This is a genomic window from Flavobacterium sp. IMCC34518 (genome assembly GCF_027111095.2).
Lineage (GTDB): Bacteria > Bacteroidota > Bacteroidia > Flavobacteriales > Flavobacteriaceae > Flavobacterium > Flavobacterium praedii.
This window is the reverse complement of the sequence record NZ_CP114284.2, coordinates 3,938,859-4,054,201: the sequence shown is the minus strand read 5'-3', so window position 1 is coordinate 4,054,201 and position 115,343 is coordinate 3,938,859. Positions and strand designations below refer to the sequence as shown.

Genomic DNA, 115,343 nt, shown 5'->3' with positions numbered 1-115,343 from the left:
CTGAATATCCTACTGTTTGTCCAGAATTAATATTTAATTCCTGACCACCATTGTAAACTGGTAAGCCAGAACAATTAATAGAAGGTGTTGTAACCGGTTTTTCCATTTTGATGATTTTTAATCCACCTTTACCGCTGGCAACATAAATATAATTACCACTTGTTTTAACATAATTAGAAGATCCGTTGATTCCTACGGTTCCTATTAATGCTAATTGATCTGATGATTTGTATACATTAAGTCCATTTCCTCCATTGGCAACAAAAACATAATCGCCATTTACTGATACGGCATTTGTCACAACATCATCAGGTTCTGTAGTTGCGGTTGGAATTAATGCTATAGTTTGAATTTTTGTTCCCGAAGTCATATTATAAACTCCCAATCCTTGATAACCTTCGGAGACAAAAAGTTTATCACCAATAAAATCTATGGTTCTTTTAGCACCTTGTACTACATCTTTCCAAGTAGAAAATGATTTAACCAATTCTAAATTTAATGTATTGTATATGTTAATCCCTTTTGTACCGCTTAAAGTGACTATTTTGTCATTGATAACTGCTACAGATCTTAGATCTTCAATAGCTTTACTGCCCAATATTTGTTTAGTAGTATTGTCAAATTTATATAAGCTTCCTGTGTCTCCCGAAACAGCAAAATAATTAGAGCTATTTGCTGTAACATCTGTAGCTGCGAAACTTGAAATATCATTTGTACTATAGTTGTTTGTTAGCGCTCCACTCGATGTTAGTTCCATATACATTACAATAGCAGGTGATTGAATTGCAGCATTTTTATCAGAGTTGGTAGCGCCACCAATAACTAATTTACCATTTGTATAGACTAGGGAAGTAATATCGGTATCTGCAATTAAAGCTGACATAACTAATTTTGGTAGGTACGGATCAGATACATCAATCATATCAATAGCTCCAGAATACTCATTTCCTTGCAATGTATATGCAACGTATGCGTAATTTCCATTCACAGCTACGTGATTTGCTTGTAGTGATCTGCCTTGACTGTCTTTTGGCGCATTGAATTCAGCAATTTGTGTTAAAGGAAATTGTTCCGATTCAGTGACCAAATTTTTTCTTGTTGATGGATTGATAATTGAGATAACTCCTGAGTTGGTTAAATCCAAACGTTGATTCAATTGCGTTTGATTGTTATTGATTACAATAGCATTTTTAACTGTATTTATTTCTGAATTTAAATTTTCCTGATCTGTACAAGAAGTAGCAAAAGCTAGTGTAATGATTGATAATAAAAAAATACCTTTTTTCATGTTTATTAAAAATATATTTATAGTTTGAAGTATTTAAAAAAATAACCCTAAAGTTTTTTATAAATACTTTGTTGTGATTTATTTTAGTCCTTTTATCAATAACTATGCCATTATGAGGTTTTGTTTTGTTATTTTTTTTAAAAACAATTATAATGGTGAAAAATATAATTTTTAAAACCAAAAAAGAGCGCTTTAGATTAGCGCTCTTTTGATTAAAATTGGGAAATGAATTTAATGTTTTTCTTTTCCTTCATGTTTACCGTGTTTTTCACGATTGTTTTCACGATTGTTTTCACGATTTTCGTAATTACGGTTGTCATTATCATGATCTTGTTTATAACGGTCATTATATTCGCCTCTACATTTTTGAGGTTTTCCTTTATAACCCTTATAGTACTTCACTTTGTGGTTGTGAAAATGTGTATAAGGAGAACGGCCATGGTAATCTGTCAATACTACTTTATACCCGTTGTATAAATCATAGTTTCTGCAATGACTTGGTAGATTTCTACTACGAATCCATTTTCCATTTCCAAAATAAATGTACTGTGCCAATCGGATATCATAATAGATTTGTATGTCTGGCAAATAGTAATATTCTACCTCATCATAGCCTACAGGGCCCCAAACAGGAGGAGTGCCTATATTTACATTGACATTAGGTGTGCCAATGTTTACATTAACCGATACCTGTGCTTGCGTTGAACTTGCTGCAAGAAACAGTAATCCGATAATAAATAATTTAATTGTTTTCATTGTATTTAAATTTAGATTTGGGGTTTATTTATAAATTAAGTTGATATTTAATGTTTTGCGTGAGTGATGGCAGTGGAGCTCTTTTTTTGATTCCGTTTTTGCGGAATCAAAAAAAAGCGGGAACGTACAGCACGACCCTTGGTCTCGTCTTTTTTGAGGAGGCAAAGGGACACGCCCAAATTGATATTATGAATTGATGAAGATATTAAAAACCACAAATTTGTATTTTTATTCATCTAATTAATCGGTGAACTCTTCATCGTTGTGTAAAGGTTTCTTAATAACTGAAATTCCTTTTTGGAAAAATAAATTATTGGGATAAATTACGGTTTCACCAGTATTGGTTTTCATGGTTACGTGAAAGGCACCAATGTCTTCAATTTCGCCTTCTTCGGGGAAATCTTTATCGTGAATTAAGATGATGTCACCGATTTTAAACGGAAATGAAAAATATAAAATAATTCCAGAAGTAATATTACTTAAAATAGACCATTGAGCAAACATTGCTACTCCAATAACTGTGGCAACCGAGGAAAGCGTAATAAAAATGTCTTCGGCTTTCACCCCCCAAATTAATATCAGGGTGATTAGGGCTAAAATGGTGATAAGGATATTGATGTATTTGATGACTAAATTGGTTCTTCGCTCTATTATCTGACTGGTTTTGGCATATTTTTGCACAACTTTGTAAACAATTGTGCGAGCAATAAAAACAAACAGCAGCAAAACTCCTGTACTGATTTCCTCTTTTAGATAATAGTTGAAAAAATTCATTTTGTGTTTTTTATAAATTAACCAAATAATCAAATACTTTATCTGTTGGCATTCCCATTACATTGGCATATGATCCTTCAATTTTTGAAACTCCGATGAATCCAATCCATTCCTGAATTCCATAGGCTCCTGCTTTGTCATAAGGCTTATAGTTTTCTAAATAATAAAGAATGGCATCATCAGTTAACGCATTGAAAGTGACTTTTGTTGTTTCGAATAGTACATTAGTTGATGAATTAGTCTTGAAACATACCGATGTTATGACTTCGTGCGTGGCGTTTGATAATGATTTTAAAATATCAAAAGCGTCTTGATGGTCTTTTGGTTTGCCTAAAGCCTTATTATTATGCCAAACAATTGTGTCACTTGTAATCAGAATTTCATTGGGCTGTAATTCGCCTTCAAAAGCACTGGCTTTCAATTGTGCAAGATAGTTTGTGATTTCCTCTGCTTTTAATTCGGTAGGAAATATCTCTTCTATTTCTTTTAAGCGAATTTCAAAATCCAAGTCTAAATCTTTAAAAAATTGTTGTCTTCTAGGAGATCCAGATGCTAATATGAGTTTGTAGTTTTTAAGTTTTTCTTTAAGCATGGTGCAATATATTATAGGTAACAATAGCTATAGAAAATAGCCCAAAAAAAATGATTATTTTTAAAACAGCGCTCAAATGATGAAAATCTTGAGTCTTTTTGGCATCAGCCATTTTTATTGCAAAATAAATTAATGGAGCAACTATAGTGATTAGTGCATAAATGGTAGCTAAATATAAATCATATGCAAAAAAGTATTTTTTGATGTAAAATAGCACCATTACCAATGGAATTAAACTCAAAACCATTACTAATTTTGTTGTTCTACTATTGCCCAAAATAATAGGTAAGGTTTTCATTCCTTGGTTATAATCCCCATTTACATCTTCTAAATCTTTTACAATTTCTCGTATAAAATTTATAACAAAAGCAAAAAGTGCATAGTCTAGAATAATGGAGAACAAATCGGCCAAAACGACTTGGTTTCCGGGGTTAATTATGGGTAAAAGATCAAATATTGGAATGATGAGTACGCTGATAGCCAACAATAGCGCCACGACAAAATTCCCGATTAGAAACATTTGCTTAAGACTTGTTGCATAAAGATACAAAGTAGCCGAAATGATAATAAAAATGGATGCAAATCCGGGCTTCTCAATCACATTCGATAAATAAAAACCAGCACCAACTCCTAATATATTCAATGCAAAATAAATATTGTAGGCTAGCGTTTCTGTTATGCTTTTACCTACAACAACCTTACTAGGCTTGTTATCTGTATCAGTTGCCTGATCCATAATGTTGTTGATCACATATCCGCCAGCAGCAATAAGGACTGTTGCGAAAACTAATAAACAGTATTGCCAATCTGTAAGGGTTAAAGGAATGCTTTGAAAATTTAAAAAACCATACCGAAATAGCAATTGCATCAAGGCAAGCATCAGTAGATTTTGGTAACGAATGAGTTTAAGGTACTTCATATTGAGTGTTCAGTGTTCCGTTTTTTAGTGTTCAAATTGTAGAATCTAGTATTTAATAATCAGTTGTGGGTTATCAGATTTTAGTGTTCAGTTTGTTAGTGTTCAGATTAAAAAAATCTAGTATTCAGTTTTTAGTTCTTAAACATACTGCATGTGGTATACATTTTTTTGATTTCTGGATACTAACAAGCTGAACAATGCCCCATTAATTAAGTATTACAATTGATTACTAACAAACTGATTACTTATTACTAATCAATCGTGTTTTCCATCAAAATAAGTCATCCATTTTCCTTGTACTTTCATCACTTGCTCGATTACATCACGAGCAGCGCCTTTTCCACCATTTTTATGTGAAATATAATTTGAAATTGCTTTGATTTCTGGACTTGCATCCTGCGGACAAGTTGGTAATCCTACTAATTTCATCACATGATAATCGGGAATGTCATCACCCATGTACAAAACGTGTTCTGGGTTTATGGAGTAAACATCTGTATATTCTTTGAAGGTTTCTACTTTATCAGGAGTGCCCAAATGGATGTCGGTTATACCCAAATTTCGAAGTCTTACTCGAACGCCTTCATTGCTTCCGCCCGAGATGATGCAAACATGGTAACCGCTTTCAACAGCTGCTTTCATGGCATAACCATCACGGATATTCATTGTTCTAAGAATTTCTCCTTCGTTGGTAACAAAGACAGAACTGTCTGTAAGTACGCCATCTACGTCAAAGACAAACGTAGTAATATCATTCATTATTTCTTTATAGCTTTTTGCCATGATTTTGTATAGATTGGGTTAATATTTTATAAATAGTAGATTGATTTTCATTGGATAAAAAAGATTCGTGCGCTTCAATTGTTGAAATATCATTGCGTTTGGCTGGGCCTGTTTGCGCTTCTTTGGGAGAAAGCGTCAAGAGTTTTTCGGCCGTTTCAAGAATTAAAGGCTTCAAAATATCGAACGGAACGTGGTTTTCTTGGCAAATATCATTACCCAATTGGTATAAATAATTGGTAAAGTTATTGACAAAAACTGCAGCTACATGCAATGCTTTGCGTTGGTGCGAGTCAATTTTGTAAACACTTTGAGATATGGATTTGGCTACTTTTTCCAGGATTTCATAATCGCTTTCGTTTTGGGTTTCAAGACAAAATGGAATTGCATTAAAATCGATAGTTTTCCCTTTGGTGAAAGTTTGCAAAGGGTAAAAAACACCTTTTCTATTTTTGTTATCCAAAATTGTCAATGGAGCACTCCCCGAAGTGTGAACAACTAAACGATTCTCGAAAGGCAATTGCGAAGAAACACTTGCAATGGCATCATCAGAAACAGCAATGATATATAAATCAGTTTCTATCAAAGCATTCCAGTCATTAGTGATTTTACTCGAATCCAGAAGTGAGGAAATTTGCTTTTGGGTTCTAGAAAAAACCTGCATGATTTCTACCGCTCCGCTTTTTGCGAAAGCATCAATAAGATGTTGTGCTACATTTCCTGAACCGATAATCGTTATTTTAATCATTTGGCAAAATTAACAAAAAAAAATGAAGAGATTAAAGGTATTTTTTATCGACTAAATAACATTAAAAGATATGATTTATTGTTTTTCATTTAAAAAATCATCCTTAAATTTTGATTAAATTAACAATTCTCTCCTTATACAAATGGATAATTTTAAGTATTTTTGCGATACATAAATAAAACTAAATTCAATTCCAAATGAATAAAAAATTATTCTCTGTCTTGTTTTCTACCCGATTAATGTCTTTATTGTTTTTAACTTTTGCAATAGCAATGGGAGCGGGTACTTTTATAGAAAGTAAATACAATACTGACACAGCTCGAATTTTAGTTTATAATACTTGGTGGTTTGAAGCTATTATGCTGTTTTTTATGATTAATTTCATCGGGAACATCAAACGCTATCAATTACTCAAAAAAGAAAAATGGGCTACTTTAATGCTTCATTTGGCTTTTATTTTTATCATTGCGGGTGCTTTTATAACACGTTATATAAGTTTTGAAGGTATGATGCCAATACGAGAAGGCGCAACTGAAAATCAATTCTACTCGGATAAAACATATTTGACTCTTTATATCGATGGGGATTATAAGGGGGAGATGAAACGTAGAGTTTTTGAAAAAGCTCTTTTACTTTCGCCTGTAACCAATAATGATTTTTCTATAAAAGGAGATTTTGACAATAAAGACTTTGAAGTAGAATATAAAAATTTCATTATGGGTGCCAAACAATACATAAAACCGGATCCCAAAGGGAGTTTGTATTTTAAGTTGGTAGAAGCGGGTGATGGTGGACGAGAAGAACATTTTTTAAAAGAGGGTGAAGTACAAAATATTCATAACATTCTTTTTTCTTTAAATAAATATACTGAAGGCGCCATAAATATCAATACAACAGGAGATAGTTATACAATTCAAATGCCATTTGAAGGTGAATTTATGCGAATGGCAGATAAGTTGCAAGGAAAAGTAGTGAAAGATATTACTCAACCCTTGATGATGCGTTCTTTGTACAGTATTGGAGATATTCGTTTTGTTTGTCCTGAACCAGCTACAAAAGGAGTACTTGATTATGAATCTAAAAATGATTTTAAAGAAAAAAATCTTGAGGATTTATTGGTTTTAAATCTCAAAACTGATGGACAAGTAAAGGAAGTGAAAATTATGGGATCCAAAGGAAAATCAGGAAAACCAATAAATGTGAAAATTGGAAAGCTTGAGTATACATTTATATATGGAACTAAAACATATACTTTGCCTTTCAATATTAAGCTTAATGATTTTGTAGCCCAAAAATATCCTGGAACTGAGAAAAGCTTTTCTTCTTTTGAAAGCCATGTTACAGTTCAAGATTCAACAACCTCATTTGATTATAAAATATTCATGAATCATGTTTTGGATCACGAGGGATACCGCTTTTTTCAATCTTCATTCGATCCAGACGAGCAAGGAACTGTTTTGTCTGTAAATCATGATTATTGGGGTACAACCATAACTTATATTGGCTATTTTATGTTGTTTTTTTCAATGATGGCTATAATGTTTACTAAGCATTCTCGTTTTGCAGATTTAAAAAGAAAGTTGGAAGTTGTGAAAAATAAAAAAGCCAAATTAGTATCTATTTTTGTACTATTGTTTAGTTTGAATGGCTTTGCACAAGAACACAATCATGCTGCTGATGGAGCTAATCCTGATCAAGCTGCTCATCAAGTACGGGTAAAACCTACTAAAAAACAGTTAGATTCTTTATTGACCATTTATACCGTAGACGAAAAGCATGCTGCAAAATTTGGTAGATTGGTTATTCAAGATGCAGGGGGAAGAATGAAACCTATCAATACCTTCTCTTCGGAGTTGTTGAGAAAAGTAAGTCATTCTGATACCTACAACGGAATGAACTCTGATCAAGTATTTATTTCAATGACTCAAAGTGCTCAACTTTGGATCGAAATACCACTGATTTATATCAAATCAGGAAATGATAGCATTCGTAAAATTATCGGAATTGATCCCAAAGATAAGTATGCTCCTTTTATTGCTTTCTTTGATGAAAAAGGAAACTATAAATTATCTCCTTTTTTAGATGGAGCCTACAAAGCAGGAAATCCAAATCAATTTGAAAAAGATTTCATAGAAACGGATAAGAAAGTAAACTTAATGGAATCTGCTTTAAGTGGAAGTATATTAAGGATTTTTCCAATACCAAATGATCCAGGGAATAAGTGGATTTCATACTTGGAACTTGGAAATGCCGGTTTAAAAGGAATGGATTCTACTTATACCAAAAGTATTTTACCTCTTTATTTTGGAACTTTGGCAAATGCGATTGAAAGTAAAAATTACAAAACTGCCGATGAACTATTGGGAAGTATTAATGATTTTCAAAAGAAGTTTGGAAGCAAAGTAAGGCCGAGTGATGATAAAATTAATTTGGAAATCACATATAATAAATATGATTTGCTTCAAAAACTGCCTTATGCCTATTTGTTAGCAGCAATTTTAATGCTAATGTTTACTATTCTTAAGATTTTTAAAGAATCTAAAGTTTTAAATGTTTTAGTCAATTCAATGCATGTTCTCATAGGAATATTATTTGTTTTACATACCATAACATTAGTAGCTCGTTGGTATATTTCTGGTCATGCGCCTTGGAGTAATGCTTATGAAGCCATTGTTTATGTAGCATGGGCAACAATGTTTTTTGGTTTGGCTTTTGATATAAAATCAAAATTGACCGTTGCTTCAGCCGCTTTTGTAACTGCTATGATTTTATCTGCAGCTTATGCCAATTGGGTTGATCCAGAAATTGCCAATTTGCAACCCGTATTAAATTCCTATTGGTTAATGATTCACGTAGCTGTTATTGTGGCGAGCTATGGGCCATTTGCATTGGGTATGATTTTAGGTTTTGTGTCTTTAGTTTTAATATTTTTTACAAATGAAAAGAACAAAGCCAAAATGGATTTGAATATTCAAGAAATTACTTATATAAACGAAATGGCTTTGACTATTGGTTTAATTATGTTGACCATTGGTAATTTTCTTGGAGGGCAATGGGCCAATGAAAGCTGGGGTCGTTACTGGGGATGGGATCCAAAAGAAACATGGGCATTGATAAGTATAATGGTTTATGCTTTTGTGATTCACGCTCGTTTTGTTCCTTCTTTAAGAGGAAAATGGATCTTTAATTTAATGAGTATGTTTGCCTTTGTTTCTATTTTGTTTACTTATTATGGAGTAAATTTTCATTTGGTAGGATTGCATTCCTATGCTAGTGGTGAGGCACATTCTTTAGCATGGATCTGGTATACACTGGGATCAATATCTTTAATTGGAGCTTTGGCTTATCCAAAATATAGAAAATATTACAAGAAGTAATTCGGTATTGTATTATATAAAAAAAGGTTTCGATAGTTTTATTGGAACCTTTTTTTATATAAAATAAATCTTATTTTTTTAAATTTAAAATTACTTTTATCGATAAAAATGGCTTTTAATTGGGTTTTGGCATGGTATTTGAAATGTCTAACACTAGATAATTGTATTAGGTTTATATTTTTTAAAATGCAAAATGGTTGGTTAGTATTTTGGTTAAAGAATACCTTGTAGATTATCATTTACAATTAGTTAATGAGATGCTCCTTTTGGAGCATCTTTTTTTTGCTGGAATATTTTAAATCAGATGACGGTATAACTTTTTAAAATGATTAGAAAATAAATATAAGCGTTCCATTTATTTTTATAAAAAATTAATTTAATAATAACAGTTGTTGAACTATAATATTTTCTAACAAGACAAATAAATGTTTAATTTTATATCAAAATTTTAAAACATGAAAAAACTAGTTGTAGCGATTTGCGCATTATTCCTTTTTAGTATCCAAATTCATTCACAAGTGAAACAAAACATCTATCAATTTAAAGTAGAAGATTTATCAGGCAAGACTTTTGATTTTGCCTCGCTAAAAGGTAAAAAAGTATTAATTGTTAATACTGCTTCAGAGTGTGGATACACACCACAATATAAAGAATTGGAAGCTTTGTATAAACAGTACAAAGACAAAGGTTTTGTAATTGTTGGATTCCCTGCCAACAACTTTGGTGGTCAAGAGCCAGGAACCAATGCAGAGATTAAAACATTTTGTCAAGCCAATTATGGTGTAACTTTCCCTATGATGAGTAAAGTTTCTGTAAAAGGCGATGATATGTGTGAGATGTATAAATTTTTGACACAAAAATCCAAAAATGGTGTTCAAGATTCCAAAGTAGAATGGAATTTTCAAAAATACCTTATCAATGAAAAAGGTGAATTAGTCAAAGTATATCTTTCTAAAGTAAAACCAATGGATGAAAACATTGTAAATTGGGTAAAAGGATAGTTTTTTAAGTGGTCAGTGATCAGTTTCTTAGTAATAAGTCCCGATAGCGTTAAAAAAAAGAGTTTGCTAATTTTGGAGGGCACTGAAAAAGTCCCTATTTTCAAAAATCATTAAAAAAAGCGATTAAATAAGGCTTTGATTTTATTTAATCGTCTTTTTTTAGTCAAATTTAATCTTCTTAGATTACAAGGGGCTTATAATAACTAAAAGGAGCGAAACCATAGTGTTTTCGCTCCTTTTCAGTTATTTTCATTTTCCTTATTCGAGAGACTTTTTCAGTGCCCTCTAATTTTAGCAAACTCTTTTTTTATATCCATAACCCATAACTACCCTTTAGCAATAACTTCCTTAACCGTAGCTTCGTAATTTCGTATACTTTTAGACTTTTTGATGTTTTTATGAACCTTATGCGGATCTGAAAATATAGCCGAAAAATATTCCCATAAATGATGCATTTTCAGTAGTATGTGTGTTTGACCAGATAATGACTCGCTGTATCCTTCGTAAAGCGTATCATGGAATTCGCTGAACAATTCCATTTTGTTTTTGGGATATTCTGTAGTATTACTTTTAATCATACTTGGTAAAAAAGGATCTGCAATCAATCCTCTACCAATCATCCAATGATCAATAGAAGGAAAGCGTTCTTGCATTTCGTGGAATTTAGCCACCGAAGTAATATCTCCGTTGTAATACAGTTTGTGTTTAGTATTGTCAATACATTGTTGGAACGCATCCAGATGCACTCCACCTTTGTACAGTTGTTTTCCTAAGCGGGCATGTATGGCAATGTTTTTTATTGGGTATTTGTCTAAAATTGGTAAAACATCAAGAATTTCTTGTGTTGTATCATATCCCAAACGCATTTTCATCGACACAATGATGTCAGTTTCATTATGCGCTCTTTCAAGTATATGATTGATTTTTTCGGTATTACTGATTAGACCAGAGCCCATACCCGATTTTGTAACCATTGGATAGGGACAACCCAGATTCCAGTTTAGTTCTTTATATCCAAGTTCTCTAACATATTTTGCCACAAATATAAATTCATCTGCATCATTCGTAATCACTTGCGGAATGACTTCTAGACCAATGTTGTTTTCTGGAAGCAAATCACGCTCGTAAGATGATTTTATAGCCAATTTACCATTCAAGCGAATGTAAGGAGAATAAAAAGTATCTATACCTCCAAAATATTTATTTTGAGCATTTCTAAAACGAAAATCGGTAAATCCTTGCAAAGGGGAAGAAAGCAGTGTAAAACTCATAGTATGTATAAAAAGGCAAAGATACTATTCTTTATGGGGTTATGGTTTGTTGTTCGGGTTATGTTTTGAAGCTATATATACCGCACAGCTTTTAAAAAAAAACTATTGGGAAACGCAAATCCTAACAGTTTTTTTTTAACCTGTTAGGTATCATATTTTAATGATATAAATAGTAAAGTTAGAGATCATAGCTAATTACCAAAAAATTACTCCAAAATCAATTGCATAAAAACCGAATGCAACCAACGGTCAAATTTGTAACCTGATTCTTTGATAATTCCAACGGTTTTGAATCCAAATTTTTCATGAAAATCAACACTGCTTTGGTTTTCGGCATCAATTACTGCAATCATAGTATGCAATTTTTGGTTTTTGGCCAATTGTATTAATTCGTATAATAGCAATTTTCCAATCCCTTGTCCGTGATGTTCATTATCTACATAAACGGAATGTTCTACAGTGTATTTGTAAGCTTCCCTAAAACGAAATTCACTATACATACCAAAACCAACTACTTTACCATCCTGTTTTGCAACAATTACAGGGAAATGTTTGTTGGTTTTATCTTCTAAAATGGCTTTTTGTTGTTCGTAAGTTCGAATGTTGTAATCGTATAAGGCAGTTGAGTTTAGGATATTGTAGTTAATGATATCCAATATGGCTTGCGTATCCTCAGTTTGGTAAGGTCTTATTTTGATTTTCATTTTTAAATTTTTATAGCCTCAAAAATAGCAAAAAGTTGATTGATATAAAGGATTTCGTTGTCAAGTTTGTAACTTTGCTTTTTAGGTTGTAGTTGTAAAACTTCTAACTTCTAACTTCTAACTTCTAACTTTAAAAATGGTTTACCCCAAAATACCTTTAGCACAAAGTATTATTCAAATTTTAGTAGCCAAAGGAATCACCAATATCATTATATCACCAGGCTCAAGAAACGCACCTTTAACGATAGGTTTTGCCAGTAACCCCGCTTTTAAATGTTACAGCATTGCCGATGAGCGCTCAGCAGCTTTTTTTGCACTGGGAATTGCGCAGCAAACTGGTAAACCTACAGTACTTGTTTGTACTTCGGGATCGGCATTGTTAAACTATTATCCTGCTTTTGCCGAAGCGTTTTACAGTCAGATTCCACTGATTGTACTTTCTGCAGATCGTCCTCAAAGTAAGATAGATATTGGGGACGGGCAAACCATTCGACAGGAAAATGTATTTGCGAACCATTCTTTGTACAATGCTAATTTATTAGAAACAGTTTCAGACGAAAATGATCTTAAAATAAACGAAGCCATCAATACGGCAATCGATAAAAAAGGTCCTGTGCATATCAATGCTCCGTTTGAAGAACCTTTGTATGAAACAGTTTCGGATCTAAGTGTAAACAGTTTCGTTTTCGCTTCCGCTAAAATTATACAGGAAATTAATAGCCAAGAGTTGCAGGAATATGCTACTCTATGGAACAAGGCTACCCGAAAACTGATATTAGTAGGTGTAAACGATCCTGAAAGCATTTCCAATAAAACTATTGAGACTTTCGCTACTGATGAATCGGTAGTAGTGATGACAGAAACAACATCGAATGTGCATCACGCTAGTTTTATAAATAACATTGATACTATAATAACACCTTTTACAGCGGATGATTTTGAAGCTTTTAGACCTGAAATTCTAATTACTTTTGGTGGAATGGTTGTATCCAAACGAATCAAGGCTTTTTTGAGAAAATACCAACCCAAACACCATTGGCATATCGATACATTGCGAGCCTATGATACTTTTGGATGCTTGACAAAACATTTTGAGGTAAATCCCAATATTTTCTTCGAGGCTTTTATACCCTTGACAAAAATTATTGAAAGTGATTATTTTTCTAAAATGAATGCGGTTAAAACCGTGCGAAAAGAAAAACACGATATTTATTTGTCAAAAATTCCTTTTTCAGATTTCAAAGTTTTTGAGAACGTGATTGGTACTTTGCCTCAAAACAGTCAATTGCAAATCAGTAACAGTTCCGCTATTCGATATGCACAATTAATTCCAATTGATCCTTCAATCGAAGTGTATTGCAATAGAGGTACGAGCGGAATAGACGGAAGTACTTCGACTGCAATTGGTGCAGCTGTCGCAAATGTAAAACAGACTGTATTTATAACCGGAGATATTGGTTTTTTATATGATAGCAATGCACTTTGGAACAATTACCTTCCGAAAAATTTTAAAATCATTTTGATTAATAATGGTGGAGGTGGAATTTTTAGAATTTTGCCAGGACACGATGAAACGCCTGTTTTTAATACTTTTTTTGAAACTTCGCATAATTTGACTGCCGAACATTTGGCTAAAATGTATGGATTCGATTATGTTGCGGCCAATGATGAGTTGAGTTTGACTAACGCATTAACATGTGTTTATAGTCAAAATGAAAATCCTTGCATTCTTGAAGTTTTTACCCCAACATTAGAGAATAATTCTATTTTATTGCAGTATTTTAAAGAGTTGGTTTAGTTCTAGTATTAAGTGGTGTAATTTGTAAATGTATAATTCTTACTTTGGTAAAAATATAATTGAAAATGCTTTAAAAAAATAATGTATAAAAATCGCACATATTTAAAATAAATGATTAAATTTGAGATAGTTAAACTAAAATAATCTTTAAATATTTTATTATGAGTGCAAGAGATGAATTAATTTTAAAGTATGCAGCCGATTTGAAAGACAAATGCGGCATTGTTCCGGATATGAATTTATTGACAAAAGTAACTATTGGTTGTGGACCGTCAATTTATAATCCAGATTCTTCTACAGTTTCAGGAACACAAAAAGCAGAATTGGTTACTGTCAAAAATAATTTTTTAATTAAGAAATTGGGTTTACCTGATGATTCAGCTCTTGATGCAGGTATAGATGCTGTTTTAGAAATTTATGGAAAATCAAATAAAAATAAATACAGAGCCGTTTTTTATTATTTATTGGCTGTTCATTTTAAAAAAGAAAGTGTTTTCAATTAGACCATAGATTGACCCGAATATAAACGTCCTTAATTGGGCGTTTTTTTATGGGATTATTTTTCGAATTCCCATTTTCAAACTTCGTACCTTTGCGCTTTAAATAAGTTGTTCAACAACTCAGAATCGATACAAAAATGATTGAAATAGGAAAATACAATACGCTTACTATATTACGGGATACCAAAGTAGGTTTGTTTTTAGGAAACCCAGAGCAAGATCCCGAAGGAGTACACGATATTCTTTTACCCAATAAATATGTTCCAAATGAATTTGAAATAGGCGAGGAGCTTATTGTTTTTGTTTATTTGGATCACGAAGAACGTCCAGTTGCTACAACTTTAGAACCTTATATTTTACTTAATGAATTCGCACTCTTGCGTGTGAATTATACCAATCAAATAGGTGCTTTTATGGATTGGGGTATGGAAAAGGATATTCTAGTTCCGTTCAAAGAGCAGGCGCGTCCTATGGAAAAAGGAAAACGTTATTTGGTGTATCTGTATATGGATGAAAAAACCAATCGTTTGGTAGCCTCTAGTAAATTGAATCAATTTTTGAAAAATGATCATCTTACCGTTGAAAAAGGAGAAGAAGTAGAACTAATCGTTTCTCATATAACAGAACTTGGTATCAATGTCATTATCAATGAACTGCACAAAGGGCTTTTGTATAAAGACGAAGTTTATGATGACGCTATTCGTACAGGCGATCGTATGCGAGGATATGTCAAGAATATTAGACCGGATAACAAAATAGATGTTTCGTTGCAAATTCAAGGTTATCAGAGTATAGAGCCCAATGCTGAAAAAATATTAGATGAATTGAGAGCCAGTAGGGGCTTTTTGCGTCTAACAGATAATTCTCATCCCGAAGACATAAAAACGGTTCTTAAAATGAGCAAGAAAACTTTTAAGAAAGCCATAGGTGCTTTGTATAAAGAGAAACTTATCGAGATAAAAGAAGATGGTATTTATTTAGTAAAGGAATAAAAAAAAAGAAAGACTAGTCATTTTGATTAGTCTTTCTCTTTTTACTTTTGTTTGTATCCTATAGATATAAACAAAAATAAAACATTTTCGAACATTCTAAAAAGTATTCAAACTCTTTTTAAACTCAAAGTATATAAAATACTAAATTAGTATAAAGATAAAAACTCTTTTTAAAATGGATTGTCTATAAATAGAGCTATTACTTTGATAGTAAAATGTAAATTTCACAATAAAACCATTGGTTTTCTATACATTTAAAGATTGCAATCTAGTAGTGTACTTGTGTAAAGTAGTTGTATTGTAAATCTTTTTCCTAACCTTTAGGTGTTACTTTTTATCAATTACTATTTGGGTAAAAGCGGTATTTAATTGCTTGTATTTTAAAATAGTTTTTGAAAAAATTATATAATTTAAAACCATAAAAATAGAAGCGACAATAATTTCAATTTTACTCAAAAAAATCATTTTTTAGGTTAATAAATCAGTGAAAAATAGATTTGCTAATCTTGACATAAAACTAATGTTGACTTAATATTACTATGATTAGCAGGAAATAAAAGTAATAAATAATTCAACTTGTGATTGTTAAAATAACAGGTATTTTTTCTTTTTTTTAAACTTTAACACTTCTAAAGTTATATTGAAAGAAATGATTTAATAATTGATTTTCAGTGATTTGTATATTCGTATTAATTAAAATTGCATATTGAAATTAAGTCCCCAAATGGCTTTATTGCTTCCATTATCAAAACCTACTGGAGCAATGTTTAGTTGGGTTGTACGTTGGTCTTTATAACCAAAACCATCTAATATAGTATTGAACGGGTCAATTAATAATAGCGATGTGTATCCTAAAAATTTTGAATTCAGTATTTTTTTATCATGTTTTACGATGCTTTTTTTGACATAGAAAAAACCTTCCCCTATAATAGAACCTATCACTGGTGTAACTATTAAATCTTGTTTAGATGGAATTTCAGCAAACGCCTCGATACCATATTCCCAGAAAAAAGTAGACATAAAAGCCGAATATAAAAAGGACTCAAAAATATTGAAACCACTGCTTCTGGCGGTCATATAATAAACGCCTCCAGAATATGGATGTGTAATGTAATTTAGTACCCAATCATCGTTATCCCAAACTGGACCTGCTTTTACATTTTGTTTCCATTTGTTGAAAATCCCGTTTTTTTTCATATCCTTTTTGTCCCAATTGGTTACACTTTCCGGCATAGAATACAAAACACCAAATGCAATAATTGTAGCACCTACATACATTGAAGTATTATAACTTAATCTTGTATAATCTCTAGTTGCAGGTGGGTAGACATTTAAAGGTTGCGCCGTTTTTAATGTGTCTATACTGTTGATTAGAGTATAGTTGAGCGTGTCTTTTTTAATTGCATTTTGAGAAATGGAATCTTCAATTGTATTTTGGGCAAGAACTTCGAGAGATTGGTTTTGCGTGATTTCGGATTGATCCGCTTGTTGTGCAAAAATGGTATTTCCAAAAAAGGATAATAGAAGTAGGTATAAAACAGTTTTAAATGAATTCATTTGGGGAATATAAAAGCGGTTAAAGTTGTCCAAAAAATGAATTTGGTTTTAATAATAGGAACTGATTTTGTAATTAAAACCATTGAATTGCAATTACTTTTAGATTGAATTTGAATAGTTTTAAAACGGCGCAAATATAATTAATTAAAAAGAACATTGAAGTTATTTTTTGAGTCTTAAGGTTAAATTAATAAATAGGTTCTTGTCTCATACGTTTGTTGCGTAATTTACTTTTTTTTCAATTGTAAGAATTATAATGATTTATGCAGTTATAGCTTATGATAAACAATAAATAAATTTGATTTATAATTGAATGCGAATTGTTAGACTTGATATAATTACTTTTTGAATATCTCTAATTACAATTTAACTAGAAGTTGAACAATTTGAAAGTGTAAGTATTTATCTTGTAGAATTCATAATCACTTAAAATAATTAAAATTGACCTTATTTACGGTTTTCCTCAAAAAGTATCGTATAAATTTCAATACCTTAGCGGTTATAAAAATAGATAATACCCTATAATGGCAGCCGAACAAAAACAAAAATTAGAACAACAACTTTGGAATATCGCCAACACCCTACGTGGGAAAATGGATGCCGATGATTTCCGTGATTACATATTAGGTTTTATTTTCTACAAGTACCTGAGCACCAAAATGGACTTGTATGCCAACACCATCCTAAAACCAGACGGTTTGACTTTTCAGGAAGTCGAAGGACATACAGATGAAGCGGCTTTGCTGGAAGAAATTAAACAATTGGCTTTAGATAAATTAGGTTACTTTTTGCTCCCATCCGAATTGTTTTCGGAATTGGCACGAAGAGGCAACGCAGGCGGAAAAAACAATTTTATTCTGGGTGATTTAGCCAAAGTACTCACGCACATTGAGCAAAGCACGATGGGTTCTGAAAGTGAAGAAGATTTTGGAAACCTGTTTTCTGACCTCGATTTGACTTCCCACAAACTTGGAAAATCCGAAGCCGACAAAAACGAACTCATTGTAAAAGTCCTCGTGCATCTGGATGAAATTGATTTTGATTTAGAAAATACCGACAGTGATGTACTTGGCGATGCTTACGAATATCTAATTGGACAGTTTGCAAGTGGCGCAGGCAAAAAAGCGGGCGAATTCTATACGCCACAACAAGTCAGTAGCATTTTGGCACAACTGGTAACGGTGGGCAAAGACAAACTCAAGAGCGTTTATGACCCTACTTGCGGTTCCGGTTCGTTATTGTTGCGTGTAGCCAAAGAAGTAAAAGACGTAAGTGCTTTTTACGGACAGGAAATGAATCCTACGACGTACAACTTATGCCGCATGAACATGATTATGCACGATGTGCATTACAAGCGATTTGATATAAAAAACGAAGATACGCTGGAACGGCCACAACATTATGATATGCGTTTTGAAGCCATTGTTGCCAATCCTCCTTTTTCTGCCAATTGGAGTGCCAGCCCTTTGCACATGAACGACGAGCGTTTCTCTGCCTATGGAAAACTCGCCCCAAGCTCCAAAGCCGATTTTGCCTTTGTGCAACACATGGTGCACCAGCTTGCCGATAACGGAACCATGGCTATCGTGCTCCCTCACGGCGTTTTGTTTCGTGGCGGTGCCGAAGGACATATACGCGAATATTTGATAAAAGAGAAAAATTACCTCGATGCCGTAATTGGTTTGCCCGCCAATATTTTTTACGGAACCAGCATACCAACCTGTATTTTGGTTTTGAAGAAAAAGCGTGCCGATGCCGAAAACATTTTGTTCATAGATGCCAGCCAGCATTTTGAAAAGGTGAAAACCCAAAACGTGTTGCGTACCGAGGATATAGATAAAATAATTAGCACTTACGAAAACAGAACCGAAGAAGATAAATATTCGCATATTGCCCCTATCATCCGTACAGACGCGATTAATCGCGTCTCTACGTCATCATCATCATTATTAGACGCGATTAATCGCGTCTCTACCAGCATTGCCGAAAACGATTACAACTTGAATATTCCTCGTTATGTAGATACGTTTGAAGAAGAAGATGCCATAGATTTAAATGCCATAACCACCGAATTACGGGAATTGGCAGACCTTGGTAAAACAACGGATGCAACAATTGAAGGTTTTTGTACGGAATTAGGAATTGAAACACCGTTTTAATGATGAGCAATCAAAACAATATACCTCAATTGCGATTTTCTGGATTTGAGGGTGAATGGAAACAAAAACGATTAGGTGAAATTGCCAAAATAACTACAGGAAGCACTCCAAGTACTTTAATAGAAGAATATTATAATGGAGAAAAACTATTTGTTTCACCTGCCGATATACAAGGAAATAGATATGTTTTTAATACTAAAACGACACTTACAGAGAGCGGCTTTAGTAAAGGTCGTAAAATAGTAAAAGGAAGTGTTTTGTTTGTTTGTATAGGTTCAACTATTGGTAAAATTGCTCAAGCATCGGAAGAGTGTTTGACGAATCAACAAATAAATGCACTAAATGCTAATAAGGAATATGAAAATGATTTTATCTATGAATTATTAGATAAAAATGGAACTAAAATAAAATTACTTGCAGGTGTTCAGGCAGTCCCACAAATAAATAAAACTGATTTTTCTAATTTTAAATATTTTCTTCCCACCCTCCCAGAACAACAAAAAATAGCTTCTTTTTTAAGTGCGGTCGATGAAAAAATACAGCAACTTTCCCGCAAAAAGGAATTGTTAGAACAATACAAAAAAGGAGTAATGCAACGATTGTTCTCTGGAAAATTACGGTTTAAAGATGAGAATGGGGAGGATTATCCGGATTGGGAGGAGAAAAAATTGGGGGATGTTGGTAAAATTGTAACAGGAAAAACGCCAAGTACAACAGATTCTAATTTGTGGAATGGAGATATTCAATTTATAACGCCTACAGATATAAAAGATGGTATTAAATATCAGACAAGTACAGAACGTTATGTAGCAAATAATGATAAAATTAAAATTTTACCAAGAAATAGCATTATATATACTTGCATTGCTTCAATAGGTAAAATGTGTATTTCTAAATTTCCAAGTATTACTAATCAACAAATAAATTCTTTAGTAGTAGATGAAGATAATAATTTTGAATATGTATATTATTGGTTGTTATATTTAACTCCTTATATCAAAACAACTCAGGCAAATACAACATTACCCATAATAAATAAAACAGATTTTTCTAAGTTTTCTATTTCTGTTCCTTCTGCAGAAGAACAACAAAAAATCGCCAATTTTTTATCGAGTATTGATACAAAAATAGAAAACGTGAATGGGGAAATAGTAAAAACGCAATTATTCAAAAAAGGGTTGTTGCAGCAAATGTTTGTGTAATGCAACGGTAGAGACGCGATTCATCGCGTCTATGTGTGTGTGATGCAACGGTAGAGACGCGATTCATCGCGTCTATGTGTGTGTGATGCAACGTAGAGACGCGATTCATCGCGTCTATGTGTGTAGTGTGTGTAATGCAACGTAGAGACGCGATAAATCGCGTCTGTACATTATCCGGAGCATGTAGAATAAAAATAATGAAATATGAAAAAATTTCAGAATAAATATCGAATCCCATCCGCCCGATTGCAAAATTGGGATTATGGCGAAAATGGAGCGTATTTCATCACAATATGCACCAAAAATATGGTGTGTTATTTTGGTGATGTTGTATCCGCCCCATCCGTAGAGACGCGATTAATCGCGTCTGTACATGATAATGATTCAAAATGCGAAATGCAATTGAATGAATTAGGAAAAATTGCCCATCGCAATTGGGAAAATATTCCAAATCAATTTCCCGATATTGAATTGGGTAATTTTGTGATTATGCCCAATCATATGCATGGGATATTAATAATCAATAAAATGAAATTGCCATCAGATACCGTAGAGAAGCGATTTATCGCGTCTAATAATGATGATGATGATGCCGTACAGACGCGATTAATCGCGTCTAATGATGATAATACAGAGACGCGATTAATCGCGTCTGTACATGCGCAAAATGAAAATAAAATAGGAGGATTTGCAGGCGATAAAAATCCGATGCTAAATGAAAATATATCACGCATCATTCGGTGGTATAAAGGAAGATGCAGTTTTGAAATGCGTAAAATTCATGCTGATTTTGAATGGCTTTCGCGATTTCACGATCATATTATTAGAGATTCAAAAGCATTCGAAAGAATACAAACCTATATAGAAAACAACCCTTCCAAATGGAAAGAAGATAAATTTCACAACTAAAATGAGCCATCAATCCGAAGCAATATTAGAAAACAACTTAATCAAGCAATTGCGGGGTTTAGGCTATGCGTCTGTAACCATTCCCGATGGCGATGCTTTGGTTTCCAATCTACAAAGTCAATTAGAAGCTTTTAACGAAACCACTTTTACAGCCAAAGAGTTTGATGCTATCGTCAATCATCTAGCCAAAGGCAATGTTTTTGAAAAAGCCAAAACGCTACGAGACCGTTTTCAATTGACCAAGGAAGATGGCACTTCGTTTTATGTTCGTTTTTTCAATGTGGAAGACAATAGCAAGAATTTATTTCAAGTTACCAATCAAATCAGTCTGGAAGGAAGCTACAAGAACCGTTTTGATGTAACGCTTTTGGTCAATGGTTTGCCATTGGTACAAATAGAACTCAAACGTTCAGGCTTAGAAATTAAAGAAGCGTTTAACCAAATTAATCGCTACCAATTGCATTCTTTTTGGAGCAATCACGGTTTGTTTCAATACGTGCAACTGTTTGTAATCAGTAATGGTGTAAATACCAAATATTTGGCAAACAACAAACTGCAATCGGTCAAACAAACGTTCTTTTGGGCAGATACCAATAATAAAAACATAACCGAGTTGCCCGAGTTCGCAGCTGCATTTCTGAACCCGGAACATTTGGGCAAAATGGTGTCTCATTATATCGTGATAAACGAAACCCATAAAGTGATGATGGTGTTGCGACCGTATCAATATTTTGCAACAGAAGCGATAATTCATCAAATCAAAAACTCTAACGAGAACGCCTACATTTGGCACACCACAGGTTCGGGTAAAACTTTAACTTCGTTCAAGGCAAGTCAAATCGTAATGGAATTACCTGAGGTGTACAAAGTCGTTTTTGTTGTGGACCGTAAAGATTTGGATTTCCAGACCATGAATGAATTCAATGCGTTCAAAAAAGATAGTGTTGATGTTACGGATAATACACAATCCTTGGTTAGGCAATTAACAGATACGACCAAGTTGGTTCTGACTACGATTCAGAAATTAAACAATGCCGTTTCAGAACGTTTTGCTGGTAAAATAGAGTCGTTGCGCCATAAGAAAATCGTTTTTATTTTTGATGAATGCCACCGTTCCCAGTTTGGAGAAACCCACGATAGGATTACCAAATTCTTTGACAAAAGTCAGTTAATCGGTTTTACAGGAACGCCCATATTTGCCGAAAACGCTTCCAAGAATGATTTAGGAAAACGCACCACCAAAGATTTGTTTGGTAATTGCTTGCACAAATACGTGATTACGGATGCCATTCAGGATGAAAACGTATTGCGCTTTGGGATTGAATATGTGGGGAAATACAAAAACAAGAGCAATTCTTTTATCGACATAGAAGTCGAAGATATAGACAAGCAAGAGGTTTTGGATTCGGAAAAGCGAATCAACAAAATCGTTGATTATATCATTGCCTATCACAATCAAAAAACCTTTGATAGAGATTATTCAGCCCTTTTGGCGGTAAGCAGTATCAATAATGTGATTCAGTATTACGACTTGTTCCAAAAAAAGAAAGAAGCTGGAGAACATGATTTGCGCATTGCCACTATTTTTACCTATGGTACCAATGAAGATTCAGACCAAGCACAGGATTTCCTTCCCGAAGATGAAGTCGATTTTGATGTTTTGGCAGAACCACAAACCAGTTATCAGGGAAAGCATACCCGAGATAAATTAGAAAGATATATTGGAGATTATAATACAATGTATGGCACGAGCTATTCTACAAAAGACAGTGATTCTTTTCAAAAATATTTTCAAAATATCAGCAGAAGATTAAAAGACCGTGAGAAGGAGAATTTTGACAATGAGAAAGACCGTTTGGACATTGTAATCGTTGTGAATATGATGCTTACGGGTTTTGATGCCAAAAAAGTAAATACGCTTTATGTTGATAAAAACTTGAAGCAACACGGTTTGATACAAGCATTTTCGAGAACCAATCGAATCCTTGGAGAGCAGAAGTCACAAGGAAACATTCTGTCCTTCAGAAACCTAAAAAAAGCTACTGACGATGCGATTACTTTGTTTTCAAATAAAGAGGCGATTGAAGTCGTTACCATGCCCGATTATGAAAAAATAGCAGCGAAGTTTGACGAAGCTTTGAAACTCCTACGAGAAATTACACCAACGTATCAAAGCGTAAATGATTTGGAAAGTGAAGAAGCGGAAGCTCAATTTGTACAAGCTTTCAGAAAATTGATGCGAGCCATGAACGTTTTGCAATCCTACACCGATTTTGATTGGGAGGATTTAGGAATTGACGAGCAGGAATTTGAAGATTACAAAAGCAAGTATTTAGACTTATACGAAAAAGTAAAACGGGACAACGAAAAACAAAAGACTTCGATTCTTGATGACATTGATTTTGAATTGGAGTTAATCCATCGTGACCAAATCAACGTGGCCTATATCCTGAAATTGTTAGCACAATTGAAAGGAGCAAAAACACCATCGGCAGTTGCCGCACAAAAGAAAGCAATAATTGATTTATTGGGCGGTGATATTCAGTTAAGAAGCAAGCGAGAGCTGATTCAGAAGTTTATCGATGAGAATATGCCCCACATCAAAGACGGTGATTCCATTGAAGATGAATTTGAAAAATACTGGCAAGACCAAAAAGTATTGGCACTAGGCAAACTTTGCGAAGACGAACACCTGGACAAAGCCCAATTCAAAGCCTTAATTGATGCCTACATCTATAGTGGCAGAGAACCTATAAAAGATGAGGTTTTCCAATGCCTAGACAACAGACCAAGTATTCTGCAAGCCAGAACAATTGGCGATCGTATCATTGCAAAAATGAAGGAGTTTGTAGAAGTTTTTGTTAAGGGGATGATGGCGTAAATTTGTAGAGACGGGTTTGAAACCCGTCTGTACGAATTCCGTCTGTACGAATTCCGTCTGTACGAATTCCGTCTGTACGAATTCCGTCTGTACGAATTCCGTCTGTATGAATTCCGTCTGTACGAATTCCGTCTGTATGAAACCCGTCTGTATGAATTCCGTCTGTATGAATTCCGTCTGCCGATGATCCTATATCTAGATTATCTCATTTGTGAAATTATCATAATAATTCTGAAAATTGGGAAAATGATTGTGTTTGGGCAAAAATAAATAGGATCGGGTGAAATAATTCTGAAAATTGTAAAAATGATAATTTTGTAAATATATTTGAAATAGCAATAAATTGAATAATAGAATATGCAAAAATTTAAAGGTAAATACCGCATTGATACCGCTAGAGCAAAATGGTGGGATTACAAGAATGAGGGGAATTATTTTATAACAATTTGTACCAAAAATCGAGCGCATTTATTTGGATACGTAAACGATGGCGAAATGAAATTGAACGAATATGGTAAAATTGTTTCCGATTGTTGGTATGATTTGCCCAATCATTATAGCAATATTATATTGGATGAATTTCAAATAATGCCCAATCATATTCATTGTATTGTTGGGGTGGATAATTCCAATTCGATTTTCCCCGTAGAGACGGGTTTCAAACCCGTCTGTACTTCTAATGATCCCGCAAATGATCCCGCAAATGATCCCGCAAATGATTCCGCAAATGATTCCGCCAATGATCCCGCAAATGATTCCGCCAATGATTCCACCGATATTTCAGAAAATAAAGAAAAAAAAATTCACGGTATATTTGAATTTATACGTGCATTAAAAACATTTTCGTCTAGAAGAATTAATGAAATGCGAGATACCAAAGGAGTTTCTAATTGGCAGGAGCGATTTCATGACCATATCATTAGAGATGAAATGGAATACAATAGAATAAAAAACTACATCATAAATAATCCTAAAAATTGGAGTGAGGATTGTTTTTTTGAAAAATAAAAAGGAATGTAGTATAAAATCAAGGATACGAATAAATAAATAGAATTGTAATAATGAATAGCGACACCATTCACACCGAGTTAAAAATATCGTTCGACAATGATTTTATTAGTCGTCTATATGACGTAACACCCGCACAAACTAAATTATTGAGAGAATTAACGATACGGGTACATGGGAAAATTGATAAAGTTTTGATTCGAAAATTAGAAAAACTGTCGAAAGAAAACCCCAATTTACCGCAGTTAAAGAATTTTATGTCTGTGGCTTACAACAAACTTGGTGATTTTGCCAAATCATTGGAAATAAACAGTCAGCTATTAAAAGAATTTCCGGATTATTTACATGCCCGACTTAATGCAGCAAATCATTATATACACAAAGGAGAACCTGATAGTGCTTTGGAATATTTGGGTGAAAATTTAGATTTAAAAGGAATGTTTCCTAATCGTTCAGAATTTCATTTTTCGGAAGTACAAGCTTATTATTATTCAACGTTTCTATATGCCATAGCAAAAAGAGATTTGCCTTTAGCCGAAAATAGATTGTCATTTTACAAATCAATAGACGAAGACAATCCTCGTATCGAAGAACTTGAAGAACATCTAGAAAGTTTGAAATTTTATTTAGGTTTTGATGATTTTGGCGATGATTTTTCAGAATTAATAGAAAATGAGCCTCCTGTAACCGATAGAGTTAATCCCCCAGTTTTTAACCATCAAGAGATTTATGAACTGTATCAATTAGGTTTCAAGAATGCAAAACCAGTACTTGATAAAATTTTAGCACTACCTAGAGAAACTGTTATTCAAGATTTAGAAATGGTTTTACAAGATGGTATAGAGCGCTATCCCTATTTTTTAGATAAGGACTGGTCCGTTTTCACACATTCGTTTGCGTTACATGCGATGTTTCTTTTGATGGAATTAAAAGCGACAGAGAGTTTAATGCCAGTTTTGAATTTTTTACAATATGATGAAGAATTTTTAGAATTTTATATTGGCGATTTTTTAACAGAGGAAATTTGGCAATGTGTGTATTTTCTTGGGAAAGGCCAAGTAGATTTGTTAAAAGAGTTTTTGATGAAACCAGGAGTATATACTTTTGCAAAGTCTGCTGTATCTCAAGCTTTAACACAAATTGCAATCCTTGAAAATCGTAGAACTAATGAAATAGAAAAGGTATATAAAGAAATACTAACTTTTTTCATAAATGCTAAAGGGGAAGACAATGTAATAGATCCCACATTTATAGGACTGATGATAGGGGATATTGGTGATGTCAAATTGAAAAGTTTATATCCACTTATTGAAGCTTTATATGATTTAGAATATGTTGATTATAGTTTAGAAGGGGATTTTGAAAATTTTAAAAAAAACCATAATCAAGATGAAATTGTAACTCTTGAATATTCGATAAAAATATTAAGTGTAATCTATTCCGAAGCAGATTTTTGTGAAGAGTCTGATACTGTTGAAAATAAAGACGATAATTATTATCATTCGCTTAAAAATGAACCAAAAGTCATTCAGTTACCAGTAAGTTCTGTAAAAGTGAATAGAAACGATCCATGTCCTTGTGGAAGTGGCAAAAAGTATAAAAAATGTTGTGGATAAGAAAATAAGCAATAAAGGTGGTTTTTGGGAATTATATAAAACTTATTAAATGAAACTCTCTGTAGTCTCTTAACTTCAGAGTTCTTTTTTAATACCAATCCCCAAAAGCCCTACCGATACCAGCTCTTCCTTTCATCTCAAGAATAAAATTGATTTATGTACGTACAGTTTGTACTTTTGCCTTTATGAATGATAACTTTATAAATGAATACTTTGGGATAGGGATACAAAACGGTAAAACGCCCGAAAATTTGGGTGTTTTGTGGCGTTCTGCCCAAAACTTAGGCGCCAGTTTTATATTTACCATTGGCAATCGCTATGCCAAGCAGGCTTGCGATACCCATGATGCCGTAAAAGCAATTCCGTATTTTCATTACGATACCTTTGAAGCTTTTTTTGACAACTTACCAAAAGGAGCGCGATTGGTTGGTGTTGAATTGGATGAAAATGCGTCGGATTTAGAGACCTTTGAACATCCAAGGCGTTGTGTGTATTTATTGGGAGCCGAAGACCATGGATTATCCAAGAAAGCAATGGATAAATGCCATTACTTGGTGAAATTCAAATCGGAAAAAAGTCTAAATGTGGCTGTGGCTGGAAGTATCATTTTGTACGATAGAGGTTTGTCTAAACCGCGTTCTTAAAAAAAAATTACTAAACTCCTGTTGTATCTGAAATTGGTTGACGGGGAAGATATTTTGTCAATAATGGTTGTTTTGAGTAACGAATAGTTCTTGAAATCCGATATACTGTCAAGGATAGCAGCGAAAAGCCCGTAAAGGCAGAAATCCTATTAAAACAAAACCCAAAAGAGCGACCAACGGAAGCTCCTTTTGGGTTTATGTTTTATGGATTGATGACTGCGGACTTGTAGCGGATAGCCTGCCCGGACAGCCTTATTATTATGCCAAGATTAATTCAAAATTTCATGAGAGGTCATTCTTAAACAGCGTTCGTTGCCTAAATAGAGGGGGTTTCCATGTTTCTCGGACCAAAAACCATCTAGTATATCTTTGTTGATGCATTTGTAGACAGCAATACCTTTGTAAATACGATCGTCTTCGCCACGGTAGTTGAAATGAATCACCAAAATACCGTCCTTGAAAAATCCGTTTCCGTTTTGTACTTGGTCTTTGTTGATCACCCATTGGGCAATAATTCGGTTGTTTTCATCAAGGGACAAACTCAATTTGCCTTTGTAAGCAATTATGTCGCTATGCTCTTGATTGCTGCCTTCGATTGCATATTCGCCTACTAAATCGTTTATGGTCATTTGGTTTTATGATTGTGTCGTAGTAAAGAAAAATTTTGTGTTGCAGAAATATCGGCGCTTGATTTGATCAATTGTATGGGTATGCTTTTTACTTTCCGATACAGAAATTCGCAAAAATATTCCCCAGTAATTCATCATTCGTAACCTGACCGGTAATCATTCCAAATTGGTATAGTGCTTCTTTAATATCAAGTGCCATAAGGTCACTAGAAAGATTGGTTTCTAGACCAAATTTTACTTTTTGGATTTCCTCTAAGGCTTTGAGTAAAGAATCGTAATGACGTGTATTGGTAACAATAGTTTCGTTATTGCGCAAAGCGCCAGTATTAACAAAAGAAAGCAACTGATTTTTAAGATCTTCAACACCTAGTTTTTCTTTGGCTGAGATCAATAGAATTTCTGGAATCTCGGTTTTTATATTTTGAATTTCAGTTTCACTTAATTTATCAGCTTTGTTCCCAATAATCACAAGCGGTTTCAACGGAAACTGATTCTTAATTTTCTCCAATTCTACTTTCAACTTTAATCCCGAAACTTTAAACTCGGAACTGTCAAAAAGAAAAACCACAACTTGCGCCTGTTCAATTTTTTCAAAAGTTTTTTTAATTCCAATGCTTTCTACCACATCAACCGTTTCACGAATACCCGCTGTATCAATAAATCGAAATCCAATACCGCCAATTACCAATTCGTCTTCAATAGTATCACGCGTAGTCCCCGCAATTTCAGAAACAATGGCGCGTTCTTCATTCAGTAAAGCATTCAGTAGTGTAGATTTACCTACATTGGGTTCGCCTACAATCGCCACAGGAATTCCATTTTTAATCACGTTCCCAACAGCAAATGAATCAATCAATCTTTTCAGTACAAACTCAATTCGGTTTAGCAATTCATGAAATTGGGTTCTATCGGCAAATTCTACATCTTCTTCGGCAAAGTCCAATTCAAGTTCAATCAGCGAGGCAAAATTCAACAGTTCCTCACGGAGTTTGGCAATCTCGTTAGAAAATCCCCCACGCATTTGCTGCATAGCAATTTGGTGCGACGCTTCGTTGTCTGACGAAATCAAATCGGCAACGGCTTCGGCTTGCGATAAATCGAGTTTACCGTTCAAGAAAGCTCTCAAGGTAAATTCACCAGCATTAGCCATTCTGCACCCTTTTCGTAGCAATAACTGAATAATTTGTTGCTGAATATAAGTAGATCCATGGCATGAAATCTCAATAGTATTTTCACCAGTATAGGAATTAGGCCCTTTAAAAATCGAAACCAACACTTCATCCAGCGTTTTGGTATCATCTACAATATGACCCAAATGCAATGTATGGGTTTTTTGTAGCCTTAAATCCTTGCTCTTAATCGATCGAAAAACCGAATGTCCTATAGCTATGGCGTCTTCGCCAGAAATTCGAATTACGGCAATGGCACCAGCTCCTGATGGGGTGGCCAAAGCTACTATAGAATCGTTTTGAATCATAACTGAAAATTTATGCAAAAGTACGCAAAACTTAGAACTTTTTGACTTTTTGTAATCTGTGATAGGCAAAATAGAGCACTCTAAAACCTGCTTTTTGACAAAAGACAGATGTTATATTAAATTTTAAATCAAATTGATTTTTTTCATACTTTATTTTAAGAAGTTTCGTAACTTTAAATGAAATAGTGGTACACAATAAATTAAAGATAGATATGAAAAAAATATTGTTTCCAACAGATTTTTCCGTAACCTCAAATAATGCTTTTATATACGCATTAAAGCTTGCTGATGCTATAAATGCTGAGATTATTACACTGCATGTTTATCAAGTGGATTCACCGGTATATTTGGATATGTCAATGTACTTGAAGGAAATATATGATTATGAACAACTGAGTAATTTCGAAAATTACAAAGATGAGGTGCCTTTACTTCGAAAAATAGCCGATGAAAATAATTTAGGACATATAAAGTGGAGTAATGTGCTTATACAAGGGGTGTTAATAGATGAAGTAGTCAAAATCTCAAAAAAAGAAAATATTGATTTCATTGTAATGGGGACCAAAGGCGCAAAACACATGAGTGAAATATTTTTAGGAACACAAACAACCAAAGTAATGAATGATGCCAAAGCCATAGTTTTGGCCATACCTGAAAAATGTCAATATGCACCCATTCAAAAAATTCTTTTTACTACCAAATATGAAATTAAAGACATAGAGGCATTACAAAAAGTAGCTGATTTAGCTAAGTTTTTGCATTCGCATATCGATTGTCTTAACATAAAAGCGCCTCACAAAGTATACAAAGATGATCTAATACTTGATTTTAAAAATGTTTTCAAAGATCAAAATATTAATTTTCATTCCGTAATAAGTAATGATGTAGAAGGAGAAATTTTGAAGTTTATAGAAAAAGATAAAATAAACATGCTAGCCATTCATGTACGCCATCGAGGTTTTTTTGAAAAATTATTCAACGTCAGCCTTTCCAAAAAATTAGCTTTTCACAGCAACATACCTATTTTGTCTATTCAATAAATAAATTCTATTTCAACTAGTTGGGCGTGACCCCGTTAAGCAAAGGGGCTTACTCGTAGTGCCGCTCATACAGCCCCTTTGCTCAACGCTGTCGGGCTATACGCGCTACTTCGGTAGCTTGCTTCTATCCCTCACGCAAAACCGATGAACAAGATGTTTATTGCATAAAACAAAATAAGAACCTTGTTTTTTATCGGTTCAAAATCATAAAAATATATTTTCATCAATTAAAAATTTAAATACCTTAGTAATGAAAAAGATTTTATTTCCCACCGATTTTTCCGAAGTTGCCAATAATGCTTTTATCCATGCATTGCATTTTGCTAAAATTGTAAACGGAGAAGTTTTATTGTTGCACACTTTTGATTTGCCAATAGTAGACAATCAATTTATTCCAGATAATTATTATACTATTTTTGATTCCTTACAATTGGCACAATTTGATATGTTTAAGGAAGAAATTCCAAAACTCCGAGAAATGGCCATTGCCCATCATCTAGATCATATAAAATTAAGCCATAAACTTGTTGATGGTGACCTAATTTATGCTATCAAACAAGCAGTCATAGACGAAAGAATAGATTATGTGGTTATGGGAACCTCCGGTGCTACAGGTTGGGAATCTTTTTTTATAGGTTCAAATACCGGTGCTGTGGTAACTGCTGTCGATGTTCCTGTTTTATGTGTACCTATCGAAGCAAAATACTCAAAAATTGAAACGATTGGCTTTACAACCAGATTCAGAGATAAAGACAAAGCAGCTTTAAAGCAAGTAATCAAAATGGCAAAAAAAACGCATGCGGTTGTAAAATGTTTGTATGTAAAAACTAGTAAATCAGATGTTAAAGATGATACTGTTGCTCAATGGAAAATAGAATTCGAAAAAGAACCTGTTCAGTTTTCAATTGTAAAAAGTGATCTTGTAAAAGAAACAATTTTAGATTTTATTTCCCACAAAAACATAGATACTTTGGCAATGATTACCCATAAACGTAATTTCTTCTCCGAGCTATTTAAACCAAGTTTGACTCAAAAATTCTCGAATATATCAACCATTCCTGTTTTGGCAATGCACGAAGAATAGAATTCAATTAATTTGTTATTTTGCCATTGCAATTGATATTGCCATTGGCTTTCCCTACATTTGTATATCATTAAAACAAGCATGGAAATATACAAAAGTTATAGTCAAAATTATTCAGAGGAGTTAAAATCAATAAATACAAAATACAATAGCATTAGTTTTCTGAGGTTTATTAGTATTTTGCTTTTTTTAGGAAGTTTATTTTATTACATAAAAACTAGTGAATCAGTATTTGTCATGGCAGCAATTATACTCTTTGCTAGTTTTCTTTTTTTGATGCGAATCCACTCGAAACTTTCTTTTCAAAAGAAAATTAAAACGGCATTGGTAGAAATCAACAACAATGAAGTTAATTATTTAGAAAGAAAATCAATCCCTTTTGAAAATGGTTCCGAATTCAATGATTTTTATCATCCTTATGCTTATCATCTTGATATTTTTGGAGATCATTCGTTGTTCCAAAACCTAAACAGAACCGCCACTTTCATAGGAAAAAAAACTTTGGCCAAAAAGCTTTTAACCCTTTTACACAATGATGAAATTCTAAAGAATCATCTGGCAGTGCAGGAATTAAAAGAAAAATTAAATTGGCGTCAGGAGTTTTTGGCTCTTGCCAAAATAGGGCAGGATAATCAATCGGTTTATTCGTCTTTACTACAATGGAGTCGATTTGAAAGTACACCTTTATCAAAAGTTAGTGTTGCTTTGTCTTTCCTTTTTCCAATAGGTTTTTTTAGTAATTTGTTGGGTTATATTTTGACCTCCAATCCTGTTTTTTTAACCTATTTAACCTTTTTCTTTGTGTTGAATATGTCTTTTTTAGGCAGATTTTATAAAAGAATAACAATAGAAATTGCCAACGCCGAAAATATTGATGTTATCGTTGGACAATATAGTTTATTGGTTCAGAAAATTGAAAACGAAACTTTTCATTCTGATAAATTAGTTGATTTACAACAAAAACTGAATTTTCAAAATCAGAAAGCAAGTGTACATCTTAAGAAATTATCGGGCTTATTCTCCAATATGGATACGATCGGAAATTTTGTGACAGGTATAGTACTCAATGGAACCTTCCTTTTTAACTTTCACGTTCTAAAATCGCTGATCGCTTGGAAAAAACAGCATACTATTGTTCTAGAAGAATGGTTAGAAGTAATTGGCGAGTTTGAAATGCTTGATAGTTTGGCGAATTTCTCTTTTAATAATCCGGAGTTTGTGTATCCAACTTTAAACACTAATTTCAAAATTGATTTTTCTAACTTAAGTCATCCTTTGCTGAATCCAGCAACTAGAGTAGGGAATGAGGTGCAGTTTCATCCACAATCGTTTATGATCTTGACAGGTTCGAATATGTCGGGCAAAAGTACTTTTTTGCGTAGTTTAGGAATCAATATGGTGCTTTCGGGGATGGGAGCTCCCGTATGCGCTAGTCAGGCCAATGTACATCCGCTACCTGTTTTGGTTTCTATGCGATTATCCGATTCCTTGTCCGATAGTGAATCCTATTTCTTTGCCGAAATCAAGCGCTTAAAGCAAATTATGAACGAATTGGAAGCAAATCCTGCCTTTGTGCTTTTGGATGAAATTTTAAGAGGAACCAACTCGGATGATAAACGAAATGGAACGATTGAAGTGGTCAAAAAAGTAATTTCCAAAAAAGCCATTGGTGCCATTGCTACACATGATATTGAAGTTTGTTTGACCACCAATGATTATCCAAATATTCTAACCAACAAATGCTTTGAAGTCGAAATCAGCAACGATGAACTGCATTTTGATTACACACTTCGTAACGGTATTTGTAAAAACAAAAGCGCTACTTTTTTGATGAAGAAGATGGGGGTTATTTAAAAAAAGTGTTCAGTATTCAGTTTTTTAGTATTCAGTCTCAGTAATCTTTGTCAAAGTTTTGAACTTTGACAAAGATTGATTTGCACCATTTTCTGCAAGGTTTTTTTTAACCGAGATTCCGCAATAGGAAATATTTCACGAAGATGCGCAAAGACACGCAAAGACACGCAAAGGGAAATCTAATTCTTTGAATGGAGGTTAAAAAACTTTGTGATTCTTCGCGAATTCTTCGTGTAACTCTGCGTAATAATGTCTAATGCTGAATCCGGGTTTAACCTTGTAGGTATTGAACCTAAGGCTAAACGACCAATATACCTACAAGGTTTAAAAAAACCTTGCAGGATAATCAAAGAGCAATTGATTTAGTTCTTTTGAAAAACAAAATCTTATAATTTTTCTTAAAGTTCTTGTATACGCGTAAGTGATAGAAGCTAGCTACCGAAGTAGCGCGAATAGCACGACCCCCGATAGGAAAAAGGGCAATGACGACAAAGAAACGAGCCCTTTTTTCTAGCGGGGGTTACGCCCACACAAACTTAATCGGACTGACGAGGTAAATAATTTTAAACTGATCTATTTATTCAGTTAAGTTCAAAAAAAAACCAAAACTCTGGTTAGGAATTTCGGTTTTTTAAATATAAAAAATGGTTTTGGTTAGTTTAGTATTTTGAGGTAACTAGCTGTTTAGCATTACAGGCATCACTAGCATGGTTACGGTTTCGCCATCTTCTAGTCCATCTATCGGAGTTAGAATACCAGCTCTGTTTGGTAATGACATTTCAAGCATTATCATATCAGATTGCAAATTATTCAACATTTCGGTTAAGAAACGAGAGTTGAAACCGATTTGCATATCATCTCCTTGGTAATCACAAGTCAATCTTTCTTCGGCTTTGTTGGAGTAGTCAATATCTTCGGCAGAAATGTTTAATTCGGCTCCAGCCACTTTCAAACGAATTTGGTGTGTGGTTTTGTTAGAGAAAATCGCAACACGACGAACTGAGCTCAAGAATTGAGAACGATCCATCATCAATTTGTTTGGATTTTCTTTTGGAATAACGGCTTCGTAATTTGGATATTTTCCATCGATTAAACGACATAATAAAATGTAGTTGTCAAAAGAGAAAGTAGCGTTCGAATCGTTGTATTCTATTTTTACTTCAGCATCGGATGTGCCTAAGATACTTTTTAAGATGTTCAAAGGTTTTTTTGGCATAATGAACTCAGCTACTTGTGATGCTTTTACATCAGTACGAGCATATTTTACCAATTTGTGAGCGTCTGTTGCCACAAAAATCAAACCTTCTGGAGAAAACTGGAAGAAAACACCAGACATTACCGGACGCAAATCGTCATTTCCAGCTGCAAAAATCGTTTTGCTGATAGCAGTAGCCAAAACATCTGCAGGAACTAGTGTTACCGATGGTTCGTCAAGGTTTACTGATTTTGGGAATTCCTCTCCTGGAGCATACGCCAACGCATATTTTCCAGAGTTTGAACTGATTTCTATAGTGCTGTTTTCTTCAACCGTAAAAGTTAAGGGTTGTTCTGGAAAGGTTTTAAGGATTTCCAACAATAATTTTGCGGGTACTGCAACACTTCCTTTACTGGTTGAGTCAATAGCCAATGTGGCAGACATTGTAGTCTCCAAATCGGATGCCGAAACAGTTAATTCGTTATTATTTAATTCAAATAAGAAGTTATCCAAGATTGGTAAAGTATTGTTATTATTGATAACGCTACCTAAAACTTGTAATTGTTTTAATAAGTACGAACTCGATACTATAAATTTCATCTCTATTATTTTGTTTTTAAGGGTGTGCTTTTTCAGAATTAAAACTTAGAATACACTTTACAAATATATTGTAAACTATTCTAGAAAACCAACTTTTTTATTAACATCTATTTGCTGTATTTTCTTTTTCGAAGGAATGTAAATCCAAAACCAAATAGGAGCAAAATTAGAATTGGAAGCCCGATAGTTAGGAACTGTGTAAAGGTATAGTTTTCATATACTTTTTCTTTATCTAATAATGGTAAGTCAAGATCTTTGCTACGAATGTTAATAAGTCCTGTATCATCCAATAGATAATTCACACAATTCATCATAAAATCTTTGTTGTCATATAAATTTCCAGAACGTTGGTCATAGCCTAATTCTATTGGCTGTCCCGCTTTATCCAGTTGGTTTTTTATAATATCCCCGTCTGCAATCACAATCATTTTGCTTTCTTTTCCATTGGTAACAAATGATTTGTCTCCAAAAGGAAGTACACGATTCTCAAACATCGAATGAAAAGAACCTTCTAATAAAACCGCTAACGGAATGTTTCCTTTATTCAGGTAATCAGTTGGAGCAGTTTGTTCCGAAACCATATTTAGGTTAATTTCTACTGGTGTTCCTATTTTTTTGGAATAGGAAGATGATTGTAATAATACCGTTTTCTTGATTCCATTTTTTAAGGTATCCATCGCATTGGCAAAATCAAATTTGATACCACCTAGATTTTTTACAATGGGATGTTTACTGATAGGATATACTTGAGGTGCAAATTTCCAGTTGAAATCCTGGTATTGTGTTCCGCTTCCTTGTTCTCCACTGGCCAGTTTTATAGGACTTCCTTGTTCGTCTTTGACCAAATCTGGATTGATACGCACCCCGTATTTGAAGAACATATCGTTTAAGTTCAGATCCTTTGGAAATGCCAATGTGGCTCCAGATGGGTTGTAAAGACTGTCCATTTCGGCATTGACTTGATCGATTAGCCACAGGGTTTTTCCTCCGTGTATGATGAACTGATCCAGAACCATTTTTTCTTCATCGGTAAAAGCTTCAGTAGGTTTGGCTATGACTGCCAAATCGTAATTTTGTAATGATTTTAATGTTCCTTCAGGGTTTTTGGCAACCGAATCCAAGGTGAATGGACCAATGAAGTAACTTTCGCGAACTTGCATCAGAAACTTGGCGATATGTCTTTCTTGAAGTTCTCCATTTCCTTTGATGATGGCAACTTTCTTTTGTTTGTCTTTAGAAATTTTATTTATTCCATCCGAAATGGAATATTCAAGATGCTGAACCGATCCAATCACTTTTTGAGTGGTAGAAGCGCCCATAATGTTTTTCAACAGCGGAATATTCACCTCTTTATTGTTGTAGACAGCAATTGCCCAAGGAAAAACCATCGATTGAGACTGTTTTCCTTTATCATCAACAGTAATGTTTATTGGAGTTAAACCTTTTCGATACAACTCTTTAATATTGTCCATGCTCTCGTCTTTGTTTTCCAAAGGATCTACAAATTCGATAATGATATTAGAATTATAGGCTTGAAATTCTTCCAAAAGTTGTTTGGATTCCATTTGTAATCGCTTGAATTCTGCTGGTAATTCACCTTGCAGGTATACTTTTATGGATAGTGGATTCTTTACCTCTTTAAGAATTTTTAAAGTTGTAGGGGAAAGAGTATAGCGATGATCTTGAGTTAAATCAAAACGATGAAAAACGAAATTGCTAATTATATTTATAAGGAAAACAATTGCAACAGTAATCAATAATGATTTGGCGTTTTTTAAAGGGAATGCTCTCATTACGATTTAATAGATTTTAAATTAAAGACTGTGAACGAAAGAAACAAAACGGCGATACTAATAAAATAGATTACGTCTCGTGTGTCTATAACGCCTCGACTCATGCTCTTGTAATGATCTTGCATTCCGAAATAAGAAATGAAATTAGAAAAACTAGGTAATACAGAGGCCAACCCTTGAAATCCAAAATAGAAAAAGAAGCATAGAAAAACGGCAATAATAAAGGAAACAATTTGGTTTTCTGAAATTGATGAAGTAAAGATTCCAATTGCCGAATATGCCGCAATTAAAAACAATAATCCAAAATAAGAACCAAGAGTGCTTCCCATATCTAGGTTTCCTTCGGGTGAGCCTAAATTCCAAACCACTTCTACATAAATAAAAGTTGGAATGATTGCCATTATAATTAACAGAAATGCACCCAAGAATTTTCCGTTTACAATCTCCCAAAGGCTAATGGGTTTTGTGAGTAACAATTCGAGTGTGCCTTGTTTTTTTTCATCTGAGAAACTGCGCATGGTTACAGCGGGAATTAAGAAAATTAAAATCCAGGGAGCCAATGTGAAAAAAGGCGTTAAATCGGCAAAGCCCGTATTTAAAATATTATATTCACCTTGAAAAACCCAAAGGAATAATCCATTTCCGATAAGGAAAAGTGCAATTACTAAATATCCGATTGGTGAACCAAAAAAGGATTTTATTTCGCGAAATACGATTGACTTCATTTTATATTTTTTATTTTAAAAAGTTTAAAGTTTAAAAAGTTTAAAGTTTAAAAAGTTTAATGTTTAAAGTTTATTTGAATTTGTTTCCAATTAAACAACTTTAAACCAAAGAAACTAATTTATCAACACTCCAAGCTTCTGGTTTTGCATTAAATAATTGTTTGGTAAACGTCCAAACGGTATCAAAAAGGGCTGAATTTCGATAATTTTCCAAATCCATTTCTGTTTCCCAATAACTATAGGTAAAGAAAATACTTTTATTTTCTTTGTCCTGATACAGCTCTAAAAAACGATTACCGGGCGCATTTCGTATTTGATCTTTCATTAATTCAAAGTTTTCAAGAAAAGCGGGGATGTTTTTCTCGTGAAAACTCAGTTTTACAATTCGTACAAACATGGTGGAGTTTTAAATTTATTGTGCAGATTTTAGGTTTTTGAATTTAATTTAGAACTTGATTTTTATTCAAGGAATTGTATATTTTGTTTTATAATTTAATTCTATAATTTCTTTCATCTACTAATTTTTTATGGTAATCAATATTCAATTATCTCTCTCTCTTATTCAATTCAAAATCTGCAATCTTCATTCTGCAATCGAAAATCTCAATTCTTAAATAGTATCGAAACTACATCTCTGTAATTAAGTCCCAGTAGCGTACTAGCAGATCCTACTGTTAATGGGTTACTCCTAAAAAGTGCAATCTCCAGATAACCAGCTTCATTGAAAATAGCCAATCTCTGGCCTTCATAGTATTTTACAGGATATTTATCTGAATTGGCAATGGCTGAATAATAAGGTAAAATTGTTTTAATTGTTTGGTTTCTGTACACAACTTCGTAATCTCTCCCTTTTGCACATTCTATAAACTGTTTTTTGGTAATATTGATTACCACATTACCAAAATGATCGATATAAATCACGTTTCCTTTTAGCTGATTTCCATCGTCGGTTAAAATAACTTGTAAATCGGTGACTTGTTTCAGGGTTGTAATTTCTTTTCCAATTACACTTAATACACCACCTTTGGCAATATGGCAGGCTACTTTTACAAAAACATCCAAATCGGAAGCTTCATTATGCAGTCGGTCGTGTATCGTTATTGCAGCAATTTTTTGAGGAAGTATCTTTTGCGAAAGCATACTTAATATGCCATTATCGGCAGCAATAAAGAAATGATCATTCCATTGCATGACAATATGTTGGTTTTCTTTATTCGATTCTAAATCAACACCAATGATATGAACTGTTCCTTTTGGGAAACTATTGTAAGATGCCGAAATAATATAACAAGCTTCTGCAATGTTGAATGGATTGATGTCATGTGAAATGTCAATTATTGAAGCTTCTGGATACTCTGATACTATTTTCCCTTTCAACGCACCTACAAAGTGGTCTTTCAATCCGTAATCGGTAGTAAGGGTTATTATTGACATAAAATTGTTTATAACTATTGAGTTTTATAGCGACCGAAACTTTTTTTTTATTAAATTTGAGTACTGCAAAGCTAAAGTATTTTATACTTTATTTGAACAGTTTTTTATCTGATTTAAAACAAAATGTATGTTGAAGATTATTTTTTTAGTATCTGTTTTCTTTTTTAGTATGCAATCTTTTAGTCAAAAAGCTTTTTCAAATCCTAAAATTAAACAATCTTTTATTCCTACAAAAGAAATTGATATTGAATTACTTGCAAAAGATAATCTTTGTGAAATTTTATCTATAAAAGTTTCTGATTTATTGAATGAATCTATGTTAAAAAAATTAAAAGCAAACGTATAATTAGAACTAGAATAACCGAAATTCTAGAAAGATGTTTTTTAGTGTTATTTACAGAATTGGAAATTAAAAACTGCAATATAATAATTTGTAGCGTAAATATTAAAAATTGATTTTAAACTCAATTAATTAACTTAAAAACTTCTTATTTTGAACGAAAGAATCATCGAGCTCGTCGACATTGCTCCAAAAGATTTTTGGGGCACTCAGGATTCACATCTTGAGTCAATTAAAAAGTACTTTCCTAAATTAAAAATTGTTGCAAGAGGGACAACGCTCAAAGCATTTGGAGACAAAGATGTCTTAGATGAATTTGAAAAACGTTTTCAACGCTTGATGTTGCATTTTACCAGATATAACACTATTGATGATAATGTAATCGAACGAGTGATTCTTAGCGATTCTAGAGAGGAAAACAAAATTCTAGGACAAGACAAAATTTTAGTGCATGGTGTAGGAGGTAGAATTATAAAACCCATGACTCCCAATCAACAATTATTGGTTGACACTATGGAGAAAAACGACATGGTTTTTGCTGTTGGTCCTGCGGGAACAGGTAAAACCTATACTGGAGTAGCCATGGCTGTAAAGGCACTAAAAGAGAAACAAGTCAAGCGAATTATTTTGACTCGACCTGCTGTAGAAGCTGGTGAAAATCTAGGCTTTCTTCCAGGAGATATGAAAGAAAAATTGGATCCATACATGCAGCCGTTGTATGATGCCTTGCGAGACATGTTGCCTAACGAAAAATTAGAAGATTATATTTTAAAAGGTATTATTCAAATTGCACCATTGGCTTTTATGCGAGGAAGAACATTAGATCATGCTTTTGTAATTTTGGACGAAGCACAAAATACGACTCATTCTCAAATGAAAATGTTCTTAACACGTATGGGGAAAAGTGCCAAGTTTATGATTACTGGAGATCCCGGTCAAGTGGATTTACCCCGTAGAACTATATCTGGACTCAAAGAAGCATTGTTAGTCTTAAAAGATGTTGAAGGTATAGGGATTATTTATTTGGATGACAAAGATATTGTACGTCACAGATTGGTTAAAAAAGTCATTGATGCTTACAAACAAATTGAGAATAATGATTATTAAATTTAAAAACGGATGTACTATTCTAATTTAAATGATGAAAATAATTCAATTCTATTTTGAAAGGAGAAACTCTATATTTGAGTTTCTTCTTTTTGCTTTAAAAAACAATAAGATTAGCCCGTTGGGTGCAATTATTTTAAACACATACATAGATTTTCTAAGCTCAAAAAAGAGATGTTTCACTTATTTGAAACACACATAGTGCTTTATGTGAAATAAATATATTTTTTTTTTGATATTCTTTTTTAAAATAAAGTCTATATTTCTATGTGTTTTATAAAAATTTCATGAATTACACCCAACGAGTTAAGATTATTAGAACAGTATTTATTTTGAAAATTAAAGTTAATATTTTGTATAATTAAGTTAAAAGCATCTTTAATATGGGTTACTTTTTGGGTTTCTTCTTTAATTGCAATAAATTTGGAATATGTTATAAATGAATTTGAAAAACAAAATGTCAAACCAAAAAATTAAAGTAATAATTAGCGATTTAGACGGTACATTACTGAACTCGGATCATGCAATTTCGGACTATACTAAATCTGTTTTTAAAGAATTTCATGAACAAAACTATTTGATAATTGTGGCAACAGGAAGGCATCACATCGATGCAATGGCTATAATAGAGAGTTTAGAAGTTCCAGTCTATTTAGTGACTTCTAATGGAGCAAGAATACATTCACCACAAAAAGAGCTTTTGTATTCTTTTAATATAGAAAGTGATGCTGTAAAATCGGTTTTGGCAATAGACATAGATCCAGAAATCACTACGGTATTGTTTAAGGAATCGGTTTGGCAAACTTCTAAAATCAATAAAAAGTTAAATGCATTTCAGAAAGATTTGGTTTATCCTCCTGAAGTAGTTGATTTTTCCACATTGGATGATTACAGCGCCATAAAAATGTTTTTTACCCATGAGAACCATCAAAAATTGGTTGATTTAAAAGATAAAATTTTAGAAAATCATTCGGATATGTTCAGTCATGCGTTTAGTTTACCAATTTGTTTGGAGTTTATGGATAAATCTGTTGATAAAAGTATTGCTATTGCAAAAATTCTTAGAAAAGAAGGTTTTTCATTTGAAGAAGTCATTTCTTTTGGTGATGGTTTTAATGATGAAAGAATGCTGGAAGTCGCTGGAATTGGATTAATTATGGGAAATGCACCGGAGAATCTAAAAAATAAATTACCTCATTTAGAAGTAATTTCAACAAATAACGAAGATGGTGTTGCAAAATATTTGTCAAATTTTATTACGTGTTTTAATGTTTAATTTAAAAAAATAAAAGGTATGAGTCATTATTTAGAAAATGTAAAGCAAAATTGTATTTCTGGTATTTTATTTTTATTGCCAGTTTTGATTTTATTGGTTTTAATACAAAAGGTATTTGGAATTTTTGCCAAATTCGGAAATGGTATTGCCAAAATGATTGGAATAGATCAGATTTTAGGTCCGAATACTGCAAATTTTATTGGTGCTTTAATTTTATTGACCTTTGTCTATATATGTGGATATTTGGTTAGATTGACTTTTTTGAAAAAAATAAGTGATGGAATTGATGCTAAACTAAAACAAATAATTCCTGGGTATGAAAAGCATAAAGAAATGGCCAAAAAACAATTAGTTGATGTGCCTAAAATAGAGACAGATTTACCAGTTTTGTTGCAATTCGGGGACTATTGGAAACCAGGATTTTTGATTGAACAAACCGATGAAGGAAATGCTGTAGTAAGTATTCCAAATTCAAACGGTAATGAGATTTATATTGTTCCAATTCAAAAAGTGAAATTATTAAAAGAAACTTCGCTAAGTGCTTTGAAGGCATCTGTTAATGCTTCAGGAAAAGGGCTTTTGGGTTTTAAATAGATTACTTTTGAATAGTTCTGTTTTAAAAAATAATAGTATTAAAAATAAAAAATGTTTAAAAAAGGATTGGTTTTAGTTTTTTTGGTTTGCAGTTTCTTTGGTCAAAGTCAGGTTTTAAAATTGGAGGAAATCATGAAGGGCGAGTCATATATAGGAGGACAACCTACAAATGGACATTGGTCAGCTGAGGGAAAAAAAATCTATTTTGAATGGAATCCGAATAATGAAATTGATAAGAGTATTTATTATTGGGAGAAAGGAATGGCGAGTCCACAACTGGCTTCAGCAAAAGAAGCGGCTTTTTCAAAACTAAACATACTACGAAATCCCAATCTAGATTTAGGCTATTATCTTGAAAATGGTGCTTTGTATTCCTATTCGGTAAAGAGCAAAATAGCTAAAAAACTTTTGCAGCAAACCAATCCTATTTCTAATCTAAAATTGGCTTTTGAGAATGGTGTGCTTTTTTTTGAACAAAATGGTAATATTCTAAAATACAATACCAAAGAAGGAACCATTTTGCAACTTACCAATTTTAAGGAAGGAAAAGAACATCAAACAGAATTGGAAAAAGAATCTTTTTTGAAAAGTCAGCAAAAGGAATTGTTTCAATTCATCCGAGACCAAGAGTCAAAAAAGAAATGGAATACTCTAAAAACAAATGAAAATAAGTCGGATTTTCCAAAAGAGTACAACTATGGTTTGGGTGTTTTTGATAATTTTAGCATCAATCCAAAAGGGAATTTTGTAACGTTTAGACTAACAGATAAAACGACCTCTCAAAGCGAAAAAATGGAGCTCTTTATAACCAAAGACGGTTACAATCAAACTCCAGACACTAAAGAGAAAGTATCTGTTACTAATTTAGTGAATTCAAAATTTGGAATCTATTCTGTAGCCAAAGATTCTGTTTATTATTTGAACTTTTCAACGTTAAGTCATATTCAAGATGTGCCAAAATATTATGGTTTATATGATAATTTAAAAAACAGTAAAAAAGAAGATAAGTTGATTGTGGTTCAAACACCAATTTACAATCAGGATGGAACTTTTGCAATAACGGAAATTAGAAGTCAAGACAATAAGGACAGATGGTTAATTAAGCTAAATTTAGATAAAAACACTTTTGAAGAGATAGATTATCAGCATGATGAAGCTTGGATTGGAGGTCCCGGAATTCCTTCTTATCCTTTTGATTCAGGTGTTCTTGATTTTCTGGGTGATAATGAGACAATTTATTTTCAATCAGAAGCTACGGGTTATTCTCATTTGTATACTTATAATATCAAAACTAAAAAGAAATCACAATTGACCAAAGGAAATTGGGAAGTGAGAGATGTAATTTTGTCAAAAGATAAGAAAACTTTTTATTTGACCACAAATACAACCCATCCTGGAAATAGGAGTTTTTATAAATTGTCTGTCAGTGATGGGGTTTTGCAACCTATTTTGACAAATGATGGAGCTTATGAAGTGAGTTTGTCTCCAGACGAAAAAAGTTTGTTGGTTCGTTATTCCTTTAAAAACAAACCTTGGGAGCTTTATATTGCCGAGAATAAAGCAAAAACTGCGCTACAGCAAATTACTTTTTCGACCAAAGAAGAATTCAATAAGTATCCTTGGCGAATACCAGAAGTTATAGAATTTAAGGCTCAAGATGGAATGGTTGTTCATGCTAGGTTGTATAAACCGCAATTAGATAAAAGCAATAAAGCGGCAATTCTTTTTGTTCATGGTGCTGGTTATCTTCAAAATGCGCATAATTATTGGAGTAATTACCACAGAGAATACATGTTTCATAATTTATTAACCGATTTAGGTTTCACTGTTTTGGATATCGATTATAGAGGAAGTGATGGGTACGGAAGGGATTTTAGAACAGGAATATATCGTTTTATGGGAGGTAAAGATTTAACGGATCAAATTGACGGGAAAAACTATTTGGTTAAAAATTTAGGAATAGATCCGAGTAAAGTAGGGATATATGGTGGTTCTTATGGTGGTTTTATCACTTTGATGGCAATGCTTACCACTCCAAAAGAATTTGCTTCAGGAGCTGCTTTACGATCAGTAACAGATTGGGCTCATTATAACCATGGATATACGTCTAATATTCTAAATTTTCCGGAAACGGATCCAATAGCATATAAAAAAAGTTCTCCAATCTATTTTGCAGAAAATTTACAAGGCAATTTATTGATGCTACACGGAATGGTTGATGACAATGTGGAGTATAAGGATATTGTTCGAATTTCACAACGATTTATTGAATTGGGAAAGAAAAATTGGAGTCTCTCCTCTTATCCAATAGAAGCACATGGTTTTAAAGAAACCTATTCTTGGGTCGATGAATATAGTAGAATATTGAATTTATTTACTACTACGCTACTAAAAAACTAGAAAATATTGTTTTTTTCAAGTTGAATTATGCTTCAACATTTTTGTGTATCTCTTTTAAACAACCTATTTTTGCCAAAATAACAACACATCAAACTACAATGAGCAATACAATAACTACTACCAATTTTAATTTTCCAAATCAAAAATCGGTATATCGCGGAAAAGTAAGAGAAGTTTATACTATTAACGATGATTTACTTGTGATGATTGCCACGGATAGGCTTTCGGCATTTGATGTCGTTTTACCAAAAGGGATTCCATACAAAGGGCAAATTTTGAATCAAATTGCCACAAAATTTATGGAATTAACAAAAGATATTGTTCCTAACTGGTTAATAGCTACTCCAGATCCAAGTGTTGCTGTTGGGCATTTATGTGAGCCTTTTAAGGTGGAAATGGTAATTCGTGGATACCTTTCGGGTCATGCAGCACGTGAATATGCTCTAGGCAAAAGACAAATTTGTGGAGTAACAATGGCTGAAGGTTTGAAAGAAAATGATAAATTTCCAGAACCGATAATCACTCCAACCACAAAAGCGGATAATGGAGAACACGATGCGGATATCTCAAGAGAAGCTATTCTTGAAAAAGGAATTGTAACCGAAGAAGATTATTTAGTTCTAGAAAAATATACTCGTGCTTTATTTCAAAGAGGAACCGAAATTGCTGCCAGTCGTGGTTTAATTTTAGTGGATACAAAATACGAGTTTGGAAAAACTAAAGATGGTGTTATTGTATTGATTGACGAAATTCACACTCCTGATTCTTCTCGTTATTTTTATTCTGAAGGGTATCAAGAAAGACAAGACAAGGGAGAAGAACAAAAACAATTGTCAAAGGAGTTTGTGAGAAGGTGGTTGATTCAAAATGGTTTTCAAGGTTTGGAAGGGCAACAAATTCCCGATATGACCGATGAATATATTGAAACTGTTTCTGAGAGATACATTGAATTGTACGAAAATATTCTTGGCGAAAAGTTCGTAAAAGCTGATATTTCGAATATTAATGAACGAATTGAGAAAAACGTTTTGGCTTATTTAGCGCAAAGATAAAAGAGGTTTCATTCTAAAATAGGTTCTACCCTCAACTTTGTGGGTAAAAGTTTTTCGCCACAAATTACACAAATTATCACAAATTCTATAAACTCAAAATTTGAATTACACGAATTATTAATAGTTAACTTGGATTTACTAACAGTTGAATAGTTGGTAGTAAAATATTAATGTGCTTTAATTTGTGGTTCACCCTTTTTTAATTTTTGTAAAACCTACACAATTAGTGGTAATACCCTAAAATAATACATTTTTTAAAAAACCATAATTCAAAATTTGAGTTATGGTTTTTTTTTTTTTTTGAGTTTTGAAATTAGATTAGATTTATACCTTACAGGTTTTTTTTAACCTGTTTGGTATTATTTTACGGACTAAGGAATTAACGGTTGTAATCGGTTGTGTTTCCTAAAACAGACTATTTTGGCTATGAGCCCCGATGGGAGGGAATATTCTTTTGAAGAGACGGGTTTCAAACCCGTCTCTTCAAAAGAATTGGAAGGACAGCGGGAATCCTATTTACTGATAAAGCCTATTGTTTCGCTCCTTACAATTTTTTTAGTACCTTTTTAACAAAAAAAAACTCTTCGAGAGGAAGAGTTTAGTAGGCTTATTTTTTGGTAATGTCTTCAAGAACTGCTTTGTTGGAGTAATTGATGACTTTGACTATAATTTGTTGGTTTTGTTTAGTTTTACCCTCGATAATATATAATTTTCCTTTTTTGTAAGGTATGTTACTTTTGTCAAAATCTACATCACCCAGTTTCAAAGTGTTTTTTATATCAGTGGTATCAACCCATTTTTGTGATAAAATAGCGGAAGCTTTATCTGAGTAATAAAATGGTTTTGTGCTTAAATCATTCAGTACTCTGGCGTTTGGAAAGTAATTACAACGGGTGTCTTTTCCGCTAAATATAGCTGCAACGACAAATAAACCCATTATCAAACCCACTAGATAGTAGGCAAAACGTTGTATGAAATTCATATTTAATTTATTGTTTTTTATTGTTTATATGTAATTCGCATAATTACTGTTGGTGTTTTCAACCTATTGAAATTTATGCTTCTTTTATATTTTAATTTTCGGCAAAGGTATGGGAAAGTTTAGTTAAAAAACAATTAAATTAATGTCGTTATCAGGCAAATCGAACCAGTCACCTATGGCTTTGTTTGTTAAAATGCCGTGATAGAGATAGATACCATTTTTTAGGCCTGCATTGCAACGGATAGCACTTTCTATGCCGCCATCTTCGGCCAATTGAATCAAATAGGGTGTGATTATATTGCTAATGGACAGTGATGCAGTTTTTGAATATCTTGAAGGAATATTGGGTACGCAGTAGTGTAATACATTGTTCTTGATGAATGTGGGTTTTTCATGGGTTGTTACTTCGGATGTTTCAAAACATCCACCGGTATCAATACTTATATCTACAATTACTGCGCCTCTTTTCATGTGTTCTACCATTGTTTGGGTCACAATAACGGGGCTTCTCTCGATACCTCGCATTGCACCAATAGCGACATCACAGCGTCTTAAGGCTTTTAGTAAAGATTTTTGTTGGATTGTGGAAGTGAAAATTCGTTGGTTTAAATTATTCTGCAAACGTCGTAGCTTGGTAATGGAATTATCAAAAATTTTTACACTTGCTCCAAGTCCAATGGCTGTTTTAGCAGCAAATTCCCCCGCAGCTCCTGCGCCAATAATAACAACTTCGGTAGGAGGAACACCTGTGATGTTTCCAAATAATAGTCCTTTTCCAAATTCATTGGTTATCATCAATTCGGCAGCGATTAATATGGAAGCAGTTCCTGCAATTTCACTGAGTGATTTTACGGCAGGGTAGGAGCCATCTTCGTCTTTCAGGTATTCAAAAGCGAGTGCGGTTATTTTTTTTCGGGATAGTGCTTCGAAATAGGACTTTTTTCTTGTTTTTAATTGAATTGCTGATAATAAAATGGTTTTGGGATTCATCATTTCAATTTCAGCCGTAGTTGGAGGTTCTACTTTTAGTAGCATTGGACAGCTAAAAACCTTTTTGGTGTTTTGAGTAATTTCGGCACCCGCTTCGCTGTATTCTCTATCACTATAACTGGAACTTGCTCCGGCACCAGCTTCAATCATTACTCTATGTCCTAAATAGGTAAGAGAATTCACAGCGTCTGGTGTTAAACAAATGCGTCGTTCTTGAAAACTGGTCTCTTTTGGAATTCCTATAAAAAGTTGGCTTTTCTGTCTAGCAATTTCTAGTTTTTCTTCTTGAGGCAGTAATTGTTCTTTTGTGAATGGACTTATAGACATTGATGGTGTGATATTAGTGGTACAATTTACAAAAAAGATTCAAAGTATTTTTATTTAAATGCTGCCTAATGGGATTATCAAAAAAAAATCTAATTAGCGGAGTATTTTCTCCATTTTAATATCAGCTCTTTCATAAACGCCTTCTTCAACAGGAATTTCAATGAAACCAAAATTTTCATATAGATGTATCGCAGGCAGTAATTTTCTATTGGAATATAGAATCAATTTTTGAATTCCTTTATCTTTTGCCTCATTCAAGCAATGTTTCATCAGTTTTTTACCGATGCCTAATCCTTGATTCTCATCTGATACAGCCATTTTTGTCAGTTCAAATGTGGTTTCATCTATTTTTAATAAAGAAACCGTACCCACAATTTGATTGTTGTATTTAGCATAAAAAATAAATCCTCCTTTATCGATTATTTCGCCTTGAGGGTTAGATAATACTTTTTCATCTTTGGGTTCCACTTTAAAGTATTTATGGAGCCATTCTAGGTTTAAGGTTTTGATCGGGTCTTTCAATTCAATTGAAAAAGGGATGATTTCTACTTTATTGGTATCTAAGTTCATTATTTTATTACTTTAATTCCAATAAACGCTCACCATTAGGTAGTAATTCGATTGTAATTATGGTGTGTTGCTCCGGAATCAGGTTTTCAATTTTTTCAGACCATTCGATAAAACACCAATTCCCAGAATACAAATAATCATCGACACCCATATCTAATGCTTCGGTTTCTTTGTTTAATCTATAAAAATCAAAGTGATATACAATTTGATTGTTGTTGGTTTGATATTCATTTACCAATGAGAATGTAGGACTGCTCGTAGCGTCATTTACACCCAATGTTTTACAAAGTTGCTTGATTAAAGTAGTTTTTCCTACACCCATTTCTCCATTAAAAAGGATTACTTTATTTGGATTTTGGTCTAAAATTTGTTGAACGACTTTTGCAAGTTGGTCTATAGAAAATGTGATTGTCATTTGTTTTGAATATTCTGTTATGCGTTTTGGGTTATGCGTTTTTTTAGATTTCTCCATCAGTTTAATAACTGATTACTAAAAACTGAACACTGACCACTTCTTTTACTTTGGATTAAAAACCAAGAATGGAATGATCATTTCTTCCAATGAAATTCCACCGTGTTGATAAGTGTTTTTGTAATAACTCACATAATGATTGTAGTTGTTAACATAAGCCAAAAATAAATCATTTTTTGCAAAAATATAGGAACTACTCATATTGATGGCAGGCAAACCAATGTTTTTAGGTTCTTTGATGGCATATACATCTTTTTGTTCGTATGTCAAACTACGCCCAGTTTTGTAACGTAAATTCAAACTCGTGTTTTTGTCGCCTACTACTTTTGATGGATTTTTTACATTAATGGTGCCATGATCAGTCGTCAGAATTAATTTGAAGCCTAATTTTTGTGCTTGTTGAATAATTTCGAGTAAAGGTGAGTTTTTAAACCAACTTAAAGTTAAAGAACGATAGGCTTTATCATCGGAAGCGAGTTCTTTTACCACATCCATTTCGGTTTTAGCGTGTGAAAGCATATCGACAAAATTATACACTACAGTTACAAGGTCATTGTCTTTTAATGATTTAAAACTTTCTGCTAGTTTTTTTCCACCGGCTAGATTGGTTATTTTGAAATAATCTTGTTTTAAATCTAATCTCAGGCGCTTAATTTGAGCGGTTAAAAATTCAGCTTCGAATAAATTTTTACCGCCTTCTTCTGGATCATTTTTCCAATACTGAGGAAACTGTTTTTCCATTTCTAGAGGCGTTAAACCGGAGAAAATTGCATTTCTGGCATATTGTGTAGCTGTAGGAAGAATTGAGAAATATGGTACTTCTTTTTCGAGTTTGTAATAATTACCTACGACACTTTCAAAAGCTTTCCATTGATCATAACGTAAATTGTCGATAACAACAAAAAGTACAGGTTTAGCTTTGCTCAGTTCGGCGTCGCCTCGGGTGTCTTTTTTCAGAATCTCTGGGACAACTAATTCTTTAAACAAATTGTGAGATTGTATGGGTTTATCTGCTTTTGGTGCAAACCAATCTTCGTAGTTCCGTTCGATGAATTTGCCAAATTGGGAATTGGCTTCTACTTTTTGGGATTCTAGGATTTCAATCATTCCTTGGTCATTAATATTCTCCAATTCTAGTTCCCAAAAAATAAGTTTTTTATACAATTCAACCCAATCTTCATAGGAGTTGACCATCGCCATTTCCATAGTGATTTTTCGAAATTCTTTTTGATAATCCAAAGTTGTTTTTTGAGAAATCAAACGGGAATGATCTAAGTTTTTCTTTAAACTCAACAAAATTTGATTTGGATTAACAGGTTTAATCAAATAATCTGCAATTTTGGAACCAATGGCTTCTTCCATAATATACTCTTCCTCACTTTTGGTAATCATAATCATAGGGATGGAAGACTTTTTTTCTTTCATTTCTGATAATGTTTCCAAACCACTCATTCCAGGCATATTTTCATCAAGAAAAACGATGTCAAAATTATTTTCTTCAAAAATATCAATTGCATCACGTCCATTGTTACAAGTAGTTACGCTGTAATTTTTTTTCTCTAGAAATAGTATATGTGGTTTAAGTAAATCGATTTCATCATCAACCCAAAGTATTTTTATGTTGTCCATTTAATTTTAAATTTTAGTGCAATTTAATAGTATAGATCTAAATATATATTAAAAATAGTATAAAGTTGATTGATAAAAAAATAATATGTTTTATTGGTTACAGTACTTTTAAAACACGGATTTAAATTTATTCATTAAAAATCAGGGAAGAATGGGTTTAAATTTAGTGAAAATAATTTAATTTGAGGTTGGTAATTAATAGGATAGCTTTAAATACCATTTTTTAGTCTAATATTGGTCTAATTGAATTTTTCTATTATTTTTCTATCCGTAATTTATTATTATATTTGAACTTTGTAAACTAGCCCTGATAGAAACGGAAATCCTTTATTTTTTTTCTTTAAAAAAATAAAGATTGAAGTGGATAGCAGGAATAGCTCCTAATGAAAACAAACTAATTTTAGAATATGAGATGTGCATTAACTACTAGTTGTTATGCGAATTACATATGACAAATAAAAAGCAATAAATATTAACATATGAAATTACTAGAAGGAAAAGTTGCCATAATTACTGGCGCAAGTCGTGGAATTGGAAAAGGAATTGCAGAGATTTTTGCTAAAAACGGAGCAAACGTTGCATTTACGTATAGCTCATCGGTAGAGTCAGCTTTGGCTTTAGAAAATGAATTGAATGCTTTGGGAATAAAAGCAAAAGGGTACCAATCCAATGCAGCCGATTTTAATGAAGCTCAAAAATTTGTAGATGCTGTTTTGGCAGATTTTGGTACAGTTGATATATTGATTAACAATGCCGGAATTACTAAAGATAATTTATTGATGCGTATGTCAATGGCTGATTTTGATCAAGTTATCGATGTTAACTTGAAGTCGGTTTTTAATATGACCAAAGCAATTCAAAAAACATTTTTGAAACAACGTTCTGGTTCGATTATCAATATGAGTTCTGTAGTTGGAGTAAAAGGAAATGCTGGTCAAACAAATTACGCTGCTTCTAAAGCTGGTGTTATTGGTTTTTCAAAATCAGTAGCTTTGGAATTGGGTTCTCGTAATATTCGTTGTAATGTAATTGCGCCTGGTTTTATTGAAACTGAAATGACAGCTAAACTTAGTGAGGATGTTGTAAAAGGTTGGAGAGAAGGGATTCCGTTGAAACGTGGTGGTTCTACTGAAGATGTTGCCAATGCATGTTTGTTCTTTGCGTCTGACATGAGTGCTTTTGTAACGGGCCAAGTATTGAATGTTTGCGGAGGAATGCTTACTTAAATAATTTAATGATTTAATAATTGAAAGATTTAAAGATTTGTATTCTTCAATCTTTTAATTTTTCAATCTTTCAATCAACTATATGACAACAAACACAATTCTATTACTACTACTTTCTTTACTAATAGCGGGTGGTTTGTCGTTTTTTCAATATTTATACAAAGTCAAAAACAAATCGAATGTGCATTTGTTTTTGACTTTTTTGCGTTTTTTTAGTATTTTTTCGGTGCTGTTGCTTTTGATAAATCCCATCATTACGACTAGTACAACTGAAATTATTAAAACACCTTTGCCAGTAGTGGTCGATAACTCTAGTTCTATTTCTTTTTTGAATTCCAAAGATAAAGTTTTGGAATTAGCCCAAAAGTTAAAGTCAAATAAGGCGCTTCAAGAAAAATTTGACGTGCAATCGTATCTATTTGATGCTGATTTTAGGCAATCGGATAGTATGACTTTTAAGGGAACTCAAACCAATTTGGATTTAGTTGCAAAAAACTTAAAGAGTATTTATAAAAATGCGTTTTATCCAACGGTTATTATCACTGATGGAAATCAAACTTCTGGAAATGATTACGTCTATAGTTTTGATGAAAATAATAAAGTGTATCCTTTGGTTTTAGGCGATACCACAAAAGTTTTGGATTTGAAAATCAATCAGCTGAATGTTAATAAGTATGCTTTTCTGAAAAATAAATTTCCTGTTGAAGTGTTTTTGCAATATTCAGGGGATAAAAGTATAACCACAAATTTTAGTATTATACAAGGAAATGAAGTTTTGCATAAGCAAAGTGTTTCTTTTTCTCCATCAAAGAAAACGGCAATCGTAAATGTGCTTTTGCCTGCCAATAAAGTAGGATTGCAGGTTTATAAAGCTAAAATTGAATCTAAGGAAAGCGAAAAAAACACCTTTAACAACATCAAGAATTTTGCTGTTGAAGTAATTGACCAAAAAACAACCGTTGCAATTGTATCTGCTATAAATCATCCTGATATTGGTGTTTTTAAAAGAGCCATTGAATCCAATTTGCAACATAAAGTAGTATTGGTTAAACCAAGTGATGTGAAATCATTAGAAGATTATAACGTGTTAATTTTGTATCAGCCCACTACTGATTTTAAGTCTGTTTTCGAATTGAATAAAAAAGCAAATCTAAATACCTTTATCATAACAGGAACGAGTACTGATTTTTCGTTTTTGAATCAACAACAAAATAATTTTGTTTTTAAAATGAGTGGTCAGGAAGAAGATTATTTGGCAGATTTTGATTCGCAGTTTAATCTTTTTGCAGTTGATAATTTAGGGTTCGAAAATTTACCTCCTTTGCAGAATAATTATGGTTCAATTACCACCAATGGCGATGTGAATGTATTGCTTTCTGCTAAAATCAGAAATATAGATACAAAAGCCCCTTTATTGTCTTTTACGGAGAATCAAGGAAAAAGAGCGGCTTATTTATTTGGAGAAAACAGTTGGAAATGGAGTTTGCAAAGCCATATCGACAATCAGTCTTTTGAAAAATATGATATTTTTGTCAATAAGATTATACAATATTTGGCTTCTAATAATGCCAAAAAATCATTGGTTGTCAATCACGAAAGCTTCTACAATTCGGGTGAAGCCATCGAAATTACGGCTCAATATTTCAACAAGAATTATGATTTTGATGAAAAGGCACGTTTGACAATTGCTGTGACCAATGTAAAGACAAAACAAACCAAAAATTTCGACCTTTTAAAAGGAATCAATACCTATAAAGTAAATCTTGACGGACTTTTGGCTGGAAGTTATAATTTTTCGGTTAAGGAATTGAATTCCAAAACTTCGTATTCAGGGCATTTTGAGATTCTGGATTTTGATATTGAAAAGCAGTTTGTAAATCCAGATGTTCAAAAGTTGAATCAATTGGCAGTACAAACTAAAGGAGCTGCTTTTTATCCCAATCAAATTGATTCTTTGATAAAAACATTATTGGAGAATGAAGAATATAAAGCTGTTCAAAAAGAGGTTGTAACCAAATCTCCTTTGATAGATTGGAAATGGTTGCTAGTTTTGATTGTTGTTTTTCTTTCTGCAGAATGGTTTGTAAGGAAGTATAATGGGATGTTGTAGGTTTCAGAATAATCAGTGCTTGGTGATTAGTGATGAATAACTTCAAAAAAAATAAACTATCTTAGCTTTATGAAATCGCCATAACAAATTGCTTGTTGCAAACAAAAACTATAAATAAAAAGCGATCCCATATAGGACCACTAACAAAATATTTTTTGCATATATGAAAATGAAAGAGTCAATACAAATGAAATTAACAGAATTTTTGGCATTATGCAAAAGCCATAATGTTAAGAATATTTATGCTTTTGGATCTGCTGTGACTGAAAATTTCAATGATGAATCTAGTGATATCGATTTGCTAATCGAAATTGATAACGAAGATCCAATAGAGCGTGGAGAAAATTTGATGGATATTTGGGATAAGCTCGAAGTGTTTTTTCAAAGAAAAGTTGATTTATTGACTAATTCCTCTATAAAAAATCCAATCCTCAGAAAAAATATAGACACCACAAAAATTTTACTTTATGACGGAAAAGAGCAAAAAGTATCTTTCTGATGTCTTAATGGCGATACACTTAATTCGCGAATTTACTTTTGACATTATAGATTTTAATATTTATGATAAAGACAGAAAAACTCAAAGTGCCGTCGAAAGACAATTGGTAATTATTGGGGAGGCTTTGAATAAATTAAGGCAGACTGAAGCTGAAATTGTAATTGAAAATGACAAACAAATTATTGGTTTTCGCAATCGTTTAGTTCACGCTTATGGCAGTATTGATAATTCCATTGTTTGGGCAATTATAAATCGTCATTTAGAAAATTTAAAAAACGAAATCGAGAATTTAGAAAGTTAATAAAAACTGTTTGCTAAAAGAAATACAATTATGGATTTTAGACTAAAAGTATTCTTCACTGTTGCAACCCGATTGAGCTTTACCAAAGCGGCAGCTGAATTGTTTATTACACAACCTGCAATTTCCAAGCATATTCAGGAATTGGAAGAAGAATACAAGATTAAACTTTTTGAAAGAAACGGTTCTAAAATAGCACTTACAAATGCTGGCGAAATGTTGCTGAAGCATACCAAAAACATTTTTGAAATTTATAGAGAAATTGATTTTGATATGAGCACGTTTATCAATGAACGCAAAGGAGTGTTGCGTTTGGGAGCCAGTACTACAATTTCTCAATATATTATTCCGCCAGTATTGGCTCGCTTTCATCAGAAGTTAGAGTCTGTAAAAGTTAGTTTACTTAACGGAAATACGGAGCAAATTGAAAATGCTTTGTTGAACAAAGAAATTGAAATTGGAATTGTAGAAGGACAATCCAAAAATCAATCCATAAAGTACACTCAATTTATTAAAGATGAGTTGGTTTTGGTTTGTAGTGCCAATAACCCACTAGTGCAAAAAAAAGAAATTATTCCGACTGATCTAAAATCATTGCGATTTGTCGTGCGAGAACAAGGGTCTGGAACACTTGAAGTTATAGAATATGCTTTAAAACCGTTCCATATTACAATTGATCAATTACAGGTCGAGATGCAGTTGGGTAGTACGGAGAGTATAAAGTCCTATTTGATGAATTCTAGTTGTGTTGCTTTTTTATCTATTCATTCCGTTGATAAAGAGTTAAAAAACAGAGAGTTGCAAGTTATTGATGTCGATAATTTAACTATTGAACGTTTTTTTTATATTATTACTTTACAAGGAAAAACAGATTCCCTTTCGGAGTTGTTTGTAAAAAATATTTCAAGCTATTATAATTTAAAGTTATAGTGGATTATTTTTAACGATTGGTCTTGATTGTGTTTTATATCGACCTTTGTAGTGTTAAAAATAAAAAAATGAAAATTAAAAACGGTAATGCCCCAATATTATATAAAATCAATACCAAGTTACAACGAGGTATTTTTGTTTTGTTATTGCTTCTTTGTTTGTTTCCTATTATTTCACCGCCTATAGCTTTGTTGTTGGGTTTGGTTGTTGCCAATCTTTCAGGTCATCCTTTTTTGCATTTAAATCATAAGGCTACAAATATATTGTTGCAGGTTTCTGTAGTAGGACTAGGGTTTGGAATGAATGTACATAGTGCGGTAGCAGCAGGCAAAGAAGGTTTTCTTTTTACTGTTGGTTCTATCGTTATGACCATTGCTTTGGGAACTTTACTGGGTAAATGGTTTGCTATTCAAAAGAAAACGTCACATCTTATTTCATGTGGTACAGCGATATGTGGAGGTAGCGCTATTGCTGCGATTGCTCCAGTAATCCAATCGGATGAAAAGCAAACATCGGTAGCATTGGGAGTGATTTTTATACTAAATTCGATTGCTTTGTTTGTTTTTCCTGCAGTGGGACATTGGTTGGATATGTCACAGAATGATTTTGGATTGTGGTGTGCCATTGCCATTCATGATACAAGTTCTGTTGTTGGGGCAGCCAATAAATATGGAGCAGAAGCTTTACAAGTTGCAACAACGGTAAAATTAGCAAGAGCTTTGTGGATTATTCCCGTTGCATTGATTACGGCAGTCGTTTTTAAAAACAAAACAAGCAAACTGAAGATTCCTTATTTTATAGGGTTGTTTATTTTGGCGATGATTTGTAACACATATTTTTCTCCAGTTGCCAGTATTGCACCATATATAGTTTCCATTGCTAAATTAGGACTTACTGTTACATTGTTTTTGATAGGAGCAGGGTTGAGTGGTTCCGTATTGAAATCAGTGGGATTGTTGCCATTATTGCAGGGAGTTTTGCTTTGGGTATTTATTGCAGTTGTTGCTTTATTAGCAATTTTATATTTTTGATGCAGATTTTTCAATCGTAAAGGTCTTGGTTAAATGGTTTTGCGTGAGTGATGGCAGTGGAGCTCTTTTATTGATCCTTTTTTTTGGGATCAATAAAAAGCGGGAACGAACAGCACGACCCGAAGTTTTTCACGAAGGGGCACGCCCAAAATAAACGGATTAATTGTTTTTAAAATGCTTTTTTCTTGCGCTTTATGGCAATCAAATGCAACCGGATGTAGTCGTAGTAAAGTGCTATCAATAGAAAAGTTGCGGCAACAAACAATGTTTCTAGGGCTAAATATCCGTAAACAAATCCTCCGATGAAACAACCCAAGAAAAAGAATGAAATAATGGATAGTCTTAAATAAATACTGGTTTTTAAGGCTTTGATTTCTTCGGGTTTTTTGTAAAAAAATAGCTGCGATAATTCGATACCTAAATCGGTGAAAAGGCCTGTTAAGTGCGTTGTTCTTACGGTTGATTGTGAAATTTTGGTCACTAATGCATTTTGTATTCCCATGGCAAAAAGAAGACCAAAGGCAATCCATTTTCCATCTATGGTATTGTATGTAGGAAGCATGCTTAATGTTCCCAGCGAAATTAAAATTAAAAATTCGATTGCTATGGCTGGCAAATGGGAAAGGTCTTGTTTTTTTTCGGAAACTAATTCGGCCAAAAAATTGGATGTAAAAGCACCTGCCAAAAAGAATAGTGTATAGATTAAAAATACAATGGCGGATTGGTAATTTTTTTTGGTTACTTCTTCGGCAAAATACGCAAAATGTCCTGTGACATTTGTTGTTAATGTGTGAACGGCCAAAACGCCTGTTACATTGACGATACCTGCAACAAACGATAGTACTATAGCGAGTCGTAAATTGTGTTTTGAAGTTCTGTTTTTGCCTTGATGTCTGAACATTTTAATTTATTTTCTTTGGATTAACATAAATTTAAACTCAAATTGATTAAATTATCTTTAAAAAAAATACTTTTGTACTTCAAATAAATAAATATAATGAAAAATTTTAGATTTAAACCTACATTCATTACTTTTTCGGTAATAAGTATTGCTTTTGTTACATTGTCTTGGGGGATTTTTGGTCACGAGCATATTAATAATTCGGCTGTAATGGCTTTGCCAAAACCTTTGCAAACATTCTTTTACAATCATGTTGATTTTATAACTCAAGAATCCACGGTTCCTGATTTGCGTAAATATACTTTACGTGATAAATCCGAAAATCCGCGTCATTTTATGGATTTGGAGAATTTTGGGGCAGTAGATTCAATTCCGCTTTCATTTGACGTTGCCAAGAAAAAGTATGATGAAAAGTTTTTGTCAAGTAATGGTATTTTGCCTTGGTATATCCAAGAAACTATGACAAAGTTGACTAAAGCATTCAAAGATAAAAGAAAAACTGAAATATTATTCTTGGCCGCTGATTTAGCTCATTATATTGGTGATGCGAACATGCCTTTTCATACTTCTGCCAATCATGATGGACAATTAACCAATCAAAAGGGGATTCATTCATTATGGGAATCCCGTCTTCCGGAAATGTTTGGTAAAAACTATAATTTTTATACCGGTGAAGCTAAGTATATTGAAAATATTGAAAAAGCGACTTGGGATATGTTAAAAGACAGTCATAGTCTTGTTGAGCCAACTTTGCTTATTGATAGAAAACTTCGTGAACGTTTTACACCAGAAACGATGTATGATAAAGATGAGAAAGGTAATATTGCAAAAAACAAGTTTAATGATATGGTTCATTCCAAAGAATATGTGACTCAATTTCACACTGATTTGAATGGAATGGTGGAAAGCCAAATGCGAAAAGCCATTGTTGCAACTGCCAATTTTTGGTATACAGCATGGGTAAATGCTGGGAAACCAAATTTGGATGATATGGATTCAAAAGAGTTGACCAATCGAAATAAGAAGAATTTGAAAAATGATTTAAAACTTTGGAGAACGGGAAAACTTTTTGGTTTAGAAAGTGAAAATGATTTTAATTAAGTTGAGCATAATTTAGACACAGATTTCACAAATTATCACAGATTAATTAATGTAAACGGACCTCCTTAGTTATCTATCGATTTGTTGTAGAAATTGTTTCAATAATAATATTGATTTTTTTATAAAAAAGCCTGTAAATTTAATGTTTACAGGCTTTTTTGTATTCCTAAAATTGGAATTTTTATTTTGGAATTCTACTTCAATTTTTGGTATTTCTTTTTCTTCAATATATCCGAAGCGGTTTGATAATAGGATATGGTTTCGTTAACAAGGTCAGTTCTTTCTTTTATTAAAGGAACTTGATCATAGTAGATTTGGAATTCAGGGGACAATTTTTGATCTGGTTTTAAGGTCAATTGGAACTGTTTTACCGTTTGTTTTGGAGAAAGAACGGTTAAAACATTGTCTTTTATTAATCCTAAATCCTGATAAGTAGCTACTAATGCTCTTGGTTTATAATCGGGTTTTAAAACATCTTGTCCAAAAAACTTACTTTGATAATTAAAATGTAATAAGCCAAAAAGCGTCGGCATAATGTCTATTTGTGACATTAGATTCGTATAATTTTGAGGTTGAATAAAACCTGGGCTATAAATCATAGCTGGAATTTTATATTTATCAACAGGAAGTTCAGTTTTACCCGCACTTGAAGCACAATGGTCTGCAAGAATAACAAATACAGTATTTTTGTACCAAGGTTGTTTGCTTGCCATTTCAAAGAATTTTTTCAAGGCATAATCGGTATATTTTACACCGCCATCTCGAGATTTGGCATCGCCAGGAATATTAATTTTATTATTTGGATAGGTAAAAGGGCGATGATTACTCACAGTCATCCAGTGATTAAAAAAAGGTTTTCCTGTTTTGGCTTCGGTATTCATTACTTTTATGGCTTTGTTAGCCATATCTTCGTCACAAACTCCCCAAATATTGGCAAAGGTAATTTCGTCAGGAGTAAATGATTTTTTATCGACAATGTCATAACCATTTCCAACAAAGAAGTCTTCCATATTGTCGAAAAAGGCATCTCCACCATAGAGAAATTTTACATTGTATCCTTTTTGTTTAAAAACAGCCCCTGTCGAAAATTTGTCTTTATTGTCTTTTCGTTTTACCACACTTTCTCCGGCTGTAGGAGGAAAACACAACGTTACAGCTTCAAGACCTCGAACTGTTCTATTTCCTACGGCATATAAATTGGTAAACAATAAGCTCTTTTGAGCAAGATTGTCAAGAAATGGAGTGATGTTTTGTTCGTTGCCATACATTTTCATGAAATCAGCACTATAACTTTCAATAGTGATTAAAACCACATTTTTTTTGGTTTCAACGGAATCACTTTTAATTGGTCTTAAAGTTGATACTCCAGAAATGGAATTTATCTGTTTTCCTAATAAAGCAAAAGCTTCATTCTCGGGCAGCGTTTTATAAAATTTAAAATAATCCAATTCACTATTGACAAAAGCCAAGTAGAATCGATAAATTCCATTGGATTGTAGTTCATTGGCAAAAACATTTTGGGAATTTTCTTTTTTTGCTAAATAAGGAATTGCCAATAATGAAATGCCAAATAAGGATAAATAGATTCCGGATAGTTTTAATTTATCAGAAAAATTAGGAATAAAATCAATATAATTTCGAGTTCTTTTAACAATAAAATAAGTTACAGTTCCAGCTAGTAGAAACAGAGCCGAAAACAAAGGAATTACAGGATATGATTCCATAATATTTCCAATTACTTCATTGGTGTAAACCAAGTAATTTACGGCTATGAAATTGTATTTAACACCAAATTCATTCCAAAAGAAATATTCGCTAATTCCGTTTTGAAGAATAAAAACAACATAAAGAAACATTACAAAAGTGAACAACCAAAATCTGATTTGGCTACGGTATTTAGGTAAAAAAAGTAAAAGACCAAAAAGTAAAGTCTTGATGCCAACAAAAATCAAACCAATTTTTGGTAAAGCACCACCATATTCGTTTAGAATTGTTTTCCCTGAAGCAATATAAAGGAACAACGCTACTAATAATCCAAAAATGATGTAACCATAGGGTTTGTAATATTTTGAATTGGATATAAAAATTAAGTACAACCACAAGAAACCAGTTGCTAATACAAATACAAAAAGATCTGAAACAAATCCTATTGTGAAGATTTTCAAGCTATCAATAAAAGTAAAAGATGTTTGAGTTATCGGGTGAAAGACTAAAACGATTCTTAAAACTAAACTTACAAGGATGTAAAAAAGAGCAAGATTATAAAAAGGGGAAAACTTTTTTAAAAGATTCATAAAGTATTGTTTTTTGGCAAAAATACAAAAATTGAGTCTAGAATATTGTTTATGCCAGAATGTTTTGATTCTTAAATTTGACTTAAGACCTTTTATAGGATACATTTAAACGTTTTTTTTGAGTTAAATTTGTTCAATATTTATTGTATATTTAATGAAAAATGTATAAAATAATTATTTCAAGAGTTGTTTGTTACAGTAAAAGTGTCTGAAGCTGTACCGAGAGTTTTTTCTTAGTATTGTAAGGTTTAGTTATCATTTGCTATTGTAATTAATCTTGATTCAAAAAAATGAATATTTACATGATTCTAATTGAAATTGAATATATGTTAGGTTAGTTCTTAACTATGAAATGCATAAAAAATTAAGTCCCAAAACATTAAATTTAGTTATATGAAATACTTAATCTACTTCTTTTTATTACTTATGACATCTTTTGGATATTCTCAAAATTGGAACACCAATTTTGAAGATGCAAAGGCAAAAGCTGAAAATGAAAATAAAAACATATTATTGGTTTTTTCAGGTTCAGATTGGTGTGGACCATGTATAAAATTGGATAAAGTGGTTTGGCAATCACCAGAATTCCAAGCTGAAGCCGATAAAAGTTGGGTGATTTACAAAGCCGATTTTCCAAAGAAAAAAGCCAATCAACTTTCACCAGAATTGACAGAAAGTAATAATAAGTTGGCTGAAAAATACAATAAAAATGGCAGCTTTCCACTAGTTTTACTTTTGGATAAAAAAGGAAAAGTTATTGGTATTACTGGTTTCAAAAACGTATCAGCACCAGACTATATTAAACTCATTCATTCTTTCGAAAAATAATGAAAAAAATAGTATCTATCTGTTTTTTATTTGTTGCATGCTCATCTTTTGCACAGATAATTCATAAGCGCAAGCTATCGATGTTGGGCAGCCCTTTTGAAATGACAGTGGTAGCCAAAGATACTGTCGAAGCCAATATTTATATTAATATGGCGGTTGGAGAAGTAAGAAGAATTGAAAATGAAATCTCCGATTGGATTCCAACAACTCCGATATCACAAGTCAATCAAAATGCTGGAATTAAACCTATAAAGGTACCTCTTGAAGTGTTTGAATTGGTTGAAAGAGCAATTAAAATTTCGGAAATAACATCTGGTGCATTTGATATTTCGTATGCTTCGATGGATAGGATTTGGAAGTTTGATGGTTCCATGAAAGAAATGCCAACACCAGAAGCAATAAAAAAATCAGTTGAGAAAATTGGTTATAAGAATATTATTTTAGACAAAAAAGAACATTCCATTTTCTTGAAACAGCAAGGAATGAAATTGGGTCTTGGCGGAATAGGTCAAGGCTATATTGCGGATAAAATTCATGTATTATTGTTATCAAAAGGGTGTAATTCGGGATTGGTTAACGTTTCTGGGGATATTTTTGCTTGGGGTAAACAACCTGATGGAAATCCCTGGACTGTTGGTATCGTAAATCCAATGAATAAAAACAAAATTTTCGCCACTTTCCCTTTAGAAAATAGCGCCGTAGAAACATCAGGTAGCTATGAGAAGTTTGTGATTTTTGATGGAAAAAGATATTCACACATTATTGATCCTAGAACGGGATATCCAGCAATGGGAGTGGTAAGTGTTTCTGTTTTTGCCAAACAAACTGAGATTGCAGATGCTTTGGCAACAGGGATTTTTGTTTTAGGGGTTGAAGTTGGATTGGATTTAGTCAATCAACTTAAAGGAATTGAGTGCATTATTGTTGATGATAAAGGAAAAACATTCACATCAAAAGGGATAGATATAAAGAAATACAGCAAATAATAACAAGATGAAAAAAGTAATATTAATAGCAGTCGTAATTGTTTTACAGTCTTGTAATTCTGTGAAAGAATATCAAAAAGTAAATATTAATGACCCTGAAATGAAATTAGGAGCCAAAACGACTGAAAGGTACGAAACTACTTTTCAAGTATATAGAGAAGCAGCGGCTGGAGCCAATGGTGGAAAATCAGGTGGTGGTTGTGGTTGTAATTAATTTTTTTTAAAGTGGCTACGATGCTGAGATCCTAAGACTTTAATATTTTGGTATTTAGCTTTAAAAACAACAAAATAATTATTCTAAAAATAACGAATTAATATCCTCAAGTATAGAAAGTCATAGGTATTACATAGAGTCTCAGAATCTTAGTAGCTCATGAAGTTTTTTCACCAAATAAATTTCCCAAAATGAAAATTATAAAAACATTATTTCTTTTTTTCTTCTTAGTAAGTATGATTTCTTATGGTCAAGAAAAAGATTCTACAGTTGTATTTAAAAAGAGAGTTTTAGAAAGTACCGAAGTTGATTTTATGGCCAGTTATTATGACCAGGACGGAACACATTCTGCCGTTTCAGGTGGAATTGGTTCTGAAAAACTGAATGATTTTGCGACTAATATAACGGTTGCAATGCCATTAAATGATGATGATGTTTTAACGGTAGATCTTGGATTATCTGCCTATTCATCAGCTTCATCAAGTAATATAAACCCATACGATTCTGCTTCAGGAAATCCAACACCATGGCAAGCGTCATCTGGTGCATCTGAAAGTGACCAATTGGTTTCAGCGACTCTTAATTATGCGCACAATAGCGACAACAGGAACTTCATTTGGAACGCAGATGTTTCTTTTTCCAATGAATATGATTATACTTCAGTGGGTTTTGGTGGTGGTGTTACCAAGCTGTTTAATGAAAAAAACACAGAAGTTAGCATGAAAGCCAATGTTTATCTTGACCAGTGGAGACCAATTTATCCAAAAGAACTAGAGTATCCACTTTATGGATTTACTATTTATGACCAAAACGGCGCGGTTTCAAATGGTTATTTGCCATCTAAATTTGCACCAATAACTGCTGTAAATAGAAACTCTTATTCTGCTTCGTTTGCTTTTTCTCAAGTTTTGACTAAAAATTTCCAATTCTCTATATTTTTTGATGTATTGCAACAACAAGGTTTACTGTCTACTCCTTACCATAGAACGTATTTTGCAGATAAAGCCCATTATTATGTTGGTCAGCCTCAATATATAAATGACTATACAAGTTCAAAGAATACAGGAGTTTATGAACTAGCGGATGATATTGAACGACTTCCTGACAATCGTTTTAAATTGCCTATTGGTGCCCGTTTTAATTATTATATTAATGAACATTTTATTGTACGAACCTACTACCGTTATTATACAGATAATTGGGATTTAAAAGCACATACTTTTAATATCGAAGTTCCTGTAAAGCTGACGGATAAATTCACGGCCTATCCAATGTATCGTTATTATACACAAACACAAGCCAAGTATTTTGCTCCTTATCAAACCCATTTGTCAACAGAGCAATATTATACTTCCGACTATGATTTGTCTACTTTTTCGGCTAATCAATACGGTTTTGGAGTATCTTACACTGATCTTTTTACAAAAGCCCATATATTTTCTTTTGGAATGAAAAATATTGATTTTAGATTCAATCATTATGTAAGGAGTGATGGTTTGAGTGCAAATATTGGTACAATTGGTTTTAAATTTGTATTTCAATAAAACAAGAATGGGGCATGTCCGAATGTTGATCTCAAATGACAATGAAAATTTGTGATTCAAGCCTTAGCAGAATTTGTAGTAATTACATATTCTATTGAAAAAAAATATTATCTTAATATGAAGATTCTAATTGTTGAAGACGAAATAGGGATTGCTAATTTTCTAAAGCAGGGTTTAGAAGAAGAAGGCTATGAAGTTTTGGTAGCACATGATGGTAAATCTGGACTCGAAACAGCAAAAAGCCAAAAAATAGATATTATTTTACTAGATTGGATTTTGCCACAAATGCTTGGAATCGATGTTTGTAAAGAAATTAGAAAAGAAGATTCGAAAACCCCCATTTTATTTTTAACAGCCAAAGATACTATTCAGGAAACTATTGAAGGTTTAAAGGCTGGAGCCAATGATTATATCAAAAAACCGTTTAGCTTTGACGAATTGGTGGAGCGAATTAAAATTCATTTTAGAAATGATAATCATAATAATGTACTTTCGCTAGGTAATATTAAAATAATTCCGTCCAAACATCAAGTAATAGCTAATGATAAAGAAGTTTCGCTAACACAAAGAGAATATGAGTTACTTCATTATTTGATAAAAAACAAAGGTAAAGTTTGTACAAGAAATGAAATTATAACCGATGTTTGGGATATTCATTTTGAATATGATACAGGAGTAATAGACGTTTTTATGAACGCTATTCGAAAAAAACTCAATTTGAACAAAGATGAAGATCTAATAAAAACTATTCGCGGTGTTGGGTATATTGCAAACGATATAAATTAAATTAATGTTTTCATTTTCATACAAAAACAGAATTGCTTTTAATTATATTCTAAGTACTGGACTATTGATATCGGTAGTTTTTTTTACTATTTATGCAATTACTTTATATAGTATCAATAAACATATTAATGATGATATTTTAGAAGAATCTGGCGAGTATTTGAAACAGATTGAAATTGATAGCAATAATGCTTATCTGATTCAGGTTGACGAATGGAGAGAAAGTGACAACAATAGGGTGAATGTTAATCCTGTTTTTGTGCAATTTTTAGATAATAACAATAAATTAATAGATAAGTCTCCTAATCTAAAAAAAATGCAACTTCAATTGCATAAAGATGATAAGGACAATCTATTTGTAGATTCCTATTTGAACAAACAACCAATACGTCAAATTCAAATCCCTCTTTTTGATAAAGATAAAAAAGTAGGTTACCTTTTTGTTGCAATGTCCTTGGATGAAGCAATATTAATATTGTCCAATCTTAGAAATACACTTTTTATTGCTTTTCCTTTAATCTTACTGCTGTTGTTTTTTATAGCAAGATTAATAGCAGGAAGAAGTATAAAACCAGTAACGCTAATAACAGAAACTTCTCGAAGAATAACAACTGATAATCTTAAAGGTAGAATTATATTGCCTCAAAATAAAGATGAATTATATGTACTTTCGAAAACAATTAATAATTTATTAGATCGTATAGAAAATGCTGTCGAAAGAGAAAAACAATTTACTTCAGATGCTTCTCATGAGTTGAGGACTCCATTGACTGTTTTAAAAGGTACACTCGAAGTTTTAGTGCGAAAAACAAGGAGTCAATCCGAATATGAAGATAAAATTAACTTCAGTATTTCAGAAGTAAACCGGTTGAATAATCTAGTAGATCAATTGCTTTTGTTGGCTCGATTCGAAAATCATAAACAAACCTTGAGAATAGAAAAAATATATTTGAATGCCATAATTCTAGATGTACTTACACTATATTCTAGTAAAATTAATGATAAAAAAATTGAGGTTTTCCATGATTTTACAAAAGATTATTTTATTAAATCCGATAATTATTTAGTTAGTACCATTATAAGTAATGTGATTTCTAATGCCATAAAATATTCCAATCAAAATGGCAAAATTTCTATTAATCTTACTAAAAATGGTTCCAAAACCATTTGTTCTATATCTGATAATGGAATAGGAATAGCTTCAGAGGATCTAGGCAAAATTCTAAATCCATTTTATAGATCAAATCCTACATTTCATCCGGAAATTAAAGGATCTGGCTTGGGACTTTCTATTGTAGAACGTATTACAAAATTGCTTGACATTGAGTTTAAAATTGAAAGCGATTTAAATAGAGGCACTCACGTCTATTTTATATTTTAATTTTTTTTACTACAAAATTATTTAATACATATAAGAGAATTAAGCGAATTTTAATCGTTTCTTTTTTAAAAGCAATTATTGTTTAAGTACCTTTACTTCAACAGGGAAACAAGCAGATTGTCCTGTTTTAATTGAAAAAATATGGATTTAAAGAAACTCAAAGAGCAATTACAAGTTGAAGTCGATACAGCTTTCTTGTATGAAAGTATTGCTGCCATTCAGGAAGATGAAAATTTAACCAAAGTATTACAAAGTTTGGCTTCCATCGAAAAAGGGCATGCTAAACATATGTTGGATAAAGTTTTGACACTAGAGTCAACATACAAAATGCCATTGCCGTCTTCCAAAGCAAAATTTCAATTAAAATTGGGTAAACTGTTTGGATATAGTTCAATTATAAGCAGCTTATCAAATATTGAAAAGCAATTTGCAATCAATACTTTAAAAAATAAAATAGAGAAAGGGGAAAAACCAACTGGTTTTGAACACAATCACCTTAATATTATTGAAGCGGTAAACAATAATTCGGCTTTGAATGTTTCAGGAGGTTTGTTGTCCAAATTTGAAAGTAGGCATAAATCCGTTGGCGGAAATGCCTTGAGAGCAGCGGTTTTGGGTTCCAATGATGGATTGGTTTCCAATATGAGTTTGGTGATGGGTGTAGCTGGTGCAGCAGTTTCAAATGATACGATTTTGTTAACCGGAATTGCAGGGTTACTCGCTGGTGCCATTTCAATGGCTTTGGGAGAATGGTTGTCTGTGCAAAGTTCAAGAGAATTGAACCAACGTCAGATAGAACTGGAAACCGAAGAACTCGAAGCTTCTCCCGAAGAAGAAAAAAAAGAACTAGTATTACTGTATCAAGCCAAAGGAATGAACGTTTTGGAAGCACAAAAACTAGCCGATAAAGCATTCGAAAATCCTCAAACAGCTATAGACGCAATTATAACTGAGGAATTAGGTATTGATAAAGAAGAATTGGGCGGTTCTGCTTGGGAAGCGGCGATTGCATCTTTTATATTATTTGCTATTGGCGCTATTATTCCTCTTTATCCATTTATGATTTTGGATGGGAAAAACGCCATTTTTTTGAGTATTGGTAGTAGTGTTATCGGTCTTTTTGGAATAGGAGCAGCCATTACATTATTAACGGGTAAAAGCATTATGTTTTCAGGCTTTAGACAGGTGGCATTTGGACTGGCTGCTGCAGCAATCACCTATGGAATTGGAACCTTAATTGGAGTCTCTCTAGCTGGGTAGATTAGGTGTGAATAATGTAACACGAAATGCAAATAACAATTGTACTTTTAATTAAAAATAAACTTTAAAATTTTAATATTATGAACGACGCACATTTACACATGGTAGTGAACCATTTTCCTATAATTGGAACCATTTTCGGATTTGGTATTTTAATTATTGGTTTACTTTTAAAAAATAAAACCTTACTAAATACTTCTTATGTATTGTTTATAGTTGCTGCTATTTTTGGAGCATTTAGCATGGGAACAGGTGAAGGAGCAGAGGAATTGGTTGAAGATATGCCAAATATTGGTAAGCAAATTATTCACGAACACGAAGAATTAGCCGAAAAACTAGCCATTTTGTTATATGTTTTGGCAGGGTTATCCCTCGTTGGTTTGTATTTGAACTTTAAAAATAATGCAAAAGCAAAACTTCTTTCCTTTTTAATACTAGGTATTGCAACTGCTGGATTGTTTTTGGCGCAAAAAGTTGGGACTTCAGGGGGAGAAATTCGTCATACCGAAATAAGAGCAAATGCTTCTACATTGAATAGCGTAGGGACTGAAAAAAGTACAGCTACCGAAGAAGGTAAAGAAGATAACGATTAATTTAAAATATAAAATATTGTAAAAGACTCAAAATTAGATATTAGTAGTAAATATTTCGATTTTGGGTTTTTTGTTTATAAAATAAATTATGAAAAATAGTGTCATTTTAAAAGATATAGTGCCTTTTATAACTTGGTTTTCAGCAATGATTTTTAGTGCAATACTAATTGATATTATTCTTCACTATTTTGATATTGTTTTTATAGGTAGACATTTGGGGTATTTAGGTACTTTTACAATTTTGGTTTCTTTCTTGTATTCATTAAAAAAAAGAAAAATGATACAATTTAGTTCACCAAAAGCTTTGTTGGATTTGCATGAATATCTGGCTATTTCAGGATCAGTAATGATTTTGGTTCATGCAGGTATTCATATTCATTCTATTTTGCCATGGTTGGCAATATTAATGTTGTTGATTAATGTCTCTAGTGGATTAGTTGGTAAATATCTTTTGGCTCAAGCCAATAAAACAATGAAGGTTAGGAAATCCTCATTTGAAAATTCAGGAATGTCAGAAGATGAAATTTCTAAAGCCATTTTTTGGGATGCAACAGCAGTAGAAAGCATCAAAAAATGGAGAAAAATACATTTGCCGATTACTTATTTCTTGGGGTTGTTATCCTTGATACACATCGTTTCTGTAATTCTTTTTAACTGATGAAAAATAAAATTATTTTTATAATTATCACATTGATTGTTATCATATTTACAATTAAGTTTCCTCATGAATTGTTGTCGCCTGGCAATTTATATCAAGCTCACTCAGATTTAGAAAATAATTGTTTTGCTTGTCATAAAGTGTTTTCGGGTACACCAAATGAAAAGTGTATTTCTTGCCATAAACCTTCGGAAATTGGTTTGAAAAAAGATAAAAGTGGTAAGTTCATTAAGGATAATGATAAAATTTTGTTCCATAAAAATATTGAAAATCAATCTTGTATATCTTGTCATTCAGATCATAAAGGTTTAAAAATGAGAAGATCTTCTATTAAATTTGAACATTCGTTGTTGCCTGAAATTTATAGTAATAAATGTGTAAGTTGTCATTCTCAACCCAAAAATGAACTTCATAATCGTGTTTCCAATTCTTGTGTAGGTTGTCATTCAACTATTGGTTGGAAATCAAAAATTGGGTTTAATCATGAATTGATTGAAAAAACATCAAAAGACAAATGTATTTCCTGTCATAAGATTCCAAATGATGATTTTCATAGTAAGATTACTGATAATTGTACTTCTTGCCATGGATTTAATAAATGGAAACCATCGACTTTTAACCATAACTTGTCATTTCAACTTGATGAAAATCACAATACAGATTGTAAAGTATGCCATACAACCAATAATTTAAAGGAATACAATTGTTTTGGATGTCATGAGCATTCTGTTACTTCTATTCGTGAGGAACATTTAGAAGAAGGAATAACTAATTTTACTAATTGTGTAAAATGCCATAAAAACGGTAGTGAAGAAGGGGGAGAATATGATGAAGGTAAAGTTAGGAGTTATATTAACAAGGAATTAAAGAATAAAAATGAAGAAAATGACGATTAATTTTTTAATATAAAAAAGTTAGAATGACTTGTTGTTTCAGTTTAAAGCGATCAAATGGATCGCTTTTTTTATGATTCAATTTTGAATTCTATAATTTTTTTCTTGTAATTTTTTATGGTTTTTCTTTCTGGATAAATGTTAAAACAGGAAAAGTTATTCATACTATTACGTTGTCGTAACCAAGTGAATTGTTTGTGGATGATTTTATTGTTTTAAAATGTATAATTTAGAGGACTAAATTTAAGAATGATTAATTAAAGTTTGTTTAAATTGATTTTTGATTAAATTTTAACTTATTTTAATTGTATTTACTAATTTCTTAAATTATTACATCGATAATTAACAACCCCAAATTATGAATAAAAGATTACTTATTAGAAAGGCACTTTTGATGTGCTTGATTATGTTTTCAGGTCTTGGAGCAAATGCTCAAACTTTCAAAGATGATATTATGATGCAAGCATTCAGTTGGGATGTTCATAATCAAGCATCAGTAACCGCTGAAGGTGGACTGTATAATTTTCTAAATGCTAGAGCAAGTAGTTATGCTGCAGCAGGTATTACAGTTTTATGGATGCCGCCTCCAAGTAAATCTTCAGGAGGAGTGGGGTATATTCCAACAGAATTGTTTAATTTTTCACAAACGGTATATGGTACAGAAAGTCAATTAACAACTTTATTAACCAATTTAAATTCAAGTAGCCCTAAAATTCATGCAATGGCAGATGTTGTTGTGAATCATAGAGGGGGAACAACAAATTGGACAGACTTTACAAATCCAACATGGGATTGTAAATCAATAACAAGCACCGATGAAGCCAATTCAGGTGTGATTACTGGAGTTCGACCTTGCGGAACTGCTGATACAGGAGATGATTTTAATGGAGCAAGAGATTTAGATCACCGTGATATTCAAGTTCAAAATGGAGTAAAAGAATATTTAACTAGACTAAAAACTTTAGGTTTTGATAGTTGGAGATGGGATATGGTAAAAGGATTTTCAGCAAGTTATGTTGGAACTTACACTACTGATTCTGCACCACATGGTTCTGTAGGTGAGTATTGGGATGGAAATGTAACTAATGTGAAAAATTGGGTTGATGGAACCAGTAAAAAATCAACAGCTTTTGATTTTCCTTTGTATTATAACTTGAGTAGTGCACTATTGGGTAATTATTCTAAACTTGCTGGAACTCCTGGTTTATCTAGTCAAACGGGATACGGAGACCTAGCAGTAACATTTATTGATAATCATGATACTTTCGTCAAAACAGAATGGATTGCTGATGCCAATGTAATGAAAGGATATGCTTATATTATGACGCATCCAGGTATTCCATGTGTGTTTTTTTCGCATTATTATGGAGGAACTTATAGCAAAGACGGTGTAACAAGAACGTACGTTTCTCATGAAAACGATATAAATGCTTTAATGGCGGTTAGAAAAGCAAATGCAATAAATGCTTTAAGTACTGTAAGTATTCAAACAGCAACAACATCAGAATATTTAGCAATAATTGATGGTAAAGTAGCAGTTAGACTAGGAAATACAACAACATTACCAACTGGTACAGGTTGGATTGAGAATGCTTCTGGAACTGGATATAAAGTTTGGTCAAAAGTTGCGATAAATGTAGCTCCAACAGTAGCCATTTCTCCGGTAGGAGGTTCGTTTGTAGCAGGAAAAACTCAATCAGTTACAATTGCGGCTACTGATGATAAAGCAGGTTCTGTTATTTATTATACAACAGATGGAACAACTCCAACTGTAAATTCTTCAGTTTATTCTACGCCAATTAGTGTGTCAACAAACACTACTATTAAAGCTATCGCAAAAGATGTTGACGGATTGTTCTCTGGGGTAGCTTCACAAACGTATACTTTTGTTGCTACTTCTACTTTCTCAGTTTATTTTAAACCACCAACTTCTACACCAAATTGGCCATCGCCAAAAGTTCACTTTTGGGGAGCTACTCCAGCAGGAAGTATTATCGATGCAAATTGGAGTGCTCCAGTTGCAATGACAGTAGATGGAGCAAATCCTGGATGGTTTAAATATACTTTTTCTGGTGTTTCTACAATTAATTTGTTGTTTAGAGACGGAAATTCTACTGGTACATTGGGGGTAACAAAAACAGCAGATGTTGTTAATGTTTCTAAAGAAGTTTGGTATGAATGGGATCCTACAAATACAACGACTTATTTAAAACAAGTAAGTTTGTCAGCAAATGATTTTATAGCTAGTTCTAATAAAATCACTTTATATCCAAATCCAGTAATAGATTCATTTAAAATAAATGGTGTAGTTTCAAATCTTTTCATTTATGATTTGAATGGCAGAATTGTAAAACAACTTACAAAGACAATAGAATCAAATACTGCTATTGATATTACTGAACTAGTAAAAGGGATCTATTTTGTTACTGCAAAAGATGAAAATGGTTCAAATTTTACATTGAAAATAATTAAAAATTAAAAATAGTTTGTTAGTTAGTTATCAAAGGCTACTTGACTTGTTCAGGTAGCCTTTTTTATTTGTTTTAATCCCAGATTCTGAAGTATTCTTCGTTATTAAGGAATACTATTTAATAAAAACAGTCTAGGTCTTGGTATTGAGTAAGTATACAGATATAGTGGGTTTTTAAAGAGAAATCTGGATTAAAATAAAAAGTTAGTTTATTATCTATTATTCAGTAAAGCTTTCTCTCTGATTATTTCACTTATTTTTCTGTTTTCAATTTTACTCTCCAACCAAGCAATAATATCAAGATATAGGAATGCTCTCTTTTCGTATGTGTTTTTTTCTAATTCGATAAAACGTTCTCTTGCTTTTATAAATTCTTTTTTGATATCACTTGGATATAAAGTACTCAAATTCTTTAAGAAACGAATGATTTCTTTTTGTACTTCATGTAAATCATTCATCTTAATTAAAAATTTATAGGTATTTTTAAGCTGATTTTCAAGGTTGTAATCGTTTCCAACCTCGTAATGTGCAATTAAGCATAATAGTCTAGCAAAACACATTAAATCCTCACGCATGGTTAGATTTTTATTGTTGATTATTTTTTCTAAATAAACAATGCATTCTTGGTATTTTTCATTTCCAAAATAGATACAGGCAATTTTATAATAGAACATCATTTCGTGGTGTTCATCCAAGTGCTCACTGTGAATTTTCATTTTGTTTAAAATAACAGGAACCAAATATTCGCTTTCGGCAAATGTACCTTCGAGTATGTGATAATTTAACTTATTGTTATATAAATATAGAAAAGACAAGGAAGCTATGTTATCATTTACAGGAAAACGAGGATCATTGATGGTTTCTTCAAGTAATTCTAAATATTTTTTAAAATTTGATTTGTATTTCAGCATAAATAAAGACTCTAATAAATAATGATTTCCTTTTAGAAAGAAAACTGGATTTAGAAAAATCATATTTTTATTGTCATAAAATAAAGTTACCCATTTATAGGCATATTTATAGCAGGAAAGAAAGTCTTGTACCAAAAAACTTCTCCATAAATTAGCATTATAAAACCAATATTTTTCTCTAAATTCAAATTTAGATTGATCTAAATGGGCAATATGTTTATTGAAATAATCATCAATGTATTTGTATTCTTCATCGCTTTTTACAAATCCGGTTTTTAGCATTATACCATACAATTGCAGCGATAAATTAGATAATTTACTAGAAATAGTATTGCGATAATTCAATTCTTTGGCTTGAATTACCAATTCATCAGCTCTTCCTTGGATACTTCTGGTGATGTATTGTGACTCGATCAGTTTTTCAAATTCAACAATTTCAAAAGCCATGTATTTTTCATCATTTTCAATGGCTTGTTGTTTGGTTTTATCCAATATTTTTAAACTTTGCTTGTATAATCCTTTGTTATAAAGAATTGCGGCAAAGTCGATTTGTTCTCTTAGTTGGTATCGAATGTTTTGACTTGGAATGTTCAATCGAATACTAACTAGAATTTGTTTGTATAAGTATGATTTTAGATTTGATAATTGCACTTTCTTAATCAACCCATTCTTTAATATCAATTTTTCATCATACACTTCTGATTTGTCTAAAATATTAAACAATTCGATAAACTTAGTATTTGAACTGGTTTCCAGTCGACTTGCAAATATCTTAAATTGTCTTTTTTCAGATTTGGAAAGGGATTTTATTAGAACAAATAAAAAATCTTTTTGATGGTTAGCCATTGTATTATAAAAGTATTTAATATTCTGATATACAGATTGTTAAGTTGGTATTTTTTGCTTTATAAGTAGTATATTTACTCAAAAGAGGTTTAGTTTTAAGTAAATGAAAACTATTTTTGTTTTAAGATGTGAAATTACATTAAATATATTAAAATGAATAGAGAGAAAGTCCAAATTTTTGACACCACATTAAGAGACGGAGAACAGGTCCCAGGATGTAAGTTAGACACCAATCAAAAACTAGTTATTGCCAATCGACTAGATGAGATGGGTGTAGATATTATTGAAGCTGGTTTCCCTGTTTCTAGTCCAGGTGATTTTTTATCTGTTTCAGAGATATGTAAAATTGTTAAAAATGCTACTGTTTGTGGTCTTACAAGAGCTGTAGAAAATGATATAGATGTTGCTGCAGCCGCTTTGAAACACGCTGTTAAACCTAGAATTCATACTGGAATTGGAACTTCTGATTCCCATATTATACACAAATTGCAGACTACGCGTGAAGATGTCATTGCAAGAGCCAAACATGCTGTTGCTCATGCAAAGAAATATGTAGAGGATGTTGAGTTTTATGCCGAAGACGCTGGAAGAACCGAAAATGCTTTTTTGGCCAAAGTTTGTGAAGAAGTTATTAAATCGGGGGCAACTGTTCTTAATATTCCTGACACCACGGGTTACTGCTTACCAGAAGAATATGGTGCTAAAATAAAATACCTTAAAGAGAACGTAAAAGGAATTGAAAATGTTATTATTTCATGTCATTGTCACAATGACTTAGGTATGGCTACTGCTAATTCTATTGCTGGAGCTATAAATGGCGCAAGACAAATTGAATGTACAATAAATGGAATTGGAGAAAGAGCCGGAAATACAGCACTTGAAGAAGTGGTTATGGTTTTTAAGCAACACCCTTATTTGAATTTATATACGGACATCAATACTAAACAATTGAACGAAATGAGTCGATTGGTATCTGAAAGTATGGGAATGTTCGTTCAGCCCAATAAAGCAATTGTAGGTGCTAATGCATTTGCGCATAGTTCTGGAATTCATCAAGATGGAGTAATTAAAAATAGAGCTACTTACGAAATCATGGATCCTTTGGATGTTGGGGTAAATGAATCATCTATAATACTTACCGCTAGAAGTGGAAGAGCGGCTTTGGCGTATAGAGCCAAAAAAGTAGGTTATGAACTTACTAAAGTACAATTGGATATTGTTTATGTTGAATTTTTAAAATTCGCAGATATCAAAAAAGAAGTTTTAGATACTGATATTCATCAAATTATTGAAGCCAGTAAAATTAATATGAACTAAATTGCATTAGTTTTAATTCTTTAAAATATATAATTATGAACTTAAAAATAGCTGTACTTGCAGGGGATGGAATTGGACCGGAGGTTATCTTACAAGCAAAAAAAGCGTTGTATGCTATTAGTGTTGCTTATGATCATGAATTTATTTTTGAAGATGCTCTAATCGGTGCAACTGCAATTGAAAAAACAAGAAATCCATTACCCGAGCAAACTTTAAATCTTTGTTTGAATACTGATGCCGTATTGTTTGGTGCTATTGGAAATCCAAAATACGATAATAATCCAGAAGCTAAAATCCGTCCAGAACAAGGATTGTTAAAACTTAGAAAAGAATTAGGTCTTTATGCTAATATTCGCCCTATAAAACCTTTCAAAAATCTTTTGGATGCGTCTCCTATCAAAAAAGAGGTTATCGAAAATGTAGATTTTGTAATTTATAGAGAACTTACAGGCGGTTCTTATTATGGCGAAAAAATAATAAATGAAGAAGGGACTTTTGCTTCAGATGTATGTGAGTATTCTGAAAATGAAATAAATAGAATTACACATCAGGCATTTAAGGCAGCGCAAACGCGAAGAAAAAAAGTGACATTGGTGGATAAAGCCAATGTATTGGAGACTTCTAGATTGTGGAGAAAAATTGTTAAAAAAATTGCTCTTCAATACCCAGATGTAACATTAGAATGTCAATATATTGATAATGTTGCAATGCAAATAATCACGGACCCTAAACAGTATGATGTTATTTTGACTGAAAATTTATTTGGTGATATTTTGTCAGATGAAGCTTGTGCAATTATGGGATCTATCGGTTTAATGGCTTCGGCTTCTATTGGAGAAAATAATGCGCTTTTTGAACCTATCCATGGATCATATCCACAGGCGAAAGGTAAGAATATAGCCAATCCAATCGCTTCAATTTTATCGGCAGCTCTATTGTTAGAACATTTCGGTTTGGATAAAGAAGCAAAGAAAGTATATGAAGCTGTTGAGAAAGCAATAGAATATAAAGTAGTTACGATAGATTTGAACCCTGGTTCACGTTTTGGAACAAATGATGTAGGGGATTTTATTTCGAACGTCATATTAAGTAAAGATGATTTGTATTTTAAAAACGATAATGTTCAAATTGGACAATCAACTATTGTTTAGATAATAAAAATCATAAAATATTGCATTATATCACTAAAAACATTTGGATTGTTGATAAAATGTTTTTTTATTGGATTTGTTTTTTATACTTTTGCAGAGTTAAAAACAAGAAAAATGAAACATATTATCAATATCCTTTTTGTCGTAAGTGTCATTGTGATTATCACATATGAAAAGGGATTGGTATAGATATAAGTGAAAACATATTTAAAACCTCCCATAATTTGGGAGGTTTTTTTTTAGAAAAATAATAAAATACACAAAATAAAATACAATGGAATTAAATAAATACAGCAAGACAATTACACAAGATATCACACAACCAGCTGCTCAAGCAATGTTGTACGGGATTGGTTTGACAGAGGAGGATCTTAATAAAGCGCAAATTGGAATAGTGAGTATGGGGTATGAAGGGAATACTTGTAATATGCACTTAAATGAACTTGCCAAAGATGTCAAAAAAGGGGTCTGGGATGCTGATCTTGTTGGTTTGATATTTAATACGATTGGTGTTAGTGATGGTATTTCAAATGGTACCGAAGGAATGCGTTTTTCCCTTGTTTCTAGAGATGTGATTGCTGATTCTATTGAAACAGTAATGGGAGCACAATGGTACGATGGGTTAATTGCTGTTCCGGGTTGTGATAAGAATATGCCAGGAGCATTGATTGCTATGGGTAGAGTAAATCGTCCAGCATTAATGGTGTATGGAGGAACCATTAATTCTGGTAGATGGAAAGGAGAACACTTGAATATTGTATCTGCTTTTGAAGCACTAGGTAAAAAATTTCAAAAAACTATTTCTGACGAAGATTTTAAAGGAGTTATCAAAAACTCTTGTCCAGGTCCTGGTGCGTGTGGTGGAATGTATACAGCTAATACTATGGCATCGGCTATTGAAGCTTTAGGAATGAGTTTGCCATACAGTTCTTCAAATCCTGCTTTAAGTGAAGATAAAAAACAAGAATGTGTTGATGCTGGAAAAGCAATCAGAATATTATTGGAAAAAGATATTAAACCAAGAGACATAATGACTCGTGAAGCTTTTGAAAATGCAATTACAATCGTTGCAGTTTTGGGAGGTTCAACAAATGCAGTAATGCATTTAATTGCTATGGCTCACTCGGTAGATATCGAAATAACTTTAGCAGATTTTCAAGCTATTAGTGACAAAACACCAGTATTGGCTGACTTAAAACCAAGTGGTAAATACATGATGGAAGATTTGCATGCTGTTGGAGGTGTTCCAGCTGTTATGAAATATTTATTAAAAGAAGGATTTATTCATGGAGATTGTTTGACTGTAACTGGGAAAACTGTAGCGGAGAATTTAGAAACGGTTCCTGATTTAAAAGAAGGACAAGAAGTAATCCATGAAATTCAAAAAGCACTAAAATCGACTGGAAATATTCAGATTTTATACGGAAACTTAGCCTCAGAAGGGTGTGTGGCTAAAATAAGTGGAAAAGAAGGAGAGTATTTTGAAGGTACTGCAGTAGTTTTTGAAAGTGAATTTACGGTTATTCCTGGAATTCAAAGTGGTTTAGTTAAGCCTGGGGATGTTGTGGTTATTCGTTATTGTGGTCCAAAGGGCGGTCCAGGAATGCCAGAAATGTTAAAACCAACTTCTGCCATTATGGGGGCAGGTTTAGGAAGTAGTGTAGCCTTAATTACAGATGGTCGTTTCTCTGGAGGTTCACATGGATTTGTGGTTGGTCATGTTACACCAGAAGCCTACGACGGTGGTGGAATAGCATTGGTTGAAGATGGAGACTTAATTACTATTGATGCTGTTAAGAATACCATCAATTTGAAAATTAGTGATGAAGAATTTGCTAAAAGAAAAGCCAATTGGGTTCAACCTGTATTAAAGGCATCTAAAGGGGTTCTTTTAAAATATGCAAGATCCGTTTCAAGCGCTTCAACAGGATGTGTTACAGATAAATAAGGTACAAAAGCTATGGCAAAATAGAAATTTGCAAATGCTAAAAATATAAAAAATGAAAAATAATAGAATATCAGGAGCAGAAGCCGTTATCAGATGCTTATTAGCCGAAGGGGTAGACATAGTTTATGGATATCCAGGTGGTGCTATTATGCCGGTTTACGATGAATTATATAAATTTCAAGATCAATTGCATCACGTATTAGTACGTCACGAACAAGGTGCAACACATGCAGCACAAGGGTATGCAAGAGCTACAGGAAAAGTAGGTGTGGCAATTGCTACTTCAGGACCAGGGGCAACCAATTTAGTCACAGGAATTGCAGACGCTCAAATAGATTCTACTCCAATGGTTTGTATAACAGGTCAAGTTGGTAAACATTTATTAGGATCGGATGCTTTTCAAGAAACCGATATTATTGGAATTTCAACTCCAGTAACCAAATGGAATTATCAAGTAACTGAGGCTCATGAAATACCTGCAATTATTGCAAAAGCTTTTTTTATTGCAAAATCAGGACGTCCAGGACCGGTATTGATTGATATCACCAAAAATGCTCAATTTGATGAAATGGATTTTAGTTACGAAAAATGTACCAGCATTAGAAGTTATACACCTAAGCCAACTTTAAATCTTGAAAAAGTTGCAGAAGCGGCTGATTTGATTAATAATGCAAAAAAACCATATATCGTTTTTGGTCAGGGAATTATTCTTGGTGAAGCCGAAGAACAATTAAAAGCATTGATAGAAAAATCTGGAATTCCAGCTGCTTGGACTATATTGGGTCTTTCGGCTTTACCAACAGAACATCCTTTAAACGTTGGTATGTTAGGTATGCACGGGAATTATGGACCTAATGTTTTGACAAATGAGTGCGATGTATTGATTGCGTTAGGAATGCGTTTTGACGATCGTGTTACGGGTAATTTAGCTACTTATGCCAAACAAGCCAAAGTAATTCACTTTGAAATTGATCCTGCCGAAATAGATAAAAATGTTAAAACTACAGTAGCTGTTTTGGCCGATGTTAAAGAAGCATTAACAGCTTTGATTCCACTTGTTGAAAGTAAAACTCACGAGGCTTGGCACAATGAATTCAAAGAGAAATACAAAATTGAATTAGAAGCTGTTATCAATGAAGAGTTAACTCCGACAAATAATCGCGGAATATCAATGGGTGAAACTATTGAAATGATCAATAAACATTCAAATGGTGATGCAATCATGGTTTCGGATGTGGGTCAACATCAAATGTTTACATGTAGGTATTCGAAATTTAATTCATCCAAAAGTAACATTACTTCTGGAGGTTTGGGAACTATGGGTTTTGCTTTACCAGCAGCAATTGGTGCCAAAATGGGTAGGCCTGATCGAGAAGTAGTTGCCATTATTGGCGATGGTGGTTTTCAAATGACAATTCAGGAATTGGGAACCATTTTTCAAACCAAAGTTCCTGTAAAAATTGTGGTTTTGAACAATGAATTTTTAGGAATGGTTCGACAATGGCAACAATTATTCTTTGACAAGCGATACGCTTCTACCGAAATGATAAATCCCAATTTTATAGCAATTGCTGAAGGATATTACATTAAATCAAAAAAAGTAACAAAGAGAGAAGATCTAGATGCTGCTGTTGCCGAAATGATGGCCTCTAAAGATTCTTACTTTTTAGAAGTAATGGTAGAAAAAGAGAATAATGTATTTCCGATGATACCAACAGGAGCTTCGGTTTCAGATATTCGATTATCTTAAATTAGTTTAAAGTTTAAGGTTTAAAGTGGTTTGAAAATGAAAATTAAATTCATTAAACGATTTTAAACTTTAAACAGAAAAAACTTTAAACAAAAAAAAATGGAAAATAAAATGTTCACCATTTCTGTTTATTCAGAAAATAATGTTGGCTTGCTAAATAGAATATCAGGAATATTCTTGAAACGCCACATTAATATATTGAGTCTAAATGTTTCCGAGTCTGAAATCGAAAATGTTTCCAGATTTGTAATTGTCGTAAATACAACCGAAAAGTGGGTACATAACATTGTAGGTCAAATAGAAAAACAAATTGAAGTTATAAAAGCATTTTATCATATTGATGAAGAAACCATCTTTTTGGAAAGTGCAATTTTTAAAATAGAATCTAGTTTGCTTTTTGATGAAAGACAAATACAGAACATCATTAAAGATAGTAAATCAGAAATTGTTACAGTTTCTAGAGAGTTTTTTGTGATTTCAAAATCAGGTAAACGCTCTGAAATTGAAGATTTATATGCAAAATTAAAACCTTTTGGAATCATGCAATTTGTACGATCAGGAAGAATATCAGTTTCAAAAGAAAAAATGGAAATCTCAACTTTATTGGAAGCACTTTCTTAAAAGACAGTAGTTTTCAGTTTTTAAATTAATTAATAAAATTTTACATTCATTAAATATTAAAAAAAATGGCAAATTATTTCAATTCATTACCACTTAGATTACAATTACAACAATTAGGAGTTTGCGAATTCATGGATCAAGCTGAATTCTCTAAAGGAATAGAAGCATTAGCAGGGAAAAAAGTAGTTATTGTTGGTTGTGGAGCACAAGGTTTAAACCAAGGTTTGAACATGAGGGATTCAGGATTAGATATTTCTTATGCATTGCGTGCTGATGCAATTACAGAAAAAAGAGCTTCTTTCAAAAATGCTTCAGATAATGGTTTCAAAGTGGGGACTTATGATGAATTAATCCCAACAGCTGATTTGGTTTGTAATCTTACACCAGATAAGCAGCATACTGCTGTGGTCACAGCTATTATGCCATTAATGAAACAAGGTGCTACTTTGGCTTATTCTCATGGATTTAATATTGTAGAAGAAGGGATGCAAATTCGTAAAGACTTAACTGTTATTATGTGTGCGCCTAAATGTCCAGGTTCTGAAGTACGTGAAGAATACAAAAGAGGTTTTGGAGTACCAACTCTTATCGCAGTTCACCCAGAAAATGACCCAAACGGAGAAGGATTAGAGCAAGCAAAAGCATATGCAGTAGCTACGGGAGGTCATAAAGCAGGAGTTTTAAAATCTTCATTTGTTGCTGAAGTAAAATCAGATTTAATGGGGGAACAAACCATTCTTTGTGGAATGTTGCAAACAGGATCAATTTTATGTTTTGATAAAATGGTCGAAAAAGGAATCGAACCAGGATATGCTTCAAAATTAATTCAATACGGTTGGGAAACTATTACTGAGGCTCTGAAACACGGTGGTATCACTAATATGATGGATCGTCTTTCTAATCCTGCAAAAATTGAAGCGTATGAATTGGCAGATGAATTAAAAGACATCATGCGTCCATTGTTTCAAAAACACATGGATGATATTATTTCGGGTGAATTTTCTAAAAACATGATGATTGACTGGGCAAATGATGATATCAACTTATTGACTTGGAGAGCTGCAACAGCGGAAACCAATTTTGAAAAAACAGCTCCAACCGAAGCTGTAATTTCAGAACAAGAATACTTTGATAATGGAGTATTAATGATTGCAATGGTAAAAGCGGGTGTAGAATTGGCATTTGAGACAATGACTGAATCTGGAATTATTGAAGAATCTGCATATTATGAGTCATTGCACGAATTACCTTTGATTGCCAATACAGTAGCAAGAAAAAAATTATATGAAATGAATAGAATCATTTCGGATACTGCAGAATACGGTTGTTATTTGTTTGACCATGCTTGTAAACCATTATTGACTGAGTTCATGAAAACGGTTGAAACTAACATTATTGGTAAGTCTTTTTCTACTACAAATGGTGTAGACAATGCAGTGTTAATTGCAGTTAATAAAAGTATTCGTCAACATCCAATTGAAGAAGTTGGAGAATGGTTAAGGGAATCTATGACTGCCATGAAAAAAATTGGTTAATTAAATAAAAATTAGGAATTACCACACATGAGGGTGTGCTGGGATTTGCATAATATCAAATAGGTTTGAATATTTTGAATTAGTAAGCACTTATTAGACAATTGAAGATATTTATGCATATTACATTCACTTAACTTCGAACGAGCTGTAAGTTAAGTGAAGTAATCCCTAGTTTCTATAAATAATTTTTTTGATTCAATAAGAAGATAAAATTGTTGTTAAATATTGTTGATAAAGGACATTTTAGTATTCTATTGTGTCCTTTTTTTGTTTATGTCTAAAATGTTTAATAAAAAAGCATTAAATTTTGAATAAGTTCTATTTTTTATTATTTTTTTGGAACATTTTATAATTTATTAGTTTTGAAAACCGAACAGATTTAATACTTTTATAAAAAATTAAAAAAGATGAGTTATTTTAAAATTGATAGTTTAGAACAATACTTTAAACATTATAATAAATCGATACGAGAACCAAGAAAGTTTTGGGGTAAAATTGCTGAAGAAAATTTTACTTGGTACCAATATTGGGATAAAGTTGTTGATTTTAATATGGCTGAAGCCGAAGTTAAATGGTTTGTTGATGCTAAAGTAAATATTACAAAGAATTGTATAGACAGACATTTAGCTAAAAAAGGAGAAAAAACCGCAATTATTTTTGAACCAAACGATCCAAATGAACAAGCATTACACATTAGTTATAATGAGTTGTATGATCGTGTTTCTAAAATGGCCAATGTTTTAAGAGATCAAGGTATAACAAAAGGAGATCGTGTTTGTATTTATTTACCAATGATTCCAGAATTGGCTGTAGCCGTTTTGGCATGTGCTAGAATTGGTGCTATTCATTCTGTTGTTTTTGCTGGTTTTTCAGCATCTGCAGTATCATCACGAATTAATGATAGCCAATGTAAAATGGTTATCACTACAGATGGTGGTTTCCGTGGAAATAAAACTATAGATTTGAAAGGGATTATTGATGATGCTTTGGAGAATTGTCCATGTGTAAAATCAGTTTTAGTTGCCAAAAGAACTAATGCTCAAATCAAAATGAAAGAAGGTCGCGACCAATGGTTGCAACCACTTCTAGATAATGCGATAAATAATTGCGTTGCCGAGATTATGGATGCTGAAGATCCTTTATTTATTTTATATACATCTGGTTCTACTGGTAAACCAAAAGGTATGGTGCATACTACTGCGGGATATATGGTTTACACTGCATATACTTTTAAGAATGTATTTAATTACGAAGAAAATGATATTTTCTGGTGTACCGCAGATATTGGTTGGATAACTGGACACTCTTATATTCTTTATGGACCATTACTAAATGGTGCTACAACTGTTATATTTGAAGGAATTCCTTCGTATCCTGATTTTAGTAGATTTTGGGAAACAATTGAAAAACATAAAGTAACCCAATTTTATACTGCACCAACTGCTATTCGCGCTTTAGCGAAAGAAAATTTATCATACATTCAAAAATTTCCATTAAAATCATTGAAAGTTATAGGATCTGTAGGAGAACCTATTAATGAGGAAGCTTGGCACTGGTATAATGACCACGTAGGAGGGAAGCGTTGTCCTGTAGTTGATACGTGGTGGCAAACCGAAACAGGTGGTATTATGATAGCTCCTTTATCATTTATTACACCAACAAAACCAACATATGCTACACTTCCATTACCAGGAATACAGCCTGTTTTGATGGATGATAAACGCAATGAAATTGAAGGCAATCAAGTTGATGGTAGTTTATGTATTAAATTCCCTTGGCCGGGAATCGCTCGAACTATATGGGGAGATCATCAAAGATACAAGGATACTTATTTCTCTGCTTTTCCAGGTAAATATTTTACAGGTGATGGTGCGTTACGTGACGAAGTTGGGTATTATAGAATAACGGGTAGAGTTGATGATGTAGTAATTGTTTCTGGTCATAATTTAGGAACTGCACCTATTGAAGATGCAATTAATGAACATCCAGCAGTTGCAGAATCTGCTATTGTTGGTTTTCCACATGATATCAAAGGAAATGCTTTATATGGTTTTGTAATTCTAAAAGAATCGGGTGAGTATAGAGATAGAGACAACTTGATAAAAGAGATTAATCAACATGTATCTGATCACATTGGCCCAATTGCCAAATTAGATAAAATTCAGTTTGTTTCAGGTTTACCTAAAACTAGATCTGGTAAAATTATGCGTCGTATTTTGCGCAAAATTGCCGAAGGAGATTATTCTAATTTTGGTGATATAACTACGCTTTTAAATCCAGAAATTGTAGATGAAATTGTTCAAGGAAAAATTGAATAACGATTTTTAATTGTTTTAAAAAAACTGCTTCTTTAATTGAAGCAGTTTTTTTTTGTCCGCATATTAAATGTTTTTTATAATGTTAATTTTTTATTAACTAACGTAACAAAAGGATTGATTTTCAGTCTATTTAATGTTATTAAAATGGAATTATTTAAAATCTAAAATGTTTGTTTTTCTATATTCTATTTATTTCATTTTCATTTAATCAATAAAAAGACTGATAAAGTTAAAAAAATGTTAAAATTAAGTACTATGTGATGCATGATACCTTTTTTAAGATATATATTTGCATAGGATATTATTATATGAATTTATATCCCATAACATCAATTAAAAATTAATCAATCAAAATCAATTATTATGAAAAAATCAATCGTTTATTTAGGAGTAGCTCTGGTAGCTTTTGCAAATGTTTCTTTAGCTTCAAATTTAAAAACATTCAATAGCAAAAATACAATTGAATTTTATGAAGGAACAACGCCATTAAGTGTTGCAATTAGTAAAGGTGATCTCGAGGCGGTGAAAAAATTTATTGAATATGGGGCAGATGTAAACGAAAAATCAAACGGGATGAGCCCGTTAATGATAGCAGCTCGTTACAATAAAGTTGAAATTATTAAAATTCTGATTTCAAAAGGAGCTCATCTTAATGAAAAAGATGAGAATGGCTTTACGGCTTTAAAATATGCAGAATTATCAAATGCAAATGATGCAATCGTGTTATTAAAACATTCTTAAAATAATCAAATGAAGCATCATCTAAGATGTTGATGCTTCATTTTAATCAATCAATCAATCAATCAATCAATCAATCAATCAATCAATCAATCAATCAATCAATCAATCAATCAATCAATCAATCAATCAATCAATCAATCATGAAAAATTCAATTTTAATATTAGGAATCTCATTACTTTCTTTAACTAATGTTTGTAATGCAAAAAATGTGGTCAGTAAATCGTTTAATTTATTTCAAACAGCTGTCTTAGTAGAGACTAATGAAATAATTGTTCCAAATGAAGAAGTGAAAATAATAAAACCTTCTTTAATTGAAGTTGCAGAAGAGTTTAATCCAGAAAATGTTATTTCTTATAATCGTAAAACGGTGAAAGAAACCATAGAGGAAGACGATAAAATAATAGAAAATACAACTTCAGATGATTTAGAATTTATAGCTTATGAGGAATCAATGAAGAAGATTATAGCACAATCTGACTTAATTATAGAGAATACTGGTTCAAACGTAATTTTTCCTCTTTATATCGAAAGAACTATTGAAGATGAAATTGCTGAAATGGAGTTGATTATTGAAAGTACTCAAACCAATGAAGTGAGTCCGTTGGATTTTAGAAAAATCAATAAAAGTTCAATTATTAAGGATACAGTTTACTCCAAAAGATTTGTCGGAATGAATTAAATAGTTAACAAATTTAAGATAAAAGCTTTATGGGGATTATAAAAAAGCAACATTATTAAGCGTATAATGATGCTTTTTTTATAAATTTCAAATTATATTTCTAAGTTGATTGTCTTGTGTTTTTGAAAATAAAAGTAAAGCAACAGTAGCTCCAATTGTCGCAAACAACATATCCGATTGGGTATCCCATACATAACCTTGTGTTCCTAAAAATGCATCTCCACCTTCACCAGTGGCAATAGAAACAAACCATTCAATCCATTCGTAAGCAGCACTGATAGCCAGACAAATACAAATAATTATAAAATTGAAAAAGCTCTGGTTAGCAATTACTTTTTTTCGAATAAATAATTCACGAATGATCATAGCTGGTACAAAACCTTGGGCAAAATGACCAACCTTATCATAGTTATTTCTACTTTGATGAAACACCTCTTTGATATAATCGAAAAAAGGAACTTCGGCATAGGTATAATGTCCTCCTATAAAGAGTATAATGCAATGAAATAAGATTAAAGTATAAGTAAAATTGCTAAATCTAAATTTGTTAAATGTCAAAGTCAAGATCAAAATCCCAATTATTGCAGGAATAATTTCCAAGAAACAAGTAAATTCTTCTTTCGGATTTATAATTGACCAGATAAATGTTAACGTAAATAGGGTTAACAGTAGATAGATGTATTTCATTTATAGATTTAAGGATTAGTTTGGTTTAATAACTGGTATCATCTAGCTGTACTTTTCCATTGAATGTTTTGTACAAAAAGAAAAAATAAGCCGCCAATAAAGGTGCTCCAATGGCAACAATTGTCAGCATTATTCCTAATGATTTTTGAGATGAAGCTGCATTATAAATGGTTACACTATATTTTGGGTCAATTGTAGAAATTAAAAGTGTAGGATACAATTGTAGTGCAACAAGAATAAGCAAAAAGGCCATTGTCAAAGATGAAAACACTAATGCCAGCATATATTCTTTTTTGGATACTAATCGTGGGACATTGGCAACAGCCAAAAATGATATAACAGGAACAACAAAATAAAGCGGATTAGCTCTAAAGTTAGCTGTCACTTCGGGAATGAAAACCAATGTATAAAGTGTTGTGATTCCAAAGCTTATGATAAAAAATATCATTCCTTTTTGAAGTAAAAATGTAAGTCGCTCATGCAATCTGCCTTCAGTTTTTAGTAAAAGATAAATAGCACCTTGTGTCATAAAAATGGATAGAGTTGTGAATCCAACCATTATTGCATAGGGATTTAAGAATGAAAAGAATATGCCTCCGTGATAACTAAAATTAGAACCCAAAGCAAATCCTTGTAAAATATTGCCTAAAACAACTCCAAGCAAAAAAGCTATAAGAATACTGGAAACGCTGTAAATTATATCCCAGCTTTTTCTCCACCAAATCATTTCTTCAACACTTCTAAATTTAATCGCAGCTGCACGAAGTACATTTAGCATCAAAAAAAGCATAAAAGGAACATACATTGCCGAAAGCATGGTAGCATACATTACAGGAAATCCAGCAAATAATGCTCCTCCTCCAATAATTAACCAAACTTGATTGGCATCCCAAACCGGGGCAATAGCATTTATTGCAATCCTTCGGCTTAAATCTTTTCTGAAAAATAAATGCCAAGCTCCAGCACCAAAATCAAAACCTTCTAAAATAGCATAACCAGAAAAAAGCAATCCGATTACTAAATACCATAATGTTGGATAATCAATTCCTAAAAAAGTTTCCATATCTTTAGTTTATATAAAATTGAAGTTTACCTCTTCTTTAGGTTCATCATAAGGCCCGTGTTTTATTTTTTTGTTAACGGTGTATAAAAACAAAGCTAACAATAGCGAATATACAACTGTAAACATAACCAATGAAAATATGATTTGGTTGGAAGCAACTTCTTGCGAAAAAGCTTTGCTAGTACGTAATTGTCCGTAAACTACCCAAGGTTGCCTACCCATTTCGGCAGTAAACCAACCCACTTGATTGGCAATTTGTGGTAAAATAACCGCAAAGGAGAATATCCATAACAGCCATTTGGTTTCAAATAATCTACCACGCCACCATAAAAAACAAGAGTATAATGTAAGACCAATTAAAGCCATTCCTATAGCTACCATAATATGATAAAATTGAAAAACAGCATTTATTTGACTAGGCCTGTCTTCAACAGGGAAATTGTTTAACCCTTTTATTGGAGCTTTAAAATCTTGGTGAACCAAGAAAGATAAGCCTCCTGGAATTCCAATGCCAGTAACTTTTTCATTTTCTTTATCTACCCAGCCCAAAAGATATAAATCAGCAGGTTTGTCCTTTTGAAAATGACCTTCCATTGTAGCTAGTTTCGCCGGTTGATTCACAGCAACTCCATCAGCTGTACTGTGGCCTGAAATCAATTGGGTTAATGAAAATAAAGTAGCAACAACTAAGGAAATTTTGAATGCTTTTTTAGATATTTCGATATAACGACCTTTTCTAATGTAGTAGGCATGAACACTTAAAACCAAAAAAGCTCCAGCCAAAATAGCACCTTGCCAAGTATGAATGATTCGATCAACACTTGAAGGGTTGAAAACCATTGCCCAAAAATCGGTTACTTCGGCACGGGCATGCAATCCTTTACCAACAATATGATAGCCTGCAGGTGTTTGTTGCCAAGAATTGGCGACTACTATCCAAACTGCAGAGAACATCGAACCTAAAAACACACCTAAGGTAGATATGAAATGTACCCATGGTTTTACTCTATTCCATCCAAATAGCAATATTCCTAGAAAAGTACTTTCTAGACCAAAAGCAAATAATCCTTCGGCAGCTAAGGCACTACCAAAGATATCACCTACATATCTGGAATATACTGCCCAATTGGTTCCAAATTCAAACTCCATTATAATTCCTGTAGCAACACCTATGCCAAAAGTTAAAGCAAATATTTTAATCCAAAAACGGGTTAAAATTTCATAATCTTTATTTCCAGTTTTTAAGTAAAGTCCTTCCATTATTACCATAATCAATCCAATTCCTATGCTAAGAGGTGGATAGATATAATGAAAAGCTATTGTAAAAGCAAATTGTATACGGGCAAGTATTTCAACATCCATAATGAAATTTTTTTTTAAAAGTCTTCGCAAATTTACAATAGAAATAGGACTAATTGGTTAAATAGATCAATTTCACGGTGCCTTTTTTTACTTTTTTAGCAATTGTTTTCGTAGTAGTTAAAATAGGTTTAAAATGATTTTATATTTAATAATTTATCTACAAAATGTTTATCTAAAAATTTAAAAAGAGTACTTATCAAAAAAAAGCACCATTTTTAAGATGGTGCTTTCTTTTTTATTTAAAATACGAAAAGGTTTCGTTGTTTTCAATCTTCAGTAACGTTTCATAAATCAATTTGATTACATTTTCGACATCCTCACGGTGTACCATTTCAACTGTAGTATGCATATATCTCAAAGGCAGTGAAATTAATGCCGAAGCTACACCACCATTACTATAGGCAAAAGCGTCTGTGTCTGTACCTGTAACTCTTGAGGAAGCCAAACGTTGAAACGGAATATTTTTTTCAATAGCTGTATCTAGTATTAATTCTCTCAAGTTATTTTGAACAGCAGGAGCATAAGTAACAACAGGTCCTTTACCAATTTTAGTATCCCCCTCAATTTTCTTGTCAATCATCGGAGTAGTTGAATCATGGCAAACATCTGTAATTATGGCAACATTTGGTTTTATCGTTTGAGTAATCATTTCGGCTCCTCTCAAACCAACTTCTTCTTGAACTGCATTGGTAATGTATAGACCAAAAGGAAGTTTAATGTTGTTTTCATGTAATAAACGAGCCACTTCGGCAATCATAAATCCTCCCATTCTATTATCAATGGCGCGACAAACGAATTTATTCTCATTCATAATCATGAATTCGTCAGGATAGGTAATTACACAACCTACATGAACTCCCATTTTTTCAACCTCTTCTTTTGTTTCACAACCCAAATCGATAAAAATATTGCTAATCTTTGGATTTTCTTCTTTGTCTCTATTTCGGGTATGAATAGCTGGCCAGCCAAAAACGCCTTTAACAATTCCGTTTTTTGTGTGAATATTTACGCGTTTCGATGGCGCAATTTGATGGTCTGAGCCTCCATTACGAATTACATAAACCATTCCCTCGTCAGTAATATAGTTCACATACCAAGCAATTTCATCGGCATGACCTTCTATAACTACCTTATAAGCAGCATGAGGGTTAATAACGCCTACAGCAGTTCCATAAGTGTCCGTAATAAAAGTATCTACGTAAGGTTTTAGATAGTCCATCCATATTTTTTGCCCTTCACTTTCAAAGCCAGTAGGGGAGGCGTTGTTCAAATATTTCTCCAAAAAGGTTATAGACGATGCTTTCAATATTGATTCAGTACTCATATAAATTATTTTTTCGCTAAATTAGAAATTTGTCTTTATACTTCTATATTTAATGTATAATTTTGTGTTAAAAATATTCTTTCATGAACTTTTATAAAATCTTAGTTTTTACTTTTTTCCTAACATTGTCTGTTAATGCTCAAGACACAAAAAAGGACAATATTCCAATGGGTTATGTTTTAACAGAAGCCGATAGTATTTTTGGGGACACCATTGTGCTTCCAGAATTAGTCATAGAAAGACACAAAATGAGTGATGAGGATAAAAAACAGTTCCTTTTATTACAAAGAAGAGTTTATGCAACATATCCCTATGCCAGAATTGCATCCGAAAGACTGACTTCCTTAAATAGAGGTATGGCTAAGTTTACCAATAATAGGGACAAAAAAAAATACTTCAAAATAGTTGAGGATTATTTAACCAATGAGTTTGAGGTCAGGTTGAAAAAACTCTCCAAAAAACAAGGTCAAATCTTGGTTAAATTAATTGATAGGCAAACAGGAACCACAACATATGACTTGATTAGGAATCTTAAAAGTGGTTGGAAAGCATTTTGGTCAAATACGGCTGCTAGTATGTTTAATATTGATTTGAAATTAAAGTATAAGCCTTATGAAGTCAATGAGGATTATTTAATAGAGACGATATTGGTAAATGGATTTGAGTCGGGTCGACTTAGAAAACAAGAACCCGCTCAGCCAATAGATTTTGATAAGTTGGTTAATACTTGGAGTGAAAAAGCAAATCATTAAAAAGTTGGCATTCCAAATAAAATCAAAAAAGGCAATTACTACAGTAGTTGTCTTTTTTTTTGTGTTCATTAGAAATTTTATTACAAGGAGCTTAAACCTGCTATCCGCTTCAATCTTATGAGCCGAACACCGGCTCATAAGGATTTCCACTACTATCAGGGCTAGGACATTCGTTTTCACGAGATCGTATTCATGAAAAAAAAACAATACCTAAATATATTAGGTAAAGAAGAAGCAAAGAAAATCCGCGCCTTCGCACTAGCGAATCAATAAAATCCGCTTCCCACCGCACCGAATTAGATTAAGTTAAGCTTTGTTTTTCTCGCCAAGACGCCAAGGTGCCAAGTTTAGAACAGTTTTCTTTGCGCCTTCGCGCCTTTGCGAGACCTATATTTTTTAATAGGACACAGCTATAGATAGGTACAAAGACCACATTATATTAAGGAAGGGAATAAAAATCCGCTTCCCACCGCGCCGAATTAGATTAAGTTAAGCTTTGTTTTTCTTGCCAAGACGCCAAGGCGCCAAGTTTAGATCTGTTTTCTTTGCGCCTTCGCGCCTTTGCGAGAACTGTATTTATCAATAGGACACAGCAATACAGAGCTAGGAAAACCACCTTATATTAAGGAAGGGAATAAAAATCCGCGCTCCTCCGCGCCTTCGCATTAGCGAATCAATAAAATCCGCGTCCCACCGCGCCGAATTAGATTGAGTTAAGCTTTGTTTTTCTCGCCAAGACGCCAAGGCGCCAAGTTTAGAACAATTTTCTTTGCGCCTTCGCGCCTTTGCGAGACCTATATTTTATAATAAGATACAGCTATAAAAGTCCCACTATATAAAGGAGGGAATAAAAATCCGCGCTCCTCCGCGCCTTCGCATTAGCGAATCAATAAAATCCGCGTCCCACCGCGCCGAATTAGATTAAGTTAAGCTTTGTTTTTCTCGCCAAGATGCCAAGGCGCCAAGTTTAGAACTTTTTTCTTTGCGCCTTCGCGCCTTTGCGAGACCTATATTTTATAATAAGATACAGCTATAAAAGCCCCACTATATAAAGGAGGGAATAAAAATCCGCGCTCCTCCGCGCCTTCGCATTAGCGAATCAATAAAATCCGCTTCCCACCGCGCCGAATTAGATTGAGTTAAGCTTTGTTTTTCTCGCCAAGATGCCAAGGCGCCAAGTTTAGAACTGTTTTCTTTGCTCCTTCGCGCCTTTGCGAGACCTATATTTTATAATAAGATACAGCTATTAAAGCCCCACTATATAAAGGAAGGGAATAAAAATCCGCGCTCCTCCGCGCCTTCGCATTAGCGAATCCGTCAAATCCGCGTCCCACCGCGCCGAATTAGATTGAGTTAAGCTTTGTTTTTCTCGCCAAGAAGCAAAGGCGCCAAGTTTAGAACTGTTTTCTTTGCTCCTTCGCGCCTTTGCGAGACCTATATTTTTAATAGGACACAGCTATAAAAGCCCCACTATATAAAGGAGGGAATAAAAATCCGCGCTCCTCCGCGCCTTCGCATTAGCGAATCCGTCAAATCCGCGTCCCACCGCGCCGAATTAGATTAAGTTAAGCTTTGTTTTTCTCGCCAAGATGCCAAGGCACCAAGTTTAGAACAATTTTCTTTGCGCCTTCGCGCCTTTGCGAGAACTGTATTTTTTAATAGGACACAGCTATAGAGAGGTACAAAGACCACTTTATATTAAGGAAGGGAATATAAATCCGCGATCCTCCGTGCCTTCGCATTAGCGAATCCGTTAAATCCGCGTCCCAAAGAGTGATAAAAGTCTATTAGTAAAACCCAGGCGAATACAACCAGGAACAAAGAGTAGTACTAACAAGCGGTAAAAAGGGCAATACATCTGGTATTAATCCCTTCTGAAAAGGCACAAAAAGTAATAAAACCGTAAAAAGGGCCTAAAATTTTCAGTAAGAACGATGGATTTGATAAAAAAGGGGTTGTATAAAGCACAATATACCAATAGATTAAAAAATAAATCAAAAAAACCTCAAAAAAGTCATTGTTTAAAGGGATAAAGGGTCTACTTTTGCACCCGCAACAGCGACTAAGTTCTTTAAAACACTGACAAGTAATAAAAATCACAAAGAAGATTTATTTTCAAAAAAGATTAAAAAAAGCTTGTGGGAATTAAAAGAGTATGTTACTTTTGCACCCCGCTAAACGCGCAACGTTCCTTGAGAGGCTGATAAGAAAAGAGAAGAAACTGAGAAAAATATTTTTCAAAAAAACTTCAAAAAGTTCTTGCCAGTTACAAAAAGAATTGTTAGTTTTGCACCCGCTTTGAGAGACAACGAAAAGCGGATTAAACTATAAGAATACGTTCCTAGACATATTGAATTGACAGCCGTTTTAACAGAGATGTTAAAACAAAAGAATAAGAGTAATAGAATCGAAAGATTTGAGAATAGACCACTAGAATTGGAGTCGCATAATAATAGCTTAATTAATTAAGCGCACAATATACGATGAAGAGTTTGATCCTGGCTCAGGATGAACGCTAGCGGCAGGCTTAACACATGCAAGTCGAGGGGTATTGTTCTTCGGAATGAGAGACCGGCGCACGGGTGCGTAACGCGTATGCAATCTACCTTTCACAGAGGGATAGCCCAGAGAAATTTGGATTAATACCTCATAGTATAGTACAACCGCATGGTTGAACTATTAAAGTCACAACGGTGAAAGATGAGCATGCGTCCCATTAGCTAGATGGTAAGGTAACGGCTTACCATGGCTACGATGGGTAGGGGTCCTGAGAGGGAGATCCCCCACACTGGTACTGAGACACGGACCAGACTCCTACGGGAGGCAGCAGTGAGGAATATTGGACAATGGGCGCAAGCCTGATCCAGCCATGCCGCGTGCAGGATGACGGTCCTATGGATTGTAAACTGCTTTTGCACAGGAAGAAACAACATTACGTGTAATGTCTTGACGGTACTGTGAGAATAAGGATCGGCTAACTCCGTGCCAGCAGCCGCGGTAATACGGAGGATCCAAGCGTTATCCGGAATCATTGGGTTTAAAGGGTCCGTAGGCGGTTTAGTAAGTCAGTGGTGAAAGCCCATCGCTCAACGGTGGAACGGCCATTGATACTGCTAGACTTGAATTATTAGGAAGTAACTAGAATATGTAGTGTAGCGGTGAAATGCTTAGAGATTACATGGAATACCAATTGCGAAGGCAGGTTACTACTAATGGATTGACGCTGATGGACGAAAGCGTGGGTAGCGAACAGGATTAGATACCCTGGTAGTCCACGCCGTAAACGATGGATACTAGCTGTTGGGAGCGATCTCAGTGGCTAAGCGAAAGTGATAAGTATCCCACCTGGGGAGTACGTTCGCAAGAATGAAACTCAAAGGAATTGACGGGGGCCCGCACAAGCGGTGGAGCATGTGGTTTAATTCGATGATACGCGAGGAACCTTACCAAGGCTTAAATGTAGATTGACCGGACTGGAAACAGTTTTTTCGCAAGACAATTTACAAGGTGCTGCATGGTTGTCGTCAGCTCGTGCCGTGAGGTGTCAGGTTAAGTCCTATAACGAGCGCAACCCCTGTTGTTAGTTGCCAGCGAGTCATGTCGGGAACTCTAACGAGACTGCCAGTGCAAACTGTGAGGAAGGTGGGGATGACGTCAAATCATCACGGCCCTTACGCCTTGGGCTACACACGTGCTACAATGGCCGGTACAGAGAGCAGCCACTGGGTGACCAGGAGCGAATCTACAAAACCGGTCACAGTTCGGATCGGAGTCTGCAACTCGACTCCGTGAAGCTGGAATCGCTAGTAATCGGATATCAGCCATGATCCGGTGAATACGTTCCCGGGCCTTGTACACACCGCCCGTCAAGCCATGGAAGCTGGGGGTGCCTGAAGTCGGTGACCGCAAGGAGCTGCCTAGGGTAAAACTGGTAACTAGGGCTAAGTCGTAACAAGGTAGCCGTACCGGAAGGTGCGGCTGGAACACCTCCTTTCTAGAGCTTTAGTGTTAGTTGAAAGACACGCTAAAGAAAGAAGACGAAGAGACTATTGGTTACAGATTTAAGGTTATATTACTCTTGCTGTTAATTTAAAAAAATAATTGAAAGATTTAAAAATTTAAAAATTTAAAGATTAAAAAATTCGCAAGAATGGTTCAATCTTTAAATCATTTAATCTTTAAATCAAAGAAAAAAGAGTGTCTCGTAGCTCAGCTGGTTAGAGTACTACACTGATAATGTAGGGGTCGACAGTTCGAGTCTGTCCGAGACAACAAAACAGTTACGAATTTGTAAATTACGAATTACGAATTGAAAAGTTCATAAACATAGATTGAAAGGAAATTCTAGGGTTGAAAGATTACGAATTACAACAATTCATAATTCATAATTCACAATTCATAATTAAATTGGGGGATTAGCTCAGCTGGCTAGAGCGCCTGCCTTGCACGCAGGAGGTCAACGGTTCGACTCCGTTATTCTCCACTATTGTAGTGAATAGTAAAGAGTGAATGGTAATTAGTTTAGGCTAATCACTACTCACTAAAAACGACTCACTTAGAAAAAAGTTCATTGACATATTGAGATAAGAAATAATAAAAAGTAGAAAGCAGTTTTCTTTAATTTATTAGAGAGAACGAAACAAAACGGCATTCTTAAATGAATGTTGGTACAATAAGCAAAATAAGGGCGTATGGGGGATGCCTTGGCTCTCAGAGGCGATGAAAGGCGTGATAAGCTGCGAAAAGTTACGGGGAGCAGCACACATGCATTGATCCGTAAATACCTGAATGGGGCAACCCACTATGTTGAAGACATAGTACACCGATAGGTGGGCAAACCCGCTGAACTGAAACATCTAAGTAGGCGGAGGAGAAGAAAACAAAAGTGATTCCGTAAGTAGTGGCGAGCGAACGCGGATTAGCCCAAACCAATGTTGTTACGGCAATGTTGGGGTTGTAGGACCACGATATTTTATGCACAAAGAATTAGAATCTACTGGAAAGTAGAGCCGTAGAGAGTGATAGCCTCGTATAAGTAATAAGTGTAATAGATAGTGGTATCCTGAGTAGGGCGGGGCACGTGAAACCCTGTCTGAATTTGGCGGGACCATCCGCTAAGGCTAAATACTCCTGAGAGACCGATAGTGAACCAGTACCGTGAGGGAAAGGTGAAAAGAACCGTGAATAACGGAGTGAAATAGATCCTGAAACCATACGCTTACAAGCGGTCGGAGCCCTTTTGTGGGGTGACGGCGTGCCTTTTGCATAATGAGCCTACGAGTTAACGTTGCTGGCAAGGATAAGTGGTTAAGCCACGGATCCGTAGCGAAAGCGAGTCTGAATAGGGCGCTTTAGTCAGTAGTGTTAGACGCGAAACCGTGTGATCTACCCATGGGCAGGATGAAGCGCTGGTAACACAGTGTGGAGGTCCGAACCGGTTGACGTTGAAAAGTCTTCGGATGACCTGTGGGTAGGGGTGAAAGGCCAATCAAACTCGGAAATAGCTCGTACTCCCCGAAATGCATTTAGGTGCAGCGCACGGCGCAAAGTTATATAGAGGTAGAGCTACTGATTGGATGCGGGGGCTTCACCGCCTACCAATTCCTGACAAACTCCGAATGCTATATAATGTTTCCGTGCAGTGAGGGCTTGGGTGCTAAGGTCCAAGTCCGAGAGGGAAAGAACCCAGACCATCAGCTAAGGTCCCCAAATATATGTTAAGTTGAAAGAACGAGGTTTGTCTGCCCAGACAGCTAGGATGTTGGCTTGGAAGCAGCCATTCATTTAAAGAGTGCGTAACAGCTCACTAGTCGAGCGGACGAGCATGGATAATAATCGGGCATAAACATATTACCGAAGCTATGGATTTAGAGTTTACTCTAAGTGGTAGGGGAGCATTCCAGCAGGGTTGAAGGTGTATCGTAAGGTATGCTGGACCGGCTGGAAAAGAAAATGTAGGCATAAGTAACGATAATGCGGGCGAGAAACCCGCACACCGAAAGACTAAGGTTTCCACAGCTATGCTAATCAGCTGTGGGTTAGTCGGGACCTAAGGCGAACCCGAAAGGGACAGTCGATGGACAACGGGTTAATATTCCCGTACTAGTTATAATTGTGATGGGGTGACGGAGTGATGAAAGTGTCGCGAACTGACGGAATAGTTCGTTGAAGTACCTACCTATAGGCTGCGCAGGCAAATCCACGCGGCTTGGGGAAATACGATAGTACTCGGAGTCTTCGGACAAAGAGATAGTACACCTAAGGGCTTCCAAGAAAAACCTCTAAACTTCAGATTATAAGTACCCGTACCGCAAACCGACACAGGTAGTCGAGGAGAGAATCCTAAGGTGCTCGAGAGATTCATGGCTAAGGAATTAGGCAAAATAGACCCGTAACTTCGGGAGAAGGGTCGCCTCTGAGTGATCAGAGGCCGCAGTGAAGAGGTCCAGGCGACTGTTTATCAAAAACACAGGGCTCTGCAAAATCGTAAGATGAAGTATAGGGCCTGACACCTGCCCGGTGCTGGAAGGTTAAGTGGAGATGTTATGAGCAATCAGAAGCATTGAAATGAAGCCCCAGTAAACGGCGGCCGTAACTATAACGGTCCTAAGGTAGCGAAATTCCTTGTCGGGTAAGTTCCGACCTGCACGAATGGTGTAACGATCTGGACACTGTCTCAGCCATGAGCTCGGTGAAATTGTAGTAACGGTGAAGATGCCGTTTACCCGCAGTGGGACGAAAAGACCCTGTGCACCTTTACTATAGCTTAGTATTGACCTTGGATAAATGATGTGTAGGATAGGTTGGAGACTGTGAAGTGGCGTCGCTAGGCGTTGTGGAGTCATTGTTGAAATACAACCCTTTGTTTATCTGAGGCCTAACCCCGCGATTGCGGGGGACATTGCTTGGTGGGTAGTTTGACTGGGGTGGTCGCCTCCAAAAGAGTAACGGAGGCTTCTAAAGGTTCCCTCAGTACGCTTGGTAACCGTGCGTAGAGTGCAATGGCATAAGGGAGCTTGACTGAGAGACATACAGGTCGATCAGGTACGAAAGTAGAGCATAGTGATCCGGTGGTTCCGCATGGAAGGGCCATCGCTCAAAGGATAAAAGGTACGCCGGGGATAACAGGCTGATCTCCCCCAAGAGCTCATATCGACGGGGGGGTTTGGCACCTCGATGTCGGCTCGTCACATCCTGGGGCTGGAGAAGGTCCCAAGGGTTGGGCTGTTCGCCCATTAAAGTGGCACGCGAGCTGGGTTCAGAACGTCGTGAGACAGTTCGGTCTCTATCTACTGTGGGCGCAAGAAATTTGAGTGGATCTGATTCTAGTACGAGAGGACCGAATTGGACAAACCTCTAGTGTATCTGTTGTTCCGCCAGGAGCATCGCAGAGTAGCTACGTTTGGAAGGGATAAGCGCTGAAAGCATATAAGCGCGAAACCCACCACAAGATGAGATTTCTTTTAAGGGTCGTGGGAGATGACCACGTTGATAGGCTATAGATGTAAAGGCAGTAATGTCATAGTCGAGTAGTACTAATAACCCGTAAGCTTATGTACACCTTTTCTCCCGACTCCGGTCGGGAGAAGAAACTTTCTAATACTTTTTATATTCTTTATCTCAGTATGTTAAGATATTACTATAATTATGAATTGTGAATTATCAATTGTTAATTATAGATGATTGCCCAAAGCAATTGTAACCTCTTAAGGTGGTTATTGCGGCGGGGCTCACCTCTTCCCATCCCGAACAGAGTAGTTAAGCCCGCCTGCGCAGATGGTACTGCAGTTATGTGGGAGAGTATGTCGTCGCCTTTCTTTTTAAAAACCCTTCATCAAAAGATGAAGGGTTTTTTGTTTTATAGGTACGACGTGTCGCCTTGCTCGATTCGTCGCCTTTCTTAAATATTATATTATCGTAAGTTAAATAGTATTTTAATTTATGATAATAATTTTGTCGCTATTCTTAAAGTTGTTGTGCACGCGTGAGTGATGGAAGCAAGTTACCGAAGTAACGCGAACAGCACGACAGCATTAGGAAAAGGAGGCCTATAATTAGTATGTATATTTGCCTCCTTTTTCTAATGGTGGCACGCCCAAACGTTTTGAATCAATTAAAAAATATTTTATACTTTAGAAATATAAAAAATGCCTTATTTTTACACTATAATTATTTAAAATAAATAGAATGGATTGGATAACGGCCAAAGAATTTGAAGATATAACCTATAAAAAATGCAATGGTGTTGCCAGAATTGCTTTTAATAGACCTGATGTACGCAATGCTTTTAGACCCAAAACAACATCTGAGTTGTATCAAGCTTTTTATGATGCGCAAGAAGATACATCTATTGGAGTGGTTTTGCTTTCAGCTGAAGGGCCTTCGTCAAAAGATGGAGTGTATTCTTTTTGTAGTGGTGGAGATCAAAACGCTCGTGGTCACCAAGGTTATGTGGGTGATGACGGTCAACATCGATTGAATATTCTTGAAGTGCAACGCTTAATACGTTTTATGCCAAAAGTTGTTATTGCTGTAGTTCCAGGTTGGGCTGTTGGTGGAGGACATAGTTTGCACGTAGTTTGTGATATGACTTTGGCTAGTAAAGAACATGCTATCTTTAAACAAACTGATGCCGATGTTACTAGTTTTGATGGAGGATATGGCTCTGCTTATCTTGCCAAAATGGTAGGACAGAAAAAGGCCCGTGAAATTTTCTTTTTGGGACGTAATTATTCTGCTCAGGAAGCAATGGATATGGGAATGGTGAATGCCGTTATTCCACACGCAGAATTGGAAGATACAGCTTACGAATGGGCACAGGAAATTCTTGGAAAATCACCTATGGCTATCAAAATGCTTAAATTTGCTATGAATCTAACTGATGATGGTATGGTGGGGCAACAGGTATTTGCCGGTGAAGCAACAAGATTGGCCTATATGACCGAAGAAGCCAAAGAAGGTAGAAATGCATTCCTTGAAAAACGCAAACCGAATTTTGAAAAAAAATGGTTACCTTAAAATAAGAGAGTTTAAAATGTTTAAAAGTTTAAGGGTTTCAAGTTTTGCGATTTGAAACCTTAAATTTTATATTTATTTAGAAAAAAAGAAATGGAAGACTTCACAAACGAAACTATTGATACTACTCAACTTCCTAAATTTGAAGATGTATCATTATCTGTTTTGCATCCTGATTATTGGAAAGTAACATTGATAAACCTAGCTGTATTTTTTTTGATTATTGGGACAGGAGTTGGATTTGTTTTATTTTTTAATATAGAGCTTTTAGCCTTTCTTTTGGAAATCAGTATTGGCTTTGGTGTTTTAGTACTTTTGGTTCTGTTCTTTTCGAGAATAAGTTTTAAGAAAAAAGGTTTTGCATTTAGAACTCATGATGTGTTATTCAGACATGGGATAATTGCTACTAATACACTTGTAATTCCTTATAATAGAGTACAGCACGTGGCTTTACATGAAGGGTTGATTTCTCGTTTTTTTGGGTTGGCCAAAATTCAAATTTTCACTGCTGGAGGTTCTTCCAGTGATATAGAAATCCCTGGAATTGCCAAAGAACAAGCCGAAAACATCAAACAATTGTTGATGGGTAAAATTCAAAAACAATTGTAATGGGAGCCGATTTCAATCAGCCACAACGAAAATCTATTGTTGGGATTTTTGTAATGTTTGTTTATTCGCTTCAAGGATATGCCAAAGCTTTATGGCCAATTTTAGTGATTTGGATTTTTAAATTTGATCAAATCAATAAAGGGTATTTATTGGTAGGGACTATAGCTGTTTTTGCCGTAATCGGAATTGTTTCTTATTTAAGATATTTGAATTTTACCTTTTATATCGATCATGAAAATAACGAGTTTATTATAACGGAAGGCATTTTCAATAAAACTAAAACAACGATACAACTTTATAAAATTCAACAAGTAAATATTAATCAGTCATTAATACAGCGATTGGTAGGTGTTTATGAATTGGCTGTTGATACGGCTGGTTCCAATAAAAAAGAAGGAGATATCAGAGCTATTTCACACGAATTGGCATTGGACTTAAAAGCCCGTTTATTAGAGAATGAAAATAAAAAAATTGCAAATATAGAGGATTCAATTAACACTTCAGATGAAATTTTAATTGATAAAGCTGCTGATTCTGAAGTTCCGTTTATAGAAATCGGTTTTTTAAGTTTATTGAAAATTGGAATTACTTCAAACTATATAAAAAGCTTTTTTGTATTACTGGCTTTCTTTTTTACACTTTTCGATCATATCAAGCAAATAACTGGAAGAGATGTTTTGCACGATGAAAATATCGAAGATTATGTGGACAAAAGCCAAGTTGCTACTGCATTTTTGATATTTTTTATCATTTTCTTTTTGGCTGTTATTGTTATTAATTTGGTTAAAACAATTTTTACCTATTTTGATTATAAAATTGCGCGGCAAAAAGGATCGTTATTGCTTTCTTATGGCTTGTTGAATACTAAAAGTACGATCTTAAAACCCGAAAAGGTTCAAATTACAAGTATTACTCAGAATTTTTTTCAAAAGAAGTTGAATGTACTGCATCTTAAAATCAAACAAGCAACTGGTGGAGAAAAAGAAGATCACAAACTCGCTATCGAAATTCCCGGTTGTGACAAACTGGAAAAAGATGCGATTTTAAAATTATTGTTTCAAAAGATTCCCGAAAAAGGAATAATGCTCAAACCTAATTTTAGAAAACTTGGTTTTTCTGTTTTTTTAACAATCGGATTACCAATGTTAGGCTTTTATTTTGTTAGAGATTTGCTAATGGAAGAATTGCCAACTATTGATTATTTTGTGTTGTTATTTGTTGTTTTTATTGGAATAATTCAGCTCTTTATATTCAAAAACAATCGTCTTTATATTAATTATGATTTTATAATTCTGCAAAGCGGTGCTTGGGATGTGACAAATAAAATTATTATACCCAGTAAAATTCAGGCGATTACAACTTCTCAACTCTTTTGGCATAAAAATATTAATATTGGTTCCTTAACTTTGCATACCGCAGGAGGGAATATTAGTTTTCAATTGGGTAATTTTACAGCTATAAAACAATATGTCAATCTTTGGTTGTACGAAATGGAAACTTCCGATAGTAATTGGATGTAACGAAAAGAAGTTAGAGAATAGAAAATAGAGATTAGAAGTCTTTATTTAAACTTTTAAACAAATTAAACAATATAATGAAACACTGGATTGAAGCCGCAAGATTAAGAACGTTACCATTGTCAGTTTCTGGAATAATCGTAGGAAGTATGTATGCTTTGGCAAACCCTACCGAAAATGTATTGACTCCAACAGATGTTTTCAATTGGGAAATATTTGCATTTGCTCTGTTGACCACTTTAGGTTTACAGGTACTTTCTAATTTTGCCAATGATTACGGTGATGGAATAAAGGGAACGGATAATGAAGATAGAGTAGGGCCAAAACGCGCCATACAAAGTGGTGTGATAACACCTCAAGCAATGAAACGTGCCTTGGTAATTACATCAATATTAACTTTGTTTTCAGCAGTGTTCTTGATTTATGTTGCTTTTGGAGAAACAAATCTTGTGTATTCTTTGTTCTATTTAGCTCTTGGAATTATGGCTATAATTTCTGCAATTCGGTATACCGTAGGTAATTCAGCTTATGGGTACAAAGGATATGGTGATATTTTTGTATTTGTATTCTTTGGTTTAGTGAGTACTTTGGGGGTTAATTTCTTGTATTCTAAACAATTGGATTCAATACTTATTTTGCCAGCTACGGCAATTGGATTATTGAGTGTCGCTGTTTTGAATTTGAATAATATGCGCGACCAAGCCTCAGATGCTAAAGCAGGTAAGAATACCGTTGTGGTAAAAATGGGAGCCGAAAAAGCCAAAAAATACCATTATTTCCTAATTGTTTCTGCTATGATTTCGGTTGTTGCATTTGGCATATTAAGTGATTTTCGTTTTGATCAATATTTGTTTTTATTAGCATATATTCCGTTGACAAAACATTTAATTACAGTATCCAAAAATCAAGATCCAAAATTATTAGATCCCGAATTAAAGAAAGTAGCGTTAAGCACCTTTTTACTTTCGATATTATTATCGTTATGCATGATTTCTTTGATTTCGGATATTTTTGTGAATGTTTTCTTGGGAGGACGATAAGTAATTTCAAAAAATAATCAAAGTAGTATTTTCTAACATTTTTAAACGTATACTAAAATGAAAATAACATTCTACGGTCACGCCTCTTTGGGAATCGAAGTTAGTGGCAAACACATTCTTGTAGATCCTTATATTTCGGCCAATCCAAAGGCTTCACATATTAATATCAATGATCTGAAAGCCGATTTTATACTTTTAACACACGCTCACGGCGATCATATTCTCGATGTCGAATACATTGCGTCAAGAACTAATGCGGTGATTGTTTCGAATGCTGAAATTGCTGGTTATTACGGTAAAAAAGGATTTCAAACACACCCAATGAATCACGGCGGAAGCTGGAATTTCGATTTTGGAAAACTAAAATATGTAAGCGCGATTCACTCCAGTTCTTTTCCGGATGGAACGTATGGTGGGAATCCAGGCGGTTTTGTAATCGAAGGCGAACACAAAAACATTTACATTGCTGGTGACACCGCGCTTACTATGGATATGAAATTGATTCCGATGCGAACCCAACTCGATTTAGCTATTTTGCCAATCGGCGATAACTTCACCATGGATATTGAAGATGCTATTATTGCCTCCGATTTTGTGGCCTGTGATAAAATTCTTGGTATTCACTACGATACTTTTGGTTATATCGAAATCAATCACGAGCAAGCCATCAAAAAATTCTTTGATAAAGGAAAAGACTTGATGTTGCTCGAAATCGGAAGTTTTATCGAATTATAATAATTAGGAGCTATTTCCTGCTATTCGTTTCAATCTTGTGAGCCGAACCCCGGCTCACAAGGATTTTTACTGCTATCAGGGCTAGGGCATACCGGATTTCAAGATCATTTTTCTAAAACCAGATTAACTTTTTTAATAATGACCAAGCAGCTTCTTTCTTTCATTACACTTCTATTTACAACACTTGCATTTGCTCAACAAGACGGTTACTGGGACAAAGACAGATCGACAACCAAAGAAATCAAGGTTTCCGCCAGAGACCGAATCGTCATAAAAACCGAAGATTTACCCCTTGGAACTACCGAGATTGTTTATAGAATCACTCTTTTGGACGAAAATCAGCAATTGGCCGGCAGTTTGGTTTCGGTTCTGAAATCAATTCCCGATCCTACTGGAATTAGTCAAGGTTCAGCTGGAGCTGTTTTTGTATTGTCCAAAATATCTGGAGATGATAAATGTACCTATGCTATTTTTTCATCCGATAAATTGGCTTTAGAATACAAAGATTCAGGAAAAACAATGGAATCCTGTTTGGTTCAGGACGAACCAGTCAGTAAAGACGCCAAACGTCTTTCAATCGAAAAATCAAAGTGTCTTAATGGAAATGCGTTGTGGTTTGGTTTTGAAAGCAAAAACTGGATCATGAACCAAAAAATCATTTTGGAAGTTGTACCTTGGGTAGATAAAAAACTAAGCCGAGGCTGGAGTCTGGATAACCGAAAAAATATTATTGACCAATGCAAAACATCCAGCTTGGCTCAAAAAATGGTTAATTCTGATGATTTTTGCGTTTGTGTTTTGGATAAAATTCAAACGAAGTACAAATATCAGGAGTTTCAAAAGCTATTGACAGTAGAGCGATCCAAAGCTTTTAAAGATTCAGGAAGCAGTTGTTTTGGTGAAACAAGCACCTCTAGTGCTGTTTATGCTGATTTGCGTACTCAAGCATCACTTTTGATAAAAAAAGCCAAATATGGGGATGCAATTGAAAAATTAGGGGTAATTGTAAACGATGGTAAAGCTATGGTTTTAGATTATAGTGCAATTGGAAGCTGTTATCTATTGACCAAGCAATACGGAAAAGCATTAAAGTATCTTCAAGACGGCGAAAAACTGGATAGTACAGAGTTATTGTTGCAATTGAATTTGGCGCATGCCTATTTGTTAAATGACAATTACAAAGAAGCCAAAAAAATATACAAGAAATACCAAAATCAAAACGTTACTGATAGTTTGAGTTGGGTTCAAAAAACCGAACAGGATTTCAAGGCTTTTCAGAAAGCGGGAATTCAGAGTGAAGATTTTGAAAGAGTATTGAAATTACTGGAGTAATTAGTTTATTTGGTTTTGCATAGTAAGTAGTATGGAAAGATTAAACAATAAATCATGAAAAAAATAAATTTGATCATACGATTTATAGGATTTTTTGTTTTTTCAGTTGGAATAATTTTAAACTTTAAAATGTTTATTTTTAATGAATGGCCAACATACTTGTTTTTTTTTTATAATCCTTTTAGGAATTTTATTAATTGGAATTTCTTATTTAAGATTTAAGAAACTCACTTAACATTACATTTGTTTTTCCATTCGCCATTCACTATTAACCATTCACTATTCACTATTAACTATTCACTATTAACTATTCACTATTAACTATTCACTTTGAAAGCAACCTACCACAAATACATATTAAATTTCAAACGCCCATCCGGAACTTCTCGTGGAGTGATGACCGAAAAAGAAACTTGGTTTATTGTTTTGGAGCAAGACGGTAAAAAGGGAATAGGTGAGTGTGGTCTTTTGAGAGGGTTGAGTATTGACGACCGTCCCGATTATGAAGATAAATTGCAATGGACGTGTGCTAATATTCATCTTGGTAAAGATCAACTTTGGGAGGCCTTGTTAGAGTTTCCATCCATACAGTTTGGAGTCGAAATGGCATTCCAGTCTTTGGCTAGTAAAAATCCTTTTTTACTCTTTCCATCAGACTTCACAAACGGTACAAAATCGATTGCTATAAATGGATTGGTTTGGATGGGTTCAGCCACTTTTATGAAACAACAAATCGAGGAGAAATTAGCTGATGGATTTCGATGCATTAAACTCAAAATTGGTGCCATAGATTTCGATAAAGAATTGCAATTATTGCGTTATATTCGGCAATATTTCAGTCCAGAGCAAGTAGAAATTAGAGTCGATGCTAACGGTGCTTTTGATTCGAATGAAGCTTTATATAAATTAAATCAACTATCTGAATTTAAGTTACATAGTATAGAGCAACCTATTCAAAAAAACAACACTGACAGTATGGCAGAGCTGTGTAGAACCACTCCTTTTCCTATTGCTTTGGACGAAGAACTAATAGGCGTGTTTACAGTTGCTGAAAAAGAAGAATTATTACTCAAAATAAAGCCTCAATACATCATTTTGAAACCTAGTTTTGTGGGTGGTTTCCGCGGTACTCAAGAGTGGATTACCTTGGCTGAAAAGCTTAATATTGGATGGTGGATAACCTCTGCATTGGAAAGTAATATTGGCTTGAATGCTATCGCGCAATGGACTTTTTTGCTTAACAATACTATGCCGCAAGGATTGGGAACAGGTGCATTATATACTAATAATTTTGACTGCCCTTTGCAAGTTTCTCAAGGTCAATTGTGGTACAGCGATACGTTAAATTGGGACTTGGATATTGATAAATTTTAATTAAACCCAGATTCCGCATTAGAAATCTACTACAACTAAATTCTTCTTCAAAACCAAGAACTTACTCCTATTTTTAAATTCAAAATACAAAATTATTCCTTCTTCAAAAATAGTCCGTGAGCTCTTGCTTTTATTTAATAATTTAGTTTCGCTACTAAGTCTAATGCGGATTCTGGGTTAAAACGAGAATAGGTTATATGCAGTTTTTGCGAGAGTGATGGAAGTGGAGCTCTTTTTTGATGCCGTTTTTTTACGGGATCAAAAAAAGCGGGAACGAACAGCACGACCCGAAGTTTTTACGAAGGGACTCGCCCAAATTAAGAATCATTAAATAATATTTATATAATTTAAACTGAAAAAGGCTCCAAACGAATGATTGTTTGGAGCCTTTTGTATAGTATTGAAGAACTGAATATTAATAAGGTAAAACTCTTTTGTTTTTTACTTCTTCCAAAAGTTCGGCCATTGCGAGGTAAAAAGCACTGCTTCCGCAAATTACGCCAAGACCTCCAGCAATGACTGTGATGGTTTCGCTTCCAGTGAATTTTGATACCGCCAAAAGGAAAAATAAAATGGTTAATGAAAGGAAAACAAATTGCTGTACTTTGCTGCCACCCCAAGTTCCCCACCACATAAATGCGGTAAAAATCCCCCAAATGGCTAAATAGCATCCGAAGAAAGGAGCTGGCGTTGTGCCGGCCATTTCAAAACCGGTGTTTGGAAAAAGCCAAATACCCACTAGGGAAATCCAGAAAAAACCATAGGAGACAAAAGCAGTTCCTGCAAATGTTTTTCCGTTTTTGAATGACAATATTCCGGCTATTATTTGGGCCAAACCGCCATAAAAAATACCCATCGATATGATTACAGCACTGACGGGAAAGATACCCAAATTATGAATATTCAATAAAATTGTGGTCATTCCAAAACCCAAAAGGCCTAAGGGTGCAGGATTTGCTAGTTTATTCTCCATTTTTAGTTTTTTTAATTGTTAGTAAAGTTTAAAAATAACGTTATAGTTTGTTGTTAATTGATATAAAAATAACATTTTGTAATAGAAAAATTTCATTTCTATCCTTTTTTTATGCATCTAAATCCAAACCAAAAGTAGTTCTCAGTAATTCAATATTTGGGTTGATTTCTAGAAATCTGTTGTAGCGATCTTGGTCGGTAAAGCTTCTTTTGATTTCGATGCTTTCGTTTACATTTACTTCTATAGTGATGTTGTGATTGTGTAAATGGCCGCGTAAATGCCCCAAGAGTCCAATTATTTCACTTTCAAAATCTATTTTAGAGCCCTCATTAGGTAGTTCAAAAGTAATATTGGCACCATTAAGTTTTGGATCATTGATTAAAAGTAAGGATTCCATTATTTTGTACCCCTTTTCGCCAAGTTTTTGTGCGTATTTTGTCCATTGTAGAAGCATTTCTGTTTCTGAGAAAGGTTCTGTAGGCAATGTGGCTGTATTGTCTGTTTTGACAAATCCTTTTAAATTTTCTTCTAAAGCCTTTTTGGCTCGGATACTGGAAAGCGATAAAGCTGAAAATTTAGTTTCGTTATTGGGAATACTAGGTGTTTCAGTATGTTGAACTTTTGGTTTTTCTGCTATTGAAACTGCAGGTTTTGAGATTTCGCTATTTGAAATTTCCTTTGCATTTACTTCGGTTGCAATTGGAGTTTGAACTTTTTCCTTCGAAATTTCGGCTATGGAATAATCTGCAACTTTTCTAAAATGAGTAGGCGGAATTATAAATTGCTCAACTTTTTTTTTTCTCCATCATAAGTGATAGAGGCTAGTTGCATCAAACAAAGCTCGACAAGTAGTCGTTGATTTTGACTGACTTTGTATTTTAAATCACAATCATTGGCAATTTCGATTCCTTTTAACAGAAACTCTTGACTGCATTTTTGTGCTTGAATTCCGTACATTTTTTGTGCTTGCTCTCCAACCTCAAGCAATACAAGTGTCGAAGGCGTTTTGCTTACCAATAAATCTCTAAAATGAGTTGCCAACCCTGATACAAAATGATGGCTATCAAAACCTTTGGATAAAATATCATTAAAAGCCATCAACAAGTCTGGTATTTTATTTTCCAAAATTAAATCGGTGACGTTGATATAGGTTTCGTAGTCTAAAACGTTTAAATTTTCTGTAACCGCTTGACGCGTTAGGTTATCGCCACAAAAAGAAACCACTCTATCAAAAATAGACAAAGCATCACGCATCGCACCATCTGCTTTTTGGGCAATAATATGAAGCGCATCATCTTCAAAAGCAACGCCTTGACTTGTAGCGACATCAGCAAGATGTTCTTTAGCGTCTTTTACGGTAATTCTTTTGAAATCAAATATTTGACAACGCGATAAAATCGTTGGAATAATTTTGTGTTTTTCGGTGGTTGCCAATATAAATATGGCGTGTTTTGGCGGTTCTTCCAATGTTTTTAAAAAAGCATTAAAAGCTGCCGAAGACAACATATGAACCTCATCAATAATATATACTTTGTATTGTCCGGTTTGTGGAGGAATACGAACTTGATCGATCAAATTTCGAATATCATCTACTGAATTGTTGGAAGCAGCATCTAGTTCGAATACATTAAAAGCAAAATCTTCAGTAGGATCATCGTATCCAGGCTGATTGATTTTTCGAGCCAAAATACGGGCGCAAGTTGTTTTTCCAACACCACGAGGTCCTGTGAATAAAAGCGCAGAAGCTAAATGGTTGTTTTCTATGGCGTTGAGTAGTGTGTTGGTAATTGCTTTTTGTCCCACCACATCTTTAAATGTTTGTGGACGGTATTTACGTGCCGATACTACAAATTGTTCCATAGGTTTTTTATTCGAAAGCAAATATAGGACTTGAAAAATCAAAAAACAAATTCCAAAATTTTAATTTTTTAGATTATTATTTTCTTGTAAAATTACTACTTCAATTCGTTTTTCAGATAACATTTGTGTATTTTCACCAAAGATTGAAGATTAATTGTCATAAAAATGACTTTTCTATGAATGATTCTAAAGAGGTTGTTATTATCGGAGGAGGTTTGGCTGGACTTACAGCTGCCATACATTTGACTAAAATTGGATTAAAAGTCATTTTGTTCGAAAAAAATGAATATCCAAAACATAAAGTTTGCGGAGAATATGTTTCAAATGAAATACTTCCTTATTTGGATTGGCTATCGCTAAATATATCCGATTTAAATCCTACTCATATCTCGAAACTGGAGTTTTCAACTGCAGATGGAACCCGAATCAATTGTGATTTACCGCTTGGCGGTTTTGGCGTTAGCCGATTTGTTTTGGATGCTTTTTTATTCAAAAAAGCCATCGAAAATGGATGTATAATCATAAAGGATAGTGTTGATAATGTTGTTTATGAAAAAGATAGTTTTACAATTTCAACTTTAAACAGTGGGATTTTCGTCTCTTCGATTGTAATTGGCGCTTTTGGTAAAAGATCCAATATCGATCAGAAATTAAAACGGTCATTTGTTCAAAAAAAATCACATTGGTTAGCTGTAAAAGCTCATTATTCGGGAGAATTTCCAGATGATTTGGTGGGTTTGCATAATTTTGAAGGGGGTTATTGTGGGGTTTCAAAAGTAGAAAATGACACTATAAATATTTGTTATTTGGCTAGTTATGAGTCTTTTAAAAGATTTAAAAATATTGAGGATTTTCAAAATCAAATTGTAGTTAAGAATCCGCATCTGAAATTGATTTTTGCAAGAAGTAAAATTCTTTTTGAAACTCCATTGTCGATTAGTCAGGTGTCATTTGATAAAAAAGAGATGGTAGAAAATCATATTTTGATGATCGGTGATAGTGCGGGTCTCATTCATCCTCTGTGTGGAAACGGAATGGCAATGGCGATTCATAGTGCTAAGATAGTATCTGAATTGGTAGGGGGATTCTCTGTTGGTACAATCAAATCTAGAAAAGAATTGGAAGAAAGATATATTCGAGAATGGAATGTTAATTTTAAAAAAAGGTTGAAAATGGGACGTGTTTTAACATTTATACTGCAAAAACAAAAATTTTACAAGTTATTGATGAGGATAATGATTAAATTTCCGTTTTTAATACCAGTCATTATTAAACAAACACACGGCAAGTTAATTACGGTTGGGTAATTAATTTTAATGACAACTGTAATGGTGACATCCATCCAAAATAAATAAGAACTATAGCGTTTAATCTGAAATAATTTAAAATTAGTGCTTGTAGATACACAAAACAGAACAGACGACCCTGAAATCATGGATGATTTTGATTTAGAAGGAGACGAATTAAAAGAGGCGCTGGATAAAATTGCTTCTATAAACCAGTTGTTAGGAGGAAATCAATTGACTTTGAGAGGTGTTCGTAAATTGCTTAAAAAAGTTCCACATTTAGGAACTATCACAATTGTGGATGTTGGTTGTGGGAATGGAGATATGTTGCGAAAATTAGCTGATTTCGGTTTAAGTGCTAATTTGAATTTAGATCTGATTGGGGTTGATGCTAATTATTTTACTGTAAATTATGCAATAGATTTGTCAGTAAATTATCCAAATATAAAGTATAGGTGTGAAGATATTTTTAGTAAATCTTTTAATGAATTAAAATGCGATATAATATTGTGTACTTTGACTTTACATCATTTTAAAAACGATGAAATAACTAAATTACTAGCATTGTTTAACAAAAATTCAAGTATTGGTTTTGTGGTGAATGATTTGCAAAGAAGCAGCATAGCTTATCGATTATTTCAAGGGTTTTGCATTGTTTTTAGACTGAATAAAATGTCGCGAAATGATGGTTTGGTATCTATATTAAGAGGTTTTAAAAGAGAAGAACTGATTGCCTTTTCTGAAGAGTTAAGGTTTAAAAAGTTTAGTATCCAATGGAAATGGGCTTTTCGTTACCAATGGATTGTAGAGAAATTTTAGTGTTGATTATTGAATTTAAAAATAATAGCTTCAAAATAAAATAATGAGTGTAAAAATAAAATGTGTTGCCAAGCAATTGCCTAAGTATTCAAGGACTACAGAGGAAATTCTTCCATTTTTGGATGTTTGGTTAGAAGGGCAGGAGGAACGTTTTATTCGAAAAGTAAAGAAAATATTTGAGGGTGCAGCCGTTGATAAACGATATTCGATTATGGATCCGATAGAAGTTTTTGAAAGCGCATCGTTTGAAGCCAAAAATGATATTTATGTTCGAGAGGTGATTGATTTGGGTGAAAAAGTTTTGGAAAAAGCTTTAAAAAAAGCGCAATGGTTACCGGAGGATTTGGATTATATCATCACTGTGAGTTGTACGGGAATTATGATTCCTTCGTTAGATGCTTATCTGATTAATAGTTTAAAATTGCGACAGGATATTATACGATTGCCTGTTACCGAAATGGGTTGTGCGGCAGGAATTTCTGGAATTATTTATGCCAAGAACTTTCTTCAAACCAATCCCGGAAAAAGAGCAGCGATTATTGCGGTTGAAAGTCCTACGGCTACTTTTCAATTGGATGACTATTCGATGGCAAACATAGTAAGTGCGGCTATTTTTGGTGATGGTGCGGCTTGTGTTTTGCTTTCCTCGGTTGAAGAGGAGGAAGGACCTGAGATTTTGGCTGAAGAGATGTATCATTTTTATGATAATATTCACATGATGGGTTTTAAATTGACGAATTCAGGTTTGCAAATGATTTTGGATATTGGAGTGCCAGAGACTATTGCTTCTCATTTTGAAGATATTATTCATCCTTTCCTGAAAAAGAACAATTTGGAAATAGAAGATATAGATCATTTAATTTTTCATCCCGGTGGAAAAAAAATTGTTCAAATTGTGGAGGATCTCTTTTCGGGATATGGTAAAAATATTGATGACACTAAAGAAGTTTTGAAGCTTTATGGAAATATGTCAAGTGCAACTGTATTGTATGTTTTAGAACGTTTTATGGATAAAAAACTAGAAAAAGGCTCTAAGGGTTTGATGTTGAGTTTTGGACCTGGGTTCTCAGCTCAACGGGTTTTGTTGCAGTTTTAGTTTTTTTATAATATTTGAATGGAAAAAATTGATATAATTTCAAAATTGCCATATTCCAAACCGTTTTTGTTTGTGGATAAAATCATCAAAATTGATGAAAATGGTGTAGAAGGGGAATATACTTTTGATGCTGATTTGGATTTTTATAAAGGGCATTTTAAAGATAATCCAGTTACACCAGGAGTTATTTTGATCGAAGTGATGGCTCAAATAGGATTGGTTTGCTTGGGTGTATTTTTATTAAATGAAAAAGTTAATAAAAATACTTTAATGGCTTTAACATCAACAGAAATAGAATTTTTAAAACCTGTTTTTCCGAATGAAAAAGTAACTGTTCATTCTCAAAAAATCTATTTTAGATTTGGAAAATTGAAATGCAAAGTGAGTATGCAAAATGAGAAAAAAGAAATAGTTTGCAGTGGGACAATCTCAGGAATGGTGATTTAAAATACAAATAAAATGAAAAATCGAGTTGTCATAACAGGTCTTGGTATAGTAGCTCCAAATGGAGTGGGACTGGATGCGTTTGAACATGCTGTAAAAAACGGTATTTCTGGAATCAGACATTTTGAGGAATTAGAAAGATTGAAATTTTCCTGTCAAATAGCTGGAATGCCTGTTGTTTCAAATGAATTGGCTTTGCACTATTTTACTGAATTAGAGCTTAAAAATTTCAATGCGACAGGTATTTTATATGGTGTTATCGCTGGAATCGATGCTTGGAAAGATGCAGGTTTATCAATGGAAATACGAGACGATCCTGATTGGGATAGTGGAACTATTTTTGGAGCAGGAACATCTGGGATAGAAAAATTTAGAGAAAGCATATATAAGATTGATGATTTTAAAACCCGAAATTTAGGAAGCACAAGTGTTATTCAAACGATGAATAGTGGTATAAGTGCCTATTTAGCAGGTAAATTGGGCTTGGGTAATCAAGTTACAACTAATTCTTCAGCCTGTACAACAGGGGCTGAAAGTATAATTATGGCTTATGACCGCATAAAATCGGGACAAGCAAAGAGGATTTTAGCGGGAAGTACGAGTGATTCTGGACCTTACATTTGGGGAGGATTTGATGCAATGCGAGTTTGTACTTTCAAACATAATGATTCACCAGAAACAGGATCAAGGCCTATGTCTGTCAGTGCTTCGGGATTTGTTCCGGCCAGTGGAGCAGGGTCATTGGTTTTAGAGGATTTAGAAACTGCTTTAGCAAGAGGAGCTAGAATATATGCAGAAGTTTTAGGAGGGGCCTTAAATTCTGGAGGACAAAGAGGATTGGGAACATTAACAGCACCAAATCCAGTTGCGGTTCAAAAATGCATTCAGAAAGCCATGGCAAATGCTGGAATTAAAGGTCAAGATGTTGATGCTATTAATGGACATCTTACCGCTACGACGAAGGATAGTTTGGAAATTTCAAATTGGAGTGAAGCATTAGGGCGTAAAGGAATAGATTTTCCGTATATCAATTCTTTGAAATCCACCGTAGGTCATTGTTTGTCTGCGGCAGGAAGTATAGAAAGTGTAGCATCTGTATTACAGTTGTATAAAGGATATGTTTTTCCAAATCGAAATTGTGAAGATGTACATCCTGAAATTACTTCAATAATCGATGTTTCTAGAATT

General features: G+C 33.6%; 93 protein-coding genes, 2 tRNA genes and 3 rRNA genes (2 of these 98 cut by a window edge). 66 read left to right on the top strand and 32 right to left on the bottom strand.

Annotated features, from left to right (window positions below; all coding sequences use genetic code 11):
* The 7 genes from OZP06_RS17375 to OZP06_RS17345 form a co-directional block, all read right to left on the bottom strand.
* Positions 1-1,288, bottom strand: the 5' portion of a protein-coding gene (locus OZP06_RS17375) for a hypothetical protein (RefSeq protein ID WP_269222978.1). It extends 335 nt beyond the left edge of the window; 1,288 of the gene's 1,623 nt are visible here — the first part of the coding sequence; the start codon lies at positions 1,286-1,288; the stop codon falls past the left edge of the window.
* A 231-nt stretch (positions 1,289-1,519) separates the two neighbouring features.
* Complete coding sequence (locus tag OZP06_RS17370) at positions 1,520-2,044, bottom strand: hypothetical protein (protein WP_269222977.1); 525 nt, start codon at positions 2,042-2,044, stop codon at positions 1,520-1,522.
* A gap of 240 nt (positions 2,045-2,284) precedes the next feature.
* Entirely contained in the window at positions 2,285-2,818 is a 534-nt protein-coding gene (locus tag OZP06_RS17365) for a mechanosensitive ion channel domain-containing protein (protein WP_281324031.1), read from the bottom strand.
* Positions 2,819-2,828: 10 nt separating this feature from the next.
* On the bottom strand, positions 2,829-3,410 hold the full coding sequence (locus tag OZP06_RS17360) for a Maf-like protein (RefSeq protein ID WP_269222976.1): 582 nt from the start codon (positions 3,408-3,410) through the stop codon (positions 2,829-2,831).
* Complete coding sequence (locus OZP06_RS17355) at positions 3,403-4,329, bottom strand: geranylgeranylglycerol-phosphate geranylgeranyltransferase (RefSeq protein ID WP_281324030.1); 927 nt, start codon at positions 4,327-4,329, stop codon at positions 3,403-3,405. Before OZP06_RS17355 ends, OZP06_RS17360 begins: the two co-directional genes overlap by 8 nt.
* Positions 4,330-4,584: 255 nt before the next feature.
* A complete protein-coding gene (locus OZP06_RS17350; protein WP_269222975.1) occupies positions 4,585-5,112 on the bottom strand; it encodes an HAD-IIIA family hydrolase in 528 nt (175 codons plus the stop codon).
* On the bottom strand, positions 5,096-5,857 hold the full coding sequence (locus OZP06_RS17345; RefSeq protein ID WP_269222974.1) for a Rossmann-like and DUF2520 domain-containing protein: 762 nt from the start codon (positions 5,855-5,857) through the stop codon (positions 5,096-5,098). Before OZP06_RS17345 ends, OZP06_RS17350 begins: the two co-directional genes overlap by 17 nt.
* A gap of 197 nt (positions 5,858-6,054) precedes the next feature.
* Between OZP06_RS17345 and ccsA the strand changes: the two genes are divergently transcribed.
* Together ccsA and OZP06_RS17335 are read left to right on the top strand one after the other, a co-directional pair.
* Complete coding sequence (gene ccsA, locus OZP06_RS17340; protein WP_269222973.1) at positions 6,055-9,234, top strand: cytochrome c biogenesis protein CcsA; 3,180 nt, start codon at positions 6,055-6,057, stop codon at positions 9,232-9,234.
* A gap of 455 nt (positions 9,235-9,689) precedes the next feature.
* Positions 9,690-10,235, top strand: a complete 546-nt coding sequence (locus OZP06_RS17335) for a glutathione peroxidase (protein ID WP_269222972.1) — start codon at positions 9,690-9,692, stop codon at positions 10,233-10,235.
* A 326-nt stretch (positions 10,236-10,561) separates the two neighbouring features.
* Here the strand turns inward: OZP06_RS17335 and OZP06_RS17330 are convergent, their stop codons facing one another.
* Both OZP06_RS17330 and OZP06_RS17325 read right to left on the bottom strand, forming a co-directional pair.
* The gene (locus OZP06_RS17330) at positions 10,562-11,506 is read right to left on the bottom strand and encodes a tRNA-dihydrouridine synthase family protein (protein ID WP_281324029.1); all 945 of its coding nucleotides are present in this window, start codon (positions 11,504-11,506) and stop codon (positions 10,562-10,564) included.
* 206 nt (positions 11,507-11,712) lie between these two features.
* Positions 11,713-12,210: a GNAT family N-acetyltransferase gene (locus OZP06_RS17325; RefSeq protein WP_269222971.1), complete on the bottom strand. Its 498-nt coding sequence runs from the start codon at positions 12,208-12,210 to the stop codon at positions 11,713-11,715.
* A gap of 136 nt (positions 12,211-12,346) precedes the next feature.
* On the opposite strand from OZP06_RS17325, the gene menD reads away from it, so the two are divergent.
* The 3 genes from menD (at position 12,347) to OZP06_RS17310 (ending at position 15,500) form a co-directional block, all read left to right on the top strand.
* Positions 12,347-14,008 carry a 2-succinyl-5-enolpyruvyl-6-hydroxy-3-cyclohexene-1-carboxylic-acid synthase gene (gene menD / locus OZP06_RS17320; protein WP_269222970.1) on the top strand — a complete coding sequence of 554 codons (1,662 nt, stop codon included), beginning with the start codon at positions 12,347-12,349 and terminating at the stop codon, positions 14,006-14,008.
* Positions 14,009-14,169: 161 nt separating this feature from the next.
* Positions 14,170-14,511 carry a DUF2853 family protein gene (locus OZP06_RS17315; RefSeq protein WP_269222969.1) on the top strand — a complete coding sequence of 114 codons (342 nt, stop codon included), beginning with the start codon at positions 14,170-14,172 and terminating at the stop codon, positions 14,509-14,511.
* A 134-nt stretch (positions 14,512-14,645) separates the two neighbouring features.
* Positions 14,646-15,500 (top strand): S1-like domain-containing RNA-binding protein, encoded by an 855-nt coding sequence (locus tag OZP06_RS17310; protein ID WP_269222968.1) that lies wholly within the window; start codon positions 14,646-14,648, stop codon positions 15,498-15,500.
* Positions 15,501-16,193: 693 nt separating this feature from the next.
* Here the strand turns inward: OZP06_RS17310 and OZP06_RS17305 are convergent.
* Complete coding sequence (locus OZP06_RS17305) at positions 16,194-17,057, bottom strand: DUF3943 domain-containing protein (protein ID WP_281324028.1); 864 nt, start codon at positions 17,055-17,057, stop codon at positions 16,194-16,196.
* Positions 17,058-17,581: 524 nt separating this feature from the next.
* Here OZP06_RS17305 and OZP06_RS17300 point away from each other — a divergent pair.
* From OZP06_RS17300 to OZP06_RS17270, 7 genes are all read left to right on the top strand, one after another.
* Positions 17,582-19,216 (top strand): type I restriction-modification system subunit M, encoded by a 1,635-nt coding sequence (locus OZP06_RS17300; protein ID WP_269222965.1) that lies wholly within the window; start codon positions 17,582-17,584, stop codon positions 19,214-19,216.
* Positions 19,216-20,418: a restriction endonuclease subunit S gene (locus tag OZP06_RS17295; protein ID WP_269222964.1), complete on the top strand. Its 1,203-nt coding sequence runs from the start codon at positions 19,216-19,218 to the stop codon at positions 20,416-20,418. Before OZP06_RS17300 ends, OZP06_RS17295 begins: the two co-directional genes overlap by 1 nt.
* A 204-nt stretch (positions 20,419-20,622) precedes the next feature.
* The gene (locus tag OZP06_RS17290) at positions 20,623-21,327 is read left to right on the top strand and encodes a transposase (protein ID WP_269222963.1); all 705 of its coding nucleotides are present in this window, start codon (positions 20,623-20,625) and stop codon (positions 21,325-21,327) included.
* 1 nt (position 21,328) lies between these two features.
* Positions 21,329-24,208, top strand: coding sequence for a type I restriction endonuclease subunit R (locus OZP06_RS17285; protein ID WP_281324027.1), 2,880 nt, complete (start codon positions 21,329-21,331; stop codon positions 24,206-24,208).
* A gap of 357 nt (positions 24,209-24,565) precedes the next feature.
* Positions 24,566-25,216, top strand: a complete 651-nt coding sequence (locus OZP06_RS17280) for a transposase (protein ID WP_281324026.1) — start codon at positions 24,566-24,568, stop codon at positions 25,214-25,216.
* Positions 25,217-25,269: 53 nt separating this feature from the next.
* Positions 25,270-26,832, top strand: coding sequence for a DUF1186 domain-containing protein (locus OZP06_RS17275; protein ID WP_281324025.1), 1,563 nt, complete (start codon positions 25,270-25,272; stop codon positions 26,830-26,832).
* A 185-nt stretch (positions 26,833-27,017) separates the two neighbouring features.
* The gene (locus tag OZP06_RS17270; protein WP_281324024.1) at positions 27,018-27,476 is read left to right on the top strand and encodes an RNA methyltransferase; all 459 of its coding nucleotides are present in this window, start codon (positions 27,018-27,020) and stop codon (positions 27,474-27,476) included.
* A 269-nt stretch (positions 27,477-27,745) separates the two neighbouring features.
* Here the strand turns inward: OZP06_RS17270 and OZP06_RS17265 are convergent, their stop codons facing one another.
* Together OZP06_RS17265 and mnmE are read right to left on the bottom strand one after the other, a co-directional pair.
* Positions 27,746-28,105 carry a hypothetical protein gene (locus OZP06_RS17265; RefSeq protein ID WP_281324023.1) on the bottom strand — a complete coding sequence of 120 codons (360 nt, stop codon included), beginning with the start codon at positions 28,103-28,105 and terminating at the stop codon, positions 27,746-27,748.
* A gap of 88 nt (positions 28,106-28,193) precedes the next feature.
* Positions 28,194-29,582 (bottom strand): tRNA uridine-5-carboxymethylaminomethyl(34) synthesis GTPase MnmE, encoded by a 1,389-nt coding sequence (gene mnmE, locus OZP06_RS17260; protein WP_269222959.1) that lies wholly within the window; start codon positions 29,580-29,582, stop codon positions 28,194-28,196.
* Positions 29,583-29,794: 212 nt separating this feature from the next.
* Here mnmE and OZP06_RS17255 point away from each other — a divergent pair, with 212 nt between their 5' ends.
* The 3 genes from OZP06_RS17255 to OZP06_RS17245 all read left to right on the top strand — a co-directional run bounded on the left by OZP06_RS17255 (position 29,795) and on the right by OZP06_RS17245 (position 33,560).
* Positions 29,795-30,622, top strand: coding sequence for a universal stress protein (locus OZP06_RS17255; protein WP_269222958.1), 828 nt, complete (start codon positions 29,795-29,797; stop codon positions 30,620-30,622).
* A gap of 250 nt (positions 30,623-30,872) precedes the next feature.
* Complete coding sequence (locus OZP06_RS17250) at positions 30,873-31,706, top strand: universal stress protein (protein WP_269222957.1); 834 nt, start codon at positions 30,873-30,875, stop codon at positions 31,704-31,706.
* An 81-nt stretch (positions 31,707-31,787) separates the two neighbouring features.
* Positions 31,788-33,560 (top strand): DNA mismatch repair protein, encoded by a 1,773-nt coding sequence (locus OZP06_RS17245; RefSeq protein WP_281324022.1) that lies wholly within the window; start codon positions 31,788-31,790, stop codon positions 33,558-33,560.
* Between the two features lie 676 nt (positions 33,561-34,236).
* On the opposite strand, the gene dnaN is transcribed toward OZP06_RS17245, so the two are convergent.
* The 5 genes from dnaN to OZP06_RS17220 form a co-directional block, all read right to left on the bottom strand.
* Positions 34,237-35,355, bottom strand: a complete 1,119-nt coding sequence (dnaN, locus tag OZP06_RS17240; RefSeq protein WP_269222956.1) for a DNA polymerase III subunit beta — start codon at positions 35,353-35,355, stop codon at positions 34,237-34,239.
* Between the two features lie 107 nt (positions 35,356-35,462).
* Complete coding sequence (gene gldG / locus OZP06_RS17235; protein WP_281324021.1) at positions 35,463-37,148, bottom strand: gliding motility-associated ABC transporter substrate-binding protein GldG; 1,686 nt, start codon at positions 37,146-37,148, stop codon at positions 35,463-35,465.
* On the bottom strand, positions 37,148-37,873 hold the full coding sequence (gldF, locus tag OZP06_RS17230) for a gliding motility-associated ABC transporter permease subunit GldF (RefSeq protein ID WP_269222955.1): 726 nt from the start codon (positions 37,871-37,873) through the stop codon (positions 37,148-37,150). The genes gldG and gldF overlap by 1 nt, the downstream gene beginning before the upstream one ends.
* Positions 37,874-37,973: 100 nt before the next feature.
* Entirely contained in the window at positions 37,974-38,270 is a 297-nt protein-coding gene (locus tag OZP06_RS17225) for an antibiotic biosynthesis monooxygenase family protein (RefSeq protein WP_269222954.1), read from the bottom strand.
* A gap of 206 nt (positions 38,271-38,476) precedes the next feature.
* Positions 38,477-39,307 (bottom strand): SAM-dependent chlorinase/fluorinase, encoded by an 831-nt coding sequence (locus OZP06_RS17220; RefSeq protein WP_269222953.1) that lies wholly within the window; start codon positions 39,305-39,307, stop codon positions 38,477-38,479.
* Between the two features lie 127 nt (positions 39,308-39,434).
* Here OZP06_RS17220 and OZP06_RS17215 point away from each other — a divergent pair, with 127 nt between their 5' ends.
* From OZP06_RS17215 to OZP06_RS17190, 6 genes are all read left to right on the top strand, one after another.
* A complete protein-coding gene (locus OZP06_RS17215) occupies positions 39,435-39,653 on the top strand; it encodes a hypothetical protein (protein WP_269222952.1) in 219 nt (72 codons plus the stop codon).
* A 147-nt stretch (positions 39,654-39,800) separates the two neighbouring features.
* A complete protein-coding gene (locus OZP06_RS17210; protein WP_269222951.1) occupies positions 39,801-40,754 on the top strand; it encodes a PhoH family protein in 954 nt (317 codons plus the stop codon).
* Positions 40,755-41,211: 457 nt separating this feature from the next.
* Positions 41,212-42,030: a Cof-type HAD-IIB family hydrolase gene (locus OZP06_RS17205; RefSeq protein WP_281324020.1), complete on the top strand. Its 819-nt coding sequence runs from the start codon at positions 41,212-41,214 to the stop codon at positions 42,028-42,030.
* An 18-nt stretch (positions 42,031-42,048) separates the two neighbouring features.
* On the top strand, positions 42,049-42,624 hold the full coding sequence (locus OZP06_RS17200; protein WP_269222948.1) for a hypothetical protein: 576 nt from the start codon (positions 42,049-42,051) through the stop codon (positions 42,622-42,624).
* Positions 42,625-42,675: 51 nt separating this feature from the next.
* On the top strand, positions 42,676-45,024 hold the full coding sequence (locus OZP06_RS17195; protein WP_281324019.1) for a prolyl oligopeptidase family serine peptidase: 2,349 nt from the start codon (positions 42,676-42,678) through the stop codon (positions 45,022-45,024).
* A gap of 98 nt (positions 45,025-45,122) precedes the next feature.
* Positions 45,123-46,076 carry a phosphoribosylaminoimidazolesuccinocarboxamide synthase gene (locus OZP06_RS17190; RefSeq protein WP_269222945.1) on the top strand — a complete coding sequence of 318 codons (954 nt, stop codon included), beginning with the start codon at positions 45,123-45,125 and terminating at the stop codon, positions 46,074-46,076.
* Positions 46,077-46,683: 607 nt separating this feature from the next.
* On the opposite strand, the gene OZP06_RS17185 is transcribed toward OZP06_RS17190, so the two are convergent.
* The 5 genes from OZP06_RS17185 to OZP06_RS17165 all read right to left on the bottom strand — a co-directional run bounded on the left by OZP06_RS17185 (position 46,684) and on the right by OZP06_RS17165 (position 51,046).
* Entirely contained in the window at positions 46,684-47,058 is a 375-nt protein-coding gene (locus tag OZP06_RS17185) for a DUF4258 domain-containing protein (RefSeq protein WP_269222944.1), read from the bottom strand.
* A 123-nt stretch (positions 47,059-47,181) separates the two neighbouring features.
* Positions 47,182-48,375, bottom strand: a complete 1,194-nt coding sequence (locus OZP06_RS17180; RefSeq protein WP_281324018.1) for an alanine dehydrogenase — start codon at positions 48,373-48,375, stop codon at positions 47,182-47,184.
* Positions 48,376-48,468: 93 nt separating this feature from the next.
* Positions 48,469-48,945, bottom strand: a complete 477-nt coding sequence (locus tag OZP06_RS17175; RefSeq protein ID WP_269222943.1) for a GNAT family N-acetyltransferase — start codon at positions 48,943-48,945, stop codon at positions 48,469-48,471.
* 7 nt (positions 48,946-48,952) lie between these two features.
* Positions 48,953-49,360 carry a tRNA (adenosine(37)-N6)-threonylcarbamoyltransferase complex ATPase subunit type 1 TsaE gene (gene tsaE / locus OZP06_RS17170; protein WP_269224633.1) on the bottom strand — a complete coding sequence of 136 codons (408 nt, stop codon included), beginning with the start codon at positions 49,358-49,360 and terminating at the stop codon, positions 48,953-48,955.
* A gap of 102 nt (positions 49,361-49,462) precedes the next feature.
* A complete protein-coding gene (locus tag OZP06_RS17165) occupies positions 49,463-51,046 on the bottom strand; it encodes a bifunctional response regulator/alkaline phosphatase family protein (protein ID WP_281239590.1) in 1,584 nt (527 codons plus the stop codon).
* A 479-nt stretch (positions 51,047-51,525) separates the two neighbouring features.
* Here OZP06_RS17165 and fabG point away from each other — a divergent pair, with 479 nt between their 5' ends.
* From fabG to OZP06_RS17135, 6 genes are all read left to right on the top strand, one after another.
* The gene (gene fabG / locus OZP06_RS17160) at positions 51,526-52,272 is read left to right on the top strand and encodes a 3-oxoacyl-[acyl-carrier-protein] reductase (protein WP_269222942.1); all 747 of its coding nucleotides are present in this window, start codon (positions 51,526-51,528) and stop codon (positions 52,270-52,272) included.
* A gap of 82 nt (positions 52,273-52,354) precedes the next feature.
* Positions 52,355-54,382, top strand: coding sequence for a hypothetical protein (locus OZP06_RS17155; RefSeq protein ID WP_269222941.1), 2,028 nt, complete (start codon positions 52,355-52,357; stop codon positions 54,380-54,382).
* Positions 54,383-54,569: 187 nt separating this feature from the next.
* Positions 54,570-54,881 carry a nucleotidyltransferase domain-containing protein gene (locus OZP06_RS17150; protein WP_269222940.1) on the top strand — a complete coding sequence of 104 codons (312 nt, stop codon included), beginning with the start codon at positions 54,570-54,572 and terminating at the stop codon, positions 54,879-54,881.
* Entirely contained in the window at positions 54,850-55,182 is a 333-nt protein-coding gene (locus OZP06_RS17145) for a HepT-like ribonuclease domain-containing protein (RefSeq protein WP_269222939.1), read from the top strand. The genes OZP06_RS17150 and OZP06_RS17145 overlap by 32 nt, the downstream gene beginning before the upstream one ends.
* Before the next feature lie 30 nt (positions 55,183-55,212).
* Positions 55,213-56,109 (top strand): LysR family transcriptional regulator, encoded by an 897-nt coding sequence (locus OZP06_RS17140; protein ID WP_281324017.1) that lies wholly within the window; start codon positions 55,213-55,215, stop codon positions 56,107-56,109.
* A gap of 68 nt (positions 56,110-56,177) precedes the next feature.
* Positions 56,178-57,140, top strand: a complete 963-nt coding sequence (locus tag OZP06_RS17135) for a putative sulfate exporter family transporter (RefSeq protein WP_269222938.1) — start codon at positions 56,178-56,180, stop codon at positions 57,138-57,140.
* A gap of 169 nt (positions 57,141-57,309) precedes the next feature.
* Here the strand turns inward: OZP06_RS17135 and OZP06_RS17130 are convergent, their stop codons facing one another.
* Positions 57,310-58,041 carry a YoaK family protein gene (locus tag OZP06_RS17130; RefSeq protein WP_281239596.1) on the bottom strand — a complete coding sequence of 244 codons (732 nt, stop codon included), beginning with the start codon at positions 58,039-58,041 and terminating at the stop codon, positions 57,310-57,312.
* 96 nt (positions 58,042-58,137) lie between these two features.
* On the opposite strand from OZP06_RS17130, the gene OZP06_RS17125 reads away from it, so the two are divergent.
* The gene (locus tag OZP06_RS17125) at positions 58,138-59,142 is read left to right on the top strand and encodes a zinc dependent phospholipase C family protein (protein WP_269222937.1); all 1,005 of its coding nucleotides are present in this window, start codon (positions 58,138-58,140) and stop codon (positions 59,140-59,142) included.
* Positions 59,143-59,336: 194 nt separating this feature from the next.
* Here OZP06_RS17125 and OZP06_RS17120 read toward each other — a convergent pair whose 3' ends face one another.
* On the bottom strand, positions 59,337-61,436 hold the full coding sequence (locus OZP06_RS17120) for an alkaline phosphatase family protein (protein WP_281324016.1): 2,100 nt from the start codon (positions 61,434-61,436) through the stop codon (positions 59,337-59,339).
* Positions 61,437-61,829: 393 nt separating this feature from the next.
* Here OZP06_RS17120 and OZP06_RS17115 point away from each other — a divergent pair, with 393 nt between their 5' ends.
* The 11 genes from OZP06_RS17115 (at position 61,830) to OZP06_RS17065 (ending at position 73,058) form a co-directional block, all read left to right on the top strand.
* The gene (locus OZP06_RS17115; protein WP_269222936.1) at positions 61,830-62,264 is read left to right on the top strand and encodes a thioredoxin family protein; all 435 of its coding nucleotides are present in this window, start codon (positions 61,830-61,832) and stop codon (positions 62,262-62,264) included.
* The gene (locus OZP06_RS17110) at positions 62,264-63,250 is read left to right on the top strand and encodes an FAD:protein FMN transferase (protein ID WP_269222935.1); all 987 of its coding nucleotides are present in this window, start codon (positions 62,264-62,266) and stop codon (positions 63,248-63,250) included. The genes OZP06_RS17115 and OZP06_RS17110 overlap by 1 nt, the downstream gene beginning before the upstream one ends.
* A gap of 7 nt (positions 63,251-63,257) precedes the next feature.
* A complete protein-coding gene (locus OZP06_RS17105) occupies positions 63,258-63,464 on the top strand; it encodes a DUF4266 domain-containing protein (protein ID WP_269222934.1) in 207 nt (68 codons plus the stop codon).
* A 191-nt stretch (positions 63,465-63,655) separates the two neighbouring features.
* Positions 63,656-65,008 (top strand): DUF3570 domain-containing protein, encoded by a 1,353-nt coding sequence (locus OZP06_RS17100; protein WP_281239601.1) that lies wholly within the window; start codon positions 63,656-63,658, stop codon positions 65,006-65,008.
* Between the two features lie 117 nt (positions 65,009-65,125).
* Positions 65,126-65,794 carry a response regulator transcription factor gene (locus OZP06_RS17095; protein WP_269222932.1) on the top strand — a complete coding sequence of 223 codons (669 nt, stop codon included), beginning with the start codon at positions 65,126-65,128 and terminating at the stop codon, positions 65,792-65,794.
* A gap of 4 nt (positions 65,795-65,798) precedes the next feature.
* On the top strand, positions 65,799-67,175 hold the full coding sequence (locus OZP06_RS17090) for a HAMP domain-containing sensor histidine kinase (RefSeq protein ID WP_281324015.1): 1,377 nt from the start codon (positions 65,799-65,801) through the stop codon (positions 67,173-67,175).
* A 141-nt stretch (positions 67,176-67,316) separates the two neighbouring features.
* On the top strand, positions 67,317-68,435 hold the full coding sequence (locus OZP06_RS17085; RefSeq protein ID WP_281324014.1) for a VIT1/CCC1 transporter family protein: 1,119 nt from the start codon (positions 67,317-67,319) through the stop codon (positions 68,433-68,435).
* Between the two features lie 80 nt (positions 68,436-68,515).
* Positions 68,516-69,028 (top strand): hypothetical protein, encoded by a 513-nt coding sequence (locus tag OZP06_RS17080; protein ID WP_269222927.1) that lies wholly within the window; start codon positions 68,516-68,518, stop codon positions 69,026-69,028.
* Positions 69,029-69,116: 88 nt separating this feature from the next.
* Positions 69,117-69,686: a hypothetical protein gene (locus tag OZP06_RS17075; RefSeq protein ID WP_281324013.1), complete on the top strand. Its 570-nt coding sequence runs from the start codon at positions 69,117-69,119 to the stop codon at positions 69,684-69,686.
* Entirely contained in the window at positions 69,686-70,582 is an 897-nt protein-coding gene (locus OZP06_RS17070) for a cytochrome c3 family protein (RefSeq protein WP_269222924.1), read from the top strand. The genes OZP06_RS17075 and OZP06_RS17070 overlap by 1 nt, the downstream gene beginning before the upstream one ends.
* A gap of 355 nt (positions 70,583-70,937) precedes the next feature.
* A complete protein-coding gene (locus OZP06_RS17065; protein ID WP_269222923.1) occupies positions 70,938-73,058 on the top strand; it encodes a chitobiase/beta-hexosaminidase C-terminal domain-containing protein in 2,121 nt (706 codons plus the stop codon).
* Between the two features lie 203 nt (positions 73,059-73,261).
* On the opposite strand, the gene OZP06_RS17060 is transcribed toward OZP06_RS17065, so the two are convergent.
* Positions 73,262-74,806 (bottom strand): hypothetical protein, encoded by a 1,545-nt coding sequence (locus OZP06_RS17060; protein ID WP_269222922.1) that lies wholly within the window; start codon positions 74,804-74,806, stop codon positions 73,262-73,264.
* Positions 74,807-74,959: 153 nt separating this feature from the next.
* Here OZP06_RS17060 and OZP06_RS17055 point away from each other — a divergent pair, with 153 nt between their 5' ends.
* From OZP06_RS17055 to OZP06_RS17015, 9 genes are all read left to right on the top strand, one after another.
* A complete protein-coding gene (locus OZP06_RS17055; RefSeq protein WP_269222921.1) occupies positions 74,960-76,123 on the top strand; it encodes a 2-isopropylmalate synthase in 1,164 nt (387 codons plus the stop codon).
* 35 nt (positions 76,124-76,158) lie between these two features.
* Positions 76,159-77,274, top strand: coding sequence for a 3-isopropylmalate dehydrogenase (gene leuB / locus OZP06_RS17050; protein ID WP_281239608.1), 1,116 nt, complete (start codon positions 76,159-76,161; stop codon positions 77,272-77,274).
* Positions 77,275-77,548: 274 nt separating this feature from the next.
* Positions 77,549-79,222, top strand: a complete 1,674-nt coding sequence (ilvD, locus tag OZP06_RS17045; RefSeq protein WP_269222920.1) for a dihydroxy-acid dehydratase — start codon at positions 77,549-77,551, stop codon at positions 79,220-79,222.
* A gap of 52 nt (positions 79,223-79,274) precedes the next feature.
* On the top strand, positions 79,275-80,972 hold the full coding sequence (gene ilvB, locus OZP06_RS17040; protein WP_281239609.1) for a biosynthetic-type acetolactate synthase large subunit: 1,698 nt from the start codon (positions 79,275-79,277) through the stop codon (positions 80,970-80,972).
* Between the two features lie 99 nt (positions 80,973-81,071).
* The gene (gene ilvN, locus OZP06_RS17035) at positions 81,072-81,593 is read left to right on the top strand and encodes an acetolactate synthase small subunit (protein ID WP_269222919.1); all 522 of its coding nucleotides are present in this window, start codon (positions 81,072-81,074) and stop codon (positions 81,591-81,593) included.
* Between the two features lie 65 nt (positions 81,594-81,658).
* Entirely contained in the window at positions 81,659-83,128 is a 1,470-nt protein-coding gene (ilvC, locus tag OZP06_RS17030) for a ketol-acid reductoisomerase (protein WP_269222918.1), read from the top strand.
* Between the two features lie 407 nt (positions 83,129-83,535).
* Positions 83,536-85,446 carry an acetate--CoA ligase gene (acs, locus tag OZP06_RS17025; RefSeq protein ID WP_269222917.1) on the top strand — a complete coding sequence of 637 codons (1,911 nt, stop codon included), beginning with the start codon at positions 83,536-83,538 and terminating at the stop codon, positions 85,444-85,446.
* Positions 85,447-85,809: 363 nt separating this feature from the next.
* Positions 85,810-86,187, top strand: coding sequence for an ankyrin repeat domain-containing protein (locus OZP06_RS17020; protein WP_269222916.1), 378 nt, complete (start codon positions 85,810-85,812; stop codon positions 86,185-86,187).
* Positions 86,188-86,327: 140 nt separating this feature from the next.
* Positions 86,328-86,867 (top strand): hypothetical protein, encoded by a 540-nt coding sequence (locus OZP06_RS17015; RefSeq protein WP_281324012.1) that lies wholly within the window; start codon positions 86,328-86,330, stop codon positions 86,865-86,867.
* 87 nt (positions 86,868-86,954) lie between these two features.
* Here OZP06_RS17015 and OZP06_RS17010 read toward each other — a convergent pair whose 3' ends face one another.
* From OZP06_RS17010 to OZP06_RS16995, 4 genes are all read right to left on the bottom strand, one after another.
* On the bottom strand, positions 86,955-87,554 hold the full coding sequence (locus OZP06_RS17010) for a DUF2238 domain-containing protein (protein ID WP_269222914.1): 600 nt from the start codon (positions 87,552-87,554) through the stop codon (positions 86,955-86,957).
* 25 nt (positions 87,555-87,579) lie between these two features.
* A complete protein-coding gene (gene cydB, locus OZP06_RS17005) occupies positions 87,580-88,617 on the bottom strand; it encodes a cytochrome d ubiquinol oxidase subunit II (RefSeq protein WP_281239615.1) in 1,038 nt (345 codons plus the stop codon).
* Between the two features lie 9 nt (positions 88,618-88,626).
* Positions 88,627-89,979 (bottom strand): cytochrome ubiquinol oxidase subunit I, encoded by a 1,353-nt coding sequence (locus OZP06_RS17000; RefSeq protein WP_269222913.1) that lies wholly within the window; start codon positions 89,977-89,979, stop codon positions 88,627-88,629.
* 235 nt (positions 89,980-90,214) lie between these two features.
* Positions 90,215-91,303 carry a M42 family metallopeptidase gene (locus OZP06_RS16995; RefSeq protein WP_269222912.1) on the bottom strand — a complete coding sequence of 363 codons (1,089 nt, stop codon included), beginning with the start codon at positions 91,301-91,303 and terminating at the stop codon, positions 90,215-90,217.
* An 83-nt stretch (positions 91,304-91,386) separates the two neighbouring features.
* Between OZP06_RS16995 and OZP06_RS16990 the strand changes: the two genes are divergently transcribed.
* The 13 genes from OZP06_RS16990 (at position 91,387) to OZP06_RS16930 (ending at position 107,677) form a co-directional block, all read left to right on the top strand.
* The gene (locus tag OZP06_RS16990) at positions 91,387-92,055 is read left to right on the top strand and encodes a DUF4294 domain-containing protein (protein WP_281324011.1); all 669 of its coding nucleotides are present in this window, start codon (positions 91,387-91,389) and stop codon (positions 92,053-92,055) included.
* A gap of 2,480 nt (positions 92,056-94,535) precedes the next feature.
* Positions 94,536-96,049: ribosomal RNA gene (locus OZP06_RS16985) — 16S ribosomal RNA — on the top strand.
* A 204-nt stretch (positions 96,050-96,253) separates the two neighbouring features.
* Positions 96,254-96,327, top strand: a tRNA-Ile gene (locus OZP06_RS16980).
* Positions 96,328-96,464: 137 nt separating this feature from the next.
* A tRNA-Ala gene (locus OZP06_RS16975) sits at positions 96,465-96,538 on the top strand.
* Positions 96,539-96,725: 187 nt separating this feature from the next.
* Positions 96,726-99,614 (top strand): 23S ribosomal RNA (locus OZP06_RS16970).
* Between the two features lie 148 nt (positions 99,615-99,762).
* Positions 99,763-99,872, top strand: a 5S ribosomal RNA gene (gene rrf / locus OZP06_RS16965).
* The 16S, 23S and 5S rRNA genes sit together here with 2 tRNA genes alongside, the layout of an rRNA operon.
* Positions 99,873-100,242: 370 nt before the next feature.
* Entirely contained in the window at positions 100,243-101,073 is an 831-nt protein-coding gene (locus OZP06_RS16960; protein ID WP_264564202.1) for a 1,4-dihydroxy-2-naphthoyl-CoA synthase, read from the top strand.
* 90 nt (positions 101,074-101,163) lie between these two features.
* Positions 101,164-101,679 (top strand): PH domain-containing protein, encoded by a 516-nt coding sequence (locus OZP06_RS16955; protein WP_269222910.1) that lies wholly within the window; start codon positions 101,164-101,166, stop codon positions 101,677-101,679.
* The gene (locus tag OZP06_RS16950; RefSeq protein WP_269222909.1) at positions 101,679-103,199 is read left to right on the top strand and encodes a PH domain-containing protein; all 1,521 of its coding nucleotides are present in this window, start codon (positions 101,679-101,681) and stop codon (positions 103,197-103,199) included. The genes OZP06_RS16955 and OZP06_RS16950 overlap by 1 nt, the downstream gene beginning before the upstream one ends.
* 74 nt (positions 103,200-103,273) lie before the next feature.
* Positions 103,274-104,236, top strand: a complete 963-nt coding sequence (menA, locus tag OZP06_RS16945; RefSeq protein WP_269222908.1) for a 1,4-dihydroxy-2-naphthoate octaprenyltransferase — start codon at positions 103,274-103,276, stop codon at positions 104,234-104,236.
* A gap of 57 nt (positions 104,237-104,293) precedes the next feature.
* On the top strand, positions 104,294-104,971 hold the full coding sequence (locus tag OZP06_RS16940; RefSeq protein ID WP_269222907.1) for a metal-dependent hydrolase: 678 nt from the start codon (positions 104,294-104,296) through the stop codon (positions 104,969-104,971).
* A gap of 138 nt (positions 104,972-105,109) precedes the next feature.
* Positions 105,110-106,303 carry a tetratricopeptide repeat protein gene (locus OZP06_RS16935; RefSeq protein ID WP_269222906.1) on the top strand — a complete coding sequence of 398 codons (1,194 nt, stop codon included), beginning with the start codon at positions 105,110-105,112 and terminating at the stop codon, positions 106,301-106,303.
* 330 nt (positions 106,304-106,633) lie between these two features.
* Entirely contained in the window at positions 106,634-107,677 is a 1,044-nt protein-coding gene (locus OZP06_RS16930; RefSeq protein ID WP_269222905.1) for an o-succinylbenzoate synthase, read from the top strand.
* Between the two features lie 415 nt (positions 107,678-108,092).
* Here OZP06_RS16930 and OZP06_RS16925 read toward each other — a convergent pair whose 3' ends face one another.
* The 3 genes from OZP06_RS16925 to dnaX form a co-directional block, all read right to left on the bottom strand.
* Positions 108,093-108,650: an acetate uptake transporter gene (locus OZP06_RS16925; RefSeq protein WP_269222904.1), complete on the bottom strand. Its 558-nt coding sequence runs from the start codon at positions 108,648-108,650 to the stop codon at positions 108,093-108,095.
* 109 nt (positions 108,651-108,759) lie between these two features.
* On the bottom strand, positions 108,760-109,047 hold the full coding sequence (locus tag OZP06_RS16920; RefSeq protein WP_281324010.1) for a DNA polymerase III: 288 nt from the start codon (positions 109,045-109,047) through the stop codon (positions 108,760-108,762).
* Between the two features lie 377 nt (positions 109,048-109,424).
* Complete coding sequence (gene dnaX, locus OZP06_RS16915; protein ID WP_281324009.1) at positions 109,425-110,510, bottom strand: DNA polymerase III subunit gamma/tau; 1,086 nt, start codon at positions 110,508-110,510, stop codon at positions 109,425-109,427.
* Positions 110,511-110,686: 176 nt separating this feature from the next.
* Between dnaX and OZP06_RS16910 the strand changes: the two genes are divergently transcribed.
* The 5 genes from OZP06_RS16910 to OZP06_RS16890 all read left to right on the top strand — a co-directional run.
* Entirely contained in the window at positions 110,687-111,817 is a 1,131-nt protein-coding gene (locus OZP06_RS16910; RefSeq protein WP_281324008.1) for an NAD(P)/FAD-dependent oxidoreductase, read from the top strand.
* Between the two features lie 84 nt (positions 111,818-111,901).
* Complete coding sequence (locus OZP06_RS16905) at positions 111,902-112,615, top strand: methyltransferase domain-containing protein (protein WP_269222902.1); 714 nt, start codon at positions 111,902-111,904, stop codon at positions 112,613-112,615.
* Between the two features lie 43 nt (positions 112,616-112,658).
* The gene (locus OZP06_RS16900; RefSeq protein ID WP_281324007.1) at positions 112,659-113,711 is read left to right on the top strand and encodes a type III polyketide synthase; all 1,053 of its coding nucleotides are present in this window, start codon (positions 112,659-112,661) and stop codon (positions 113,709-113,711) included.
* Between the two features lie 18 nt (positions 113,712-113,729).
* Positions 113,730-114,158, top strand: a complete 429-nt coding sequence (locus tag OZP06_RS16895; protein ID WP_269222901.1) for a FabA/FabZ family ACP-dehydratase — start codon at positions 113,730-113,732, stop codon at positions 114,156-114,158.
* A gap of 12 nt (positions 114,159-114,170) precedes the next feature.
* Positions 114,171-115,343: the 5' portion of a beta-ketoacyl-[acyl-carrier-protein] synthase family protein gene (locus tag OZP06_RS16890; RefSeq protein WP_269222900.1), read on the top strand. Its footprint extends 102 nt past the window's final position; 1,173 of the gene's 1,275 nt are visible here — the first part of the coding sequence; it begins with the start codon at positions 114,171-114,173; the stop codon falls past the right edge of the window.

Coding starts and splice junctions, on each gene's coding strand:
- OZP06_RS17225 (WP_269222954.1), bottom strand. CDS start 38,270: ATGTTTGTACGAATTGTAAAACTGAGTTTTCACGAGAAAAACATCCCC.
- ilvN (WP_269222919.1), top strand. CDS start 81,072: ATGGAAAATAAAATGTTCACCATTTCTGTTTATTCAGAAAATAATGTT.
- OZP06_RS17135 (WP_269222938.1), top strand. CDS start 56,178: ATGAAAATTAAAAACGGTAATGCCCCAATATTATATAAAATCAATACC.
- dnaX (WP_281324009.1), bottom strand. CDS start 110,510: ATGGAACAATTTGTAGTATCGGCACGTAAATACCGTCCACAAACATTT.
- acs (WP_269222917.1), top strand. CDS start 83,536: ATGAGTTATTTTAAAATTGATAGTTTAGAACAATACTTTAAACATTAT.
- OZP06_RS17075 (WP_281324013.1), top strand. CDS start 69,117: ATGAAAAATAGTGTCATTTTAAAAGATATAGTGCCTTTTATAACTTGG.
- OZP06_RS16920 (WP_281324010.1), bottom strand. CDS start 109,047: ATGGAATCCTTACTTTTAATCAATGATCCAAAACTTAATGGTGCCAAT.
- OZP06_RS17100 (WP_281239601.1), top strand. CDS start 63,656: ATGAAAATTATAAAAACATTATTTCTTTTTTTCTTCTTAGTAAGTATG.
- OZP06_RS17250 (WP_269222957.1), top strand. CDS start 30,873: ATGAAAAAGATTTTATTTCCCACCGATTTTTCCGAAGTTGCCAATAAT.
- OZP06_RS17355 (WP_281324030.1), bottom strand. CDS start 4,329: ATGAAGTACCTTAAACTCATTCGTTACCAAAATCTACTGATGCTTGCC.
- OZP06_RS17055 (WP_269222921.1), top strand. CDS start 74,960: ATGAATAGAGAGAAAGTCCAAATTTTTGACACCACATTAAGAGACGGA.
- OZP06_RS17065 (WP_269222923.1), top strand. CDS start 70,938: ATGAATAAAAGATTACTTATTAGAAAGGCACTTTTGATGTGCTTGATT.
- OZP06_RS17185 (WP_269222944.1), bottom strand. CDS start 47,058: ATGAATTTCATACAACGTTTTGCCTACTATCTAGTGGGTTTGATAATG.
- OZP06_RS17105 (WP_269222934.1), top strand. CDS start 63,258: ATGAAAAAAGTAATATTAATAGCAGTCGTAATTGTTTTACAGTCTTGT.
- cydB (WP_281239615.1), bottom strand. CDS start 88,617: ATGGAAACTTTTTTAGGAATTGATTATCCAACATTATGGTATTTAGTA.
- OZP06_RS17330 (WP_281324029.1), bottom strand. CDS start 11,506: ATGAGTTTTACACTGCTTTCTTCCCCTTTGCAAGGATTTACCGATTTT.
- OZP06_RS17020 (WP_269222916.1), top strand. CDS start 85,810: ATGAAAAAATCAATCGTTTATTTAGGAGTAGCTCTGGTAGCTTTTGCA.
- mnmE (WP_269222959.1), bottom strand. CDS start 29,582: ATGATTCAAAACGATTCTATAGTAGCTTTGGCCACCCCATCAGGAGCT.
- OZP06_RS17335 (WP_269222972.1), top strand. CDS start 9,690: ATGAAAAAACTAGTTGTAGCGATTTGCGCATTATTCCTTTTTAGTATC.
- OZP06_RS17165 (WP_281239590.1), bottom strand. CDS start 51,046: ATGGACAACATAAAAATACTTTGGGTTGATGATGAAATCGATTTACTT.
- OZP06_RS17350 (WP_269222975.1), bottom strand. CDS start 5,112: ATGGCAAAAAGCTATAAAGAAATAATGAATGATATTACTACGTTTGTC.
- OZP06_RS17110 (WP_269222935.1), top strand. CDS start 62,264: ATGAAAAAAATAGTATCTATCTGTTTTTTATTTGTTGCATGCTCATCT.
- OZP06_RS17370 (WP_269222977.1), bottom strand. CDS start 2,044: ATGAAAACAATTAAATTATTTATTATCGGATTACTGTTTCTTGCAGCA.
- OZP06_RS17010 (WP_269222914.1), bottom strand. CDS start 87,554: ATGAAATACATCTATCTACTGTTAACCCTATTTACGTTAACATTTATC.
- OZP06_RS16910 (WP_281324008.1), top strand. CDS start 110,687: ATGAATGATTCTAAAGAGGTTGTTATTATCGGAGGAGGTTTGGCTGGA.
- leuB (WP_281239608.1), top strand. CDS start 76,159: ATGAACTTAAAAATAGCTGTACTTGCAGGGGATGGAATTGGACCGGAG.
- OZP06_RS17140 (WP_281324017.1), top strand. CDS start 55,213: ATGGATTTTAGACTAAAAGTATTCTTCACTGTTGCAACCCGATTGAGC.
- OZP06_RS17190 (WP_269222945.1), top strand. CDS start 45,123: ATGAGCAATACAATAACTACTACCAATTTTAATTTTCCAAATCAAAAA.
- OZP06_RS17270 (WP_281324024.1), top strand. CDS start 27,018: ATGAATGATAACTTTATAAATGAATACTTTGGGATAGGGATACAAAAC.
- OZP06_RS16950 (WP_269222909.1), top strand. CDS start 101,679: ATGGGAGCCGATTTCAATCAGCCACAACGAAAATCTATTGTTGGGATT.
- OZP06_RS16895 (WP_269222901.1), top strand. CDS start 113,730: ATGGAAAAAATTGATATAATTTCAAAATTGCCATATTCCAAACCGTTT.
- OZP06_RS17310 (WP_269222968.1), top strand. CDS start 14,646: ATGATTGAAATAGGAAAATACAATACGCTTACTATATTACGGGATACC.
- OZP06_RS17245 (WP_281324022.1), top strand. CDS start 31,788: ATGGAAATATACAAAAGTTATAGTCAAAATTATTCAGAGGAGTTAAAA.
- OZP06_RS16990 (WP_281324011.1), top strand. CDS start 91,387: ATGAACTTTTATAAAATCTTAGTTTTTACTTTTTTCCTAACATTGTCT.
- gldF (WP_269222955.1), bottom strand. CDS start 37,873: ATGAAGTCAATCGTATTTCGCGAAATAAAATCCTTTTTTGGTTCACCA.
- OZP06_RS17150 (WP_269222940.1), top strand. CDS start 54,570: ATGAAATTAACAGAATTTTTGGCATTATGCAAAAGCCATAATGTTAAG.
- fabG (WP_269222942.1), top strand. CDS start 51,526: ATGAAATTACTAGAAGGAAAAGTTGCCATAATTACTGGCGCAAGTCGT.
- OZP06_RS17365 (WP_281324031.1), bottom strand. CDS start 2,818: ATGAATTTTTTCAACTATTATCTAAAAGAGGAAATCAGTACAGGAGTT.
- OZP06_RS17175 (WP_269222943.1), bottom strand. CDS start 48,945: ATGAACTTAGATACCAATAAAGTAGAAATCATCCCTTTTTCAATTGAA.
- OZP06_RS17180 (WP_281324018.1), bottom strand. CDS start 48,375: ATGTCTATAAGTCCATTCACAAAAGAACAATTACTGCCTCAAGAAGAA.
- OZP06_RS17130 (WP_281239596.1), bottom strand. CDS start 58,041: ATGTTCAGACATCAAGGCAAAAACAGAACTTCAAAACACAATTTACGA.
- OZP06_RS17070 (WP_269222924.1), top strand. CDS start 69,686: ATGAAAAATAAAATTATTTTTATAATTATCACATTGATTGTTATCATA.
- OZP06_RS17195 (WP_281324019.1), top strand. CDS start 42,676: ATGTTTAAAAAAGGATTGGTTTTAGTTTTTTTGGTTTGCAGTTTCTTT.
- OZP06_RS17290 (WP_269222963.1), top strand. CDS start 20,623: ATGAAAAAATTTCAGAATAAATATCGAATCCCATCCGCCCGATTGCAA.
- OZP06_RS17200 (WP_269222948.1), top strand. CDS start 42,049: ATGAGTCATTATTTAGAAAATGTAAAGCAAAATTGTATTTCTGGTATT.
- OZP06_RS17090 (WP_281324015.1), top strand. CDS start 65,799: ATGTTTTCATTTTCATACAAAAACAGAATTGCTTTTAATTATATTCTA.
- OZP06_RS17145 (WP_269222939.1), top strand. CDS start 54,850: ATGACGGAAAAGAGCAAAAAGTATCTTTCTGATGTCTTAATGGCGATA.
- OZP06_RS17275 (WP_281324025.1), top strand. CDS start 25,270: ATGAATAGCGACACCATTCACACCGAGTTAAAAATATCGTTCGACAAT.
- OZP06_RS17095 (WP_269222932.1), top strand. CDS start 65,126: ATGAAGATTCTAATTGTTGAAGACGAAATAGGGATTGCTAATTTTCTA.
- ccsA (WP_269222973.1), top strand. CDS start 6,055: ATGAATAAAAAATTATTCTCTGTCTTGTTTTCTACCCGATTAATGTCT.
- OZP06_RS17300 (WP_269222965.1), top strand. CDS start 17,582: ATGGCAGCCGAACAAAAACAAAAATTAGAACAACAACTTTGGAATATC.
- OZP06_RS17205 (WP_281324020.1), top strand. CDS start 41,212: ATGTCAAACCAAAAAATTAAAGTAATAATTAGCGATTTAGACGGTACA.
- menD (WP_269222970.1), top strand. CDS start 12,347: ATGGTTTACCCCAAAATACCTTTAGCACAAAGTATTATTCAAATTTTA.
- OZP06_RS17080 (WP_269222927.1), top strand. CDS start 68,516: ATGAACGACGCACATTTACACATGGTAGTGAACCATTTTCCTATAATT.
- OZP06_RS17085 (WP_281324014.1), top strand. CDS start 67,317: ATGGATTTAAAGAAACTCAAAGAGCAATTACAAGTTGAAGTCGATACA.
- ilvC (WP_269222918.1), top strand. CDS start 81,659: ATGGCAAATTATTTCAATTCATTACCACTTAGATTACAATTACAACAA.
- OZP06_RS17280 (WP_281324026.1), top strand. CDS start 24,566: ATGCAAAAATTTAAAGGTAAATACCGCATTGATACCGCTAGAGCAAAA.
- OZP06_RS17265 (WP_281324023.1), bottom strand. CDS start 28,105: ATGACCATAAACGATTTAGTAGGCGAATATGCAATCGAAGGCAGCAAT.
- OZP06_RS17285 (WP_281324027.1), top strand. CDS start 21,329: ATGAGCCATCAATCCGAAGCAATATTAGAAAACAACTTAATCAAGCAA.
- OZP06_RS16925 (WP_269222904.1), bottom strand. CDS start 108,650: ATGGAGAATAAACTAGCAAATCCTGCACCCTTAGGCCTTTTGGGTTTT.
- OZP06_RS17115 (WP_269222936.1), top strand. CDS start 61,830: ATGAAATACTTAATCTACTTCTTTTTATTACTTATGACATCTTTTGGA.
- OZP06_RS17360 (WP_269222976.1), bottom strand. CDS start 3,410: ATGCTTAAAGAAAAACTTAAAAACTACAAACTCATATTAGCATCTGGA.
- OZP06_RS17305 (WP_281324028.1), bottom strand. CDS start 17,057: ATGAATTCATTTAAAACTGTTTTATACCTACTTCTATTATCCTTTTTT.
- OZP06_RS17125 (WP_269222937.1), top strand. CDS start 58,138: ATGAAAAATTTTAGATTTAAACCTACATTCATTACTTTTTCGGTAATA.
- OZP06_RS16940 (WP_269222907.1), top strand. CDS start 104,294: ATGAAAATAACATTCTACGGTCACGCCTCTTTGGGAATCGAAGTTAGT.
- OZP06_RS17060 (WP_269222922.1), bottom strand. CDS start 74,806: ATGGCTAACCATCAAAAAGATTTTTTATTTGTTCTAATAAAATCCCTT.
- OZP06_RS17120 (WP_281324016.1), bottom strand. CDS start 61,436: ATGAATCTTTTAAAAAAGTTTTCCCCTTTTTATAATCTTGCTCTTTTT.
- OZP06_RS17000 (WP_269222913.1), bottom strand. CDS start 89,979: ATGGATGTTGAAATACTTGCCCGTATACAATTTGCTTTTACAATAGCT.
- OZP06_RS16960 (WP_264564202.1), top strand. CDS start 100,243: ATGGATTGGATAACGGCCAAAGAATTTGAAGATATAACCTATAAAAAA.
- OZP06_RS16935 (WP_269222906.1), top strand. CDS start 105,110: ATGACCAAGCAGCTTCTTTCTTTCATTACACTTCTATTTACAACACTT.
- OZP06_RS17015 (WP_281324012.1), top strand. CDS start 86,328: ATGAAAAATTCAATTTTAATATTAGGAATCTCATTACTTTCTTTAACT.
- menA (WP_269222908.1), top strand. CDS start 103,274: ATGAAACACTGGATTGAAGCCGCAAGATTAAGAACGTTACCATTGTCA.
- OZP06_RS17295 (WP_269222964.1), top strand. CDS start 19,216: ATGATGAGCAATCAAAACAATATACCTCAATTGCGATTTTCTGGATTT.
- OZP06_RS16995 (WP_269222912.1), bottom strand. CDS start 91,303: ATGAGTACTGAATCAATATTGAAAGCATCGTCTATAACCTTTTTGGAG.
- dnaN (WP_269222956.1), bottom strand. CDS start 35,355: ATGAAATTTATAGTATCGAGTTCGTACTTATTAAAACAATTACAAGTT.
- OZP06_RS17325 (WP_269222971.1), bottom strand. CDS start 12,210: ATGAAAATCAAAATAAGACCTTACCAAACTGAGGATACGCAAGCCATA.
- ilvB (WP_281239609.1), top strand. CDS start 79,275: ATGAAAAATAATAGAATATCAGGAGCAGAAGCCGTTATCAGATGCTTA.
- OZP06_RS17155 (WP_269222941.1), top strand. CDS start 52,355: ATGACAACAAACACAATTCTATTACTACTACTTTCTTTACTAATAGCG.
- OZP06_RS17315 (WP_269222969.1), top strand. CDS start 14,170: ATGAGTGCAAGAGATGAATTAATTTTAAAGTATGCAGCCGATTTGAAA.
- OZP06_RS17255 (WP_269222958.1), top strand. CDS start 29,795: ATGAAAAAAATATTGTTTCCAACAGATTTTTCCGTAACCTCAAATAAT.
- tsaE (WP_269224633.1), bottom strand. CDS start 49,360: ATGACAATCACATTTTCTATAGACCAACTTGCAAAAGTCGTTCAACAA.
- ilvD (WP_269222920.1), top strand. CDS start 77,549: ATGGAATTAAATAAATACAGCAAGACAATTACACAAGATATCACACAA.
- OZP06_RS16955 (WP_269222910.1), top strand. CDS start 101,164: ATGGAAGACTTCACAAACGAAACTATTGATACTACTCAACTTCCTAAA.
- OZP06_RS17220 (WP_269222953.1), bottom strand. CDS start 39,307: ATGTCAATAATAACCCTTACTACCGATTACGGATTGAAAGACCACTTT.
- OZP06_RS16900 (WP_281324007.1), top strand. CDS start 112,659: ATGAGTGTAAAAATAAAATGTGTTGCCAAGCAATTGCCTAAGTATTCA.
- OZP06_RS17345 (WP_269222974.1), bottom strand. CDS start 5,857: ATGATTAAAATAACGATTATCGGTTCAGGAAATGTAGCACAACATCTT.
- OZP06_RS17215 (WP_269222952.1), top strand. CDS start 39,435: ATGTTGAAGATTATTTTTTTAGTATCTGTTTTCTTTTTTAGTATGCAA.
- gldG (WP_281324021.1), bottom strand. CDS start 37,148: ATGAGAGCATTCCCTTTAAAAAACGCCAAATCATTATTGATTACTGTT.